We start from the raw sequence: 87,761 nt of genomic DNA, 5'->3' as shown, positions 1-87,761 counted from the left end.
CGACGCCGTCAAGCGCGGCCTCCTCGTCGGCACCGCCACCATCACCGCACAGATCAAGTAACACCTGCCGCAACACCGCACCACGAGCACCACCGCACGACGCGAAGAGTCGCTCCGCCGATCAGGGCGGAGCGGCTCTTCGTCGTTCGCGGTACCGCCGGCGGTACCGCTTCTCCCAGTGGCCGAGCCTACGATCGAGCGAATGCCCGCTCCTCGCTCGACCCAGACCGACGACCGACCCGGGCCGGACGACTTCATCCGCGTCCGTGGCGCCCGCGAGAACAACCTGCGCGACGTCGACGTGGACATCCCCCGCGACCGGATCGTCGCGTTCACCGGCGTCTCCGGCTCCGGCAAGTCCTCGCTCGCCTTCGGCACCGTCTTCGCCGAGGCCCAGCGCCGGTTCCTCGAGTCCGTCGCCCCGTACGCGCGGCGGCTGATCGCGCAGGGTTCCACCCCGCACGTCGACTCGATCACCGGACTGCCGCCCGCCGTCGCCCTGCAGCAGCGTCGCGGCGCGCCGAGCTCCCGCTCCACCGTCGGCACCATGACCACGCTGTCGAACTCGATGCGCATGCTCTACTCGCGCGCCGGCACCTACCCGTCGGGCGCCGACCGACTCGAATCGGACTCCTTCTCGCCGAACACCGTCGCCGGCGCCTGCCCCCGGTGCCACGGCATCGGGACCGCGCACGAGGTCACTGAGGCCTCGGCCGTGCACGATCCGTCGCTGAGCATCCGGGACGGCGCGATCACCGCCTGGCCCGGAGCGTGGCAGGGCAAGAACCTGCGCGACGTCACCGCCGTGCTCGGCTACGACATCGACCGCCCGTGGCGCGAGCTGTCGCGCAAGGACCGCGACTGGTTGCTCTTCACCGAGGAACAGCCCGTCGTGCAGGTGCAGCCGAAGCGCGACCGCGTGGCCAAGCCCTACAAGGGCCGGTTCTGGAGCGCCCGCCAGTTCGTGCTGCACACCCTCGCCGACTCGCAGAGCGAGACCCAGCGCAAGAAGGTGCTGCAGTTCGTCGAGTCCGGCCCGTGCGGGCTCTGCGGCGGCACCGGGCTGACCCGAGCCGCCCTCGCCGTGACGATCGGCGGCCACTCGATCGCCGAGCTGAACGCCCTGCCGCTGACCGGCCTGGCCGACGTCCTGCGCCCGATCGCGGCGATCACGGACGCGGCAGCGGCGACGTCCCGGGCATCGTCCGGCGAGCACACCGAGGTCGCCGTGGCGATCTCCCGCGACCTGCTCACCCGCGTCGAGGTCCTGGTCGGCCTGGGTCTCGGGTACCTGGCGCTCGACCGCGCCACCCCGACGCTCTCCCCCGGCGAGAGTCAGCGGCTGCGGATCGCGACGCAGCTCCGCTCCGGCCTGTTCGGCGTCGTCTACGTGCTCGACGAACCGAGCGCCGGCCTGCACCCCGCCGATGCCGAGTCCCTCGTCGACGTCCTCGACGACCTGCGTGCCGGCGGCAACAGCGTCTTCGTCGTCGAGCACGACATGAGCATCGTGCGCCGAGCCGACTGGATCGTCGACGTCGGCCCCCGCGCGGGCATCGGTGGCGGCACGGTCCTGTACAGCGGACCGGTCGCCGGACTGGCCGAGGTCGAGGCGTCTGTCACCCGGCGCTTCCTGGAGCCCCGGCAGCCGACCGCCGACCGTGCCGTCCGGACCCCGATCGGCACCCTCCAACTCCGCGACCTCACCCTGCACAACCTGCGTGGGCTCGACGTCGACCTGCCGCTCGGTGTCCTCACCGCGGTCACCGGGGTCAGCGGGTCCGGCAAGTCGTCACTCGTCGGTGGCGTGCTGCCCGGCGTCGCGACGTCGCACCCGCTCATCGACCGCGTCGTGCAGGTCGACCAGAAGCCGATCGGCCGGACGCCCCGCTCGAACCTCGCCACCTACACCGGCCTCTTCGACGCGGTCCGGGCAGCCTTCGCCCAGACCGACGAGGCCAAGGCCCGCGGTTGGGGCGCCGGGCGGTTCTCGTTCAACGTCGCCGGCGGCCGGTGCGAGGTCTGCCAGGGCGAGGGGTCGGTGTCCGTCGAACTCCTCTTCCTGCCGGGCAGCTGGGCCCCGTGCCCCGAGTGCCACGGCTCCCGTTACACCGCCGAGACGCTCGAGGTCCGGTGGAACGGGGCGTCCATCGCCGACGTCCTCGGCATGACCGTCGACGAAGCGGCGCCGCTCCTGGCGTCCCTGCCGGCAGCCGGACGCGGACTCGAGACCCTCCGCGAGGTCGGTCTCGGCTACCTGCGACTCGGCCAGCCCGCTCCGGAGCTGTCCGGCGGCGAGGCGCAGCGCATCAAGCTCGCCACGGAACTGCAGCGCGCGCGGACCGGCCACACCCTGTACCTGCTCGACGAGCCCACCACCGGCCTGCACCCGGCCGACGTCGAGCTGCTCACCGCCCAGCTCGCCCGACTGACCGACGCGGGCAACACCGTCGTCGTGGTCGAGCACGCGATGGACGTCGTCGCGAGTGCCGACCACGTCATCGACATGGGTCCGTCGGGGGGTGTCGAGGGTGGCCATGTGGTGGCCTCCGGCACGCCCGCCGAGGTCGCCGCCTCGACCACCAGCCGGACCGCGCCCTACCTGCGGGACCAGCTCGGTCGCTGACGCAGAAGTGCCCGCCGGGATCGCTCCTGACGGGCACTTCGTGGCTGCCGCTGGTTACCGCTGGACCGCTTCCGGCGCGTCGTCGCGGAAGAAGTCGCTGCCACTGTGCGTGTAGCCGACCTCACCCGTCCGACGCCACTGCTTGCGGACGCGCTTGAAGGTGGTGATGCGTGCAGGTTCGACGTTCTCGTCGCTCGTGTAGGCGCTCATGGCTGATCTCCCTGTGTGATTGGCCGTGGTTCCTTGGCCCCCCGAAATGGAGGCTAGCGAGCGGTTTTCATACCGGTTCGTGATCCGTCCCGGAACGTCCGTGGAACGCAATTCCGCTCGTTGAATGGCCGCGGAGCGCAGCGCCCGCGACCAGGCGGGGTCGGACGGGAGGCCCGGATCACCGCCGCCGGACCGGCGGCGGCGAGTCGCGCCTCCAGGCCGGAGCCGGGCGGACTCAGGAACGCAGGCCGAGCACCAGGTCGTGGACCACGCGCGCTGCGCGTGCCGCGGCGTCGTCCAGGTGCTCACGGAACTCGGCGCCGTCCGGCGCGCAGAGGTCGCTGATGCACCGGACCGACACGAACGGCATGTCGTGCACGTGGGCGAACTGCGCGATCGCGGCCGACTCCATGTCGACCGCGGCCACCTCGGGGAACGCGACCCGGAGTGCGCGGGCACGGCCCTCGGTCACGAAGACCTCGCTCGAGCCGATCGTCGCCGACCGCAGCGGCCACGCGATGTCGGCGCCCATCGCGAGCTCGACGAGCCGGGCGTCCGGCGCGTAGCCGGTCGGCATGCCGGGGACCTGGCCCAGGGCGTAGCCGAACGCGGTGGCGTCGGCGTTGAGGTTGACGTACCGGTCGCCGACCACGACGTCACCGATGGCGACACCGTGCATGAGCCCACCGGCGGTCCCCACGCTGATGACCGGGATGCCCGGGCCGAAGTCGTGGAAGCCGTGGGCGACCGCGGCCGTGGCGTTCGTGAAGCCGATGCCGCTGCGGCGCACGACGACCGTGGCGCCGCCGATGTCGAGCAGCTGGTGCGGGTCGTGGCCACCGACTGGGCCGTCGAGGACGGGGACACCGCCGAACAGGTCGGCGAAGGCCGAGACCTCTTCGCTCATGGCCGCGATGATGATCGCGACGGGTTGCTGCTGCACTGATCGATCCTCCCACGCCGGGCGCGCGCGGACGTGCAGGTCGGATCGTCGAAGGTGCTACCGGCGGGGGTCCTGGCGGGCCAGCTCGTCGGCGACGAAGGCGGCGAGCGCGTCGGCGCCGAAGTGGTCGTCGGCGGTGATGGTGACGACGGTGCCGGTGTCGTTGCTCGCCTCGGTCTGGTCGAACAGGAGCATCTGCCCGTACGCACCGTGCAGCCGCCAGAGTCGGCCGGGGCCACCCCACCCGGCCATCGCGTAGCGCTCGTAGCCGGGGCCGGTGCCCTCGCGCTCCACCCAGTCGGTGTGCATCGCGTCGCACCACCGCGCGCTGACGATCCGCTGTCCGTCGACGACCCCGCGGTCGCGGATCAGGTGCCCGATGCGGGCGAGTTCCTCGGTGCGGAGCGACAGCCCCTCGCCGCCGGCGACGAACCCGTTCGGGCAACGCTGCCACTCGACGTCCCGGATGCCGAGCGGCGCGAACAGCCGTTCGTTGACGAACGCGCCGACGTCACCGACCCGGGTCTCGAGCACGCGCATCGCGGTGTAGGTGCTGGCGTTCGCGTACTGGAACACCCCGCCGCGGGACGGTCGCCGCAGGAACTCGGCCGCCAGGTCCGGCCAGTCCGTCAGCTCGGTCGCCGACCACGGCATGTCGATGCCGCTCGTCATGGTGAGCAGGTGCCGGAGGGTGACCCGGTCGACGCCGTCGCCGAGCGCGAGGCCGGGCACGTACCGAGCGATCGGCTCGTCGACGTCGACCAGACCGTCGTCGGCCGCGATGCCGGTGGCCAGGACGCAGATGCCCTTCGCGGCGGAGTGGACCTCGCGCCGGACGTCGGGGGTCCAGTGGTGCTCGGCGACGTCGTCGGTACCGACCGCACCGGTCCGTGTCCGCACGTGGATGCCGTGCGCGGCGAATCCCGTCGCGTCCACGTGGGCGACGACGGCGTCGAGGATGCTCGCGGCGGTGTGCACACCCCATCTTCTCGCGGTGGGGGCCTGCGGGGACGGGCAGGGGCCACCGCGTACCGTCCGGCTCGTGTCCGACGAACAGCCCCGCCGCCCCGATCCCACCCGCGTCGGCGACCAGCCCGCACTCCGGACGGCGTCCGGCTCGAACTGGCTCGTGTGGGGAGCCGTCACGGCCGTGATCGTCGCCGCGGTGATGGTCCTCATGGCGATCCGTGCGCCGGCGATCGGCTGGCCGGCGCTGGTGCTCGTGGTCGTGCTGTTCGCGGTGATGGTCGTGGTCCGCGCCGCCGTGCGGCCGCAACGCACGCGGCTCGTCACGCTTGCCGTGCTCGACCTCGGCATCGTGGTCGTCGGGCTGGTGGCGACCCTCGCGGTGCTGTACTCGACGCCAGCAGCCTGAGCCGACCCGGAGACGCGACCAGTGGACGCGGGCGGCGCGACCCGTGACGGTCGTTCGGCCCGGTACCAGCTGGCACCGGGCCTCCCGTCCGACCTTCGGTCACGACGTCCGCCGTTCCTCGTCTCGTGGTGACGGGTGCGTCGTCACCCGCCACCGCGTGCGTCGCCGGGCTGGTCCCGGTCCGGCTGCAGTGCTCGGACCACGGCGACGACGGCGAGCGCTGCGACGACGGCCCAGGCGGCGACGGCGACCCAGCGGCTCGCGCTCCCGACCGTCACGAGGACGCCGAGACCGGTCGTCCGCCCGAAGACCGTGCTGGCGGTCGAGTACATCCCGAGCGGGAAGACGATGCTCCAGAGGGCAGTGACGTACCGCACCGGCAGGCGGAGCACCATGACCTGCCGGATGCCGATGCCGACCAGGAACGGCAGGCACCACGTTCCCCAGGCCCACAGGACGACGGACGCCCCGCCGACGAAGTGCGCCGCGGCCGGCAGACCGTTCTCGAGCAGGCGAGCGCCGGCGAGCGTCGTGATCGCCGTCGCGCCGGAGACGACCCACGCGGTGGGGGTGACCACGAGGGGTCCTCCCCGCGAGCCGACCATGCGGACGAGGACCACGGCGGCGAGCAGCAGGTACAGCACGAGGCCGACGCCCCAGAGCGCGAGCGCGACGACGTCGAAGTGCAACGTCGACGTGGTGATCGCGAGCGATTCGGTCCCGACCACCCAGAGGAACCACGCACCGTCGGCGTGCGCGCTCAGCGGCCGCGCGCGGGTCCGGAGGAACAGCCACGGGAGGAGTCCGTAGGTGAGGAGCAGCCAGAGCGGCCCGCCGACCACGAGCGCCACGACCGGAGCAGCGCCGACGCCGATCGTGGCACCCAGGGTCCCGCAGACGCCGACGGCCGCGAGCAGGGTCCACCACCCGAAGGCGGCATCCGGGTCGACGAGCGTGCCGGTGAACCAGGACGGCTGGTGGACGCCCTGGCGGACCAGGAGGACGACGACCCCGACCAGCAGGGCCGTGGCGACGGTGAACGCGACGACTCCGTGCCGACGACGAGCGCTGCGGCAGCGAGCGGTACCAGCCACAGCAGGTTGAACCACCGGTCACGCCCGAGTCGGAGTCGCGGCGCCACGCCTCACTGCGCCGGCAGGCCGCCGGCCCAGTCCGCGCCGACCCGGTCGTGTCGTCGGTCGTCGAGCTGTGCGCGGAAGCGCGGCGACACCTCCGCCAACTGCTCTGCACGCTGCTGCCGCGAAGATCGTCCCTGAGCCCCACTCATGGGCGGACCATACGCTCAGGAGCGGCCGGCGTCCAGGACGAAGGTCCCGTCACGGTGGGCCGGCGGTGCTCGGTGCTCGTCAGGGTCGTTCGCCTCTGTCGTCCGCCTCTGTCGCTCGCCACCATGAGGGACCAACCTGGTCCTGCGCGACCGACACCGCGCCGCGCGGTCCACACGAGAAAGGACTCGACATGTGCACTGCCATCAGGTTCTCGGACGAGAGCGGTCACCTCTTCCTGGCGCGCAACCTCGACTGGTCGACCGGGTACGGCGAGCAGGTGGTCGTCACCCCGACCGGCTTCGTTCCGCGCTCACCGTTCGGCGCCGTCGTCGGCATCCCGCACGCGGTCATCGGCATGGGGATCGTGGAGGACGACACGCCCCTCTACTTCGACTGCGGCAACGACGCCGGGGTCGCTGTCGCCGGACTCAACTTCCCCGGGTACGCCCACTACCCCACAGGACCCGTCGAGGGTGCGACGAACGTCGCAGCGTTCGAGTTCCCGTTGTGGGTCGCTTCCCGGTTCGCCGACGTCGACGCGGTGGAGGCAGCGCTCGCAGACGTCGTCATCGTCGACCGGCCGATCAACGACGAGTACCCGAGTGCCTTCCTGCACTGGATCATCGGCGACCGCGACCGTGCGATCGTCGTGGAGCAGACCGAGGACGGCCTGCACGTGTTCGACGACGACGTGGACGTCCTCACGAACCAGCCCGGGTTCGCGTGGCACCACGAGAACCTGCGCAACTACCTCAACACCTCGCCCGAGGTCCCGGACGAGCGCGTGCTCGGCCGAGCCCACCTGGTGCCGTTCGGTGCGGGTGCGTCGATGCGTGGGATCCCCGGGGACTACTCGTCCCCGTCGCGGTTCGTGCGCGCGGCGTACGTCCACGGGCACCACCCGGTCAAGGCTGACGAAGCAGAGAACATCAGTCGCGCGTTCCACACCCTCCAGCAGGTGGCGATGGTGGACGGCAGCGCGGAGATGCAGTCGGGTGACTACGAGAAGACCATCTACACCGGACTGTTCTCGTCCCGTTCCACCAGCTACTCGTGGAACTCCTACGACGACATGACGATCCGGACAGCGAGGCTCGCTGACCATGCACCGAGCGGAACCGAACTGGTGGTCGTCGGCTCCGGGCGGGCGTCGTCGGTCTGACACCTGCCGGGGAGGAGCCGCAGCGTGAACCCTGCACGTCCGCGGGCCGTCAGCGGCGGACGAGCACCCCGGCGACGAGTCGGAGCAGCAGGGCGACCACGCCGACCACGGCGATGCCGACCGACACGACCGTCGCCATCAGCAGTCGAAGGCTGTCCGGCACAGCCGTCTCGTCGGACGTGGGGAGGAACGCCGTCGTGACGAACACGCAGCCCGCGGCGATCAGGAACAACACCCCGATGATCGTCACGGCCCGCAGCGCGGCCGGCACCGGTTCGTGGTCACCCGGTCGAGCCGGACGAGCCCTGGCCCCCTCGGTCTCCCAGTCCGCCAGTTCCGTCATGGTGGTCCCCCTTCGTCGGGACGATCGTAGGGCCCGGACCGGCCCCGACGGCGCTGGTGCGGCCCGAGACGGTCACGATGCCGGACGGGAGGCGCGTGACGGGCCCGCACCGCGCCTCCAGTCCGGTGCCGGTCGCGACCAGTGCACGTGGCCGGCTACGCGCTGTCGGTCACCGTCGGCTGCGCCTGCCGCAGCCCGGTGACCAGGAGGGTCACGATCGTCCGGACGTCGTAGTCGGGGTCCTGGGGGCTCCACGCCACCAGGTCGCCGACGGCCCGGAGCAGCTGGTACGGCGGGGTCGGCGCGGCCACCTCGCCGGACGCCCGCGCGGCGTCGAGCAGCCGGCCGAGCACGGGCACGAGCTCGTCGACGAACAGGGTGTGCAGCGCCGTGAAGCCGTCGGCGTCGCCCTCCCAGACGCGCGCCAGACCGTGCTTGGTGCCGAGGAAGTCGACGAACTGGTGCACCCAGCGCAGCAGGGCGGCGAACGGCGTCGGCTCCGAGCCGAGCAGCGCCGGCCCCGCGTCGACCAGGGCCTCGATCTGGTGCCGGTAGACGGCGACGACCAGGTCCGAACGGGTCGGAAAGTGCCGGTAGAGCGTGCCGACCCCGACCCCCGCGGCGGTGGCGACCTCGCGCACCGGTGCGCCGACGCCCGAGGCCGTGAAGACCGCGGCCGCGGCGTCGAGGATCGTGCGCTCGTTGCGCTCGACGTCGCGACGGCGACGCGGCGCGGGGTCGGGCGACGGGGTGCTCATGCCTCGATCATCGCACGACACCGACGCGATGCGGAACGGTGCTCCGCTTCCTCTTGCAATCCGGATCGTTGTTCCGTATCGTTCCGGAACGTCGCTCCGTTTCGGACGACGATCGCTCCGACACGGGCGACACCGCATCCCGAAAGGGCCCACATGGCACCCACAGCACCTCGACCGCAGGTCATCAGCGTGCGCCCCGTCACGCTTCCCGTACCCTCGCGCGGCCAGGACCTCGAGGTCCGGATCACCGCACCGACGACCGGCACCGACCTGCCCGTCATCGTCTTCGCCCACGGCTTCGGCCAGTCCATGACCGGCGGCGACCCCCTGGTCGACCACTGGACCGCGAACGGCTTCGTCGTCGTCCAGCCGACCTTCCTCGACGCGAAGACCTACGGGCTGACGCTCGACGACCCGCGCTACCCGACCATCTGGCGGACGCGCGTCGACGACCTCGAGCGGGTGCTCGACGACCTCGATCAGATCATCGACGCGGTCCCCGGCCTGAGCGGGCGCGTCGACACCGCGCGCATCGCCGCGGTCGGACACTCGTGGGGCGGACAGTCCGTGGGCATGCTGCTCGGGGCCCGCGTCCTGGACGCCGACGGGCGGCCGGGCGAGGACCGCACCGACCACCGCGTGCGCGCCGGGGTCCTGCTGTCCACCACCGGGATCGCGCGCGGCGACCTCGTACCGTTCGCGCAGGAGCACTTCGCGTTCATGAGCCCCGACTTCAGCCAGCTGCACACCCCGTCACTCGTGGTCGCCGGCGACCACGACCAGTCCCAGCTCTCGACGCGAGGCCCGGACTGGTTCACCGACGTCTACCAACTGAGCCCCGGCGCGCGGCACCTGGTGACCGTCCACGGCGGGGAGCACCTGCTCGGCGGGATCCAGGACTACGAGTCGACCGCCACCACGGACGAGAGCCCCGAGCGTGTGGACCTCGTCCGCCACACCACGACGGCGTTCCTCCGGACCGAGCTCGGCCTCGACCCCGACGCGTGGTCGGCGGTCGCCGACACCGTCGGCCCTGCTGCCGCCGTCGGCCACATCGAATCGAAGGAGTACCACTCGTGATCACCGACCAGCACCCCCTGCCCAGCGGCTTCACCGCCGCGTCCGCAGCCGCCGACGTCCTGGACGGCGTCGACCTGACCGGCCGGAACGTCGTCGTGACCGGCGGACACAGCCGCCTCGGCCGCGAGACCAGCCGCGCCCTCGCGGCGGCCGGCGCCGACGTCACCGTCGCCTCCCGTGACGTCGACCGGGCATCCGCAGCCGTCGCCGACATCCCGGGCATCCGCGTCGAGGCCCTCGACCTCACCGACCCGTCGTCGGTCGATGCCTTCGCCGCGCGCTGGTCGGCCTCCGGCCGCCCACTGCACATGCTCGTGAACAGTGCCGCGATGCTCTTCACCCCCGACCGTCGGCTCGACGGCCGCGGCAACGAACTGGCGTTCTCGACGACGCACCTCGGGCACTTCCAGCTCACGCGGGCGCTCCTCCCCGCCCTCCTGGAGGCCCGTGGTGCGCGGGTCCTGACCGTCACCTCCGGCGCGGCGCGGTTCGGGCAGATCTGGTGGGACGACCTGACGTTCGCGCACGGGTACGACCCGGTCACCGCGTACGGGCAGTCGAAGCGGGCGAACGTCCTGTTCACGGTGGAGCTCGACCGCCGGTACGCCGACCAGGGCATCCGCGCCTTCGCCGCGCACCCCGGCGTCATCATCGGACCCGGCCCGCACGACGCTTCTCGGATCGCGTCGTACCGCGAGCAGGGACTGATCGACGACCACGGGGTGACCGTCATCGATCCCGAGGTCGGCAAGAAGACCGTCGAGCAGGGCGCCGCGACGCTCGTGTTCGGTGCCGCGAGCCCGCTGCTCGACGGCGTCGGCGGGGTCTACCTCAAGGACAGCGACGTCGCCGTGATCGACGACCGGGTCCTGCCCCTGACCGCGGACCGCATCCCGTCGGACGCGAACTCGGCGATGCTCGACGCCGACGATGCCCGGCGGCTGTGGGAGGTCAGCGAGGGGCTCCTGGCCTGATCGTGGTCAGCCGGGGGCCTCGTCTGCCCACTGTTCTCGTCGTCCTCGTTACTGTGGGACGGTGCTGACCGTGCGGATCGAGAGCCCCCGGCAGGACGACGTCCTGCACCTGCTGCAGCAGGGCGACGACTACGGACTGAGCCTCTACCCGGCCGAGAACTACCACGCCCTCGACGTCGACGACCTGGACCAGCCCGACGTCACGTTCCTGGTGGCGCGCGAGGACGGCACCGCCCTCGGCACGGTGGCGCTCGTCGACGCCGGCGACGGCACCGGCGAGGTCAAGCGCATGTTCGTGAGCGACGCCGCGCGTGGGCTCGGCGTGGGGACGCGGTTGCTCGACGCCCTGCACGACCGGGCCCGCGCGGTCGGTATCGGGACCGTCCGGCTCGAGACCGGTCTGCCGCAGGCCGCGGCGATCGCGCTGTACCGGAAGGCCGGGTACGCGGACATCCCCCGGTTCGGCCCGTACGTCGACGACCCGACGAGCGTGTGCATGGAGCAGCAGTTCGTCTGACCGGCGCTCGGTCCCGACGTAGGATCGCGTGTGAGCTCCGAGCACCCCGAACCCAGCGGCATCGACCCCGACGACCTGACCGTCGCGCTCCGGGTGCTCGAGCAGCTGCCGTCGATCGACGAGACGCACCCGGACTTCATCCGGGTCCGCCAGGCCACGGCGAAGATGTTCAAGGCCGTCAAGCGTGCGCACCGTCTCGAGAAGCGCGGCGTCATCGCCGAGGCCGACCGCCGGGTGATCGCCGCCACCGCCACCGGGGCCGCCGACCGGATCGACGACGAGACCCGAGGCGTCCTGATCAGCGCTTCGACCGCCTCGACGACCGCGGGCACGCTGCTGAAGTCACGGCCCTGCTACATGTGCAAGCAGCACTACACGGTCGTCGATGCGTTCTACCACCAGCTCTGCCCGTCGTGCGCTCGTCTGAGCCACGCGAAGCGCGACGCCCGGACGGACCTGACCGGCAAGCGGGCGCTGCTCACCGGCGGCCGCGCGAAGATCGGCATGTACATCGCCCTCCGGCTGCTGCGCGACGGGGCCCACACCACCATCACCACGCGGTTCCCCCGCGATGCGGTGCGCCGGTTCGCGAGCCTGCCCGACTCCGCCGACTGGATGGACCGCCTGAAGGTCGTCGGCATCGACCTGCGTGACCCCGCCCAGGTGATCGGGCTCGCCGAGGACGTCGCCGCGTCCGGCCCCCTCGACATCCTGATCAACAACGCCACGCAGACCGTGCGCCGGTCGACCGGGGCCTACCAGCCGCTGGTCGACGCGGAACTCGCGCCGCTGCCCGACGGACCGCTGCCCGAACTCGTGACCTTCGGGCACACGAACGACCAGCACCCGCTGGCGCTCGCCCGTTCAGTGGCCGCGCACCCGATCCTCGCGGCCGCCGCAGCCCGAGCCGACGAGCTGACCGAACAGGCGATGGCGCCGGGATCGAGCTCGCTCGAACGGCTCGCCCTGGGCACCGCCATCGACGCCGGCGGCCTGGTCCCCGACCTGCACGACGAGAACTCGTGGACCCAGCAGGTCGACGAGGTCGACCCGCTCGAGATGCTCGAGGTCCAGCTGGCCAACACCACGGCGCCGTTCATCCTGATCTCGAAGCTCCGCCCCGCGATGGCCGCGAGCACGAGACGCCGCACCTACGTGGTGAACGTCAGTGCCATGGAAGGGGTGTTCGGCCGCGCGTACAAGGGGCCGGGGCACCCGCACACGAACATGGCGAAGGCCGCCGTGAACATGCTCACCCGCACGAGCGCGCAGGAGATGTTCGAGACCGACCACATCCTGATGACGAGCGTCGACACCGGCTGGATCACCGACGAACGGCCGCACCCCACGAAGGTCCGGCTCGCCGAAGAGGGCTTCCACGCGCCGCTCGACCTGGTCGACGGGGCAGCCCGTGTCTACGACCCGATCGTCCGTGGCGAAGCCGGCGAGGACGTGTTCGGTGTCTTCCTGAAGGACTACGCGCCGAGTTCGTGGTGAGGAGCCGCTGACCGGCTCGGTTCCGTCAGCGCTTCGACGGAGCGGTGTCGTCCTGCGGCAGGACCGCGGCGAAGCGGAGCAGGAAGTCGCGCACGACCATCAACGTGTCGTCGTCGTACGAACCGATCGCCTCGTCGAGCTCCACGGCACGTGACCCGAGGAACCCACTGCTGCGTTCCCGGGTGAGATCGGTCACGCGGAGGGTGACGACCCGACGGTCGGTGCTCTCGCGGCTGCGCACGATCAACCCGCGCTCCTCGAGCCGGTTGACCAACGCGTTCGCCGCACCCGAGGTCATCCCGATCCGCCGGGCGAGCCGCGTGCCCGTCATCGGCTCGCCCTCGGTCTCCGCCCAGAGGATCTCCCCCAGCGCGACGCCGTCCGAGGTCGGCAGCTCCATCCCTGCTGCGAAGTGGAGCGCCGACTCCTGGTACCGGACGGCGTAGTGGCGGAGCGCCTCGAGGGTCTGGGAGCGCAAGTCGGTCATGCGATCGATTCTGCCGCCTCCCGGGCCCCCTGCAGTGTCGGGTAGTGCGGCAGGACGGGGACGTGCTTCTCGCTCGTCAGCAGGTACTTCTGGGCGAAGCCGCGGACCGGACGGAGCGACGCCACCCGGAGCGCCGCCCGCACCGCGCGGACCCCCGCCTTCGACGACGGGTGCAGCAGGCGCGCACCACCCGGGGGAAGCCCCTGGGCACTGTCGGCGTACCCGCGGAGCATCTCCTCGTAGCGCGCGAAGGCATCCGGGATCGAGTACCCGTGACCAGCGCCGGCGGCCGGCTCGATGGTCCGTGCGAGCTCCCCGGCCAGGATGTGCGCGCCGACCAGGGACAGCGTCGTGCCCATGCCGGTCGGCCCGGAGCCCCAGGCTGCGTCACCGAGCAGCGCGATCCGACCCTTGCTCCATCGCGACACCACGACCTGTTCCATCCGCTGCGTGTAGAACTCGTCGGACCGCTCGATGAACCCGTCGAGGATCCGCTCCGTCTGCCACTCTGCGCCCCGGAAGCGCTCGCGCAGGATCCGCAGCTGCACGTCGACGGGGAGCTGCTCGAAGCCCATCGGCTCCGACTCGAACGACATGCTCGCCCGGATCGTCCCCTCGTTGTCGGGGCGGATCGACGCGACACGTCCACGTGGTGCCGTGTACCAGTCCCAGTGGTCGGTGTCGCTGCCGATCCGGTCGAGCGTGCCGTAGGCGATGCTGACGCCGTGGTCGCGGTACTCCGTCTCGTCGGCGAACAGGATCCGACGGGTGCGCGAGCTGCGGCCCTCGGCGACGACGACCAGGTCGAACCGCTCCGGAGCGCCGCTGTCGTAGCGGACGTTCACCCCGGTGCCGTCCTGTTCGGCGCCCACGACGAAGTCCCCGTAGCGGCGGTCGATCGTGTCCGGCAGCGCATCGACGAGGATCCCGGCGAACGTGCCCCGCAGGATCTCGATCTCGGCAGTCGGACCGTCCTGGCCCTCGGTCTTCGGAAACGTGGCGTACGGGGTGCCGTGCTCGTCCACGTACCGTGTGCCCGCTTCGCCGGTGAGGTGCTGCATCACCGTGTCGCGGAGGCCCATGCGCTCGAGGACCTCGCGCCCGAGCCCCCGGACGTCGATGTTCTGGCCGGTGGTCCGCTGCTCCGGTGACCGCTCGAGCAGCGTGACGTCGAAGCCCGATCGGTCGAGTCCCCACGCCAGTGCGGGTCCGGCGATGCTCGCGCCGGTGATCAGGACGCGTGGGCGGTGGTGCGGCGTGGTCGCCATGGGGGGTCCTCTGCTCGTGGGGCGGAGAGTGCCGCCCCACGAGCACTATACCTTCACAGCGATATCACTCTACAGAGAAGATGCTTTCGGGTCCGCATCGAACGGTGAGCTGTCAGACCAGATCCTCCGCGACGGCAACGAGTGCGCGGGCGGCCGCACCGGCATTGTGGATGTCCGATGCGTCTACTGACCTGGCACTGTAGGCCGCCTTGTTCTTGACCCGAACGAGCGTCTCGAGGTGCTTCGCGGTTGGCCGGTCTGTCGCATCCTGCAGGATCGAGACGCCGTCGTTGTGGCTCGCCCCACTGCTGTACCTTCCGGTCTTGCCGATGCAGATGGCGTCTGCCGCGGCGATCCCTGCGTCGACGCACAGGTCGACGAAGGAGTCGGCATGAGGGGACGTCGGAACCAGGATCCCGTCCTCGGCACCGAACTCGAACAGCGTCTCGGCTGACTCGAGGAAGCCCTTGGCCTTCTCGAGCCGACCGCGCATGAAAGCGTTGTCGCCGTCAGTGGTCGACGGCAGTTTCGGTGGAGTCAACGTGCGGCCTTCCTGAGGTGGGCTTGGAGCCATCGGCGGTCTTCCACGAGGGGAATACCCTCACTCGCGATGGAACCGATGAGCGGGTCATCGGAGCCGACCCCCGAGACGTCGTACACGATGGGGTTCACCTGGTTGCCGGTCCACCGGTGAACGGCAATGGTGAGGTCGTAGATGCGGTCCTCAGCATCCGTCCGCGAAACGGCGTCCACGGCGAAGAACAGATCGATGTCGCTGTCCGGTCGCATCGCACCTCGCGCGGCCGAGCCGAACAACGCTGCATAGCGGACCGGCATCGATGCGATCTCCCCGCGGACCCTGTCGAGGAAGCGGGTACGAGCTCCGGCGACCTCGAGGACCGCCGACGCGAGGAGATGGTCTCGGTTGAGCGCGTACGTGCTCACGCCGCCAATGTCGTCGAACACAACGATGCCCTGCTCCGTCAGACGGTCAAGCACCTTCTTCACGCCGTTTCGCGAACGGCCTCCGGGCACGAGCCGCTGGACCGCGGACACCGTGAAGGGTCGGTCCGACAGGCCGCTCAGCACCATCAGAACGTCACCATCGAGGCCGCTCGACAACGCCGCGAACGGGCTCTGCAGCTGCACGACACCCTCCTCACCTCGGTCATCCAACATCACTATAGTGACGCGTACATCACTATAGTGATGGGAAGTAAACAGAAGGAACCACTTCCGGGCAATCCCTGGACAGATGCAGTGCACTCGCCCCTGCGGTCGGGTCGCTAGAATTGAGCAGCGAAGATGCGACCGGTCAGCGCGGAGTTGCTCCGCCTCCAGGATTCGAACCCGGACCTAACGGCACCAAAGGCCGTCGTGCTGCCATTACACCAAGGCGGAACACACCCAGAGGTGCTCCTCCATCCTCCCACGACCGACGAGGCTGGCTGTCCGCTCCGGGTTCGGCCAAGATGGAGGGATGCCGCATGAGGACGAGGTCGATCGCATCGTCGCGGCGTGGGGTCGAGAGCGTGCCGACCTCGACTTCGGCCCGCTCGAGGTGCTGTCCCGCGTGGACCGGCTCGCCCGGCACCTGGACCGCGCCAGGCGGACGGCCTTCGACGCGAGCGACATGGAACCGTGGGAGTTCGACGTCCTGTCGGCCCTGCGGCGCGCAGGTGAGCCGTACGAGCTGAGCCCGAAGACCCTGCTGCAGCAGACCCTGGTGTCGAGCGGCACGATGACGAACCGGGTGGACCGTCTTGCGGCCCGCGGCTTCGTGGGGCGACGGACCGACCCGAAGGACGGCCGCGGCATCCTCGTCTCGCTGACGGGCAAGGGCCGGGTGGCGGTGGACGCGGCGATCGCGGACCTGCTGGCCGCCGAGCGCGACATCCTGTCCGGGGTCTCCGCCGACGAGCAGGGCCAGTTGGCCGGGCTGCTCCGCCGACTCATCCTGGGTCTCGGGGACTGACCGAAAGCGTGGCACGGGCCGAGCGGCCCCGGCGTAGCGTGCGGCGCATGCACGCCATCACCCTCGCCGTCGCCGACGTCGCTCGATCGGCCGAGTTCTACCGCGCCCTGCTCGGCATCGAGGGCAGCGGCGTCATCGGCACCGAGTACCCCGCCACCGAGACGCAGGCCGGCGGCACCACGGCGATGTTCACCCTCGACGACGGCCTGATCGTCAGCGTCTACGGCCGTGACGACATGGCGAAGGACTCCGGCGTGCAGTTGGCCGCGGCACCGAGCAGCACGATCGGGCACTTCACGAGCAGTCAGGCCGAGGCCGAGGCGTTCCTCGAGCGAGCGCAGGCAGCGGGCGCCACGATGCCCGAGCCCCCGTACACGCGCCCGTGGGGCATGTGGTCCGGCTTCTTCCAGGACCCGGACGGCCACCTGTGGGAGGTCGTGGCGAACCCCGGCGGTGGGGCCCCCGAGGACGCCACGCCGACGGACAGCGGCCAGGACGCGGTCGACCCCGCGTCCGTCGAGTAGTCCGCTCAGTCCGGCTCAGACCCCGAGCAGCTCCGCGACCTCGAGCCAGCGCTCCTCGAGCTGCTCGACCTCGGCCTCGAGCGCACCGAGCTTCGCCTGCAGTTCGCCGAGCCCGGCGTAGTCGGACTGGTCGTGCGTCGCGAACTGGTCGAGCAGCTTCTTGCGGTCCGCGCCGACCTTCGCGATCTTGCGGTCGAGCGCCGACATCTCCTTCTCGGCCGTGCGTCGGTCCGCACCCGACAAGGCGGACGCACCAGCGGCCGTGGACCCGGCCACGGCACCGGCCGAGCCGGTCCCGCCGACGGTGTCGGGCCTCCCGGCAGACGCGGCGGCAGCCGCAGAGGCGGTCCCGCCACCCGTGCCGGCCTCGCGCAGACGCATGTACTCGTCGACGCCGCCGGGCAGGTGCCGCAGGTGCCCGCCGAGCACGGCGTACTGCTGGTCGGTGACGCGCTCGAGCAGGTACCGGTCGTGGCTGACGACCAGCAGGGTGCCGGGCCAGGTGTCGAGCAGGTCCTCCATGGCGGCGAGCATGTCGGTGTCGAGGTCGTTGGTGGGCTCGTCGAGGATGAGCACGTTCGGCTCGTCGAGCAGGATGAGCATGAGCTGCAGGCGCCGCTTCTGCCCACCGGACAGGTCCTTGACCGGCGTGGAGAGCTGCTCCGAGGTGAAACCGAGCCGCTCGAGCAGCTGCGACGGCGTCATCTCCTTGCCGTCGGCGACGTAGCTCGTCTTCTTGCGGGCCACGACCTCGCGCACGCGGTCGACTGCGAACTGCTGCAGGTCGGCGAGCTGCTGGTCGAGCACCGCGACCTGCACCGTCTTGCCGGTCTTCACCCGCCCGCTCGTCGGCTGCAGCCGGCCGGAGACCAGGTTGAGCAGCGTGGACTTGCCGGCGCCGTTCGGGCCGAGGATGCCGGTCCGCTCCCCCGGTGCGATGCGCCACTCGATGCGGTCGAGGATCTGCGTGCCGTCGAACGAGACGCTCACGTCGAGCAGGTCGACGACGTCCTTGCCGAGGCGCGCGGTCGCCGTCCGGGACAGCGCGACCGTGTCGCGGATCGGCGGGACGTCGTCGATCAGGGCGTTCGCCGCGTCGATGCGGAACTTCGGCTTGCTCGTACGGGCCGGGGCGCCGCGGCGGAGCCACGCGAGCTCCTTGCGGGCCAGGTTCTGGCGGCGCTGCTCGATCGTGGCGGCCTGCCGGTCACGCTCGACACGCTGCAGGATGTACGCGGCGTAGCCACCTTCGAAGGGGTCGACGACGCCGTCGTGGACCTCCCACGTGTCGGTCGACACCGCGTCGAGGAACCACCGGTCGTGCGTCACGACGACCATGCCGCCCTGGTTCGACGACCAGCGGCGGTTGATGTGCCCGGCGAGCCACTCGATGCCCTCGACGTCCAGGTGGTTGGTCGGCTCGTCCAGGAACAGGACGTCCCAGTCGCCGACCAGCAGCCGCGCGAGTGCCACACGACGACGCTGCCCACCGGACAGCTCGTCGACGCTGACGTCCCACGGGATGTCCGAGACCAGACCGCCGATGATGTCGCGGATCTTCGGGTCACCGGCCCACTCGTGCTCCTCGAGGTCGCCGACGACGGTGCTGCCGACGGTCGCGCCCTCGGGCAGGATGTCGCGCTGGTCCAGGTAGCCGATGGTCAGCCCGCGGCGGTGCGTGACGCGGCCGCCGTCCGGCTCGAGGCGCTGGGACAGCAGTGCGAGGAGGGTCGACTTGCCGTCGCCGTTCCGGCCGACGACGCCGATCCGGTCGCCCTCGTCGATGCCGAGGGTGACGTTGTCGAAGACGACCTTGGTGGGGAACTCGAGATGCAGGTTCTCGGCGCCGAGGAGATGTGCCACGCGTCAAGGGTAGGTGGCGCGGCGGGGTGTTGGGTGCGGGGCGGGTGGTTCGGGTGTTCGGCCGGCTGGCTCTGGTCGCACCGTGCGCGCTTGTTCGAGTGGTGCGAGGTTGCCCGCTCGGTGCGAGCCTGTAGCGGCACACGGAGCGCCCAACCTCGCACCAGCCGACGGACCGCGCACGGTGCGTCGGTTCGTCGGCGCGCTGGCGCGCTGGCGCTTCGGCCTGGAGGCCCGGATCAGCTCGCGGGGGCGGTGTCACCCTCGCCCGCGGCCTCCTTGGCACGCTTCAGGCGGGCCTGCGCCTCCCAGTACTCGATCTCGCGCTCGAGCTCGGCGAGCTCCTGCTCGGTACCGGTGACGCGCTTGGCGCCGTGGGCACTGCGGGCGTCGCCGAGGGTCGCGTACCGGTCCTCGTGGCGGGTCGGCTCGATGTAGCGACCGTGGTTCCGTTCGCCCGGAGCCCAGTCGTGGCCGATGGCGAACCAGACGATGCTGCCGACGACGGGGACCAGGATCACGAGGATCACCCACGCGATCTTCGGCAGGCCGCGGATCTGGTCATCCGTCTTCGTCAGGATGTCGATCAGGGCGAAGACCAGCAGGATGACGGTGATCCCGGGCAGCAAGACGCTCATGTTCGCGATTCTATGGATCCGCTTGGAGTCTCACCATGCCCCGAACGAGCGTCCCGGTTGCGAAGGTGCACAGGGTGGGCGTCGAGGTACCGGCGGGCGAGCACCGCGGACCGTGCCGTCCATGCGAACTGCCCCGCGGCGGCGATGCCACCCGCCAGGTAGACGGGCCAGAGCGTGACGCCGGAGAACGCGACGGCCGCCCACACGACCACGAGGCCCGCGGTCAGCTGGATCCCGGTGCCGTCGGTGAGTTCGACGGCCCGAGCCCGCACGATCGCCAGCCGGTCGGTGGGGGCAGCGCGCCGCCCGGTCGCGGCCGCGGTCACCGCCCGCTGCTCGCGTTGCTGCAACGGCGCGAGCACCGCCACCGGCCGAGCAGCCACGCCGTTCCGTCTCCGGCGGATGCTGACCTGGACGGCTTCACTGAGACCGGCCACGAAGCCCAGTCCAGCGACCACGGCCGAGAGCGTGAAACGAGCGTCGGAGCCGGCGGGCAGGACGATCGCCCCGACGCCGAGCACCACCAACACCAGCACGATCGCCAGGACGAACCAACGCACCTGCAGGACAGCACCCGGGGGCTGCGCCGAGACGGCGCGAGCACGTTCCTCGGACTCGGCCCACCGGCGTTCCACCACCGTCGGTTCGACATTCGACCGTTCGGCAGACGTCACAGCGCCGCGACCCACTCGTCCGTCCCGTCGGTGAACCGCTGGTGCTTCCAGATCGGCACGCGCTCCTTCACGAGGTCGACCAGGGCACCGCACGCGACGAACGCCTGCGCCCGGTGCGACGACGACACCGCTGCGGCGAGCGCGACGTCCCCGATGCCGAGCGCCCCGACGCGGTGCAGCACGGCGATCCGGACGTCGGGGTGGTCCTCGGCGATGGTCCGGGCGACCTCGGTGATGACGTCGCCAGCACTGGGGTGCTGCTCGTAGTCGAGCGCGGTGACGCCCTTGCCACCGTCGTGGTCCCGGACGACGCCGGCGAAGGTCACCACGGCGCCGTCCTGCTCGGTGGCCACCACGGCTGCGACCTCGTCGACGCTGATGACGCGGTCGACGACGTCGGCCAGCACGACCCGTGCGGCGGCCTCGGTGGTGCTCACGAGGCGCTCCGCGGGGCGTGGCCCTCGCCGTGCACCTGTGCCACGACGTGGTCGAGCACCCCGTCGAGCACGGCGAGCCCGTCGGACACCCCACCGCGCGATCCGGGCAGGGTGACGAGCAGACAGCCGGCGTTCGTGACCCCGGCGACGCCGCGGGTGAGCAGCGCGGTCGGGCCGGCACCCGCGAGTCCGCGTCGACGGATCTCCTCGGTGATGCCGGGCAGTTCGAGGTCGATCAGGCCCGCCACGGCCTCGGGGGTCCGGTCGGTCGGGGTGACCCCGGTGCCGCCGGTGGTGATGACGACCCGGGCGTCGGCCAGGAGTTCCGCGGTGACGGTCTCGGTGATCGCGCCGCCGTCGGGGACGATGATCGGGTCGCTCGTGGTGAACCCGTGGTCGCGCAGCCAGTCGGCGATGACGGATCCGGTGCGGTCGAGTGCAGGGTCGGCGGCGGCCTGCGTGGACACCACGACGACGGCGGCCCGGCCCCTGGTCGGCTCGGCGGTCATCGGTTGCTCCAGTCCCCGGAGCGCCCGCCGTGCTTCTCGAGCACGCGCACGTCCGTGATCACGGCCGCCCGGTCGACGGCCTTCACCATGTCGTACACCGTCAGGGCGGCGACGCTCGCCCCGGTCAGGGCTTCCATCTCGACGCCGGTGCGCGAGGTCGTGCGGACCGACACCTCGATCAGCACGCGGTCGTCGGTGCCGGTGATGTCGACCTGCACGCCGGCGATCGGCAGCGGGTGGCACAGCGGGATCAGGTCGGAGGTCTTCTTCACCGCCATGATCGCGGCGATCCGGGCGGTGCCGACGACCTCACCCTTGGGCAGCGAGCCGTCGAGGATGCGTGCGACGACGTCGGGCCGGGTGACGACGGTGGCGGTGGCGGTGGCCGACCGGTCGGTGACGTCCTTCGCGGAGACGTCGACCATGTGCGCGGTGCCGTCAGCGCGGACGTGCGACAACTCGTCGGTCGGCGTCGGTTCGGACCGCATCTGGTCAGCGGACGGGTCGGTCATCGGAGGCTCCAGACGGTCAGGGGGTCGCCGACCTCGACGGCGTCGACCCCCACGGGGACGTGCACCAGGTGGGTGGCGGCGGCGTAGTGGACGAGCAGGTGCGAACTCGGGCCACCGACGAAGTGCACGGCACCGTCCTGCACCCGGCCGCGACGGACCTGGTGCTTGCCGACGGGTGAGTCGGCAGCGGAGGCCGCCGGCAGGACCTGCGTGGGCCGGTCCGGCACGAGTCCGACGGCGGCGGCGAGCAGGGGTCGCAGGAACACCTCGAACGAGACGAGCGCCGACACCGGGTTGCCGGGGAAGGACACGACCGGCACGGCGCGACCGGCACCGAACACGACGCTGCCGAACGCCTGCGGCCCACCCGGTTGCATCGCGACCGGCGTCACCGCGAGCCCCCGGGGTTCGAGCGCCTGTCGCACGACCTCGTACGCCCCGGCGCTGATGCCCCCGGTGGTCAGCACGAGGTCGGCCCAGTCCCCCACGGCTGCATCGAGCGCCCGGTCGAAGGCATCGACGTCGTCGGGCACCCGGACGGCCCGTGAGTCCGCACCGACCTGGGCGAGGGCTGCCCGCAGCGCGATGCCGTTCGCGTCGCCGATGGTCGCCGCATCCGTGTCGGCACCCTGCAGCTCGGACCCGGTCGACACGACGAGGACCCGCAGTGGTCGGCGCACCGACACGGTCGTCACCCCCGCAGCAGCCAGCGCGCCGAGCAGCGCCGGCGTGACGGCGGAACCGGCCGGAGCGAGCTCGGCACCGGCGGGCAGGTCGCTGCCGGTCACCCGCACGAAGGTGCCGGCGGTCAGCTCGGCGGGCACCGTCACCCGTGGCAGCTCGAGCGCCGCCGGGAACGCACCGGGCTCGGTCGCCTCGACCGGGAACACCGCGTCGGCGCCGGTCGGGATCCGTGCACCGGTCATGATCGGCGCGGCCGTGCCGGGCTCGAGCGGTTCGGGCACCACGCCGGCCGGGATGGGTGCGACGACCCGGACGGCCTGCCCCGCGTCCGCGGCCTGCACGGCGAACCCGTCCATCTGACTGTTGTCGAACGGCGGCAGCGGAACGGGCGACAGGACGGCCGCCGCGAGCACGCGGTGAGCGAACCCGGCACCGGCATCGGCGAGTTCGTCGAGCGGCAGTTCTTCTGCTCCGAGGCCCGCCACCACCGGCGCGAGCAACGCCGCCAGGTCGTCGCGGTGCTGACCGATCGTTCGCACAGGTGCCTCCGAACAGGGGGTTGGTGGCGCCGCTCCCGGTTCGCCCGGTGGCGCCGTCAGTAGCGTATCCAGCGCGCAGCCCGCGCCGACGACCAACCGGAGGACCTGTGGAGAACGACGAAGCCGTGACGATCGGTGTCATCGGAGGCTCCGGCCTCTACCAGCTGTTCGAGGAGGGCACCGCCGACGAGCTCGACGTCCCGACCCCGTTCGGCCCGACGTCGAGCCCGATCAGCATCGGCACGATGGCCGGACGACGGGTCGCGTTCCTGACCCGCCACGGCCGTGAGCACTCCGTCGCCCCACACCGCATCAACCACCGTGCGAACGTCTGGGCGCTCCGTTCGCTCGGCGTCCGCGCGATCGTGTCCTCGAGCGCCGTCGGCGGCCTGCACCCCGACTACGCCCCGGGCACCTTCGTCGTGACCGACCAGCTCATCGACCGCACCTGGGGCCGCGCCGACACGTTCTTCGAGGACGACGTGCAGCACCTGTCCTTCGCCGACCCGTTCGACCCGACGCTCCGGCGCGCGGCGATCGACGCCGTCGCCGGACTCGACGTGCCGTTCCGTCCGACCGGCACCTGCGTCGTCATCCAGGGCCCCCGGTTCTCCACCCGCGCGGAGTCCGTCTGGCTCCGCCAGGCCGGCGGCCACACCGTCAACATGACGATGACGCCCGAGGTCCCGCTCGCCGCCGAACTCGGCATCGCCACCGTGAACCTGTCGTTCGTGACCGACGCCGACGCCGGCCTGGCCCCGACCGAGGACGAGGCCGCAGCCGCAGCCAGCGGCCCCGACGTCGACGACGCCGGAGCCGTCGTCACCCACGCGCTCGTCATGGAACGCCTCGCCCGCGCCAACGAGGTCATCGTCCGCGCCATCGGCCAGATCGTCGCCGCGATCCCCGCCGACTTCACCCCGCGCGAACTCGTCCCGACCAGCGCGAGCGCAAGCATCATGCAGGCCCAGCCGACCACGGGTGTCACCGCCACGAAGGCCCAGTCCGCCGCCACCGCCACCACGGGCGCCACCGCATGAGCCGCCTCCTCGTCACCGGCGGCGCCGGCTTCATCGGCTCCGCGATCGTCCGCCGCGCCCTGGCCGACGGCCACGAGGTCCGCGTCCTCGACTCCCTGCGCGACGACGTGCACGGCGACCCCGCCGAGGTCATCCGCGCCCACCAGCAGCAGGGCATCGCGTTCGTGCACGGCGACGTCCGCGACCGGGTCGCCCTCGACGCCGCCCTCGACGGCATCGACGTCGTGTGCCACCAGGCGGCCAAGGTCGGCCTCGGCGTGGACTTCCAAGACGCCCCCGACTACGTCTCGTCGAACGACGCCGGCACCGCCCACGTCCTCGCCGGCATGGACCGGCACGACATCGGCCGGCTCGTCGTCGCCAGTTCGATGGTCGTCTACGGCGAGGGCGCGTACACCACCGCCTCCGGCGAACCCACCCGTCCGCCGGCCCGCCGCCGCGAGGACCTCGACGCCGGCCGCTTCGACCCGATCGGCCCCGACGGTCAGCCCCTGCTGCCCGGCCTGATCGACGAGTCCGCAGCGCTCGACCCCCGCAACGTGTACGCGCAGACGAAGGTCGCGCAGGAGCACCTCGCCTCCAGTTGGGCCCGCGCCACGGGCGGCAGCGCGATCGCGCTCCGCTACCACAACGTCTACGGACCGGGCATGCCGGCGAACACCCCCTACGCCGGTGTCGCGTCCCTGTTCCGCTCGGCACTGGCCCGCGGCGAGGCACCCCGGGTCTTCGAGGACGGCGCCCAGCGACGCGACTTCGTGCACGTCGACGACGTCGCCGGCGCGAACGCCGCCTCCATCGCAGGGACCGCAGACCTGCCGTCGGACACGTTCCGCGCGTACAACGTCGGCTCCGGCACCGTGCACACCATCGGCGACATGGCCGCCGCGATCGCCGGACCCGACGGCCCGCAGCCGGTCGTCACGGGCGAGTACCGCCTGGGCGACGTCCGCCACGTCACCGCGAGTTCGGCACGCATCGCCGCCGAGCTCGGCTGGCACGCCGAGGTCGACTTCGAGGCCGGCATGCGCGACTTCGCGACGGCTCCGCTCCGCAGCGCCGTCCGCTAGCCGGAACGCGTGCGCGAGCGGCGCACCGCTGGCCGTGCCTGAGAGCGCGACCAGCCACCGGACGGGAGGCCCGTGACGGCGCCGCCCCGCGCCTCCCGTCCGCAGTCCCCGCCCCCAGGGCCACCCGAGACGCCGTCGTGACTGCACCACGCCTCCTGGTGCGTGAGACGCAGCCGCATCCGGCGGCGTCTCGACGACACGACGGCGTCTTGCGAGACCCGGAACGCCCGACATGCACGCACCCTGTCCCCCGTTCTGGGGACCGTCCGAGAACCGGACGCGCTGAACGACCAGGACCCGGCAGTTTCCTGTACCCCGCAGCGCGTCGTCGTGTTGTGTCGAGTGCATGCCAGGACAGACCCGTCGATCCGACCGACCGCACCGAATGACGGACATGACTGTCGACGTGATCCTGCCGTGCCTCGACGAGGCGGACGCCCTGCCGAAGGTCATCGCACGGCTCCCCACGGGCTACCGGGCCATCGTCGTCGACAACGGATCGACCGACGGATCGGCCGACGTCGCCCGTGCCCACGGTGCCCTGGTGGTGACGGAACCCGTCAAGGGCTTCGGTTCGGCCTGTGCCGCCGGGGTCGCCGCGGCGACCGCCGACTTCGTCGCCTTCTGCGACGCCGACGCCTCGATGGACCCCGCCGAGCTCCCGCCCCTGGTCGACCGCGTGGCCAGTGGCCGCGTCGACCTGGCCCTCGGCCGCCGCGTCCCGACGGGCCGCGGTGCGTGGGCTCCGCACGCGCGCTTCGCGAACCGCGTCCTCGCCGTCCTCATGCACCGCGCGACCGGCTACCGTCTGCGCGACCTCGGCCCGATGCGCGTGATGCGCCGCGAGGACCTCGTCTCCCTCGACCTGCGCGACCGCCGCAGCGGCTACCCGCTCGAGATGGTGCTGGCCGCGCACGCCGCCGGCTGGCGCGTCGACGAGTCCGACATCGGGTACGCGCAGCGCATCGGCGACAGCAAGGTCACCGGCACGCTCCGCGGCACGATCAACGCGGTGCGGGACATGTCCCGTCTGCTCCGTGCGTACCGCCGGGAGGCCCGTGTCCGGGTCGTCGCGCCGGGACCGCTCCGCCAGGCGGCCGAGTCCACCCCCGTGGTCGAGGAGGCCCGCTCGTGACCGCCGACCCCACCCACGTGCACGCCAGCGACGCTGCGCGCGCCGACGTGACCGTCGCCGTCGTGGCGAAGGAGTGCCTGCCCGGCAAGGTGAAGACCCGGCTGACGCCGGCGCTCTCCCCCGAGGGTGCAGCACGCGTCGCGTCCGCGAGCCTCGCCGACACCCTGGCGACCGTCCGCGCACTGCCCGCGGCCCGCCGGGTCCTGTTCTTCGACGGCGACGTCGTGCCTGCGGCAGCCGAGGGGTTCGAGGTGCTGCACCAGCCCGGTGGCGGCCTGGACGAACGCCTCGGGTTCCTGTTCGACGCCGTCGACGGTCCGCTGCTGCTCGTCGGCATGGACACCCCGCAGGTGTCCACCGCGGACCTCGCACCGGTGTTCGACGACGCCGCCCGCGATGCCTGGTTCGGCCCGGCCGAGGACGGCGGCTTCTGGTCGCTGTACCTCCGACAGCCCACCGGCGATCTGCTGCGCGGCGTCCCCATGTCGCGCGACGACACCGGAGCCGTGCAGCTCGCACGCCTGACCGACGCCGGACTCGACGTGGGCGTGCTCGGCGAATTGCTCGACGTCGACACCATGCCGGACGCCGAGCGGGTCGCCGACCTCGCACCCGACTCCGACTTCACCCGGGCACTCCGTGCCGAGACCGTGGGGAGCACCCGATGACCATGCACGCACCCGTCTCGTTCGGTGCCGGCGGCGGCGAGCCGTACGCCCGTGCGCTCCGCACCGACGGCCACCTGCGCCTGACCGACGCCGACCGTCCCGACGCCGTCACCACGATGGACGTCGGCCGCTGGAGCGCCGCCGCCGACCGTGTCGACCGCTCGCTGCTCGACGACGTCGACGGCGGCGTCATCGACATCGGCTGCGGCCCGGGTCGGATGCTCGTCGCCGCACGCTCCCGGGGCATCCCGGCGCTCGGCGTGGACGTCTCCGCCGAGGCCGTCGCCATCGCGCAGCGCTCCGGCGGCACCGCCCTGCAGGGTTCCGTGTTCGACGCCGTGCCCGACGAGGGCCACTGGGACACCGCGCTCGTGATCGACGGCAACATCGGCATCGGCGGCGACCCGACAGCCCTGCTCGCCCGCTGCCGCGAGATCGTCCGCGCCGGCGGCCGGGTCATCGTGGAGACGAACCCCGAGGTCACGGCCGACCGCGTGTACACCGCCCGGGTGGTCGATGCCGACGGCAACGAGAGCGCCGGGTTCCCCTGGGCCGAGGTCGGCCTCGATGCCCTGCACCGGCACGCGGCGGAAGCCGGACTGGTCGCGCGGCAGAGCTGGACGGCCGAGGGCCGGAACTTCTGCGAGCTGCTCGCCTGAGGCTCCGACACGCGCTTGTTTTGTATGATGCAAGACAAGCGCGTAGAGTGGTGGTCATCCAGCCGACGGCGTCGCGGTCGCCGGCTCGGTGACCTGCGGACCTCGGCACGACGACGAGGAGCACCCATGCAGAACCGTCAGAACCCCCTGGGCGGCGCCTACGTGACCGGCCTCGAGACCCGCGCCGAGCTCGGCGCCTTCACCGGCGACGCGACCCGCAGCCCGATCGGCAGCTACACCGGCACCGGCACCGGCCGCGCACTCGGCCGCTTCGTCGACACGCAGTTCCGCCGTCCTGGCACCGCGACGTCCTCGACGCGCACCGTGACCGGCTCGTTCCGCACGGCGACGGGTTCGTTCCGCACCGCCTGAGGCACCTGCCTCCACAGACCGCGAGCGGTCGTCCACCCCGGGGGTCCCCCTCAACCCGGGTGGGGCGGCCGCTCGCTCGCGTTCCCCCGACCTCCGGTGCACTTCCCCCGAACGCGCCAGGGCGGCCGATGCCAGGATGGACGCATGAACGACCGCGCCGGCACCCCAGCGACCGCAGACGACCTCGTCGACCTCGACGAGCTCCTCGCCGCCTACCACGACCGAGTGCCCGACGTCTCGGTCCCCGAGCAGAAGGTCGTGTTCGGCACGTCCGGACACCGCGGGTCGTCGCTCGACACCGCCTTCAACGACACCCACATCGCCGCCATCACGCAGGCGATCGTGGAGTACCGCCGCGACCAGGGCACCGACGGGCCGCTCTTCATCGGCCGCGACACCCACGCGCTCTCCGCCCCCGCGGAGCAGACCGCCCTGCAGGTCCTCGCCGCCAACGGCGTGCGCGTGCTCGCCGACAGCGAGGACGGCTTCGTACCGACGCCCGCACTGAGCCACGCGATCATCCGCTACAACCGCGCCGGCAACCCGGACACGGCCGACGGCATCGTCATCACGCCGAGCCACAACCCGCCCCGCGACGGCGGCTTCAAGTACAACCCGCCCCACGGTGGTCCCGCCGACAGCGACGCCACGAGCTGGATCGCGAACCGGGCGAACGCGATCATCGAGGGCGGCAACGCCGAGGTGCAGCGCACCGAGGACGCCGAGCCCGAGCGCTACGACTTCCTGAACACGTACGTCGCCGACCTCGAGAACATCATCGACATCGCCGCGATCAAGCGTGCCGGCGTGAAGATCGGTGCCGACCCGCTCGGTGGCGCCTCGCTGCCGTACTGGAACGCCATCCGCGACCACTACGGCCTCGACCTGACCGTCGTGAACCCCGAGGTCGACCCCACGTGGGCCTTCATGACGCTCGACTGGGACGGCAAGATCCGGATGGACCCGTCGAGCCCCTCGGCGATGGCCTCGGTACTCGCCCGCAAGGACGACTTCGACGTGCTCACCGGCAACGACGCCGACTCCGACCGGCACGGCATCGTCACGCCCGACGGCGGGCTGATGAACCCGAACCACTACCTCGCGGTCGCGATCGAGTACCTCTACGCGCACCGGCCCGAGTGGCGCGACGACGCCGCGATCGGCAAGACCCTGGTGTCGTCGAGCATCATCGACCGCGTCGCCGAGTCCCTGGGCCGTCGCCTGTGGGAGGTCCCGGTCGGCTTCAAGTGGTTCGTCCCCGGCCTGATCGACGGTTCGGTGGCCTTCGGCGGCGAAGAGTCCGCGGGTGCGTCGTTCCTGCGCACCGACGGCACCGCGTGGACCACAGACAAGGACGGCATCATCCTGGCGCTCCTGGCGTCCGAGATCGTCGCCGTCACCGGCAAGACCCCCTCGCAGCTCTACGCCGAGCTGACCGAGCGCTTCGGCGCGCCGGTCTACCAGCGCGTCGACGCCGCGGCCTCGAAGGAGCAGAAGGCCCGCCTCGGCAAGCTCGACGGCGACGCCATCACCGCGGACACCTTGGCCGGTGACCCGATCACCGCGAAGCTGTCGAAGGCCCCGGGCAACGACGCAGCCGTCGGCGGCGTCAAGGTCGTCACCGACAAGGCGTGGTTCGCCGCGCGCCCGTCGGGCACCGAGGACGTCTACAAGATCTACGCGGAGAGCTTCGTCGGGCAGGAGCACCTCGAGCAGGTGCAGCGCGAGGCCAAGGAGATCGTCGACGCAGCACTGGGCGCGTAGCGCCCTCGTCGGACGGGCTGCGGGTCTCGGACACCGCAGCCCGTCCGCCGGAACCAAGCCGGGCCTCCAGGCCGTGTGCCACCGGGGTCCACTGGGCGTACCGTGACTGCCGATCCACTCAGGAAGCCGTCTCGGTGCGACCGAGCACTTGCGGCAGTTGTAACTTTGCAGGCAGCGCAAAAATCGTTCTGCCAGCGCATCGGTACCCCGGGAGACCCTGCTCATGACCCAGACGGCGACCGCCCCCGCGGCCCCCACCACGGCGTCCAACGTCGTGATGAACCACCGACAGATCCTGTTGGTGATCTACGGCCTGATGGCCGGCATGTTCCTCGGCGCCCTCGACCAGACGATCGTCGGCACCGCGATCCGCACCATCGGTGACGACCTGCACGGGCTCGACCAGCAGGCCTGGGTCACCACCGGGTACCTCATCGCGTCGACGGTGACGACCCCGATCTACGGCAAGCTCTCCGACATCTTCGGTCGCCGGCCGCTCTTCATCACCGCGATCGGCATCTTCATCGTCGGTTCGTTCGCGGCGTCGTTCTCCGACTCGATGCTCATGCTCGCCGGGTTCCGTGCGCTGCAGGGCCTGGGTGCCGGTGGCCTGATGTCCCTGCCGCTGGCGATCATGGGCGACATGCTCGCCCCACGCGAGCGAGCGAAGTACCAGGGCTACTTCCTGGCGGTGTTCGGCATCTCGTCCGTCATCGGGCCGCTCGTCGGTGGCGTCTTCGCCGGCGCGGACCAGCTGCTGTTCATCGCGGGCTGGCGCTGGGTGTTCCTGATCAACGTGCCGATCGGCATCATCGCCCTGTTCATGGTGCTGACGTTCCTGCACCTGCCGAAGTTCGGCGACCGGGGCAAGCCCCGCATCGACTGGTGGGGCGCGACGCTCGTCATCGTCACGCTCGTGCCGCTGCTGCTCATCGCCGAGCAGGGCCGTGAGTGGGGCTGGGACTCCCCCACCGCCTTCGCCTGCTACGCCATCGGTGCCCTCGGCCTGATCGCGTTCATCATCGTCGAGCGGGCCATGGGCGACGACGCGATCCTGCCGATGAAGCTGTTCGGGTCACGGGTGTTCTCGATGTCCGCGATCCTGTCCGTGCTCGTCGGCTTCGGCATGTTCGGCGCGATGCTGACGATCCCGCTCTACCTGCAGATCGTCAAGGGCGTGACCCCGACCGAGTCCGGATTCGCCATGCTGCCGATGGTGCTCGGCCTGATGATCTCGTCGATCGCCTCCGGCCAGATCATCTCGAAGACCGGCAACTACCAGGTCTTCCCGATCACCGGAACGGCGTTCACGGCGATCGGCTTCACGGTCCTGACGTTCCTGACCGCCGACCGGCCCCTGTGGTTCCTGATGCTCGGCATGTTCGGCATCGGGCTCGGACTCGGGCAGCTCATGCAGACGCTGACCCTGGCCGCGCAGAACTCGGTCTCGCCGCGGGACATCGGTGTCGCGACGAGCGCGGCGACGTTCTTCCGTCAGATCGGCGGCACCATGGGTACCGCCGTCCTGCTCTCCGTGCTGTTCACCCTGATGCCGACGAACATCAGCGCCGCGATGCAGAACGAGTCCGACCTGAAGAGCGCGCTCAACGCCGCGATGACGCCCTCGGTCGCGAACGCGTCGAAGAACCAGGGCGTGATGGACGAGATCTGGACGAAGATCGTCGACCCGGTGCAGAAGAACGTGCAGGACGGTCTCGACCAGGGCACCGCGCAGGCGAAGCAGGCCGCCGACGCTGCCGTGACCAAGCAGGTGACCGCAGCCGTGCAGCGGCAGGTCGCCGCGGGCACGGTCCCCGCCGCCGCCGCGGACACGATCATCGCCCAGCAGGTCGACGACGCGAAGCCCGCAGCCGAGCAGCAGGCGCTCGAGACGGCAGCCACGAAGGCGAACGCCTCGGTCGTCGACGGCACGCTGCAGATCGACTACTCGGACAAGGCGCAGCGGGAGAACGTCGTCGACCAGGTCGCCCCGACGCTCATCAAGCAGCTGAAGAGCGGTGACTCGGCCGCGAGCTCGTCCACCGACTCGGCGACGAGCGACACGTCGTTCCTGAACGGGGCGGACCCCCGGCTGAGCCGTCCGTTCCTGGTCGGGTTCAGCGACTCGGCCGTCCGTGTCTACTACGTCGGCCTCGCGGTGATCCTGCTCGCGTTCGTGCTCACGTGGTTCTTCCGGGTGCCGCCGCTCCGCAAGACCTCGGCGCTGCAGGAGCAGGCCGATGCCGCACGCACCGCTGCCGGTGCGGGGTCGGACGGCAGCGCCGCCGCAGCCGCTGCCGCCGCCGCACCGGGTGCAGGTCCGGTGCCGACGGGGTCGTCCTCCGCCGAGGTCCCGACCTCGCCCGACGTGCCGACGTCGCCGGACGTGCAGCCGCGGTCCGCCCGGGCCGCCGGAGCGTCGGACGTCTCGGTGCTGCCGCACGGGGTCGACGACACCCGTGCGCCGCTGCCGAACGCCACGACGCACGGTGCACACTCGGCGGCTGCGCCGGTCGACGAGCCCCCGACGACGACCGGTGCCATCCGGACCCGGGCTGCGCACGCTGCCCCGGTCGTGGAGCCGGACGCCCCCGGGGCCGGAGCCGACGCGGCGGAGGCGAGCGGGGCCTCCCGGCCGGACGCTGACGACGCTGGCGATGCGCACGCGCACGGGCGGCACTCGGCGGAGTAGTTGGTGCGGGCGCTCGCTGGCTGATGCCGAACGACGAGGTCGCTGTCGTACGACAGCGACCTCGTCGCATCTGCGCGTGTGCAACTGTTGCGGCCGAGCGGGAGCGACACCGCCGATGTCGTACGACGTCGACATCGTCGCTCGGGCGTGTGCATGTTCCGACGATCCACGCGTCGAACGACTCGTGGATCGTCGCAGACCCCGCCCGCCTCAGACGGCCGGTGCCGCCGGGGCTCCGGCCACCTCGAACGACGCTCCCGGCAACCGCTTCCGCATCACGTCGATCGCTGCCGGGTTGTCGTCCACCAGCACGTACCGCCGCCCCAACGCCTGCGCCACCGCGCCCGTGGTCCCGCTGCCTGCGAAGAAGTCGAGCACCCAGTCCCCCTCGCGTGAGGACGCCTGCACGATCCGTCGCAGCACCCCCTCGGGCTTCTGCGTCGGGTAGCCGGTCTTCTCGCGGCCGGTCGGCGACACGATCGTGTGCCACCAGACGTCGGTGGGCAGCTTGCCGCGCTCGCGCTTCTCGGGCGTGACGAGCCCCGGCGCCATGTACGGCTCGCGGTCGACGGCCTCGGAGTCGAACCAGTACCGCGACGGGTCCTTCACGTAGACCAGGATCGTGTCGTGCTTCGTGGGCCAGCGCGTCTTGGACTTGGCGCCGAAGTCGTAGGCCCACACGATCTCGTTCAGGAACGACTCGCGGCCGAAGAGCGCGTCGAGCAGCACCTTGGCGTAGTGCGACTCGCGGTAGTCGAGGTGCAGGTACAGCGTGCCGTCGGCGGCGAGCAGCCGCCAGGCCTCGATGAGTCGGGGCTCGAGGAACGACCAGTAGTCCTCGAACCGGTCGTCGAAGCGCATCAGGTCGCCGCGCACCCGCTCGTAGGTCCGGCCGTGGAACCCCATCACGGGACCGTCGGCCTTCGGGACGGCGGAGGTCGCGTGCCGCCGTTGGTACCGGCCGGTGTTGAACGGCGGGTCGAGGTACACCAGCGTGAAGGAGCCGTCCGGGTACGCGGGGACCACGTCGAGGGCGTCGCCGAGGACGACGCGGTCCGGGCCTCGGTCGTCTCCCCTGCGCACGGACCCATTGTCGCGCACCGCAGCACACGGAGCCAGCGCGCAGCCCAGAGCGCACGCCCAGGCCCCGGCGTACGGTCGAGTGCATGGCAGCAGCACCCGAGGTCCGCAACGACACCGACAAGCAGCAGTACTCCCTGATCGAGGACGGCGAGGTCATCGGCCTCGCCGCGTACGAGATCGACGGCGACGAGATCCGCTTCGTGCACACCGAGGTCGATCCCGAGCACCGCGGCGGTGGGCACGCGTCGATCCTGGTGCAGCACGCCCTCGACGACGTGCGTGCGAGTTCGTCACGCCGGGTCGTCGCGCAGTGCAGCTACGTGCACGCGTGGATCGAGCGGCACCCGGACTACCAGGAGCTCACGACGCGCTGAAGCGAGCAGCACGACGCGCAGAAGCTCAGTACGAGCGGTCGTGCGTCCCCGCGCGGGCCTCGTGCCGCCCGGCGCTCCGCACCGCCGGCACCCGGATGAGCACGCTGCCGCTGAGCAGATCGTGGTCGTGGTCCGCCGGAGACGGGGCCTGTTTCGGCAGGCGCGCCTGCCGTTCGTACTCGGCTTGCGTCTCGTGCCGGGTCGGTGCGAACACCTCGTCCAGCATCCCGCCCATGCCTCCGGATCCGCCGCTGCGCTGGGACTTGTTCGACAGGTCGATCCACCCCATGCGATCGGCGATCCACACCACGACGGCCACGGCGGCCACCGCCCCCAGGAAGATCAACCAGTTCACGGCAGCGACGCTACGTGGGCTGCGCGGCGAGCGGATCAGCCGCGCGGGGGATTCTCATCATCCACACGTCTGGTTCATGAGGTCGAGGCGCACACTCGAAGCAGCGGCGGCCGGGACGTCCCCCCTCAGCTCCGGCCGTCGCGTCCACCGTCGACCGAGCAGGGCTCACGGCACCCGCTCGAGCCACTCCTTCGTCGCGAACTTCGTCCGCACCAGCTCCTGCGCCCGCTCGCGCTCGGCCTCGGTCACGTGCCCCTCGGTCGCCCCGTACAGGCGGGTGAAGGTGCCGATCAGCCGCTCGATGATCTCGGCGCGGGACAACCCCGTCTGCGAGCGGAGCGGGTCGACGCGCTTCGCGGCGCTCGTGGTGCCCTTGTCGCTCATCTTCTCGCGCCCGATGCGCAGCACCTGGACCATCTTCTCGCCGTCCATGTCGTAGCTCATGGTGGCGTGGTGCAGCAGGGACCCGGTGCCGAGGCGCTTCTGTGCGGCCCCGCCGATCTTGCCCTTGGTCGAGGTGATGTCGTTGAGGGGCTGGTAGTACGCCTCGATGCCGAGCGACTTGAGCGCCTCGATCACCCACTCGTCGAGGAACGCGTACGAGTCGGCGAACGTCATGCCCTGCACCAGGTCGGACGGCACGTAGAGCGAGTAGGAGATGACGGCGCCGGCGTCCATGAACATCGCGCCACCGCCGGAGATGCGTCGGACCACCTGCACGCCGTACTTCTCGGCGCCGGCGGGGTCGACCTCGTTCTTGAGCGACTGGAACGACCCGATCACGACGGCCGGCTGGTCCCACTCCCAGATGCGCAGCGTGGGACCGCGACGGCCGGCACCGACCTCTTCGGTCAGCACCTGGTCGAGCGCGAGGTGCTCGTTCGGGCTGATCGGCCCCTCGTGCACGATCTGCCAGTCGTGGTCGCGCCAGGTCGAGGCCCGCGACAGCGCGCGGCGCACCGCGACGCCGACGGACTCGGGCGTGAAGCCGAGCAGCACCGCATCGGTCGGCAGGGCCGCCCGCACGGCTGCGGCGACGCCAGCAGCGTCGGTGGTGACGGGAAGCCCGTTCACGGCCGCGTCGATGAGCGGCAGCGCGTCGTCGGGTTCCAGGAAGAAGTCACCCGCCAGGCGGAACTGCTGGATCGTGCCGTCGACCACCTCGAGGTCGACGACGACCAGCTTGCCTCCGGGGACCTTGTACTCACCGTGCATGCCGCAACCCTATTCCGGACGGCCGACGGCCCGGCAGTGGGCCTGCCCGGTGACGGCCTGGAGGCGCGTGGCGGCGCCGCCACGGGCCTCCAGTCCGCCGCCGGTCGCGTCGCAGGACGCGGCGAGCGCCGTCAGCGCGCGGTCACCCGGTCGAGCCACGCGACCAGGTCGCCGATGACCTCGGCGCGGTTGGTCTCGTTGTAGACCTCGTGGCGTGCGCCCTCGTACACCTGCACGGTCACGTCGGACAGCCGGCCGCGTCGGCGGTACGCCTGCGCCAGACGCTCGATCGAGCGCGGACCACCGAGGGTGTCGTCGGAGCCGACCTGCAGCAGCATCGGCAGGTCGTGCGGGATCCCCCGCCGCGGCACACCGAGCAGCCGGAGGGTGTCGGCGAGCCCGAAGAGCCCGATGACGTCGGCCTCGACCGCCAGGGGGTCGAGCGCCATCGCGTCGATGATCTTCCGGTCGCGGGTGAGCCACTCGTACTTGGTGGGCCCGGACCCCGCGTGCCGGGCGTTGAGGTCGCCGCTGTTCATCCAGCCGGGCAGCCGGTAGGCGCTCGCGGACAGGACGACGCCGTCGTAGCAGTCCGACGAGGTGTTCACGATCCGCTGCGCCATCAGCGACCCCCACGAGTGCCCGAGCAGCACGAGCGGCAGCCCCGGTTCGTCGGCCCGCGCGACCGCGCTCATCTGCTCCACCGCGGCGATCGCCGCGCGCAGGCCGCCGGGGCCGAGCCTGCCGAGCTTGGCGTGGTCGCCGTCCCACTGGGTCAGGCCGGTGCGTCCGTGCCCCCGGTGGTCGTTGGCGTGCACGGTGTAGCCGGCGCGCACCAGGTCCTGCGCGAGCGGTTCGTACCGGAGCCCGTGCTCCCCGACCCCGTGCGCGATCTGCACGACACCCTTCGGCCGTGCCGCACGCCAGGTCGAGTAGACGATCTCGACGCCGTGGGCGTCGGTGAACGAGGCGTCGCCGCGAGCGGCGGAGAAGGTGGGCACGTGAGCATCCTCGCAGACGCGCCCCATCCCGGACCTGTTCACCCGGCGTTCACGCAGGGGGTTCCGGGCGGGCCTAGCGTCCTGCGCATGGACGTCATCGTCATCGTCACGCTGGTGATCGTCGTGGCCCTCGTGTTCGACTTCACGAACGGCTTCCACGACACCGCGAACGCCATGGCCACGTCGGTCGCCACGGGAGCGCTCAAGCCCCGGACCGCCGTGCTCATCTCCGCCGTGCTCAACGTGGTCGGCGCGTTCCTGTCCACCGAGGTCGCAAAGACCGTCTCGCAGGGCATCATCCGCGAGGGGCAGGACGGCATCCACATCTCGCCCACGATGATCTTCGCGGGGCTCGTCGGCGCGGTGCTCTGGAACCTGGCGACCTGGTACCTCGGGCTGCCGTCCTCGTCCACCCATGCGCTGTTCGGCGGGCTCATCGGCGCCTCGATCATCGGGGCGGGTCTGAACTCGATCAGCTGGGCGACGGTGGTGTCGAAGGTCGTGCTGCCGGCGCTGCTCTCCCCGGTCATCGCCGGGGTGATCGCCCTGGTCGCGACGTACCTGGCGTACGTGCTCACGAAGAACGCGACGACGCACGGTGCGGCGACCGGGTTCCGGCACGGGCAGACGATCTCGGCGTCGCTGGTGTCGCTCGCACACGGCACGAACGACGCGCAGAAGACGATGGGCGTCATCACGCTGACCCTCATCGCCGCGAACTACCAGGCCGCCGGTACCGGTCCGGCGCTCTGGGTGATCCTGGCCTGCGGGCTCGCGATCGGCCTCGGCACGTACATGGGCGGCTGGCGGATCATGCAGACCGTCGGCAAGAAGATCTCCGACGTGCAGTCGCCGCAGGGCTTCGCCGCCGAGACGAGCTCCGCCGCGACGATCCTCATCTCGTCGCACCTGGGCTTCGCGCTCTCGACGACCCACGTGACGAGCGGCGCGGTCGTCGGCTCGGGCCTCGGCAAGAAGCTCGCCGACGTGCACTGGTCGGTCGTCGGCCGCATCGTCATCGCATGGGTGATCACGCTGCCCGCCGCTGCGGTGGTCGGGGCGCTCGCGACCTGGCTCGCATCGACCTCGGCCTTCGGGCTGGTGCTCGTCGCGGTCCTCGCACTGGCCGGCGGGCTCACCTTCTCCGTCCTCGCGAAGCGCAAGCCGATCTCGCACGAGGACATCACCACCGAGTCCGGGCCGGCCGAGCAGGCCGAGCCGCAGCCGACCGGCGCAGCGAACTGAGGGGAACGACGATGGACATCGACTTCACCGCGATCGGCACGGTCGCCGGCGTCGGCTTCGTGGCCGCCGTGGGCCTGGTGCTCGTGTACACGCTCGGCCTCCGGCTGCTCGGGACGGGGCAGCCGGACGACGCGGGCGGCGAGCGTACGCAGTACTCCGAGGAGACCCCACGCTCCGGGCACACCCCGCCGGCGGCACTGGCGGGAGCCGTGCTGTGCTTCGCGCTGTGCATCGCCGCGGTGCTGGCGGGCATCTGGTTGACGATCCCCCAGTTCCACTGAGGACGTTCCTTCCCAGAACACCCGCGATGGCTTGTGGAATCGGGCGTACCTGGTCAGAACTTCCGACCAGGTACGCCCGTTCCGACCAGGCATGCCCGATTCGACCAGGTACGCCCGATCCGACCAGGTACGCCCGGAACCGCCCCGCACCCGCCCCGCCTGGGATGATCGAACGGTGACCACCCACCACCTCGACGCCACGGTCGACTCCGCCGTCGACGTCTTCACCGCCGAACGCCAGCCGGTCCTGACCGTCGAACCGGGCGACACGGTGACCGTCCGTACCCTGAGCGCCGCGGGCTACACGGAACGCCAGCCGGGCCCGGGCGTCGACGCCCCGACCCTGATCGACCCGCGCCGGGGCCACTGCCTGGTCGGGCCGATCGCCGTCGCGGGAGCAGGTCCGGGGATGGTCCTGGCGGTGCACTTCGACGACCTCGTGCCCGACGACTGGGGCTACACGGCCTCGGGCGGGGTCGACTCCCCGGTGAACCGCGCACTCGGCCTGACCGATCCGGCGTCGCGCGGCCCGCTGCTCTGGGACATCGACGTGACTGCCCGGGTGGCTGTCAACCAGCTCGGCCTCGGGGTGCGGACGGCACCGTTCCTCGGCGTCGTCGGCGTCCCACCCGAGCCCACCGGGGAGCACTCCACGATCCCACCCCGAACGGTCGGCGGCGGCAACGTCGACTGCCGTGAGCTCGTCGCCGGCTCCACCCTGTACCTGCCGGTGACGGTGCCGGACGCCCTGCTCCACGTCGGCGACGGGCACGCGGCCCAGGGCGACGGCGAGGTCTCCGGCACGGCGGTCGAGTGCGGCATGACGACGACGATGACCCTGACGCTCCTCGATGCGGCCCCGGTCGAGGGCGTGCACGCCGACACCCCCGCCGGACGCATCACCTTCGGCTTCGACGCCGACCTCAACGTCGCGACGGCCACGGCGCTCGACCGGATGGTCGACTGGATCGCCGGGCTGCACGGGATCGGCCGCGCCGAGGCCCTCGCGATGGCGAGCGTGGCGGTGAGCATGCGCATCACGCAGGTCGCGAACCGCACGTGGGGCGTGCACGCCCTACTCCCGCACGACGCGATCCTGACGGACGCGCGGCTCTGAAGACCGGGAGGCCCGCCCAGCGCGAGCCGACCGGCGCACGCTGGGCGGGCCTCCCGTCCGACGTTCCTTCCCATCGCACCCGCGCTGGAAAGCGGAAACGGGCGTACCCGGTCGGAAGAACTGACCAGGTACGCCCGTTTCGACCAGGTACGCCCGGAACGACCAGGTGCACCGGCCCCGTCAGTGGGCGGAGTAGCCGCCGTCCACCAGGTGGTAGCTGCCCGTGATGAACGACGCCTTGTCGCTCAGCAGGAACAGCACGAGCGCGGCAACCTCGGCGACGGTGCCGAGCCGCTTCGTGGCGTGCTCGTCCTCGAGCGCCGCGACGGCCTCGGGCGAGAGCGACTTCCGGAGCAGCGGGGTCTCGATGAAGCCGGGGCCGACGGCGTTCGTGCGGACGCCCTGCGACGAGTACTCGAGCGCCGCGACCTTGGTCAGCCCGGCGAGCGCGTGCTTCGAGGTGACGTACGCGGCGTTCTGGGCCATCCCGACCACGCCGAGCACCGACGCCATGTTCACGATCGCGCCACCGCCGGCAGCCACCATCGCGGGGATCTCGTAGCGCAGCCCGTAGAAGACGCCGTCCAGGTCGACGGCACGGACGCGGTCCCAGGCGGCGATGTCGTACTCGCCGATCGGCTGCGGTGCTGCGCCGATGCCCGCGTTGTTCACGGCGAGGTGCAGCGCGCCGAACGTGTCGACCGCGAACTGCACCATTCGCTCGTTGTCCGCGGCGACCGCGGAGTTCGCCTCGAACGCGCGAGCGGTGCCACCGGCCTCCACGATCGACGCGGCGACGCGCTCGGCGCCCGCCAGGTTGATGTCGGCGACGACCACCGTGGCGCCCGCCGCGGCGAGCTCCTTCGCGACCGACTCACCGATGCCGCTGCCACCACCGGTGACGACGGCGACCTTGCCCTCGAACTCGGACATGTTCTCCTTCTCTCTCGGCAACACATGTTGTCTAAGAGCACGGTACACCCGAAATCAAGTTCGTTCGCTGAACTAATGAGATAGGCTAACGACCGATGACCGACGCCACCGACCTCCGCATCGCGGTGAACCGGCTGTCCCGCACCCTCCGTGCCCAGAAGGCCGATTCGAGCGTCACGGACGCACAGTTCTCCGCCCTCGCCCGACTGCACCGCGACGGCGCCATGACCCTGGCCGACCTGAGCCGACAGGACGGCGTCACCCCGCCCTCGATGACGAAGACCATCGCGGTGCTGGTCGAGCGGGGCCTGGTGTCGAAGTGCGGGCACGGCGACGACCGCCGCAAGGTGCTGCTCGGCGCGACGCCCGCCGGAGCCGCCTTCGTCGAGGAGACCCGACGCCGCCGCGACGGCTGGCTCTCCCCGCGGCTCGCAGCACTCACCGCCGACGAGCGGGGCACCCTCGCCGACGCCACCGAGATCATGAGGAGGCTGGCCCAGCAGTGACCGCCATGTTCCGCTCCCTCGCCGGACGCAACTACCGCATCTGGTTCGCCGGGGCCCTGGTGTCGAACGTCGGCACCTGGATGCAGCGCACCGCCCAGGACTGGATCGTGCTGACCCAGCTCTCCGACAACAACGCCGTCGCGGTGGGCATCACGATGGCCCTGCAGTTCGGCCCCCAGCTGCTGCTCCTGCCGCTCACCGGGCTCGCCGCCGACCGGTTCGACCGCCGGAAGATGCTCATGCTCACCCAGGGCCTGATGGGACTGCTCGGGCTGGGGCTCGGCGTCATGGTCCTCACGCACACCGCCACCCTGCTCGCGCTGTACGGCTTCGCCCTGGCACTCGGCATCGTCGCCGCGTTCGACGCCCCGATCCGGCAGGCCTTCGTCTCCGACGTCGTGCAGGGCGAGGACGTCTCGAACGCCGTCGCCCTGAACTCCGCGTCGTTCAACGCCGCACGCCTGATCGGCCCCGCGGTCGCCGGTGTGCTCATCGCGGCGATCGGCTCCGGATGGGTGTTCGTCATCAACGCCGGGTCGTTCCTGGCCGTCCTGCTCGCACTCCGGTTCGTCGACCCCGCGCAGCTCGCCGAACGGGTCCGGGCGGGCCGCGGCAAGGGGCAGATCGTCGCCGGCTTCCGGTACGTCCGCACCCGGCCGGACATCGTCGTCGTGCTCTGCATGATCTTCGTCGTCGGGACGTTCGGCGTGAACTTCCCGATCTTCACCTCGACGATGGCGCGGGTCGAGTTCCACCAGGGCGCCGGCGAGTTCGGGCTGCTCAACTCGGTGATGGCGGTCGGCTCGGTGCTCGGTGCGCTGCTGTCCGCACGCCGGGACAAACCGCGGATGCGCACCCTCGTGCTCGCCGCCGGCGGGTTCGGGCTCGCGTGCACCGCCGCTGCCCTCGCCCCGACGTACTGGACCTTCGCGATCGTGCTGGTGTTCGTCGGGCTCGCGTCCCTGACCTTCATGACCACGGCGAACGCCCTGGTGCAGACCACGACGAAGCCCGCGATGCGCGGCCGCGTGATGGCGCTCTACATGGCGATCTTCGCGGGCGGCACCCCCATCGGCGCCCCGCTCGTCGGTGCCGTCGCCGACGCCTTCGGCCCACGCTGGGCGATCGTCGTCGGCGCGGCCTCGGGCTTCGTCGCACTCGGGATCGCGCTCGTCTGGCTCGTCCGGTACCAGCGGGTCCGGCTGCGCTACGACGCCGACTCGCGGCTGCACCTGGCGATCACGCACGCCGTGCCGGTGGTCGGCTCGCGTGCGGCGCTCCGCCGCGAGCTGGAACGCGACGAGACGCTCGCCGATCGCTCCAGCGCCGTCTGACGGACCGGCGGGTCGCCCTGCCCGTCGGCCGACGGCCCGTGACGCACCGACCGTCGGACGGGAGGCCCGCACCGGCGCCACCACGGGCCTCCCGTCCGACGCCACCCGGGCCCACGGCGGCGGTCACGACGCGCGGACCAGCGGCGTTCCGCCACACGCGCCCGGTCGGCTCAGAGGACGGGTGCGGACGACGCGAAGACGCGCTCGTCGAGGGCCGCGGCGACGCGGTCGGCAGCCACGGCCAGCCGTTGCCCGACGTCACCCGCCACCGCGAGCGCCGACTCCTCGGGGATGCCGTCGAGCAGGGCGCGGACCTCGTCGAACCCGGCGACCTCGTCCGCGACGCAGGACGGGGCGACGTCGGCCAGGCACTCGGCCGCTCGGTGCACGGTGAACCGCAACGACCGCGGGCTGTGCGCGTCGAGGAGCAGGAAGGCGGCGGCATCGGACGACACCGGGGCGTGGTCACGGCCGCGCAGGAAGGCCTCGCCCGCGCCGCACGCCCGGAGCGCCGCCGTCCACGAGGTGACCGCGTCCGGCTCGAGCAGCCGCGACGCGAGCAGCCGGGCGGTGGAGGCGCAGCGGGTGAGTGACCGCCCGAGGGTGAAGAACTCCCACACCTCGTCACGGCTGGCGTCACCCTCGACCACCCCGATGGCGAGGGCACTGCGCTCCCGCACCCAGCCGAGGAACTCGTGCGCCCGGTCGGGGGCGATCTTCCGGGGCATCCGCGACCGCGTGACGTCGAGGCAGTCCCAGAGCTCGCTCGAGACGACCTCGCGGGCACGGCGTGCGTGGTCGCGGGCGACGGCGACCGCGGCGGCGATGGACGCGGGTTCGTGCCGGTCGAGCGCGAGGGCGTCGACGGTGGCGGCACGGTCCGGGTCGTTCGCGGGGCCGGTGGTCCCGATGACGCTGCGGAGCTCGGTGGACACGAGCCGGTCGTCATCGAGGGTGCCTGGTTCTCGGCGGGCGACGTAGACGTCGAGCAAGCGTGCGACGACGTCGGTGCGCTCCACCGCGCTCCCCACGTGGAAGACGTTCCCCGCGAGGCGGCTCAGCACGGCTGCTCCTGCATGTCCAGAACCTAACGAGCCGGCGTTGCCGGGGTGTTACAGAACCGCGTCACGGGTGTTGCAGGTGTCCCGTCTCCGCGCTCGCTAGACAATCTAACTAGAGCGTCTAGCATTGGGGCATGACGTCCGAGGTGATGACCAGCACCGCCGGGTACTGGTACGAGGACTCCGCGGTCTCCGCCGTGGACGTCCTCAACGCCCTGCGGCGGTACCGGACGGCCGAGAGCGCCGCCCAGCGCCGAGCGCGCGAGGCACTGGGGATCGGCGAGAACGCCCTGCTGGCGCTCCGGTTCCTGATCGACGCCGAGCACGACGGCCGCACCGTCAACGCGAAGGACCTCGCCGAGCGGCTCGAGATCACCGCGGCGTCGACGTCGGCGCTCGTCGACCGGCTCGTCCGCAGCGGCCACGTCGAACGTCACGCCGACCCGAACGACCGCCGTGGCGTGATCCTCACCGCCACCGGCACCTCGATGCGCCACGCGCTCCGGGTCATCGAGGAACTCGACGCCCGCGCGCTCGAGGTCACCGAGCACCTGCCGAGCAACGAGATGGCCGTCGTCGTGGACTTCCTGGACGAGATGGTCCGTGTCGTGGACGAGCTCGACGCCGGGTCGGACCACCTCCGTCGCGCGTAGCCTGGACCGCATGGACCCTCGCGGCGAACACCACCCCGAGGACGACATGCCGTTCGCCGAGCTCGACTCGCGGGCCCGTGCCGACGCCGCGCTCCGACGGATCCAGGCCGGGTCAGATCCAGCTCGTGAGGCGTTCGACCTCGCCAACACCATGAACGACGAGGCCGTGGGGCGGCTCACGAAGCGCCTGCGGCGGCTGTTCCGTCGGGGCTGATCGGTCGGCCGGTCCGTGCCTGTGCGCGTGCGTCTGCCCGTGCGTCAGAACGTGGTGCCGACCGCGGCGATGTCGTCGCCCCCGTGGCCGGCTGCGCTGGCATCGGCGTAGACGCGACCGAGGGCCTCGAGCAGCGTGGTGGACACCCCGGCGGTCCGGGCGGCATCGGTGATGAGTCCGATGTCCTTCCGCAGCCCGTCGAGTGCGAACTGGGCGGGGAACTCGCGGGCGATCATCGCGGCGCCCTTGGTGTGGGCGTAGGCGGAGTCGCTCGCGCTGCCCTCGATCGCCTGCAGGAACAGCGCGGGGTCGAGCCCGAGTGCCGCCGCGAGGGCCAGGGACTGCCCGGTCGCCGCGGTGATCGAGGCGATCCAGGCGTTCGCGGCGAGCTTGAGAGCGGTGCCGTCGCCGACGTGGTCGCCGGCACGGACGGTCTTCGCGCCGATCGCGTCGAGCACGGGGTCGACACGGTCGAGCAGGTCCGCCGGGCCGGCCGCGAGCATCGTGAGCGTGCCCTGTTCGGCGGGGGCCTTCGTGCCGAGCATCATCGCCTCGACCAGGGTGATGCCGTACTTCTCGGCCAGCTGCACGATCGTCGCGGTGCCGTCGACCCCGATCGTCGAGGCCTGCACCCACACGGCGTCGGTCGGGGCGTCGCCGGCAGCCTGCTCGAGGACGTCGACGACCGCATCGGTGTCGAACAGGGTGAGCAGGACGACCTCGGCGTGCTCGACGGCAGTGCCCGGGTCGCTCGCCACCGTCGCGCCGCGGTCGCCCAGGGGCGAGGCCTTGTCGGCACTGCGGTTCCAGACCGTCACCTCGTGGCCGTCGCGGAGCAGTGATCCCGCCACGCCGGCACCCATCGCACCCGTCCCCAACACCGTCACTCGCACGTGCGTCTCCGTCCTGGCGCGACAGCGTGCCGCGACCGCTCCGACGCTACGCCCGACGCCGTCAGAGGAGCCCGCGAGCCCTGAGCCAAGCGGCCGGGTCGATCGGGGTGCCGGCCACGATGACCTCGAAGTGCAGGTGGGCGCCGGTCGAGACGCCCGTGTTGCCGACGGCCCCGAGCCGCTCCCCCGTGCCGAGGACCTGACCGGGGCGGACGCCGATCGCCGACAGGTGCCCGTACCGGGTCGCCGTGCCGTCGGCGTGCTGCAGGAGGACCTGGTTGCCGTAGCCACCGAGCACACCCGCCGAGACGACCCGACCGGGCAGCGCGGCGACGACCGGGGTCCCGATGGCCGCGGCGAAGTCGACCCCCTGGTGGTTCGACGAGCAGGCCGCACAGCCGACGACCCAGCGGGAGCCGAAGCCACCGGCGTCCGGGATCGCACCGGCCGTGGGGCGGGCGGCGCCACCGGTCGGGCCCGAGCCACCGGGCACCCGGAGCGCTGCGGCAGCACGGCCGACCGAGAAGTCGTCGCGGCCGGCGGTCGGACCGGTCGAACCCTCGGCGACGAAGTGCTGCATGCCGGCCGACGCCGACGTGGAGTCCGGAGCGGCCGGAGCGGCGACGGCGGTCTGCGGGGAGCCGACCGCGACGAACAGGCACGTGACGGCGGTGACCGCCGCGGCGGGAAGGGTCCGCCGGGCGGGGATCCGGAAGGACGCGGGGCGGCGGCGTGTGGGAGCGGCCGGCTGCGTGGGAGCGGCCGGCTGCGTCGGCAGGGTGGGCTCTGGCGGCCGGAGGCGTCGTGAGGGTTGAGTGGAAGCCGGGGTGGCGGGAGGGGGCACCGCCACCCCGGCGGCTCGGAGCGGCCCCGGCTGTGCAGCGTGCCGTGCACGGCGCGGCCGGGGCGCGGTCGGTCGGTCGGCGGCGCGACGCTCGGCACCGCGTGGGCGCCGGGGCAGGCCGTCGTCGGGGGTTGTCATCGTGCGGCGTCCGGCGCGGTCAGACGCGGACGACGCCGTCACGGGCGATCCGGTCCAGCTCGCACACGACGGCGTCGACGACCGCGCGGGTGATCGCGTCGGCGACGGTCTCGACCAGGACGAGGTGCTCGGGACGGATCGTGACCTCGGTCACCAGGGCCGATGCCACCCGGACCGGGATCTCGTCGATCGCGGCGACGAGGGCGGCCGGCACCAGCGTGGAGTCACCCGGGCGGACGGGCGCGGACATCGGCGAGGTCGGCACCGGGGTCACGACGGCGAGCGCCGGTGCGGGAGTGGAGTGCGGAGCGTCGGCCTGATCGCGACGCTGGGCGATGGAGTCGAAGAGCGGGGTGGAGGACATGCTGCGGACGGTCCGATCTGGATGTCGTGGCTGGTCGTTCTCGGGCGACCGGCGATGGCGGCGTGCCGAGCGGCACGTCGCCATTCAACCATCGATATTTCAGATGTGCAATAGTGACCGGACAGTCGCGGTGATCAGTCCGGGTCGACGGCAGCCGCGGTCGGGTCGTCCGGCTGCAGTGCACGACGGACCCGTTCCACGATCGTCGCAGGCGGGTTGTTGTAGGTGTTCGCCGGCTCCTGGCCGCTGAGCTCCTGGATCGCCGCCATCACGGCATCGGTCGCGTGGCGCCGAGCACGGCCGGACGACGCCTCGCCGAAGGACGACAGGTCGATCGGCTGCCCGAACTCGATCGTCACGCGGGCGAGCTTCGGCAGCCGGGACCCGACCGGCTGGACGTCCTCGGTGCCGGTGAGCGCGACGGGCACCACGGGGGCGCCGCTCGTCAGCGCCAGCCACGCCACGCCCGTGCGGCCCTTGTAGATCCGGCCGTCGAGCGAGCGTGTGCCCTCCGGGTAGATCGCGAACGCCTCGCCCTCCTGCAGGCGTGTCAGCCCGAGGTCGAGGGCCTGTTGCGCCGCCGCACCCGCGCCACGCTCGACCCCGATGGCGCCGATGCCCCCGAAGAACGCGCGCGAGACGGCTCCCTTGAGACCCGAACCCGTGAAGTACTCCTGCTTCGCCAGGAACGACACCTTGCGCGGTGCCATGAGCGTGATCGCGGGCGAGTCGATGAACGAGCGGTGGTTGCTCGCGAGGATCACCGCACCACGCTTCGGGACGTTCCGACGACCGATGATCTTCGGGCGCCACAGCAACCGGGCGAGCGGGGTCACCACCGCGCGACTGAGCACGGTGGCGAACTTCGTCGAACCGGACACCGGACCTCCTCGTGGTGACGAGCTACCGAGTGTAATGAGGCGCGCGGAGGGCACATGCCCGGAACGGCATGCAGTGCTGGTCGGGGATCAGTCGGCCGCGGCGACGACGTCGAGGACCGCGCGTCCGTACCGCTCGAGCTTCGCCGCGCCGACGCCGGAGATCTCGCCGAGCTGGTCGACGTCGGCAGGTCGGACGGCGGAGATCCCCCGGAGCGTCGCGTCGTTGAACACCACGTACGCGGGGACGCCCTGCTCGCGGGCTTCGGCGGCACGCCAGGCACGCAGGGCCTCGAACAGGCCGACGGCTTCCTGCGGCATGTCGGTGACGACCGTCCGTCGACTGCTGCGTCCGGCTCGCGGAGCCTTGACCGGGTCGCGACGCATCCGCACCTGCACCTTGCCGGTCAGGACCTCGGCGCTCGTGGGACTGAGGACGACCGTGCCGAAGCCGTCGCCCGACACCGCCGCGTAGCCCTGGGCCAGCACCTGTCGTGCGACCGCGCGCCACTCGCCCTCGGACAGGTCCGCGCCGATGCCGAAGGTCGCCAGGGTGTCGTGTTGGAGTTCCTGCACGCGGGGAGACCGTTTGCCGATCAGGATGTCGACGAGGTGCGAGACGCCGTACCGCTGGCGGCGCTCACGCTCGAGCCGCACGACGGTGGACAGCAGCTTCTGCGCGGGGACCGTGCCGTCCCACGACTCCGGCGGCGCGATGCACGTGTCGCAGTTGCCGCACGCCGTGCTCTCCTGCCCGAAGTACGCGAGCAGCCGCACCCGGCGGCACTCGATCGTCTCGCACAGGCTGAGCATGGCGTCGAGGTGGGCGCTGAGCTGCCGACGGTGTGCGGCGTCGCCCTCGGACTGGTCGATCATCCGCCGCTGCTGCACGACGTCGTTCAGGCCGTACGCGAGCCAGGCGGTGGCCGGCAGCCCGTCACGACCCGCACGGCCGGTCTCCTGGTAGTAGCCCTCGACCGACTTCGGCAGGTCGAGGTGCGCCACGAACCGGACGTCGGGCTTGTCGATGCCCATGCCGAACGCGATCGTCGCCACCATGACGACGCCGTCCTCGCGCAGGAACGTCGACTGGTTGCGGGCACGCACCCGGGCGTCGAGGCCCGCGTGGTACGGCAGGGCGTTGATCCCCTGCTCGGCCAGGGCTGTCGCGGTGCGCTCGACGGAGTTGCGGGACAAGCAGTACACGATGCCCGCGTCGCCGCTGTGCTCCGTGCGGATGAAGGTGAGCAGCTGCTGCAGCGCACCGGTCTTCGGCTCGATGCGGTACTGGATGTTCGGCCGGTCGAAGTCGGCGACGAAGTGCGCGGCGTCGTCGAGGCCGAGCCGGGCGGAGATCTCGCGGTGGGTCTGCGGCGTCGCGGTGGCGGTCAGGGCGATGCGCGGCACCGTCGGCCACCGCTCGTGCAGGACGCTCAGCTCGAGGTAGTCCGGCCGGAAGTCGTGCCCCCACTGGGCGACGCAGTGCGCTTCGTCGATGGCGAACAGCGAGACGCGCGCCCGGTCGAGGAGCGCACGGGTGGACTCGAGCCGGAGCCGCTCGGGAGCGAGGTAGAGCATGTCGACCTCGCCCTGCACCACGGCACGCTCGACCCGGGACCGTTCGTCGGGGCCCTGCGTGGAGTTGAGGAACGCGGCGCGCACGCCGTTCGCGGCCAGGGCGTCGACCTGGTCCTGCATGAGGGCGATGAGCGGCGACACCACGACCCCGACGCCGTCGCGGACGAGCGATGGCACCTGGTAGCAGAGGGACTTGCCGCCACCGGTCGGCATGAGCACCAGGGCGTCACCACCGGCCACCACCTGGTCGATGATGGCCGCCTGCTCGCCGCGGAAGTCGTCGTAGCCCCACACGCGGTGCAGCACGTCGAGCGCAGCGGCACGGGGTGCGGACACGGCAGCGGGAGCAGGCACGGCAGCGGACGCGGGCGTGGTGCTCATGCCACGAGCCTACGGGCGACCGGCGACACCCACCGCACTGTCCACAGCACCGTCCGTGCCGGAGTCGGCACGGTGGTCGGAGCCGGCCACGTCGTCGGCGCGGGCCGGCGTGGTCGCCCAGCCCGTGCCTCCAGGCCGGGTCCAGCGCACGCCGCCCGCCCAGGCCGGGGTCACACCGCGGAACCGGGGCGCCTCGTGCCCGGCGAACCGGCGGTCCAGCCCCCGCCACCACGCCAGGAACTCGACCATGCCCCAGAAGGCGAGCGACGTGACGAGGGTGACGAGCGTCCCCTGCCAGGTGCCGTTCGCGTCCGACGAGGTCAGGTCGATCCCGGACCAGCCGGGCGCCTGCAGCACGAAGATCATGATGTTGTTGAACGCGTGCTGCAGGACCGTGGCCTCGAGCCCGCCGGTCCGGAGGACGATGATCGCCGCGATCAGACCGAACGAGCCGACGTCGAGGATGCCCCAGACGTTGTAGCCGTTCGAGATGTGCAGCACCGCGAAGACGACCGTCGAGACCGCCACGGCGATGATCGTGCCGACGCGACGCGGGATCCACGACGCGACGGTCTGCATGAGGAAGCCGCGGAAGATGTACTCCTCGGCAGCGCCCTGGAACGGGACGAGCAGGACGACGAGGACGATCGTCAGGGTGAGGGTGCCGAGCGAGACCGTCGACTGGCCGATCGCGTCGTGGTTCCAGGCGAATCCGCCGTCGGTCGTGATCATCCCGCCGTCCCAGAACAGGCCGGTCTGGACGACGAACATGACCGCGGCGATGACGAGCGTCGGCAGCAGGCACCAGGCAGTCCAGGCCCACCGGACCCGGAACCGCGTCGAGGACAGGATGCCGGCCGGTCCGATCCGCGCGATCTTGACGGCGAGCAGGATGCCCGGCAGCAGGACCACGAGCGACACCAGCGACAGCGACAGGATCAGCGGGTCGGTGGGGTCGAGCGCGCCACCGGCCAGGTCGTTCTGCAGGTCGATCAGGGCTTGCGGCCCCTGCGTTGCGCCGATCGGCACGAAGTACGCGACCGCGATGACGATCTGCGACACGAGGTACCACCCCGCCAGGAACGCGAGGGCGACGAGCGGCCGCCACCACCTCCACCGTCCGTCGATCCGGGGCAGGCGCTGGTAGGGAACACTCACGCACCGCAGGGTACCGGGCCGGGCAGGATGGGAGCCGTGCTCACCGTCCTGTTCGGCCTGTCCGGCGCGATCGTCTACGGGTTCGCCGACTTCCTGGGCGGACTCGCCTCGCGCCGGGTCCGACCGGTCGTCGTCACGGCGGTGGCCGCCGCGATCGGGATCGTGCCGTTGCTCGTCGGACTGGTGGTCCTCGGCGGCGTGTTCTCGTGGCCGGCCGCGGTCTGGGGTGCGGTCGCCGGGCTCTCCGGCGGTGTCGGGGTCCTGCTGCTCTACGCCGCGCTCGCGATCGGACCGATGAGCGTGCTCTCCCCCGTCACCGCCGTCTTCGCGGCCGTCGTGCCGGTGCTCGTCGCGGTGTTCCGCGGCACCGTGCTGTCGCCCGTGGCCACCGGCGCGCTCGTGGTCGCGGTTGTCGCGGTGGTCCTGGTCGCGGTGGTCCGGGACGCCTCGGGCGCGCGGCTCACTGCCCGGGGCGTGGTCGCCGCCGCCGTCGCCGGGTGCGGCTTCGGCGGGATCGTGCTGGCCTACGACATGACGCCGTCCGACTCGGGCATCGCGCCCCTCGTGGTCGCGCGGGTGCTGCAGGCGGTGCTGCTGGGTGCGGCGGCGATCGTCGTCGTGCTCCGGACGGGAGGCCCGGTGTCCGCCCCGACGTCGGCCCGCCCGGACGGGGCTGCCGCCGTCCGCGGGCCTCGGTCGAGTCGCGCATGGGGTCCGCGGCTGCTGGTCATCGTCGCCGTGTGCGGCGTCTTCGACGCGATGGCGAACGTCTTCATCCAGGCGGGGCTGCACAGCAGCGACGACCCGGCGACCCTGCCCGTCGTGAGCGTGCTCAACGCGCTCTACCCGATCGGCACGGTGGTGCTGGCCGGGGTGGTGCTGCGGGAACGGTTGACCGCGCAGCAGTGGGTCGGCATCGTGCTGGCGTTCGTCGCGTCGGTGGCGCTGGCGTTGGCGTAGCGGGGCCGGGCGGGGCCGGGCGGGGTCGGGCACGGTGCCGAGTCGTTCGAACCGTGCGAGGTTGACCGCCCGGTGCGGACTTGCAGCACCGCACCGAGCCGCCAACGCCGCACCGGATGAGCGAACCCGCACGGTGCGACGGGCGGGCGCGGTCAGGCGTCGGGGATGAGGCGCTTGCCGAGCGAGACCGTGCGGTCGTCGGTGTAGCCGAGGGACGAGTAGAACCCGAGCACCTGCTCGTTGCCGGCACGCACCTGCAGGTTGAGCTTCGGGCAGCCGAGGTCGGTCAGGAGCCGCTCGAACTCGGCCATCAGGGTGCGACCGAGGCCGGAGCCCTGCAAGTCGGGGCGCACGGCGAGGTAGTTCACCCAGCCGCGGTGCCCGTCGAAGCCGGCCATGCCCGCGGCGACGACGCCGGTGTCGGTGTCGTCGGTACCGGTACCGGTGCCGGCGGCCTGGGGCTCGGCGACCAGGAAGAGCTCGGGCTGGACGGTCAGCTTGCGGGCGATGTCACGTCGGGGGTCGTTCCAGGGTCGGACGAGGCCGCACGTTTCCCACAGGGCGACGACCGCGTCGGTGTCCTCGGTGCGGAAGGGGCGGATCCGGTACTCCATGCCCCCACGTTAACGGGGGTGGGGAGAACGTCGTCACCGGCCTGTCGCCGTGATCTGATAGACCTGTCCGACCACCCAGCCGATCAGGAGCCCCGTGACCGCACACGACACCCTCCCGTCGCGCCGCAGCGCACGGGACGACGAAGCCGGTTCGCGGTCCCGGCGTTCCCCGCGCAGACGGCAGACGGTCGGCGGTGCGATCGTGTCGCTCATCGCCGAGTTGCTCATCATCGCGGGCGCCGGCACCGGCCTGTACGTCGTGTGGACGGCGTGGTGGACCGACGTGGTCGCCGTGAACGAGCAGACGAAGCTCGTGCAGGGCCTCGACCAGGTCAAGACCCCGAAGGTCGAGGGCACCGAGCACCGCGGCACCGCACCCGTGCTGGACGAACCGCCGGGGTTGTCGGACGTCTTCGGCACGATGCAGATCCCCCGGTTCGGCAAGGACTACAACCGGCCGATCGGCGAGGGCACGGATCGTGAGAAGGTCCTCAACACCATCGGGCTCGGCCACTACCAGGACACCGCGATGCCCGGCGCACCCGGCAACTTCGCCGTCGCCGGACACCGGGTCACCTACGGCAAGCCCCTCAACCAGATCGCGGAGCTCAAGAAGGGCGACTCGGTCGTGGTCCGGGTCACCGACGCGAAGACGAAGTTCGACGTCTGGTACGTCTACAAGGTCACCGACAGCCAGATCGTGACGCCCGACAAGATCGAGACGATCGCGCCGGTGCCGAACAAGCCCGGTGTGGAACCGACCCCCCAGGACCGATGGCTCACGCTGACTGCCTGCCACCCGATGTGGTCGGCGGCGGAGCGGTTCGTGACGCACGCGAAGCTCGACTACTGGATGCCCGCGTCCGAGGGCACCCCGAAGGAACTCTCGGAGACCGCCAAGTGATCTTCCCCCTGGTCTGGCGGCTGCTGCCCGGCCCCACCGCCCTGAAGGTGCTCGAGCTGCTGGTCCTGCTCGCGGCGATCGTGTTCGTGCTGTTCCAGTGGGTGTTCCCGTGGATCGCGGCGGACATCCTGCCTCCGCCGGACGGCACGGTGGGGGCCACGCCGACCCCGTAGCGTCTGGTCTGGTCAGACCGTGGTCGTCACCCTCGACCCACCGGCCGGGGTGCGTCGCACCGCGATCCGCTCCGGGATCCGCTGCTTGAGTTCCTCGACGTGGCTGACGATCCCGACCTGTCGCCCGCCCGCGGTCAGTCGCGACAGCTGCCCGATGACGTCGTCGAGGGTCTCGGGGTCGAGCGTGCCGAACCCCTCGTCGACGAACAGCGTGCCGAGCGAGACCCCGCCGGCCTCGGCCTGCACGACGTCGGCCAGGCCGAGCGCCAGGCACAGCGACACGGTGAACGTCTCGCCGCCGGACAGGCTGCGGGGATCACGGACAGTGTCGGTCGTGTGGTCGTGCACGGCGAGGGAGAGCCCCGTCCGTCGCGCCCGTGACCCGGATTCCCGTTCATCGGAGGTCTCGAGGGTGAACCGCCCGGCGAGCATGCCGCGCAACCGGTCGTTCGCCGCCGCCACGACGTCCTCGAAGCGCCGCATGAGCACGTAGGTGCCGAGCGTGATGCCGGTCGGGTTGACCGATGCCACCCCGTTCGCGACGTCGGCGAGCCGGACGACCGCGCGGCTGCGGGCCGAGGTCTCCTGTCGCGCACGGACGGTGCGGTCGACCTCGGTCGCACACTGCTCGACGGCTTCGGCACGGTGGGCAGCGGTGACCGCGAGTCGGGTGGCCTCGTCGAGCTCGGCCGTCGCGCGGATCCGTTCGGCCTGGGCCGCCGGCACGTCGAGGTGCTCCGGATCGTCGTCGGCGGCCTGCACCACCGCGGCGTCGTCGAGCCCTGCCAGCACGACGGCGCGTTCCGCCTCGGCTGCGCTGATGCTGCTGCGGAAGCGTGCGACGGTGTCGGGGTCGAGCAGGCCGGCTCGTGCGGCGTCGACGTCGGGGAACCCCTGCTCGTCGAGGACCCGGGCGACCTCGGCGCTGCGCTCGTCGCGGGCGCGGGCTGCGACTGCCGCGCGGTCGTCGGCCTCGGCGACAGCGCGGAGCACCGTCAGGCGTCCGTCGAGCTCGTCGACCGCGGCCCGGAGCGACACAGGCGAGCTGCCGTCAACGCTGTCGAGCAGTGCTGCGAGCCGGTCGATCGCCTCGTGCACGGATCGCAGGTCGGCCTCGAGCCGCTCGGCGTCGGAGGCCGCGGTCGACGCGAGCACCGTGCGCCGGGCGTCGAGGTCGTTCCGCTCACGCTCGAGCGCCCGCGTCGCGGTGTCGTGCGCCGTCCGCTCGCGCTCGTGCTCCAGCACCAGCGCCGCGGCGTCGTGCGCCGCTCGGACCCGCTCGTCGGCGGCCACCGCCATGGCGTCGAGGGCGACCGTGTCGACGGCGCCGACGACGTCGGTCAGTCGGAGGTGCTCGGCGCGCTCGACGGCCAGGTCGGCCGCGGCGTCAGCGAGCTGCTGGTCGGCCAGACGCGTGGCGTCGCCCGCGGACTCCACCGCCTGGATCGTCGGGTGGTCGTCCTGTGGCGCGGCCACCGACGGGTGCGCCGTCGATCCGCACACCGGGCAGGGGTCGCCGGGGGTCAGCGCGGCACCGAGCTCTCCGGCGAGTCCGGCGATCCGCCGCTCGCGCAGGGAGCGTTCGGCGTCGAGCGCCTCGGTGGCCCGACGGCGCGCATCGGCCACGATGCGTTCGGCACCGGCGACCCGCTGTTCGGCGCGGTCGCGCGCGGCCAGGTCGGCGCGGAGCGACTGCACCCGGGCGACCTCGTGCGCGGCGGCGTCGACGTCAGCAGCGGTCGTCGAGGCGGTGCGGGCGGCCTCGACGATCCGGGCTCGTTCCGTCGGCCGGGCCTCGAGCGCGGTGTCGAGGGCGGTGAGGTCGTCGGTGAGACGCGATGCGGTCGCGGTGGCCTCGGCGATGGCGGTGCGCCTGGCGTCTGCCTCGGACTCGACCGCGACGAGGTGCCGGACGTCGGACAGGGCGTCGGTCAGCGAGTCGCGGCGCCGGGCGACCTGCTGTGCGTCGACGGCGCCGAGTGCGTGCTGCTCGCGCAGCCGGGCGGCTGCCGCGGCGGTGTCGTCAGCCCGGACGGTTGCGGCATCGAGGCCGTCGGCCACCGCGGCGACCCGGGCGGCGCGCTCGGCCGTCGCGACCGCGGCCCGTGCCTGCTCGATCGCCGGGGCGTCGTCGTCGAGGAGCGCCTGTCGCCGCAGCAGCCCCGCTCGCCGCTCCAGGGCGGCCGCACGGGCCGTCACCGATCGTTCGTGTTCGGTCGCCGCCGTCGCAGCGGCAGCCGCAGCCGTCCGGGCCGCCCCGGCGGCGTCGGCCGTCGCGCGGAGGGACGCCACCGTGCCGGGGACGACGGACTCGTCGGCGTCAGCGAGGTCGGCCGCCTGCGCGAACCGGGCCAGGGCCTCGCGGACGCGGTCGTCGGCCCCCTCGACCTCGGCCTGCACGGCTCGGCGGCGAGCGGCGAGCTCGTCGGCGGTGCGGTCGTAGACCTGGGTACCGAACAGCGACTGCAGGAGCTTCCGGCGGTCTTCCCCCGGGGAGCGGAGGAACCGTGCGAACTCGCCCTGCGGCAGCACCACGGTCTGCAGGAACTGCGCGCGGTCGAGCCCGACGATCCGGGCGATCTCGACCCCGACCTCGGGGATGCGGGACGACATGGGTTCGCCGGCGACGTCGGTCGGCGCGGCGAGCCGGAACAGCTGCACCGACGCCTGCTGCTTCACCGTGCCGGTCCCCCGCTGCTTCGGGCGGTCGTACTGCGGGGTGCGCCGGACCCGGTACGTGCCAGCACCGGTCTCGAACACGAGCTCGACGAACGGTTCGACCGCGGGGTCGGCGTGCTGGCTGTGCAGCCGGTCGGAGCTGGCGTCGGATCCGGCGAGTCCGCCGTACAGGGCGAACACGACGGCGTCGATGATCGTCGACTTGCCGGAACCGGTCGGCCCTTCGAGCAGGAAGACCCCGGACGCGGCCAGCGCCGCGAAGTCGATGGTCACGAGGTCGGGGTAGGGCCCGATGGCGCGCAGATCGAGTCGGTGCAGGTACATCAGCGGTCCCCCTCACGCTGCAGGGCGAGCACCGCGGCCTCGTACGCCTCGGTCAGCACCGCCCGTTCGTCGTCGTCGGGCAGCCCGCCGGTGGCGAAGGCCACGAAGTCGCCGGCGACCTCGACCGGGTCGGACGTCGCGGTGACGGCCCGCGCGGCGGTGGCGGCCGGCCGGTCCGCCGGTTCGTGCGTGATCGCCAGGGCGTGCGGGAAGTGGTCCTTCACGCGGGCGTACATGCGTTCCGGGTGCACGGTGTCGGTCACCGCGACGCGGACCCAGGCGTCGGCATCGGCCCGGAACTCCCCGGACTCGATGGCGTCGATGCTGCCCCGCACGTCGACGAGCCGCCGCGGCACCGGGGTCGGTACGAGCTCGACGGTGACGGCACCCGCCGCGTCGAGGTCGGCGATGGTCACGGACTTCCGCTGGTGCCGCTCGCCGAACGAGAACGCCAGCGGCGACCCGGCGTACCGGATCCGACCGTCGTCGCCGACGCGCTGCGGGCCGTGCAGGTGCCCGAGGGCGACGTAGTCGAACCCGTCGAACACCGACTCGGCCACGCGGTCGACCCCGCCGACGCGGATGTCCTGCTCGCTGTCGCTCGGGTCGGCGCCCCCGACGAAGGCGTGCGCGACGACGACGCTCCGGGTGTCGGCCCGTGTCGCCAGGTCGGCGCGGATCCGTTCGGTGGCGGCGTGCACGACGGCGTGGTGCGAGCGGGCGAGGGGTTCGTCGGGGACCGCGGCCAGGGCATACCGCGTGAGGTCGGGGTGCAGGTACGGGATGCCGTACACGGCCACCGGGCCGTCGTCGTCGGGCACGAGCACCGGATCGGCCACGTGGGCGGGCTCGGCGAGGATGCGGACGCGCTGCCCCATCACGCCGGCACCGAAGCCGAGCCGCGCGGCGGAGTCGTGGTTGCCCGGCGTGAGCACCACCGTCGTGGTCTCGGCGAGGCGCTCCAGCACGCGGGAGAGCATGCGGACGGCGTCCACCGGCGGGATCGCACGGTCGTAGACGTCGCCGGCGATGACGACGAGGTCGACCGCGCGCTCGCGGGCGATGTCGACGAGCCAGTCGGTGAACGCGGCCTGGTGCTCGAGCAGGTCGGCACCCAGCAGTGTGCGGCCGAGGTGCCAGTCGCCGGTGTGCAGGATGCGCATGCGGCCACGGTAACGCCGGCCGGGGACATCCCCGGGCACCTCGCGGTGCCCTGTGGAGGACTCAGGCGGTCACGCAGTTGGCGGACGCCAGGCCGAGGACCGACACGACTCGGACCTTGACGGTCGGTGTGCTCGTCGCGGTCCAGTTGTTGCCGAGGTTCGTGCGGAGGCGCAGCTCGTACGTCGTGCCGAGGTTCAGGAGTCCGGCGCCCCCGTAGACCATTGAGCGGGCCCCGGCAGTCGTCGTGCTGGCCACCTGTGTCGTCCCGTTCATCAGGTCGAACGACACCGGCACGGTCGCGCCGTTGTCGTAGGTCCAGGCGATCGTCACCGTGTTCGACCCGGCCGGGGCGCACGTCAGGGTCGGGACACCGGTCGCCGTGCCCGCCGTGAAGGCCGCGGCCGGTGCGACGGTGGTCCGCGACCACGGGGCCGCGTCCGCCGCTCCGGGCAGCAGGACGCCGGCGGCCGCAGCGAGCACGAGCACCGCGGCGCCGCCGCCGACGCGCCGCAGCCGCCGCATGCGACGGACTCGTCGACGCAGCGCGCGACGGGTGAGGACGGTGGGCGCGGCGGTCGGGAGGCCCGTGGCGGCGCCGTCCCGCGCCTCCAGGCCGCCGTCCGTACCGTCCACCGGACCGGTGGCGTCGTCCGGGCCGGCCGCGTCGTCCGGACCACCGGCGGCGGCGGCGTCGTCGGCCTCGACGAGTCGCCGGAGCGACCCGTCGATCGTGCAGAGCGCGAGCACCGCGGTCAGACCGAGCGCGAGCATCGCGATCAGGCCCCACTCCCCCGCGCTGATCCACCGGATCGGGGTCCCGATGAACGGGATGCGCAGGAAGGCGATGCCGTGCACGGCGGAGCGCTCGATCGGGGTGGAGTCCTGCTGCGGGTTGGCGTCGCCCTTCGTGACCATGGTGCCGCCGGGGCCGTCCTCGACGTAGCGGTGCATGCGCAGGTGGTCCGCCTGGTCCGGGTCGTCGGCCAGCAGGACCTTGCCCGTGGCGATCTCGCCCGAGCCGACCGGACGCGAGACGACCACGTCGCCGGGGACGATCCGCGGCTCCATCGAACCGGTCATCACGGTGGTCGGCTGCCAGCCGATGAGCGCCGGCGCGGCCGCCCAGAGCGCGAGGCCGAGCAGCGTCGCGACCACGCCCCGGGCGAGGGTGGCGACGACGACGCGCCCCCAGTCGACGGCGTCACGGACCGCTGCGTGCGGTGCGGGACCACCGTGCACTGCGATGCTGCTCATGACTGCCTTCGACCGGGGGCGCGTTGCGGGGAGGGAACGGACGGGGCTGGTTCGGCCCCGGTCCCGGCTCAGCTGTTCTGGGCCTCCCAGGTGAAGCCGAGGGCTGCGGTGCCGCCCTGCACGGTGTTCGGCGCGGTGCTCGAGACCGTGTAGGTGACGCGGTAGACGCGCGTCTCGGACGCGGTGCCGGTCGGGGCCCAGGTGCCGACGCCGGTCGCGTAGTTGGTCGAGGCGGCGCCGAAGCCCGCGACGGTGCCGCTGTAGAGCGAGCCGCCGGTGGCGGCCGGGGTGAAGCCGGAGCAGGAGCCGAAGCCGCCGCCGGTGCCCTGCTCGACGGTCAGGTTGACGTTCGCCGCCAGGTCCTTCGTGGTCGAGACGTTCGTGCCGTAGAGCTTCACGGCCGAGGGCAGTGAACCGGTCGAGGTCACCGCGATGCAGTTCGCACCGGTCGAGCCGGGCTTCAGGTTGTTCGCCGTGAACAGCGCGGTGTTGTTGTCGTCGTCGGACAGGGCGACACTGCCGGCCGTCCAGTTGTTCGTCGGGTTGACGGTGGTCGAGGAGAAGGCCGCGTACGAGGCCGTCGAGACGACGACCCCCGAGGCGACGAGGGCAGCGGGGATGGCGATCCAGGCGGCGAGGCGGGCAGCACGAGGCGTGACACGAGACATGGTTGGACTCCGTGAGGAAGAGGTCTGATCGGTGGTTCGGACGGGCCCGCGGTGGTTGGTCGCGCTACGTGCCGAGGTGGTACGACGATCAAGCTACTTGGCGTTCGAGCAGCTCACAAGACCTGAGATGTCCCCACTGATGGGGGTATCTTGACGAGTGAGTTACTTGTTGACTGAAGTTCCCACCCTGTACCCGAGAAGAGCTCCCATGACGGACACCGACCCGGTCGTCCTCCCCCCGCACGCACCCGCCGTCCCCGCGGCACGCGTCGCCCCCACCACACCGCCGGCACCGATGTCGCCCGACGTCACTGCGCTCGACCCCGTCACCGCCGACAAGAACCCCGACGCCGACCTGCCGCGACTGCTCACCGCCTTCCGCGTGCTCCAGATGCAGCACGCCCGCGTCCTGCACCACGAGAGCACGGTCCGCGCACTGAACGCCACGGACACCCGGTTCGTGTTCTTCCTCAGCGCCGCCGGCGGCCACGGCGTCACCCCGAAGCAGGCCGGCGAGTACCTCGAGCTCACCACCGGCGCGATGACGTCGCTGATCGACCGGCTCGAGAAGCACGGACACCTGGAGCGTCGCCCGAACCCCGCGGACCGCCGGAGCGTGCTCCTGCACCTCACGCCGTCGGGCACGGCGGTCGCCCGCGAGGTCGGCGCCGTCTACTCCGACGCGTTCCGGCAGGTCGTCGCACCGTCCGACCGCGCCGTGGTCGCCGCCGCGTTCGAGGGGCTCGGTGCCGCCCTGGAGCGCCACCACCGCAGCGCCGCCGTGTGACAGCCGGTGTCACGGCCCGCGCGTAGCGTGAGCGCCATGACCCCCTCTGAACTCCTCACCGAAGCGTTCTCCCGCGTCCCCGAGACGGTCGAGCGGGCCGTCGACGGGCTCTCCGAAGACCAGCTCGCGGCACGACCGGCCGCCGGGGCGAACACCCTCGCGTGGCTCGCGTGGCACATCGCCCGCGGCCAGGACGTGCAGATCGCCGACCTCGCCGGCTCCGAGCAGGTCTGGACGGCGGACGGCTGGTACGACCGGTTCGGGCTGCCGTTCCCGGCCGAGGCGCTCGGCTACGGCATGTCCCGCGACGACGTCGGGCGGGTTCGGGCCTCTGCCGAGCTGCTCACCGGGTACCTGCGTGCGGTGCACGAGCGCACCGTCGCGTACCTCGGCACGCTCGGCCCGGATGACCTCGACCCCGTCGTCGACGACGCGTGGGACCCGCCCGTCACGGCCGGCGCGCGACTCGTCAGCATCCTGGACGACTGCACGCAGCACGCCGGACAGGCGGGTTTCGTGCGCGGGCTGCTGTTCTTCAACCGCTGAGCGCGCGCGGTCGCGCGGTCGCTTCGTGAGCAGGAATGGTCGGGTCCGACGTCGCGACCCGACCATTGGTGCTCACCATGTGACGGACGGGAGGCCCGGTACCAGCTGGTACCGGGCCTCCCGTCCGTCGTGTGGTCGCGACTAGCGCGCGGCGAGCTCCGACACGATGCCGTCACCGGGTGCGGCCTGCACCAGGTCCGCCTCGATCTCGGCGCGCTCGAGGATGCCCTCGATCTTGCGGATGCGGCCGCGCGGGACGATCGTGACGACCGTGCCCTCCTTGCCGGCACGACCCGTGCGGCCGGAGCGGTGCATGTACGCCTTGTAGTCGTCCGGGGCGTCCGCCTGCACGACGAGCGAGACGTCGTCGACGTGGATGCCGCGGGCGGCGACGTCGGTGGCGACGAGCACGTTCACCCGGCCGCTGGTGAGCAGCTGCAGGTTGCGCGTGCGGCGCGACTGGTTCAGGTCACCGTGGAGCGAGGTCGCGCGGATGCCGGCGTCCTCGAACTGGTCGGCCAGGCGCTCGGCGTAGGCGCGGGTCCGGGCGAAGACGATCGTCTTGCCGTCGCCGGCGACCAGTTCCTCGAGGAGACGGTCCTTCTCGCGCTGCTCGACCACGAGGACACGGTGGTCGATGGTCGAGGACGCCTGGTCCTCACCCGCGACCTCGTGCACGCTCGGCTCGTGCAGGAACTGCTCGACGAGCGCCGCGACCTGGGTGTCGAGCGTCGCGCTGAACAGCAGCTTCTGTGCGCGGTTGCCCTGCGGGGTGACCTCGGCCGTGGCGGAGAGGATCTCCTGCACCGGCTCGAGGAACCCGAGGTCGCACATGTGGTCGGCCTCGTCGAGCACGGAGATGATGACCTCGCTGAGGTCGAGCTTCCCCTTGTTCATGAGGTCCTGCACACGGCCGGGGGTGCCGACGATGATGTCGACGCCGCGCTCGAGTGCGCCCTCCTGGCGGCCGTAGGGGACGCCGCCGTAGATCTGCGTCGTGAACAGGCCGACCGAACGGGCGATGGGCTGAACCGTGCGGTCGATCTGCAGGGCGAGCTCACGGGTCGGCGCGAGGATGAGCGCACGCGGGGCGCGGCCCATCTTGCGCTTGGTGCCGCCGCCGTGCTCCATGAGCTTCTCGACCAGCGGCGCACCGAAGGCGATGGTCTTGCCGGAGCCGGTGCGGCCACGACCGAGGACGTCCTTGCCGGCGAGCACGTCGGGGATCGTCGCCGCCTGGATCGGGAACGGGCTCGAGGCACCGAGCTCCTGCAGGGCGCGGGAGATGTTGCCGCCGATGCCCAGGTCGCCGAAGGTCACGCCCTCGACGTCGGCCGCGATGGTGGCCTCGGCCTGGAGCTTCTCGAGCTTGACGTCGTCGGCGGGCACGAACTTGCCGCGCTCGGGCTCGTCGAACGAGCGGCGCGGGGTGCGGTCGTCGCGGTCGAACTTGCGCGGGGCGCGGTCGTCACGGTCGAACTTGCGCGGGGCGCGGTCGTCACGGTCGAAGCGACGGGGACGGTCGTCGTTGTCACGACGGGGCGCACGGTCGTCACGGTTGAAGCTGCGCGGGGCACGGTCGTCACGGTCGAAGCGACGGGGACTGGGCCCCTGCGCGCCGGTACCGGCGCGACGCGGAGTCTGCGAAGCGTCGGGACGGCCGTGCGAGTAGGGAGCGTCGTTGTCCCGACGGGGCGCACGGTCGTCACGGTCGAACGAACGACGCGGGCGGTCGTCGTTGTCACGACGCGGCGCACGGTCGTCACGGTCGAACGAACGACGCGGGCGGTCGTCGTTGTCCCGACGCGGGGCACGGTCATCGCGGTTGAAGCTGCGCGGGGCGCGGTCGTCACGGTCGAAGCGACGCGGACTGGGCCCCTGCGCGCCGGTACCGGCGCGACGCGGAGCCTGCGAAGCGTCGGGACGGCCGTGCGAGTAGGGAGCATCGTTGTCACGACGGGGCGCACGGTCATCGCGGTTGAAGCTGCGGGGCGCGCGGTCGTCGCCGTCGAAGCGACGCGGGGCGCGGTCGTCACGGTCGAAGCGACGGGGCCGGTCGTCGTTGTCACGACGGGGCGCACGGTCATCACGATCGAAGCGACGCGGGGCGCGGTCGTCACGGTTGAAGCCACGGCCGCCACGGTCATCGCGGTCGGGGCGACGCTGGCCACCGCTGTCACGCGGCTCCCAGTTCGGACGAGCCGGACGCTCGCCCTGCGACGCGCGACCGCGACGCTCCTCGGCGTCCCAGCGCTGCTTCTGGCGCGGCTGCGAGGAGTCGGCGGCGCGGAACCCACGGTGCTTGCTGCTGCGGGCGGCGGGGGTGCCGTTCGGGTGGCGGACGCGGTCGGAGGCGCGGTTGTCCGCGCCGCCCTTGTTGTACGGGGCCATGGCTGCTTTCTCGGGTGCGCAACGTACCGCAGCGCCCGACAGCGACATCGGCGGGGGCTGCTTGCGGAGAGGGGGTTCATCCCGTCGCGAGTCGACGTGATTCCAGCCCTCGAGCAACACACACCCAGCAGAATTTCCGTGATCACAATGTCACGACGTCGAAGGCCGACCGAGCGAGTCTACGCGAGCCGGTGCCCTGACGCCAGCCCCACCCGGTCCGGCGGCGGCGTGCCGGGCGCAGGACGGGCCTCCAGGCCGGTGGACGCGCGCTCAGGACTCCGCGAGCCGACGACGCTGCTCGGCGACGTCGAAGTCCGCCTTCGGCCACGACAGGTGCATGTCCTCCAGCGCCCGGAGCAGGAGCTGCTGCACGGCGAGGCGGGCGTACCACTTGCGGTTCGCGGGGACGACGTACCAGGGCGCCTGCGGGGTCGACGTGCGGTCGAGGGCGATCTGGTACGCCTGCTGGTAGCGGTCCCAGAGCAGGCGGTCGTCGATGTCGGCCGGGTTGAACTTCCAGTGCTTGTCGGGGCGGTCGAGCCGGTCGCCGAGACGCTCGCGCTGCTCGTCCTTCGAGATGTGCAGCATCACCTTGACGATGGTCGTGCCGGCGGCGGCGAGGCCGTCCTCGAACGCGGTGATCGCGCCGTACCGGCGTTCGATCTCGTCCGGTGCGGCGAGCCCGCGGACGCGCTGGGCGAGCACGTCCTCGTAGTGCGAGCGATCGAACACGCCGAGCTGCCCGGCTGCCGGCAGCTGCTTCTCGATGCGCCAGAGGAAGTCGTGCTCGCGCTCCTCGGCCGTCGGGGCCTTGAAGCCGGCGTAGTGCACGCCGTTCGGGTCGACCGCACCGACGACGTGCGAGACGATGCCGCCCTTGCCCGCGGTGTCCATCGCCTGCAGCACGAGCAGCACCCGGCGCTCGTCGCCGGCCGTCGATGCCGCGTACAGGCGCTCCTGCAGGGCGGCGAGACGGGAGGCACCGGCGGCGAGGGCCTCGAGGCCGTCGATCTTTCGGCCGGGGAAGCCCGGGGTGCCGTCCGGGTCCACCTGGTCGAGGCGGAACCCGGGTTCGACGCGGAGCAGTGGTTCGGGATCGGCGTTCCAGGCCTTGCGATTGCTCACGGGTCCTCCTGCGGTGCTCCGGTCGGCGGCTGCCGTGCTCATCCTCGCACTGCCGTCCTCCGCTCGGGTGACGTGGGCGGTCGCCGGGGCGGCTAGCGTGGACGTGATGAAGTCCGGCCGCCGCTCAGTGCTCGCGCTCGTCGCCGCGGTCGTGGCGCTCGGCGCGATGGCGTCCTGCAGCACGGACCCGGTCGGCGACGAGAACGCCACCGTGACCGCGGACAGCGTCATCTACCCGCTGTCGCTGCGGTACCACGGCATCGACGTGGTGGCCGACGTGCCCTACGGCACCGACCCGCTGCAGCGCCTCGACGTGTGCCTGCCCGCCGACAGCGACCCCGCGACGACGGCGACGCCCACTGCGACGCCGTCCGCCTCGGCCACCGCCGACCCCGATGCCGAAGCGGTCGAGGCCACCACCGGACGCCCGGCGGTCCTGATGATCCACGGCGGCAGCTGGTCGCACGGCGACAAGGCGACGGCCGCGTACCGGTCCGTGTGCAAGTACCTGGCGTCCGAGGGCTTCGTGACGTTCAACGTCGACTACCGCCTGGCCCCGACCGATCCGTTCCCGGCCGGGCTCGACGACGTCCGCCGTGCGCTCGACTACGTGTTCCGTCCCGCGACGCTCGAGACCTACGACGTCGACTCCCAGCGTGTGGGCGTGTTCGGCGGGAGCGCCGGCGGCAACCTCGCCGCGATGCTCGCCGTCACCGACCACGACTCCGCCGCGTACGCCGACGGCGACCGGATCCGTGCCGTGGTCGACCTGAGCGGGCCGACGAACCTCACCACCCGGTCCACCGAGCCCGACGGGGTGTCCGCGGCCTTCCAGCGCAAGCAGCTGCTCTACCTCGGGTGCCGGTCGTACGCCAGGTGTCCGGCGGCCACGCGGGCGTCGCCGGAGTTCCACGTCACCTCGGACACCGCACCGTTCTTCATCGGGCACTCCACCGACGAGTTCATCCCGATGTGGGAGTCGCAGGAGTTCGCCGCGACGCTCCGGTCCCACGACGTCCCGGTGACGTTCGTGGCGGTCGAGGGCACGGCGCACTCGATCGCCCAGCTCGACGAGGCGATGAGCCGCCGGGTGGTCACGTTCCTGCGGACGCAGCTGGGCTGACCGCGGGCGGCCGACCAGCTGCCGGCTGCCGGCTGCCGGCTGCCGGTTGCCGGTTGTCGGTTGTCGGTTGTCGGTTGTCGGCGCAGGAGACCGACCGCGTGCCCCGGGTGGGTGCCACCCGGAGTCGGGACTGCCGCTGCCGACCCCCTGGCCGCAGACTTCGGGGGTGACCGACACCTCGACCCGCCCTGCCCGCGCCGCTGCGACCCGCTGGGACCGCCCTGCGCTGCAGACGTTCGGGGAGCTGCTGCTCGGGCTGTCGTTCGTCGCCGCGGTGTCGTTCGGCGGGTACGCCTCGGTCACCGGACAGCTGGCCGTCGTGTCGCAGGTCTCCGCCGTGGTGTTCCTCGTGACGCTGACCCTCGTGCTCGTGTCGTGGTACCGGGCCGTCGAGCGCGAGGAGCGGACCGAGCGCGTCGTCGTCTCGGCCCTCGCCGCGATCGACGCCGAGTACCGCCGCTAGGCAGCGCTGCCGGAACGCGCCGCTCGTCGCCGCTGTCGTTGCTGCCGGAGTTCCACGCGTTCCTGGCGTCGCTTTGCGCGCGCCTGCTTCCGGGTCTTGCCCGCGGCGATCCGATCGTCGTTCCGCTCGCGAGCCCGCTCGACCACGAAGTACAGCGCCGGCAGCACCACGAGCGTCAGCAGCGTCGAGGACACCAGGCCACCGATCACGACCAGCGCCAGCGGCTGCGAGATGAAGCCGGACTTGCCGGTCAGCCCGATCGCCATCGGCAGCAGCGCGAAGATGGTCGCCATCGCCGTCATCAGGATCGGACGGAGGCGTCGTGTGGCGCCCTCGATCAACGCCTCGCGCACCCGCAACCCGCGCCGTCGGTACTGGTTGACGAGGTCGATGAGCACGATCGCGTTCGTCACGACGATGCCGACGAGCATGAGCAGACCGATCAGCGACGCGACACCGATCGGGACGCCCGACGCGATCTGCAGCAGGATCGCGCCCGTCGCCGCGAACGGCACCGACACGAGCAGCAGCAGCGGCTGGAGCAGGCTCCGGAACGTCGCGACCATGATCACGTAGACGATCAGCACGGCGACCAGCACCGCGAGCCCGAGCTGCGAGAACGCCGACGACTGGCTGGCGGCGACGCCACCGATCGAGGCGGTCGCACCCTTCGGCAGGTCGAGCTCGTCGACGGCGGTCGTGACGGACTGCACGGCCGCACCGAGGTTCGTGGCGTCCGGCGTCACGGTGATCGTGGCGGTGCGGGCCGCGTTCGTCGTGGTGACGGTGGTGGGGCCCTCGGACTCCTCGACCGTGGCGACGTCGGACAGCGGGACCGTTCCGGTACTCGTCGGCACGTCGAGTGCACGGAGCGCGGCGATGGTGGTCGGCGGCTCCGGGTCGGCGATGTAGACGTCGAGCGTCGCGTCGTCGATCTCGATGCTGCCGGTGTCCCGCGGCGAGACCGCGGCGGCGACGAGGCCACCCACCTGGGTCTCGGTGAGGCCGAGTGACGCTGCCTCCTGGCGGTCGACCCGGACGGCGAGGAACGGTTCTGCCGCGGACAGGTTGCTCGTGGCGCCCGTGGTGTCCGGGACCGACTGCATGGTCTGCAGCACCTGGCGCGACGCCGTCTCGAGCTGCGACTGGGTCGGCGCGGTCACGTCGACCTCGATGTCGCTGCTGCCACCGAACCCGCCGCCCGAGGACGCGATGGTGACCTCGCCGACGTCCTTGATCGTCCCGATCGACTTCCGGGCGTCGGCCTGGATCGTGGGCTGGTCGGCCTCGGCGTCGGTCGTGACGGCGTACTGCACCGAGGCGCTGCCGCCCCCGCCGAACGCCGCCTGGATCGACTGGCCGCTCGTGCCGATGGTGGTCTGCACGGTCTCGACGCCGTCGACGTCCTGCAGTGCCCGCTCGACCTTGCGTGCGGACTCGGACTGGACGGCGAGGCTCGAACCGGCCTTCAGGTCCTGCGTGACCGTGAACGTGTTCTGCCCCGAGTCGCCCAGGTAGTTCGTGGTGACGAACGGCAGCGTGGCGACCGTTCCGCCGAGCACGATCACGGCGAGCAGGATGACGACGACCGGCTTGCGGACGACCCACCGGAGCACCGGCAGGTAGACGCGTCGCAGGCGGTCGACCCGGCCGGCGTCGTGCAGGTCCGCGGCGGAGGCGAGCGCACCCTCCGAGCGGTCACCTTCGTACCCGCGCTCGGCATCGATCGCCGACGGTGCCGCTTCCGCGTCCGTGGGCGCTTCCGCTGCCGCCGTCGCGTCACCCGGCTTCGCCTTCGGCGGGCGCAGCCACCAGTACGCCAGCACCGGCACGATGGTGAGCGAGACGAACAGCGACGCGACGAGCGCCAGGGTGACCGTCACGGCGAACGGTCGGAACAGCTCCCCCACGAGTTCTGCGACGAAGGCGACCGGCAGGAACACCGCGACGGTGGTCAGGGTCGAGGCGGTGACCGCGCCGGCGACCTCTCGCACGGCGTCCCGTACGGCCTGGCCCCGGTCGACGCCCGGGAGCATGTGCCGCTTGATGTTCTCGATGACGACGATCGAGTCGTCGACCACGCGGCCGATCGCGATCGTCAGGGCCGCCAACGTGATGATGTTGAGCGTGTACCCGGCGGCGCGCATGCCGATCGCGGCGAGGAGCACCGACGTCGGGATCGAGATCGCGGTGACGAGCGTGGAGCGCCACGACAGCAGGAACACCAGGATGACGAGCACCGCGAAGGCGAGCCCGAGCAGGCCCTCTTCGGCCAGGGAATCGATGGACTGCTGGATGTAGGGCGCCTGGTCGAAGACGACGGTGAAGCGGGGGTCGCCCTCGATCTTGTCCTCGATGCCGGGCAGGGCGTCGCGGACGGTGTTCGAGACGTCGACGGTGTTGGCTTCCTGCGTCTTCGTGATCGAGATCGTCAGCGCCTGCTGCCCGTCCACGCGGCTGATGGAGGTGCGCGGCGACTCGGTGATGGCGACCTTCGCGACGTCGCCCAGAGTGGTGTCCGTCGGCGTGGCCGCGGGTGTCGCCCCGCCCGTCGCGGCGTCACCCGTGGGAGCGGTGCCGGTCGCACCCGTGCCGGTCGCGCCCGTGCCGGTCCCGGTCGCACCGGCGCCGGTCGCCCCCGTGCCGGTCGCACCCGCGGCCGTGCCGTCACCGGACGAGGCTGTCCCGTCGGCACCGGCGGCACCGGCGGCACCCGACCCGGTCCCGTCCGAACTCGACGAGCCCGACGAACTCGACGAGCTCGTCAGCGGCAGCGCGCGGATGTCCTTAAGCGAAGCGATCCGCTCGCCCGTCTGCACCGACAGCGTCGAGCCGTCCTCGGTGATGGTGCCGCCGGGGATCAGGGTGCCGTTGTCGTCGAGCGCATCCGAGATCGCCGTCTCGCTGAGGCCGCGAGCGGCGAGCTCGTCCTGGTCCGGCGTGATGACGACGCGACGACCCGGGTTGCCGAAGACGTCCGCCTGCCGCACGCCGTCGAGCTTCTCGAGGTCGGGGATCGCCGAGGCCTGCAGCCGGTCGACGAGCTGTTCCTGGTTGCCGGACGCCGAGACGGCGACCTGCAGCACCGGCAGGTCGTCGAAGGACCCGGTGACGATCTGCGTCTGCACCGAGTCGGGCAGCGACAGCGCGTTCACCGCGGTCTGGATCTTGTCCTCGGCGCTGGCCAGGTTCGATCCGTACTGGAACGACGCCGACACGACGCTCTGCCCGGTCGACGAGGTCGCACTGGTCGACTCGAGGTCCGGGACGACCTGGATCGCCTGTTCGATCTTGGTCGAGACGTCGTTCGACACGACCTCTGGCGTGGCTCCGGGGTAGGCGCTGACGATCGCGACCTGCGGGAACTCGACGCTGGGGATCAGCTCCTGCTTGAGGCTCGAGAGCGCGATGCCGCCGAAGACCGCGACCACGATCGTGACGAGCGCGATGAGGGCCCGGTTGCGCAGGCTGAAGACCGAGAGGAGGTGCACGTCATCGATCCTCGCAGGACCGACCGACGAACGCTCGGCTGGCAGCCAGAACCCGCCGTCGGATCAGGACGGAGCGGCGAGGACCCGCCGTCGGATCAGGACTGCAGGATCAGAACCCGCCGAGCAACAGGTACGCCCCGAGCACCGCCACCGTGCCGACCACCCCGGTGCCGAGCGCCACCACGCGCGCGACGGGTGAGCGGGTGCCGAGGACCCCGATGCCGAGGAGGAGCACGCCGACGACGATCTCGACGGCCCAGGTGACGTGCCCCGTCGTCGCGGCGACCTGCAGCAGCCCGCGGATCCCCTCGCCGACGAGCACCGCGGCCGTCACACCGAACGCCCCCGCACGCCACCGGGCGTCGCGGGACCGCACCGCCACGGCGACCGCTCCGGCCAGCAGCCCGGCCGGCACCCCGAGCAGCACCCAGGGGTTCGTGATCGACAGCACGTCGGGGAACCCGCGCAGGACGGTCGTGGCCCAGTACCCGACGTGCATGAGCTCGAGGAGCACGACGCCGAGCACCATCGCCAGCGGCAGGGCGACCCGGCCCCCTCGTGCTCCGGCCACCAGGCACAGCAGCGCGGCGACGAGGAACCACGGCCCGGCCGAGTTCGACACGGAGGCGAGCGCGGGCACGGCCTGCCCGAACGAGGTCAGGACGCCCGCCAGGAACGCCCCGCTGAGCGCGATGGTGACCCGCACCACGGCGGGGACCGCCGCGGGCGGCTCGACGGGCGTCGGCACAGCGGAGCGGGTTCCGGCGGACAGGGTCGCGTTCATGGCACCAGCCTCGCCGGACCCCGCCGACGCCGCATCACCCCGAGGAGCGAGAACCCCCGACCCGACCTCACCCCAGAGGATGACGCCGAGCCCCGGACGACGCACCGCTCAGACCACCGCCGCCAACGACCCCCGCACGCCGCTCGTCTCGCCGCCCACCCGTTCCCACGACCGCGACAGCACGTCCACCAACCGCCCCCGATCGGCCGGGGCCATCGTGAACGGCACCCGCAGGAACCGTTCGAACCCGCCGTCCGGCCCGAACACCCCGCCCGAGGCGAGCACCACACCCTCGGCCCGCGCGGCGAGCACGAGCGCGCTCGACACCGGCCGGCCGAGCCCCACCCACGTCGTCAACCCGCCCGCCGGCGCCGGGACGTCCCACTCCGGGAGCCGCGCCCGGAGCGCCCCCACGACCGCGTCGCGACCTTCGCGCAGGGACGCACGCCGCGCCTCCAGGAAGGCCGCCGTGCGCGGGACCAGCTCGCGCACGACCAGCTGGTCGAGCACGGGGGTGCCGAGGTCGCCCGTGGGGCGGGCGAGCAGCAGCCGCTGCAGCAGCGCCGGGTCGGCACGGATCCAGCCGATCCGCAGGCCGCCCCAGAAGACCTTGGCGGCGGAACCGATCATCACGACCGACGGGTCCGACGCCGCCAACGGCGGCGACGGTTCCCCGTCGATCCGGAGCTCCCCCATCGTCTCGTCGGCGATCACGACCGTGCCGACCGAGGACGCGACCGACAGCAGGAGCCGGCGGGTCGATGCGGACATGGTCGCACCGGTCGGGTTGTGGAGCTCGGGCATGACGTACGCGACGGAGGGCGCGGTGCGACGCAGCGTCGTCTCGAGCGCGGCGGCGTCCCACCCCGTCCGCGCGTCGACGGGGACGCCGACCAGGCGGCCTCCGGCCTCGCGGAAGGCCTCGTGCGCGTGCGGGTAGGTCGGGGACTCGACGAGCACGGCGTCGCCACGGCGGACGAGCACGCGAGCGAGCAGGGCGATCGCGTGCTGCGCGCCGAGGGTGACGATGACCTGGGCGGGCTCCGTCGGCAGTCCGCGCTCGGTGTAGCGCGCGGCGATCGCGGCGCGCAGGCCGGGGTCGCCGACGGTGTCGTAGCCGATCCCGGCGAGCGCCGCGGGCACGTGCCGGACCGCCCGCTCGACCGCCTCGTCGATGCCGGGGGCCGCGTGCAGGGCCGCCTTGCGCAGGTCGAGCAGGTCCCCCTCGACGACTCCGCCCAGGCGTTCGGGGTCGGGCCGGCCGACCAGGTCGCGGGGCAGGTGGACCACGCTGCCGGAGCCACGGACGGACACCAGGAACCCGTCGGAGCGCAGGCGGGCGTAGGCGTTCGCGACGGTGGTGCGCGAGACGCCGAGGGCTGCCGCCAGTCCGCGCTCGGCCGGCAGCCGGACGCCCTGGGCGACCCGTCCGTCGATGACGAGGACCCGGAGGGCATCGGCGAGCGCCTCGTAGGCCGGGGCGTCGGTCCCGGCGCGCCAGTCGGTCAGCAGGTGAGAGGCGGCGCGGGCACTGATCAGGACAGGGGGCACAGGTCCACGGTAGCGCGATTGGCTCTCGACCAGCAGGCCAATCTGTCGGGACGATGGCCACATGCCCCGTCGCACCGCCCTCACCCTGCGCTTCGTCCAGCTCTTCGTCGGACTGTTCCTCTACGGCGCCTCGACCGCGCTGCAGGTCCGAGCGGTCGTCGGCGTGAGCTCGTGGACCGTGCTGACCCAGGGGCTCGAGAACGTCGTGCCGTGGTCGTTCGGCGTCATCACGGTGGTGTCGAGCGGCGTCATCCTGCTGCTGTGGATCCCGCTCCGCCAGAAGCCGGGCATCGGGACACTGCTGAACGCCCTGGCGATCGGGCCGAGTGCCGACCTGGTGCTCTGGCTGGTGCCGGAGCCGTCGGGGCTCGTCGCCCGGATCGGGCTGTTCGCCGCGGGACTCGTGCTGCTCGCGGTCGCGACGGCGTTCTACATCGGTGCGGGGTTCGGCACCGGGGCGCGGGATGGTCTGATGGTGGGGTTGCACCAGCGGCTCGGCTGGCCGATCTGGCTCGCGCGGACCCTGGTCGAGGTCACCGTCGTGATCGTCGGGTGGATCCTCGGCGGGGACGTCGGCGCGGGCACCGTCATCGCGGCGTTCGCGATCGGCCCGATGGTCCAGCCGCTCATGCCGCACTTCCGCCGGTTCCCGTGGAGCCCCGAGCGCACGGCAGCAGCGCGCGACGGCGCAGCGCCCACCGCCACGCCCGCCCTGGAGGCCCACCCCACCCCCGCCACGCCCGCTTCGTGAGCGGAAATGGTCGGGTCCACAGCCCCGGCCCGACCATTCCTGCTCACGATCCCCCACAGCCCCTTGCGGCTCGGAGCAACGCGATATAGCGTGACCTCCACAGACGCGATACATCGCGAGTTCCAGGAGGCAACATGGCGCAGGAGAAGTGGCTCGTCGACGAGCCCAAGGTCATCGACACCGGCATCGTGCGCACCGTGCGTGTCGGCCTCGTCGGCGGGCAGGTGGACGTCGTCGCGCACGACGAACCCACGGCCCGGGTCGAGATCCACAGCGTGTCCGGCAAGCAGATGCTCATCGAGGTCGACGGCGACACCCTCACCGTCGACCACCCCCAGGTCCGGTGGGACGACCCCATCGGGTTCCTGAAGTCCTTCCGCGGCAAGGCCCACGCCGACGTCAGCATCCTGGTCCCCCGCGACGCCGGCATCACGCTCGGTGTCGTCTCGGCCGGTGCGCTGCTGTCCGGCACGAACCGCGGTGCCACCCTCAACACGGTGTCCGGCGACCTGGTCGTGGACGGCGTCGCGGGTGACGTCACGGTCAACGCCGTCTCGGGCGCCACCACGATCCGCGACCTCGACGGCGCGCTCGCGGTGCACACCGTCTCCGGCGATGTCGTGGCCACCGGCGAGATCCCGCGGTTCCAGGCCGACGGTGTCTCGGCCGACGTCGTGCTCGACCTGCACGGGGTCCCCGAGTCCGCCCGCGTCAACACGGTGTCCGGGTCGGTGAGCGTCCGCCTGGCGGACGGCGTCGCCTACAAGTGCACGGTGAACACCGCGACCGGCAAGCTGCAGTTCGACGACGCCGAGATCCGCGGTGTGCGCGGTTCCTACGTCAAGCAGGGCGGCGAGCTGTCCGGCCAGTGGCTCGACCTGCGGGTGAACTCCGTCTCCGGCGACATCGCGGTGCTGCACGCCCCGCCGGTCGCCGAGCCGACACCCCCGACGACGCCGACCACGCCGCCGCCGACCACACCGACCACACCGACGAACGAGAGCGAGGTGCCCGAATGAGCCCCGTCTTCGCCCACGGCCACCTGCGCCTCTACCTGCTCGTCCTGCTGGCCGACCACCCGATGCACGGCTACGAGCTCATCCAGGCACTCGGCGACCGCTTCGGCGGCACGTACGTGCCGAGCGCCGGCACCGTCTACCCCCGGCTCGCGAAGCTCGAGGACGACGGCCTGGTCACGAAGACCGCCGACGGCCGCAAGACCGTCTACGCGATCACGGACGCCGGCCGTGCCGAGCTCGCGGCACGTGCCGACGAGATCGCCACGGTCGAGTCCGGCGTGAGCGACTCGGTGAAGTCGTTGGCCGACGGCGTGCGCGCCTCGGTCGGCGAGGCCATGCGCTCGCTCCGTGCTGACCTGGCCGCAGCCGCCGAGAGCCCGGCGACCGGTTCCGCCGAGGAGCCCGTGTCCGTCCCGTCGGACAGTGCCCGCGCCCTGCGCGAGCTCGAGATGGCCCTGTCGTCGTTCCGGCAGCAGGTGCGTGCGGACCTGCGCCGTCGAGCGACCCGCGGCACGCTCGGTGCGGACACCGTGACGCGTCTGCGTGACGGCCTGGAGGCCCTGCGCAAGTCGCTCTGACGGCCGGCGGCCGACAGGCGGTCGCGACCACGGGCCTCCCGGCCGTCGTCCGCACCGTGTCGCGCCCGACGTCACCCCCGGAACCAGGTTCCGGACACAGCACCGTGCAGATGCGCGGTGCCGTGTCCGAACCTGGTTCCTCAGCGCCCCGCACCCGGCGGATCGGCGGCCGGGACCCGCGTCGGCGGGAAGCCGGCGAACGCCTCGCCTGCCGTCAGGTCCTCCCCGTGCTCGACGCGCGCCACGGTGGTGCGGACCGCGGCCAGCTGCCGGGCCAGCCGGTCCCGTTCGTGCTCGAGCCACGTCAGGTGCGCCGTGAGCGCCGCGACGTCGTCGCCCTCGTCGTCGAGCCGTCGCGCGATCTCCGGCAGCCCGAGTCCGAGCCCGCGCAACAGCAGGATGCGCTGCAGCCGGACGAGCGCGCGGTCGTCGTAGCGCCGCAGCCCACCGGCGCCGACGGCGGTGGCCGGCAGCAGCCCGACGGCCTCGTAGTGCCGAAGGGTCCGGCTCGAGACACCGGCGGAACGCGCCACCTCGGTGATGACGTGGGGAGCTTTCGCAGCTGGTTCGTCCGGGCCTGTCGATGCGCTCATGCTGGCGACTGTAATGGTTGACGCTGCGTCAACCACAAGGGGTGCGCGATCCCTTGGGTGGAGCACCGGTGGGCAGCCGGGAATATGCGGCAGGCGAACCGTGTTGACTCGCGCCCGGAACTGAGTAGGTTTGCCGCTCGTGACGAACGAGATCCGGTCGTTGAAAGCACGACTGATCGGGGATCCCCTCCCCTCTGAGAAGCTCGAAGGACAGCTCCTCCCGAAGCACCTGGCACTGCCGATCTTCGCGAGTGACCCGCTGTCCTCTGTCGCGTACGCGCCGCAGGAACTCCTGATGATCCTGCTGCTCGGCGGCATGGCCTTCCTCACGTTCGCGCCGTGGGTCGCCGCACTCGTCGTGCTGCTGCTCGTGGTCGTCGTCGCCTCGTACCGACAACTCATCAAGGCGTACCCGTCGGGTGGTGGCGACTACGAGGTGGCGCACCGGAACCTGGGCGAGAAGGCCGGGCTCGTCGTCGCGAGCGCGCTGCTCGTCGACTACGTGATGACGGTGGCCGTGTCGGTCGCCTCCGGTGTCGACAACATCATCTCGGCGCTCCCGATGCTCGACCACTTCCGCGTCGAGCTCGCCCTGCTGTTCGTCGTGCTGCTCGCCGCCGCGAACCTTCGAGGTGTGCGGGAGTCGAGCAAGGCCTTCGCGATCCCCACCTACCTGTTCGTGGCGAGCGTCTTCGTGATGGTCGTCACCGGGCTCGTCCGGGTCGCCGCCGGCAACGCCCCGGTCGCCGAATCCGCGGCGTACACCGTGCAGAACGTGGAACACACCACGCAGGCGGCGTTCATCCTGCTGCTCCTCCGCGCCTTCGCCTCGGGCTGCTCCGCCCTGACCGGCGTCGAGGCCATCGCGAACGGCGTGCAGGCGTTCCGCCGGCCGAAGATCAAGAACGCGCAGGCCACCCTGGTCGCCATGGGCGGCATCGCGATCGTCCTGTTCATCGGGCTCATCACCCTGGCGCTCGTGTCGCACGTGCACTACGCCGAGCGGGCCTGCGACCTGCAGGGGTTCGCGAACTGTGCGACCACGCCGCAGCGCTCGCTCATCGCGCAGATCGCGGCCGCGACGTTCGGCAACAACTCCGTGCTGTTCTTCGTGATCCAGGCGACCACGGCGGCGGTCCTGCTCCTCGCGGCGAACACGGCCTTCAACGGGTTCCCGCTGCTCGGCTCGATCCTGGCGCGCGACTCGTACGCCCCGAAGGCGCTCTCGACCCGCGGCGACCGGCTCATCTACTCGAACGGCGTCATCGTCCTGGCCCTCGTCGCCGCGGCGCTGCTCGTGGTCTACCGGGCGAACGTCACGAGCCTCATCCAGCTCTACATCATCGGTGTCTTCGTGTCGTTCACGCTCGGACAGACGGGCATGGTCGTGCACTGGACACGACTGCTGCGGGCCGATCGGGACCGGAACGGGGCGCCCACCGCAGACGGCGAGCCACCCGTGAACCGCGGGCAGGTCGTCCGCTCCCGCACGATCAACGCGATCGGCGCCACCTTCACCCTCGTGGTGCTCGTCATCGTCACGATCACGAAGTTCACCCACGGTGCCTGGCTCGTGTTCCTGATCATGCCGGTGCTGTACGTGCTCATGCTCGGCGTGAACCGCTACTACCGCGACGTCTCGCACGAGATCGAGGCGGACGTCGAGACGAAGTTCGGCGCCACCGGCGACCACGCGATCGTCCTGGTGAACAAACTGCAGAAGCCCGTGCTCAAGGCGCTCGACTACGCGGTCGCCGCCGAGCACGCGAGCATCGAGGCGGTGCACGTGGCGATCGACGACGCCGAGTCCCAGCGCCTGCGCGACCAGTGGGCGGAGTACGGCATCCAGGTGCCGCTGACGATCGTGCCGAGCCCGTACCGCGACATCTCGATGCCCCTGATCAAGTACATCAAGGCGCACCGGAACGAGCACGGCTCCGAGGTCGTCACCGTCTACACCCCGATCTTCATCGTCGGGCACTGGTGGGAGGGTCTGCTCCACAACCACCGCGGCCGCCGCATCCGCAAGAAGCTGCTGCTCGTGCACGGCGTCACCGTGGCCCTGGTGCCGTGGCTGCTCGACTCGTCCGAGCTGCTCTACGGCCGCCGTTCCCGCCCGCTGCCCGGCCAGGAGCGCCGTGGCGAGCCCGTCCGGCCCCCGCTCCGCCGCCCCGCGCAGCCCGGTTCGTCGGCCGAGGCCGCGGCCTCGGCTTCGGCCGAGGACCGCCTGCTCCGGTCCGCCGAGCGCAACAGCATCCAGCCGCGCCGCGCAACCCGTCCGGCCGGCCCCGCCGAGGGCGTCGACCCCGCGCTCTGCACGGGCGAGATCCACGCCCTCGTGCCCTCCCCGCCGCGACGGGGAGCCGACGAGTCGTAGCATGTGGCCCCATGACCATCAGTGACCTGCGGACGTTCGCCACGTTCGACGGACACGGCGGCAAGGTCTCGAAGCGCGTCGAGGTGCTCGACCACGAACCGCCGGCCGGCAGCCCGCTCGAAGGACTCGTCGCCGTGCGCGGCGAGCACCCGCTCGGCGCGCGCGACGAGCGCGCCGCCGACGAGTCCGCCGCGCTCTCCCGCGGCGTCCCGAGCGTCGGCTGGGTGGACCCGGCCGCGCTCCGCGACTGGTACCGCCCGGACCGCGTCGTCCTCACCCGGCTCGAGGCGCGGCAGTCCGGCATCGAGCCCGGCGTCTACGCCGACTCCCGTGGGCGCGGTCGCGTCCGGATCGACGGCCTGGAGGCCCACCTCGCCCCCGACGGGCGCCCCGCCTTCCGCGCACTGGCCGGCCCCACCGCCGAGCCCGTCGTCGACGTGCCGCTGCCGACCGACCAGGCCGTCCGCCTGGTGGCGGTGACCGCGGTCGACGAGGGACTCGAGGTCGTCACCGCCCCGGTGTCACCGTTCCTGCAGCCCGGCGAGCACCCGGCGTACGGTGACGACGTGGTCGGGTTGCCGCCACGTCCGGCGAGCGGGCACGTCCGGGTCACGGCGTCGGTGCTGCTCGACGGCGAGCTGCACGAGGTCGACCGGATCGACGAGCGTGCGGCGACCATCTGGATCCGGCGGGACGACCGCGTCGTGCCGATCGCCACGAGTGCCGTCGGGGCGGACCTGGTGCGGTACGCGGCGACCGCGGTCTGAGCCGCTTCGGTGCGGATGCGTACCGTCGTGCGCGCTGGGCCGCTGAGCGGCTTCGGTTCGATGCGTGCCGTTGTGCCGTTGTGCCGCTGGGCCGCTGAGCCGCTGAGCCGCTTCGGGGGACGCCGCTGCTGCGTGTCGTGACGGGGGTGCGGCGTACCGTCGCGGACATGAGTGACGCAGACCGCGACCAGCAGCAGACCCCGGACGCACCGATCCAGGGCGAGACCCTGGGCGGCCCCCGACCCGACCCCTCCACCGACGCGAGCAAGGACCCCGAGCAGTGGGTCACCGGCGACGAGCCGATGACCGGACCGCAGCGCAGCTACCTCGACACCCTGGCCCGTGAAGCCGGCGAGGAGCTCCCCGCCGACCTCACCAAGGCGCAGGCGTCGGAGCACATCGACCGCCTCCAGCAGCAGACCGGCCGCGGCGCCGATTCCTGAGAAGCAGTCCGCCCTTCGGCGGACCGCTGTCTGGGCATGCTCTGGGCATGTTCTGGCGAAGCGCGGTCAGTCCCCTGTTCGAGGACGATCGATGACGCGTCACCGGTTACCTTCGTGGCCATGCGAACGACATCGACCTCCATCGGCCTGACCGCGCTCCGCATCGTCCTCGGGGTGGTGTTCATCGCCCACGGCGCCCAGAAGTTCGCCCAGGGCATCCCCAACGTGGTGCAGGGCTTCTCGGGCATGGGCGTCCCCCTCGCCGAGGTCGCAGCACCCCTCGTCGCTGGCCTCGAGCTCGTCGGCGGCGTCCTGCTCGTGCTCGGCGTCGCGACCCGCGTCGTCGGCGTCCTGCTGGCAGTCGACATGGTCGTCGCCGGGTTCCTGGCCCACGGCACCGCGGGCTTCTACTCGCAGGACGGCGGCTTCGAGTACGTGCTCGTCCTCGCGGTGGCGTCCCTCGCCGTGGCGCTGACCGGGCCCGGGCGGTTCTCGCTCGACGCCCTGGTGCTCAAGTCGTCGCGCCGTCGTCGTGGCGTCGAGGAGCCCCTCCCCGCCTGAGCCGCGCGTCCCGGTTTCGTCTGGTGCGAGGTTCCGTTCCCGGTGAGAGCTCACGAGGCCCGCACCGGGAACGGAACCTCGCACCGTTCACGCTGCCCCTCGCACCGTGCGAGGCGTCGCAGTGCCGTTCAGCCCGCCAGCGCGTCCATGACCTGGCGGGCGATGCGTCGGCCGGCCCGGTTCGCACCGATGGTCGATGCCTGGGGACCGTAGCCGGCCAGGAACAAGCGCGGCTCCTCGGCCGACCGGCCGTCCTCGACCACCACCCCGCCCGCCGTGGTCCGCAGGTGCAGCGGCGCGAGGTGCCGCAGGTCGGCCCGGAACCCCGTCGCCCAGATCACCGCGTCGGCGTGTACGTGGGTGCCGTCTGCCCGCACCACCCCGGTCTCGTCCATCCGGGTGAACATCGGCTCGTCGCGCAGCACACCGCGGTCGATGCCGGCGCGGATCCGTCGCGACACCGGGACCCCGGTGCCACTGACGATGCTCGGCAGGACCTCGCCGGCGCGGGCAGCACGGTCCTGTTCGTCGACGGCGGCCACGGCGGACTCGACGTCGAGCGACGCCGTCCCGGCCCAGACCATCGGGCGCCGGGTGAACCACTGCGTCGAACGGGCGACGCCGTCGAGTTCGAGCAGGAACCCGATCGCGCTCGTCCCACCGCCCACCACCACGACGTCCTGGCGGGCGAACTCAGAGGCGCTGCGGTACTCGGTCGTGTCGACCTGGCGTCCGCGGAACACGTCGCGCCCCGGGTACCACGGCACGAACGGGGTGCCCCACGTACCGGATGCGTTCACCACGACCTCCGCACGGATGCGCGTGACGGTACCGTCGGCGCTCCGGGTCGTGACGCACAGGTCACCGTCCGCCGGGGCGTCGCCCGCCGGGGCGTCGCCGCCGCCGATGCGTGCGACGGACGTCACCGTGACCGGGCGCCGCACCCGCAGGTCGTAGTGCTGCTCGAACCGCCGGTAGTACTCCCCGACGACGTCCCGTGCAGGCCGCGACCGGTCGGCGTCCTCAAACTCCAGGCCCATCGCACGCATGCCGGGCAGGTCGTGCACCCGGTGCGCCGCTCCGAGCCGCAGGGCCGCCCACCGGAACTGCCACGCCCCACCGGTGCTCGGCGCGCGGTCGAGGATCACCAGGTCGCTGCCGGGGACGAGCCCGAGACGACGCAGGTGGTATCCCACGGAGAGCCCCGCCTGCCCCGCACCGATCACCACCACGCGGGCGTGCTGGTCGACCGGGGTCTCGAGGGGTTCCGTCATCACTTCGATTCTGCTGTGCGGGCCAGCCGTCGCGCGACGTCCAGATCGAGGTACATGGTAGAGTGATCGGCAGATTTCAAACCACGAACCGTCTGGTTCCCCGAGTGATCTTCCGTCATTCGCCAGGACCGGACCAGAGCCGAACGAGGGGGTCACGCATGGGGCGCGGCCGTCAGAAGGCGAAGCACACCAAGGTCGCCCGTGAGCTGAAGTACTTCAGCCCGCAGACGAACTACGGTGCGCTCGAGCAGGAGCTCTCCGCCGGACAACACTCCGACGAGAACTACGTCGACCGTTGGGCGGACCAGTACGGTCCGGAACCGGCGGAAGACGAAGACGAGTTCGAGACCCAGGCAGACCAGAACAAGTCCGCCTGACCTCTCTCGCAGTCACGCCGCGCAGCCCTCGGGCAGCGCGGCGTTTCCGCGTGCCCGGACACCCGTCGGCGCGCTCGGTTCCCGGCCCCGAGTGGTCACGACTCACCGTGCGCACGACGCCGAGTGGTCACAACCCGTCGGATGCAGGCCCGCCAGGCGACGGTTCGTGACCACCCGCCGCAGGCACCATGGCGAGTCCCCGGCACACGAAGCACCGGCGGTACGGGAAAGGCTGCCCGAGTCCCGCGCCCGGCACCGCGCCCGAGTGGTCACGACTCCCCGCGGGAGTGATGCCGAGCGGTCACGAAGCGTCGGCTGCAGGCCAGCCGAACGACGGTTCGTGACCACTCACCGCACGCACCACGGCGCGGCGCACCACGGCGCGGCGGAGCCGGAGCCGCCTGCCCGCAGCCGCCCAACGGGTCAGCCCGCGTAGCTCCCGACGAGCCGGACCGCGCCGCCGTCGACACCCTTGGCGCCCTGCTCGAACCCGGTCAGGTCCCGTGCGGACGTGGCGATCGTGCCGACGGGCCACGTGGGCATGCCGGCGGCACCGAGCGAGGCGATGACCTCGGCAGCAGCCCCGGCCGAGACGACGGCGAACATGCCGATGCCCAGGTTCCAGGTGCCCTCGGTGTCCTCGATCGGGGTGCCGGCCATGTCGGCCAGGACCCGGAACACCGGGAGCGGCTGCCAGGTGGAACGGTCGACCTCGACCCAGGAGCCGACGGGCAGCACGCGCGCCAGGTTCGCGGCGATGCCACCACCGGTCACGTGCGAGAGCGAGTGCACCGCGCCCGGGTGCTGCTCGAGCAGTGCCAGGAGCGGGGCGGTGTACAGCCGGGTCGGCTCGAGCAGGGCTTCGCCGACGGAGACCGCGCCGCCGAACCCGACGCCGCTCAGTTCGGGCAGCTGGTCCGTGAAGCCGACGCCCCGCGACGCCAGGATGTGCCGCACGAGCGAGTACCCGTTGGAGTGCAGGCCCGACGACTCGATCGCCAGGACCACGTCGCCGTCCTGCACCAGGTGTGCGCCGAGCTGCGCGTCGGCCTCGACGACACCCGTCGCCGCACCGGCCACGTCGTAGTCGTCCGGGCCGAGCAGCCCCGGGTGCTCGGCGGTCTCGCCGCCGACCAGGGCGGTGCCGGTCTCCGAGCAGCCGCGGGCGATGCCGGCGACGATGTCGGCGATCCGGCCCGGCACTACTCGGCCGCAGGCGATGTAGTCGGTCATGAACAGCGGCTTCGCGCCGACCACGACGATGTCGTCGACGACCATGCCGACCAGGTCCTGCCCGATGGTGTCGTGCTTGTCGATCGCCTGCGCGATGGCGACCTTGGTGCCGACGCCGTCGGTCGAGGTCGCGAGCAACGGGTGTGAGAAGTCCTTCAGGAACGAGACGTCGTAGAGCCCGGCGAACCCACCGACGCCACCGAGGACCGAGGCGTTGTGGGTGGCCGCGACCGCGGACTTCATCAGTTCGACGGCCAGGTCACCGGCAGCGGTGTCCACTCCGGCTTCGGCGTACGGGTTGGGCATGCGGAGTCCTTCGCGGTGACATGGCAGACTTGTTCGGTACCCCCCGATTCTACGGTCTGGAGCACACCCGCGAATGTGCGGCATCGTCGGCCTTGTTGCGCAGGGCCCCGCCAACCAATCCATCTACGACGCACTGCTCCTCCTGCAGCACCGCGGGCAGGACTCGACGGGCATCGCCACGGTCGAGGGTCACGTGCACCACATGCACAAGACCCGCGGGCACGTGCGCGAGGCGTTCCGAACCCGCGACATGCGTGCCCTCCTCGGCACCATGGGGCTCGGACACGTCCGCTACGCCACCAAGGGCGCCGCGACGAACGAAGAAGAAGCCCAGCCGTTCTACGTGAACGCGCCGTACGGCATCGTCCTCGTCCACAACGGCAACCTCACCAACACGCGGGAACTCACGCGTGAACTGTTCGACATCGACCGTCGTCACCTGAACACGACGAGTGACACCGAGCTCCTGGTGAACGTGCTGGCGCACGAGCTGCAGGGCCAGGTCCGCGGCGCGAACCTCGACCCGGGTCAGGTCTTCGACGCCGTCGAGCGCGTGCACGAGCGGGTCGAGGGCTCCTACGCCACGATCGCGACCATCGCCGGGCACGGGCTGCTGGCCTTCCGTGACCCGTTCGGCATCCGCCCGCTGATCCTCGGCCACAAGTTCGACGAGGCCGGGCAGCCGGAGTGGGTCGTCGCGAGCGAGTCGCTCGTGCTCGAGTCCGGCGGCTACGAGATCGTCCGCGACATCGCTCCGGGCGAGGCCGTCTTCATCGAGATGAACGGCCAGATGCACGCCCGCCAGTGCGCGAAGAACCCGCGCCTGGTGCCGTGCTCGTTCGAGTACGTCTACCTGGCGCGTCCCGACTCGGTGATGAACGGCATCTCGGTCTACGACGCGCGTCTGCGCCTCGGCAACCGCCTCGCCGACACCATCGAGCAGTACGCGCCGACCGGTGACATCGACGTGGTCATGCCGATCCCGGACTCGAGCCGTCCGGCGGCCATGCAGGTCGCCCGGAAGCTCGGCATCGAGTACCGCGAGGGCTTCTACAAGAACCGCTACGTCGGCCGCACCTTCATCATGCCGGGGCAGGCGGAGCGCAAGCGTTCGGTGCGCCAGAAGCTCAACGCGATGTCGTCCGAGTTCAAGGGCAAGAACATCCTGATCGTCGACGACTCGATCGTCCGCGGCACCACGAGCCGCGAGATCGTCGAGATGGCCCGGGCCGCCGGCGCGAACGAGGTCACGTTCACGAGCGCCGCTCCCCCTGTCCGGTTCCCGCACGTCTACGGCATCAACATGCCGACGCGTGCGGAGCTCATCGCGCACGACCGGAAGATCCCGGAGATCAACCGCGTGCTCGGCAGCGACCACCTGATCTACCAGGAGGTCGGGGACATGCGCGACGCCATCATCGAGGGCTCGGACGTGACCGACCTCGAGATGAGCTGCTTCACCGGCGAGTACGTCACGGGCACCGTGAGCCCGGAGTACCTGTCCTGGGTCGAGGCGAACCAGCTCAGCTGAGTGGGGGGTCGCCATCGCGACCACCAGACGGACTGGAGGCCCGATGCCAGCTGGCACCGGGCCTCCAGTCCGTTGGTCGGGGGCGGCTACGGCCGCTGGTCACCGTGGTCGTCGAGCTCACCGTCGACCGTCTCGGGCGGCAGTTCGACCTCGACGCGCTCCGCCGTCAGGCGGGCCGACCGCCGGGCGTAGACCCGGTCGAACACGACGGCGACGACCGCACCGACGAAGGCGCCGATCGTGACGCCCCACAGGCTGAAGTAGCCGACCAGGCTGCCGAAGCTGGTCTGGTCCCGCTGGCCGCCGAGGTTCATGGTGAGGGCGACCACGACGAGGGTCGCGAGGAACCCGAGCACGGCACCGCCGACGATGAACACGCCGAACTTCGGTGCACGGCGGATGGTGACCTCGTCGGGGCTGGCGACCGCGCTGGGAGCCGGTGCCGGCGTGGGGAGCGGCTGCTCGTCGGGTTGATCGGTGTTGCTCACCCGTCCATTGTCCCCCACTGTGGGACGTCCCGCGGCCTGTGCGCGGCGACCGATCCGGGAGAGGATGGTCGCTACTGGTCGGTATCCCAAGCGGAGGAGGTGTGTCGGATGCGTGAACGAACCGCACCCGCCCGCCGACGCCGACCGGCCGCCCCCGCCCGCGTGGCCTGGCCCGTCGCACAGCGCGCGGAAGAGGACCGCGCCGTCGCCGTCGTCGCCGAGCACCGATGGAGCGTCGCGCTCGTCGGTGCCCCCGGCATCGGCAAGAGCACCGCTGCGGCGCGGGTCACCGACCGCGTCGCCGGTCGCGACGGCACCGGCCGCACCGTCGTCGTGCCGATCACGGCGGTCGCCGCGAGCCGGTCGATGCCCTTCGGCGCCGTCGCCGAGCGCTTCGGCGAGTTGCCGGCGTCCATCTCGGAGCTGTCCGACGATACCGGCGCCGAGCAGCGCTTCCGTGCGATCGAGGACCTCGTCGACCGCGACGTCCTGCTCCGCGTGGACGACGCCGACCACCTCGACGCGATCTCCGCGCGGTACGTCGCCTGGCTGGTCCGCCGGCAGGGTGCTCGGCTCGTCCTGACCTGCCGCGACTTCACGGCGCTCCCCGAGCCGCTCCGCGCGCTGTGGCAGGACGACCTGCTCGAGCGCATCGACCTGCAGCCCCTGGCGCTGCACGAGACCGCGGCGCTCGTGGCCGAGGCGCTGGGCTCGCCGCTCGAGAACGCCTCGGCCGAGCGCGTCCACCGCGCCACCGCCGGCAACCCGCTGTACCTGCGCGAGGTGGTCCGTGCGGCGCGGGTCTCCGGCGCCCTCGACCACACCGCGACCGGGTGGTACTGGCGCGGGCGCGTGACCGCGTCGGACAGCCTCGCGGACATGTACCGCACCGAACTCGGGTCGCTGCCGGAGGACCTGCGCGACGTCGTCGACATCGTCGCCCTCGCCGACCCGATCCCGCTCGCCCGCCTGCTCGGCCTGGTGACCGGCGGGGACGTCGACCGGGTCGTCGCGCTCGGCCTGGTCCGCATCGACTCGCTCGACGACGGTGCCGCGGTCGTCCGGCCGTCGCACCCGCTCGTCGGCGAGGTCATCCGCACCCTGGTGCCGGTGGCCCGGCGAACGGCACTCTTCGCGCGCGCCAACGCCTTCCGCACCGATCGGCCCGAGGGCGCACCGCCCGCCGCACGCCTGCGTGCCGCACTGTGGTCGCTCGAGTGCGGGGTCCTGCCGTCGGTCGACCAGCTGCTCGACGCGGCGCAGGTCGCCGTGCGGCTGCAGGAGCACGAGAGCGCGATCGCCCTGGCCTCGGCAGCGCTCCGCACGACGCTCACCCCCACCGAACAGGTCGCGGCGCACTGCCTCCGCTCGCTGGCGTACTCGTACTCGGACGGCCGTGAAGCCGGCCGCGCCGACGCCGAAGCCGCCTGGGCCGTGGCGAAGCGGCACGTCGGCGACGTCACCGACGAGGCCGTCATCGAAGCGTGCGAGACCCTGGCGAACATCCGCCAGTTCCACGACGACGACATCGCGGCGGCGGTCGCCCTGACCGATGCCGCCACGCGCCTGGTCGTGTCCGACGAGGCCGTCGAACGGCTCCGGCTGCTGCGGATGGCGCACCAGGGCTGGGGCGGCGACTTCGCCGAGGTCCGGGCCGAGATCGAGCGCAGCGGCATCGTGGACGCCCCGACGATGCCGATGTCGTTCCTCGCCGTCGCACCCTGCGCCGTGATGGCCTTGGCGACCGCCGGCCGGCTGGACGACGCGTCCGCGCTCGGCCACCGCGCCCTGGCCACCGCCGTGGCCCACGTCGAGGCAGCGCCCTGGAGCGTCGGCGAGAACTCCTCCGTCCTGCACCAGGTGCAGATGTGGCGCGGCGACCTGGACGACCTGATCATCGAGGTGCCGGCGGGCCGGTCCAGCCCCTACCTGAAGTACGACTTCACGCTCGAGCTCATCGGCCAGGGCAACCTGGCGATCGCACAGCGCCGCTGGGACGACGCCGTCGCCGCGTTCTCGGCGGCGTGCGAGCGGTACGACATCGCCGACCACGGCGGGTTCGCTGCCTACCCCTGGGCGCGGCTGGCCCTGGCGCTCGCGTACGGCGGACGCCCGGAAGCAGCCGCCAGCGCGCTCGAACGAGCCCGGACCACCCCGCAACGGGCGATGCGCATCACCGGCGAGCAGGTCGCCGTGTCGATCGCCTGGACCGAGGCCGTGCTCGGCAACCCGGCCGGACTGCAGCACGCCGACGAGATCATCGAACGCAGCACGGCGAACGGCTCGTGGACGCACGTGATGTACGGGTACGCCCTGCACCACGCGGTCGGCATGGCGCAGGGGCGCGACTCGACCGGCTCGCTCGAGCGGATGCGCGAGGCCGCCACCCGCGTCGACGGGCCCCTCGCCGCCGCGGTGATCGAGTACGCCGACGCCGTGCGCGCCAGCGACCGGACGCGGGTGATCGCGGCGCAGGGACTGCTCGCGGCACACGGCATCTCCGTGACCGCGGGACACTCGAAACCGCCGCTGACGAAGCGCGAGTACGAGGTCGCCGAACTCGCCGCGCAGGGGCTGAGCAACCGGCGGATCGCGGAGTCCCTCGGGCTCTCGACGCGGACGATCGACGCGCACCTGTCGCGTGTCTTCGCGAAGTGGGACCTGCACGCGCGGTCGGAGCTCAGCGAGCTGCTCTGAACTGCTCGGTACTCGGCGCGGCCGACTCCGCGTTCCGCGTCGGCTGTCGCGCACGCAAGAACGTTGCGGATTGCAGCACGACGCGCCGCTGCGATTGACACGTTGTGTGGAACATCGCGTACCTTGGTGCCTGTCGCCGGGTTCGGACCCGTTCGGGTCGGGTCCGAATCCCGGCGACTTCAAGCTTAGGAACCCGGTCGATGCGAGCGCATCGGTAGGCACTACCTAATTCCCGCGGGAGTTCTCCGCAGGCGCTTTCGCCGCGGCGGCTCGGTGCCGGCGGATCGGTGCCGGCGGCTCGCAGGGTCAGGCGCCAGGGGCGGGCAGCCGGACCGGCAGGAACGCCGTCAGGTCGGCGCGCGAGCCCGAGGCACTGACGCGCGACTGCGCGACCGCCTCGGCCCAGGTCAGCTCACCGGACGCGAGTGCCAGCCACGTGGTGGCGTCGGTCTCGACCACGTTCGGCGGCGTGCCACGGGTGTGCCGGGGTCCGGGCACGGCCTGGACGGCGGCGAAGGGCGGCACCCGAACCTCGACGCTGTTGCCCGGGACCTCGTCCGCCAGGCACTGCAACGTCCACCGCACCGCGGTCGCGACGGCCGGTCGGGCCGTCTCCCCACGGCGCACGGCGGCCAGTGCCGCGCGCCCGTCAGCGTCCTCGATCCTCCTGGGTGGCATCTCCACAGGCTAGCCCTCGCATCGCGGGCGGCGAGTCGGGCTGGGTAGGGTGATCGGGTGCGAATCCTCGTCCTCGGTTCCGGTGCCCGCGAGCACGCGATCATCACGGCCCTCCTCGCTGAGCATGCGGGTCACGTCATCACGGCAGCGCCCGGCAACGCCGGCATCGCCGCCGACGTCGAGACCGTCTCCCTCGACCCCACCAACGGTGCGCTCGTCGCCGAGTACGCCATCGAGAACGACGTCGAGCTCGTCGTCGTGGGCCCAGAGGCCCCGCTCATCGCCGGCGTGGCCGACCCGGTGCGCACCCGCGGCATCCCGGTGTTCGGGCCGGGCAAGGCCGCCGCGCAGCTCGAGGGCTCGAAGGCGTTCGCTAAGCGGATCATGGGCGAAGCCGGTGTGCCCACGGGGCGTCCGGTCTACGCGGGCACGGCGGACGAAGCCGTCGCCGCGATCGACGAGCTCGGCGCCCCGTACGTGGTCAAGGCCGACGGGCTCGCCGCCGGCAAGGGCGTGCTCGTGACCGACGACCGCCAGGCCGCGATCGACCACGCCACCTACTGGCTCCAGCACGGACACGTCGTGGTCGAGGAGTTCCTCGACGGCGAAGAGGTCTCCTTGTTCTTCCTGAGCGACGGGCACGACGTCCGCGCGCTCAGCCCCGCGCAGGACTACAAGCGCCTGGCCGACGGCGACCTCGGACCGAACACGGGCGGCATGGGCGCATACTCGCCGCTGCCGTGGCTCGCCGACCGCTGGCCGTCCGAGCAGGCCTTCGTCGACGAGGTCACCGAGCTCGTCGCGCTGCCGACCGTCCGTCGTCTCGAGCACGAGGGCACGCCGTTCGTCGGACTCCTGTACTGCGGCCTCATCGTCACCGAGCAGGGCGTCCGCGTGATCGAGTTCAACGCGCGCTTCGGTGACCCGGAGACGCAGGTCGTGCTCCCCCGCCTGGCCACGCCGCTCAGCGAACTCCTGCTGGCCGCCGCCACCGGGCAGCTCGGTGCCGTGCCCGCGCCCGTGTTCCGCGACGAGGTCGCCGTGACCGTCGTCCTGGCGAGCGAGGGCTACCCGGAGAACCCGCAGACCGGTCGACCGATCACCGGCATCGACGACGCGAACGCCCGCGACGGCGTCTCGGTCGCGCACGCCGCCACCGGCGTCCTCGACGACACGCTCGTCGCCACGGGTGGCCGGGTGCTC

The 87,761-nt window shown here is 72.0% G+C and carries 88 protein-coding genes and 1 tRNA gene (1 of these 89 running past the window's edge); 43 read left to right on the top strand and 46 right to left on the bottom strand.

The genetic code is table 11. The features are described from left to right. Window positions 1-202 precede the first annotated feature (202 nt). Window positions 203-2,626, top strand: a complete 2,424-nt coding sequence (locus tag DEJ03_RS09170) for an excinuclease ABC subunit UvrA (RefSeq protein ID WP_110864381.1) — start codon at window positions 203-205, stop codon at window positions 2,624-2,626. 54 nt (window positions 2,627-2,680) lie between these two features. On the opposite strand, the gene DEJ03_RS17930 is transcribed toward DEJ03_RS09170, so the two are convergent. The 3 genes from DEJ03_RS17930 to DEJ03_RS09160 all read right to left on the bottom strand — a co-directional run bounded on the left by DEJ03_RS17930 (window position 2,681) and on the right by DEJ03_RS09160 (window position 4,757). After that, complete coding sequence (locus tag DEJ03_RS17930; RefSeq protein ID WP_155896774.1) at window positions 2,681-2,836, bottom strand: hypothetical protein; 156 nt, start codon at window positions 2,834-2,836, stop codon at window positions 2,681-2,683. 235 nt (window positions 2,837-3,071) lie between these two features. Further along, window positions 3,072-3,779 carry a 5'-methylthioadenosine/S-adenosylhomocysteine nucleosidase gene (gene mtnN, locus DEJ03_RS09165; RefSeq protein ID WP_110864380.1) on the bottom strand — a complete coding sequence of 236 codons (708 nt, stop codon included), beginning with the start codon at window positions 3,777-3,779 and terminating at the stop codon, window positions 3,072-3,074. A 57-nt stretch (window positions 3,780-3,836) separates the two neighbouring features. Continuing rightward, a complete protein-coding gene (locus DEJ03_RS09160) occupies window positions 3,837-4,757 on the bottom strand; it encodes a serine hydrolase (protein ID WP_110864379.1) in 921 nt (306 codons plus the stop codon). 64 nt (window positions 4,758-4,821) lie between these two features. Between DEJ03_RS09160 and DEJ03_RS09155 the strand changes: the two genes are divergently transcribed. Next, a complete protein-coding gene (locus DEJ03_RS09155) occupies window positions 4,822-5,154 on the top strand; it encodes a hypothetical protein (RefSeq protein WP_110864378.1) in 333 nt (110 codons plus the stop codon). 143 nt (window positions 5,155-5,297) lie between these two features. Here the strand turns inward: DEJ03_RS09155 and DEJ03_RS09150 are convergent, their stop codons facing one another. Both DEJ03_RS09150 and DEJ03_RS17925 read right to left on the bottom strand, forming a co-directional pair. After that, the gene (locus DEJ03_RS09150; protein WP_181422663.1) at window positions 5,298-6,248 is read right to left on the bottom strand and encodes a hypothetical protein; all 951 of its coding nucleotides are present in this window, start codon (window positions 6,246-6,248) and stop codon (window positions 5,298-5,300) included. A 50-nt stretch (window positions 6,249-6,298) separates the two neighbouring features. Continuing rightward, window positions 6,299-6,442 carry a hypothetical protein gene (locus tag DEJ03_RS17925; protein ID WP_181422662.1) on the bottom strand — a complete coding sequence of 48 codons (144 nt, stop codon included), beginning with the start codon at window positions 6,440-6,442 and terminating at the stop codon, window positions 6,299-6,301. A gap of 191 nt (window positions 6,443-6,633) precedes the next feature. On the opposite strand from DEJ03_RS17925, the gene bsh reads away from it, so the two are divergent. After that, complete coding sequence (gene bsh / locus DEJ03_RS09145; protein ID WP_110864376.1) at window positions 6,634-7,605, top strand: choloylglycine hydrolase; 972 nt, start codon at window positions 6,634-6,636, stop codon at window positions 7,603-7,605. 49 nt (window positions 7,606-7,654) lie between these two features. Here bsh and DEJ03_RS09140 read toward each other — a convergent pair whose 3' ends face one another. Then, window positions 7,655-7,948 (bottom strand): hypothetical protein, encoded by a 294-nt coding sequence (locus tag DEJ03_RS09140; protein WP_146237696.1) that lies wholly within the window; start codon window positions 7,946-7,948, stop codon window positions 7,655-7,657. Window positions 7,949-8,103: 155 nt separating this feature from the next. Continuing rightward, window positions 8,104-8,706 carry a TetR/AcrR family transcriptional regulator gene (locus DEJ03_RS09135; RefSeq protein WP_110864374.1) on the bottom strand — a complete coding sequence of 201 codons (603 nt, stop codon included), beginning with the start codon at window positions 8,704-8,706 and terminating at the stop codon, window positions 8,104-8,106. Between the two features lie 153 nt (window positions 8,707-8,859). Here DEJ03_RS09135 and DEJ03_RS09130 point away from each other — a divergent pair, with 153 nt between their 5' ends. The 4 genes from DEJ03_RS09130 (at window position 8,860) to DEJ03_RS09115 (ending at window position 12,774) form a co-directional block, all read left to right on the top strand. Next, window positions 8,860-9,786 (top strand): chlorophyllase, encoded by a 927-nt coding sequence (locus DEJ03_RS09130; RefSeq protein WP_181422661.1) that lies wholly within the window; start codon window positions 8,860-8,862, stop codon window positions 9,784-9,786. Next, window positions 9,783-10,760, top strand: coding sequence for an SDR family NAD(P)-dependent oxidoreductase (locus DEJ03_RS09125; RefSeq protein ID WP_110864372.1), 978 nt, complete (start codon window positions 9,783-9,785; stop codon window positions 10,758-10,760). The genes DEJ03_RS09130 and DEJ03_RS09125 overlap by 4 nt, the downstream gene beginning before the upstream one ends. Window positions 10,761-10,821: 61 nt before the next feature. Then, window positions 10,822-11,277 (top strand): GNAT family N-acetyltransferase, encoded by a 456-nt coding sequence (locus DEJ03_RS09120; protein ID WP_110864371.1) that lies wholly within the window; start codon window positions 10,822-10,824, stop codon window positions 11,275-11,277. 30 nt (window positions 11,278-11,307) lie between these two features. Next, a complete protein-coding gene (locus tag DEJ03_RS09115; RefSeq protein ID WP_110864370.1) occupies window positions 11,308-12,774 on the top strand; it encodes an SDR family oxidoreductase in 1,467 nt (488 codons plus the stop codon). 25 nt (window positions 12,775-12,799) lie between these two features. Here DEJ03_RS09115 and DEJ03_RS09110 read toward each other — a convergent pair whose 3' ends face one another. The 5 genes from DEJ03_RS09110 to DEJ03_RS09090 form a co-directional block, all read right to left on the bottom strand. Further along, complete coding sequence (locus DEJ03_RS09110; RefSeq protein WP_220034126.1) at window positions 12,800-13,261, bottom strand: MarR family winged helix-turn-helix transcriptional regulator; 462 nt, start codon at window positions 13,259-13,261, stop codon at window positions 12,800-12,802. Beyond that, window positions 13,258-14,529 (bottom strand): FAD-dependent monooxygenase, encoded by a 1,272-nt coding sequence (locus DEJ03_RS09105; RefSeq protein ID WP_110864369.1) that lies wholly within the window; start codon window positions 14,527-14,529, stop codon window positions 13,258-13,260. The genes DEJ03_RS09110 and DEJ03_RS09105 overlap by 4 nt, the downstream gene beginning before the upstream one ends. A gap of 112 nt (window positions 14,530-14,641) precedes the next feature. Then, the gene (locus DEJ03_RS09100; protein ID WP_110864368.1) at window positions 14,642-15,022 is read right to left on the bottom strand and encodes a hypothetical protein; all 381 of its coding nucleotides are present in this window, start codon (window positions 15,020-15,022) and stop codon (window positions 14,642-14,644) included. A gap of 44 nt (window positions 15,023-15,066) precedes the next feature. Continuing rightward, window positions 15,067-15,678, bottom strand: coding sequence for a nucleotidyltransferase family protein (locus tag DEJ03_RS09095; protein WP_181422660.1), 612 nt, complete (start codon window positions 15,676-15,678; stop codon window positions 15,067-15,069). A 180-nt stretch (window positions 15,679-15,858) separates the two neighbouring features. Then, window positions 15,859-15,930 (bottom strand) — tRNA-Gln (locus DEJ03_RS09090). Window positions 15,931-16,009: 79 nt separating this feature from the next. Between DEJ03_RS09090 and DEJ03_RS09085 the strand changes: the two genes are divergently transcribed. Together DEJ03_RS09085 and DEJ03_RS09080 are read left to right on the top strand one after the other, a co-directional pair. Continuing rightward, window positions 16,010-16,504 (top strand): MarR family winged helix-turn-helix transcriptional regulator, encoded by a 495-nt coding sequence (locus DEJ03_RS09085; protein ID WP_027465090.1) that lies wholly within the window; start codon window positions 16,010-16,012, stop codon window positions 16,502-16,504. A gap of 47 nt (window positions 16,505-16,551) precedes the next feature. Continuing rightward, window positions 16,552-17,028, top strand: coding sequence for a VOC family protein (locus DEJ03_RS09080; RefSeq protein WP_146237695.1), 477 nt, complete (start codon window positions 16,552-16,554; stop codon window positions 17,026-17,028). 15 nt (window positions 17,029-17,043) lie between these two features. Here the strand turns inward: DEJ03_RS09080 and DEJ03_RS09075 are convergent, their stop codons facing one another. The 7 genes from DEJ03_RS09075 to glp form a co-directional block, all read right to left on the bottom strand. Further along, entirely contained in the window at window positions 17,044-18,891 is a 1,848-nt protein-coding gene (locus tag DEJ03_RS09075; protein ID WP_110864365.1) for an ABC-F family ATP-binding cassette domain-containing protein, read from the bottom strand. 236 nt (window positions 18,892-19,127) lie between these two features. Further along, complete coding sequence (locus DEJ03_RS09070; RefSeq protein ID WP_042537802.1) at window positions 19,128-19,526, bottom strand: PLDc N-terminal domain-containing protein; 399 nt, start codon at window positions 19,524-19,526, stop codon at window positions 19,128-19,130. Beyond that, entirely contained in the window at window positions 19,523-20,086 is a 564-nt protein-coding gene (locus DEJ03_RS09065; protein WP_146237694.1) for a hypothetical protein, read from the bottom strand. Before DEJ03_RS09065 ends, DEJ03_RS09070 begins: the two co-directional genes overlap by 4 nt. A 110-nt stretch (window positions 20,087-20,196) precedes the next feature. Then, window positions 20,197-20,637: a molybdenum cofactor biosynthesis protein MoaE gene (locus DEJ03_RS09060; RefSeq protein ID WP_110864363.1), complete on the bottom strand. Its 441-nt coding sequence runs from the start codon at window positions 20,635-20,637 to the stop codon at window positions 20,197-20,199. Further along, a complete protein-coding gene (locus DEJ03_RS09055; RefSeq protein ID WP_110864362.1) occupies window positions 20,634-21,146 on the bottom strand; it encodes a molybdenum cofactor biosynthesis protein B in 513 nt (170 codons plus the stop codon). The genes DEJ03_RS09060 and DEJ03_RS09055 overlap by 4 nt, the downstream gene beginning before the upstream one ends. Beyond that, window positions 21,143-21,658, bottom strand: a complete 516-nt coding sequence (gene moaC / locus DEJ03_RS09050; RefSeq protein ID WP_111099971.1) for a cyclic pyranopterin monophosphate synthase MoaC — start codon at window positions 21,656-21,658, stop codon at window positions 21,143-21,145. Before moaC ends, DEJ03_RS09055 begins: the two co-directional genes overlap by 4 nt. After that, window positions 21,655-22,881, bottom strand: a complete 1,227-nt coding sequence (gene glp / locus DEJ03_RS09045; RefSeq protein ID WP_110864361.1) for a gephyrin-like molybdotransferase Glp — start codon at window positions 22,879-22,881, stop codon at window positions 21,655-21,657. Before glp ends, moaC begins: the two co-directional genes overlap by 4 nt. A 107-nt stretch (window positions 22,882-22,988) precedes the next feature. On the opposite strand from glp, the gene DEJ03_RS09040 reads away from it, so the two are divergent. The 8 genes from DEJ03_RS09040 (at window position 22,989) to DEJ03_RS09005 (ending at window position 32,278) form a co-directional block, all read left to right on the top strand. After that, complete coding sequence (locus DEJ03_RS09040) at window positions 22,989-23,921, top strand: MTAP family purine nucleoside phosphorylase (RefSeq protein ID WP_110864360.1); 933 nt, start codon at window positions 22,989-22,991, stop codon at window positions 23,919-23,921. Next, the gene (locus tag DEJ03_RS09035) at window positions 23,918-24,988 is read left to right on the top strand and encodes an NAD(P)-dependent oxidoreductase (protein WP_110864359.1); all 1,071 of its coding nucleotides are present in this window, start codon (window positions 23,918-23,920) and stop codon (window positions 24,986-24,988) included. Before DEJ03_RS09040 ends, DEJ03_RS09035 begins: the two co-directional genes overlap by 4 nt. Before the next feature lie 385 nt (window positions 24,989-25,373). After that, the gene (locus DEJ03_RS09030; RefSeq protein WP_027465082.1) at window positions 25,374-26,123 is read left to right on the top strand and encodes a glycosyltransferase family 2 protein; all 750 of its coding nucleotides are present in this window, start codon (window positions 25,374-25,376) and stop codon (window positions 26,121-26,123) included. After that, window positions 26,120-26,791 carry a DUF2064 domain-containing protein gene (locus tag DEJ03_RS09025; RefSeq protein ID WP_258370679.1) on the top strand — a complete coding sequence of 224 codons (672 nt, stop codon included), beginning with the start codon at window positions 26,120-26,122 and terminating at the stop codon, window positions 26,789-26,791. The genes DEJ03_RS09030 and DEJ03_RS09025 overlap by 4 nt, the downstream gene beginning before the upstream one ends. Next, on the top strand, window positions 26,788-27,450 hold the full coding sequence (locus tag DEJ03_RS09020; protein ID WP_071406012.1) for a bifunctional 2-polyprenyl-6-hydroxyphenol methylase/3-demethylubiquinol 3-O-methyltransferase UbiG: 663 nt from the start codon (window positions 26,788-26,790) through the stop codon (window positions 27,448-27,450). Before DEJ03_RS09025 ends, DEJ03_RS09020 begins: the two co-directional genes overlap by 4 nt. A gap of 126 nt (window positions 27,451-27,576) precedes the next feature. After that, window positions 27,577-27,822, top strand: a complete 246-nt coding sequence (locus tag DEJ03_RS09015) for a hypothetical protein (RefSeq protein WP_110864358.1) — start codon at window positions 27,577-27,579, stop codon at window positions 27,820-27,822. Window positions 27,823-27,966: 144 nt separating this feature from the next. Continuing rightward, window positions 27,967-29,586, top strand: a complete 1,620-nt coding sequence (gene pgm / locus DEJ03_RS09010; RefSeq protein ID WP_071406014.1) for a phosphoglucomutase (alpha-D-glucose-1,6-bisphosphate-dependent) — start codon at window positions 27,967-27,969, stop codon at window positions 29,584-29,586. A gap of 223 nt (window positions 29,587-29,809) precedes the next feature. Beyond that, entirely contained in the window at window positions 29,810-32,278 is a 2,469-nt protein-coding gene (locus DEJ03_RS09005) for an MDR family MFS transporter (protein WP_110864357.1), read from the top strand. Between the two features lie 210 nt (window positions 32,279-32,488). On the opposite strand, the gene DEJ03_RS09000 is transcribed toward DEJ03_RS09005, so the two are convergent. Further along, on the bottom strand, window positions 32,489-33,361 hold the full coding sequence (locus tag DEJ03_RS09000) for a site-specific DNA-methyltransferase (protein ID WP_110864356.1): 873 nt from the start codon (window positions 33,359-33,361) through the stop codon (window positions 32,489-32,491). Window positions 33,362-33,444: 83 nt separating this feature from the next. Between DEJ03_RS09000 and DEJ03_RS08995 the strand changes: the two genes are divergently transcribed. Further along, complete coding sequence (locus DEJ03_RS08995) at window positions 33,445-33,735, top strand: GNAT family N-acetyltransferase (protein ID WP_027465074.1); 291 nt, start codon at window positions 33,445-33,447, stop codon at window positions 33,733-33,735. A 25-nt stretch (window positions 33,736-33,760) separates the two neighbouring features. On the opposite strand, the gene DEJ03_RS08990 is transcribed toward DEJ03_RS08995, so the two are convergent. The 3 genes from DEJ03_RS08990 to DEJ03_RS08980 all read right to left on the bottom strand — a co-directional run bounded on the left by DEJ03_RS08990 (window position 33,761) and on the right by DEJ03_RS08980 (window position 36,306). Beyond that, window positions 33,761-34,090: a hypothetical protein gene (locus DEJ03_RS08990; RefSeq protein WP_110864355.1), complete on the bottom strand. Its 330-nt coding sequence runs from the start codon at window positions 34,088-34,090 to the stop codon at window positions 33,761-33,763. A 165-nt stretch (window positions 34,091-34,255) separates the two neighbouring features. After that, window positions 34,256-35,305 (bottom strand): biotin/lipoate A/B protein ligase family protein, encoded by a 1,050-nt coding sequence (locus DEJ03_RS08985; protein WP_110864354.1) that lies wholly within the window; start codon window positions 35,303-35,305, stop codon window positions 34,256-34,258. A 131-nt stretch (window positions 35,306-35,436) separates the two neighbouring features. Continuing rightward, window positions 35,437-36,306, bottom strand: coding sequence for an alpha/beta hydrolase (locus DEJ03_RS08980; RefSeq protein WP_181422659.1), 870 nt, complete (start codon window positions 36,304-36,306; stop codon window positions 35,437-35,439). An 87-nt stretch (window positions 36,307-36,393) separates the two neighbouring features. Here DEJ03_RS08980 and DEJ03_RS08975 point away from each other — a divergent pair, with 87 nt between their 5' ends. The 3 genes from DEJ03_RS08975 (at window position 36,394) to DEJ03_RS08965 (ending at window position 38,949) form a co-directional block, all read left to right on the top strand. Next, window positions 36,394-37,551, top strand: coding sequence for an inorganic phosphate transporter (locus tag DEJ03_RS08975; RefSeq protein WP_110864352.1), 1,158 nt, complete (start codon window positions 36,394-36,396; stop codon window positions 37,549-37,551). Window positions 37,552-37,562: 11 nt separating this feature from the next. Continuing rightward, a complete protein-coding gene (locus DEJ03_RS08970) occupies window positions 37,563-37,832 on the top strand; it encodes a hypothetical protein (protein WP_110864351.1) in 270 nt (89 codons plus the stop codon). 175 nt (window positions 37,833-38,007) lie between these two features. Further along, window positions 38,008-38,949, top strand: coding sequence for an acetamidase/formamidase family protein (locus DEJ03_RS08965; RefSeq protein WP_110864350.1), 942 nt, complete (start codon window positions 38,008-38,010; stop codon window positions 38,947-38,949). A gap of 180 nt (window positions 38,950-39,129) precedes the next feature. On the opposite strand, the gene DEJ03_RS08960 is transcribed toward DEJ03_RS08965, so the two are convergent. Then, on the bottom strand, window positions 39,130-39,882 hold the full coding sequence (locus DEJ03_RS08960; RefSeq protein WP_110864349.1) for an SDR family NAD(P)-dependent oxidoreductase: 753 nt from the start codon (window positions 39,880-39,882) through the stop codon (window positions 39,130-39,132). A gap of 95 nt (window positions 39,883-39,977) precedes the next feature. Between DEJ03_RS08960 and DEJ03_RS08955 the strand changes: the two genes are divergently transcribed. Then, the gene (locus tag DEJ03_RS08955) at window positions 39,978-40,388 is read left to right on the top strand and encodes a MarR family winged helix-turn-helix transcriptional regulator (RefSeq protein ID WP_110864348.1); all 411 of its coding nucleotides are present in this window, start codon (window positions 39,978-39,980) and stop codon (window positions 40,386-40,388) included. Then, window positions 40,385-41,722 carry an MFS transporter gene (locus DEJ03_RS08950; RefSeq protein WP_372439462.1) on the top strand — a complete coding sequence of 446 codons (1,338 nt, stop codon included), beginning with the start codon at window positions 40,385-40,387 and terminating at the stop codon, window positions 41,720-41,722. The genes DEJ03_RS08955 and DEJ03_RS08950 overlap by 4 nt, the downstream gene beginning before the upstream one ends. 170 nt (window positions 41,723-41,892) lie before the next feature. Here the strand turns inward: DEJ03_RS08950 and DEJ03_RS08945 are convergent, their stop codons facing one another. After that, on the bottom strand, window positions 41,893-42,786 hold the full coding sequence (locus DEJ03_RS08945) for an alpha-E domain-containing protein (RefSeq protein WP_110864347.1): 894 nt from the start codon (window positions 42,784-42,786) through the stop codon (window positions 41,893-41,895). Window positions 42,787-42,917: 131 nt separating this feature from the next. Between DEJ03_RS08945 and DEJ03_RS08940 the strand changes: the two genes are divergently transcribed. Continuing rightward, window positions 42,918-43,436: a MarR family winged helix-turn-helix transcriptional regulator gene (locus DEJ03_RS08940; RefSeq protein WP_110864346.1), complete on the top strand. Its 519-nt coding sequence runs from the start codon at window positions 42,918-42,920 to the stop codon at window positions 43,434-43,436. Between the two features lie 10 nt (window positions 43,437-43,446). Then, on the top strand, window positions 43,447-43,650 hold the full coding sequence (locus DEJ03_RS08935; RefSeq protein ID WP_027465064.1) for a hypothetical protein: 204 nt from the start codon (window positions 43,447-43,449) through the stop codon (window positions 43,648-43,650). A gap of 44 nt (window positions 43,651-43,694) precedes the next feature. Here DEJ03_RS08935 and DEJ03_RS08930 read toward each other — a convergent pair whose 3' ends face one another. The 6 genes from DEJ03_RS08930 to DEJ03_RS08905 form a co-directional block, all read right to left on the bottom strand. Next, window positions 43,695-44,531 (bottom strand): NAD(P)-dependent oxidoreductase, encoded by an 837-nt coding sequence (locus tag DEJ03_RS08930; protein ID WP_258370681.1) that lies wholly within the window; start codon window positions 44,529-44,531, stop codon window positions 43,695-43,697. A gap of 73 nt (window positions 44,532-44,604) precedes the next feature. After that, entirely contained in the window at window positions 44,605-45,525 is a 921-nt protein-coding gene (locus tag DEJ03_RS08925; protein ID WP_146237693.1) for a M23 family metallopeptidase, read from the bottom strand. 19 nt (window positions 45,526-45,544) lie between these two features. After that, complete coding sequence (locus DEJ03_RS08920) at window positions 45,545-45,889, bottom strand: hypothetical protein (RefSeq protein WP_110864343.1); 345 nt, start codon at window positions 45,887-45,889, stop codon at window positions 45,545-45,547. A gap of 134 nt (window positions 45,890-46,023) precedes the next feature. After that, a complete protein-coding gene (locus DEJ03_RS08915) occupies window positions 46,024-46,770 on the bottom strand; it encodes a 1-acyl-sn-glycerol-3-phosphate acyltransferase (RefSeq protein WP_110864342.1) in 747 nt (248 codons plus the stop codon). Window positions 46,771-46,857: 87 nt separating this feature from the next. Continuing rightward, window positions 46,858-48,726 carry a DNA helicase RecQ gene (gene recQ, locus DEJ03_RS08910; protein ID WP_110864341.1) on the bottom strand — a complete coding sequence of 623 codons (1,869 nt, stop codon included), beginning with the start codon at window positions 48,724-48,726 and terminating at the stop codon, window positions 46,858-46,860. Window positions 48,727-48,735: 9 nt separating this feature from the next. Next, complete coding sequence (locus tag DEJ03_RS08905; protein ID WP_110864340.1) at window positions 48,736-49,884, bottom strand: CPBP family intramembrane glutamic endopeptidase; 1,149 nt, start codon at window positions 49,882-49,884, stop codon at window positions 48,736-48,738. A gap of 36 nt (window positions 49,885-49,920) precedes the next feature. Here DEJ03_RS08905 and DEJ03_RS08900 point away from each other — a divergent pair, with 36 nt between their 5' ends. Next, window positions 49,921-50,844 carry an EamA family transporter gene (locus tag DEJ03_RS08900; RefSeq protein WP_110864339.1) on the top strand — a complete coding sequence of 308 codons (924 nt, stop codon included), beginning with the start codon at window positions 49,921-49,923 and terminating at the stop codon, window positions 50,842-50,844. 152 nt (window positions 50,845-50,996) lie between these two features. On the opposite strand, the gene DEJ03_RS08895 is transcribed toward DEJ03_RS08900, so the two are convergent. Then, window positions 50,997-51,458 carry a GNAT family acetyltransferase gene (locus tag DEJ03_RS08895; RefSeq protein WP_110864338.1) on the bottom strand — a complete coding sequence of 154 codons (462 nt, stop codon included), beginning with the start codon at window positions 51,456-51,458 and terminating at the stop codon, window positions 50,997-50,999. A gap of 94 nt (window positions 51,459-51,552) precedes the next feature. Here DEJ03_RS08895 and DEJ03_RS08890 point away from each other — a divergent pair, with 94 nt between their 5' ends. Both DEJ03_RS08890 and DEJ03_RS17920 read left to right on the top strand, forming a co-directional pair. Continuing rightward, window positions 51,553-52,362: a class E sortase gene (locus tag DEJ03_RS08890; protein WP_244993373.1), complete on the top strand. Its 810-nt coding sequence runs from the start codon at window positions 51,553-51,555 to the stop codon at window positions 52,360-52,362. Continuing rightward, entirely contained in the window at window positions 52,359-52,535 is a 177-nt protein-coding gene (locus DEJ03_RS17920) for a hypothetical protein (RefSeq protein ID WP_181419972.1), read from the top strand. The genes DEJ03_RS08890 and DEJ03_RS17920 overlap by 4 nt, the downstream gene beginning before the upstream one ends. Window positions 52,536-52,547: 12 nt before the next feature. Here DEJ03_RS17920 and DEJ03_RS08885 read toward each other — a convergent pair whose 3' ends face one another. The 4 genes from DEJ03_RS08885 to DEJ03_RS08870 all read right to left on the bottom strand — a co-directional run bounded on the left by DEJ03_RS08885 (window position 52,548) and on the right by DEJ03_RS08870 (window position 58,624). Continuing rightward, window positions 52,548-55,538: an AAA family ATPase gene (locus DEJ03_RS08885; RefSeq protein WP_110864337.1), complete on the bottom strand. Its 2,991-nt coding sequence runs from the start codon at window positions 55,536-55,538 to the stop codon at window positions 52,548-52,550. Beyond that, window positions 55,538-56,701 carry an exonuclease SbcCD subunit D gene (locus DEJ03_RS08880; RefSeq protein ID WP_110864336.1) on the bottom strand — a complete coding sequence of 388 codons (1,164 nt, stop codon included), beginning with the start codon at window positions 56,699-56,701 and terminating at the stop codon, window positions 55,538-55,540. Before DEJ03_RS08880 ends, DEJ03_RS08885 begins: the two co-directional genes overlap by 1 nt. A gap of 61 nt (window positions 56,702-56,762) precedes the next feature. Beyond that, a complete protein-coding gene (locus DEJ03_RS08875) occupies window positions 56,763-57,956 on the bottom strand; it encodes a S24/S26 family peptidase (RefSeq protein ID WP_110864335.1) in 1,194 nt (397 codons plus the stop codon). Window positions 57,957-58,024: 68 nt separating this feature from the next. Next, a complete protein-coding gene (locus DEJ03_RS08870; protein WP_110864334.1) occupies window positions 58,025-58,624 on the bottom strand; it encodes a hypothetical protein in 600 nt (199 codons plus the stop codon). 208 nt (window positions 58,625-58,832) lie between these two features. Between DEJ03_RS08870 and DEJ03_RS08865 the strand changes: the two genes are divergently transcribed. After that, the gene (locus tag DEJ03_RS08865; RefSeq protein WP_110864333.1) at window positions 58,833-59,411 is read left to right on the top strand and encodes a MarR family winged helix-turn-helix transcriptional regulator; all 579 of its coding nucleotides are present in this window, start codon (window positions 58,833-58,835) and stop codon (window positions 59,409-59,411) included. A gap of 36 nt (window positions 59,412-59,447) precedes the next feature. After that, window positions 59,448-59,957 carry a DinB family protein gene (locus DEJ03_RS08860; protein ID WP_071406037.1) on the top strand — a complete coding sequence of 170 codons (510 nt, stop codon included), beginning with the start codon at window positions 59,448-59,450 and terminating at the stop codon, window positions 59,955-59,957. A 141-nt stretch (window positions 59,958-60,098) separates the two neighbouring features. Here DEJ03_RS08860 and DEJ03_RS08855 read toward each other — a convergent pair whose 3' ends face one another. Then, complete coding sequence (locus tag DEJ03_RS08855) at window positions 60,099-62,348, bottom strand: DEAD/DEAH box helicase (RefSeq protein ID WP_110864332.1); 2,250 nt, start codon at window positions 62,346-62,348, stop codon at window positions 60,099-60,101. A gap of 270 nt (window positions 62,349-62,618) precedes the next feature. Next, complete coding sequence (locus tag DEJ03_RS08850; RefSeq protein ID WP_181422657.1) at window positions 62,619-63,473, bottom strand: polyphosphate kinase 2 family protein; 855 nt, start codon at window positions 63,471-63,473, stop codon at window positions 62,619-62,621. Between the two features lie 106 nt (window positions 63,474-63,579). Here DEJ03_RS08850 and DEJ03_RS08845 point away from each other — a divergent pair, with 106 nt between their 5' ends. Then, window positions 63,580-64,596: an alpha/beta hydrolase gene (locus DEJ03_RS08845; RefSeq protein WP_111091869.1), complete on the top strand. Its 1,017-nt coding sequence runs from the start codon at window positions 63,580-63,582 to the stop codon at window positions 64,594-64,596. A gap of 166 nt (window positions 64,597-64,762) precedes the next feature. Continuing rightward, window positions 64,763-65,059: a hypothetical protein gene (locus DEJ03_RS08835; protein ID WP_110864331.1), complete on the top strand. Its 297-nt coding sequence runs from the start codon at window positions 64,763-64,765 to the stop codon at window positions 65,057-65,059. On the opposite strand, the gene DEJ03_RS08830 is transcribed toward DEJ03_RS08835, so the two are convergent. The 3 genes from DEJ03_RS08830 to DEJ03_RS08820 form a co-directional block, all read right to left on the bottom strand. After that, window positions 65,056-68,550, bottom strand: a complete 3,495-nt coding sequence (locus DEJ03_RS08830) for an efflux RND transporter permease subunit (protein WP_110864330.1) — start codon at window positions 68,548-68,550, stop codon at window positions 65,056-65,058. The genes DEJ03_RS08835 and DEJ03_RS08830 overlap by 4 nt on opposite strands. Before the next feature lie 109 nt (window positions 68,551-68,659). After that, window positions 68,660-69,334, bottom strand: coding sequence for a DUF6518 family protein (locus tag DEJ03_RS08825; protein ID WP_110864329.1), 675 nt, complete (start codon window positions 69,332-69,334; stop codon window positions 68,660-68,662). A 108-nt stretch (window positions 69,335-69,442) separates the two neighbouring features. Beyond that, window positions 69,443-70,885, bottom strand: coding sequence for a PLP-dependent aminotransferase family protein (locus DEJ03_RS08820; RefSeq protein ID WP_258370677.1), 1,443 nt, complete (start codon window positions 70,883-70,885; stop codon window positions 69,443-69,445). A 61-nt stretch (window positions 70,886-70,946) separates the two neighbouring features. Between DEJ03_RS08820 and DEJ03_RS08815 the strand changes: the two genes are divergently transcribed. The 3 genes from DEJ03_RS08815 (at window position 70,947) to DEJ03_RS08805 (ending at window position 73,233) form a co-directional block, all read left to right on the top strand. Further along, window positions 70,947-71,636 (top strand): YitT family protein, encoded by a 690-nt coding sequence (locus DEJ03_RS08815; protein ID WP_110864328.1) that lies wholly within the window; start codon window positions 70,947-70,949, stop codon window positions 71,634-71,636. 134 nt (window positions 71,637-71,770) lie between these two features. After that, a complete protein-coding gene (locus tag DEJ03_RS08810; protein WP_110864327.1) occupies window positions 71,771-72,655 on the top strand; it encodes a DUF4097 family beta strand repeat-containing protein in 885 nt (294 codons plus the stop codon). Then, entirely contained in the window at window positions 72,652-73,233 is a 582-nt protein-coding gene (locus DEJ03_RS08805) for a PadR family transcriptional regulator (RefSeq protein ID WP_071405831.1), read from the top strand. The genes DEJ03_RS08810 and DEJ03_RS08805 overlap by 4 nt, the downstream gene beginning before the upstream one ends. 140 nt (window positions 73,234-73,373) lie before the next feature. Here the strand turns inward: DEJ03_RS08805 and DEJ03_RS08800 are convergent, their stop codons facing one another. Continuing rightward, window positions 73,374-73,826 (bottom strand): MerR family transcriptional regulator, encoded by a 453-nt coding sequence (locus DEJ03_RS08800; protein WP_110864326.1) that lies wholly within the window; start codon window positions 73,824-73,826, stop codon window positions 73,374-73,376. Between the two features lie 130 nt (window positions 73,827-73,956). Between DEJ03_RS08800 and DEJ03_RS08795 the strand changes: the two genes are divergently transcribed. The 4 genes from DEJ03_RS08795 (at window position 73,957) to DEJ03_RS08780 (ending at window position 77,974) form a co-directional block, all read left to right on the top strand. Beyond that, a complete protein-coding gene (locus DEJ03_RS08795; protein ID WP_110864325.1) occupies window positions 73,957-76,203 on the top strand; it encodes an APC family permease in 2,247 nt (748 codons plus the stop codon). 11 nt (window positions 76,204-76,214) lie between these two features. Further along, complete coding sequence (locus tag DEJ03_RS08790; RefSeq protein WP_110864324.1) at window positions 76,215-76,970, top strand: hypothetical protein; 756 nt, start codon at window positions 76,215-76,217, stop codon at window positions 76,968-76,970. 167 nt (window positions 76,971-77,137) lie between these two features. After that, window positions 77,138-77,413 (top strand): DUF3072 domain-containing protein, encoded by a 276-nt coding sequence (locus DEJ03_RS08785; RefSeq protein WP_017886246.1) that lies wholly within the window; start codon window positions 77,138-77,140, stop codon window positions 77,411-77,413. 120 nt (window positions 77,414-77,533) lie between these two features. After that, on the top strand, window positions 77,534-77,974 hold the full coding sequence (locus DEJ03_RS08780; protein WP_071405836.1) for a DoxX family protein: 441 nt from the start codon (window positions 77,534-77,536) through the stop codon (window positions 77,972-77,974). A 128-nt stretch (window positions 77,975-78,102) separates the two neighbouring features. Here the strand turns inward: DEJ03_RS08780 and DEJ03_RS08775 are convergent, their stop codons facing one another. After that, window positions 78,103-79,248 carry an NAD(P)-binding domain-containing protein gene (locus tag DEJ03_RS08775; RefSeq protein ID WP_110864323.1) on the bottom strand — a complete coding sequence of 382 codons (1,146 nt, stop codon included), beginning with the start codon at window positions 79,246-79,248 and terminating at the stop codon, window positions 78,103-78,105. A 158-nt stretch (window positions 79,249-79,406) separates the two neighbouring features. Here DEJ03_RS08775 and DEJ03_RS08770 point away from each other — a divergent pair, with 158 nt between their 5' ends. Then, on the top strand, window positions 79,407-79,625 hold the full coding sequence (locus DEJ03_RS08770; RefSeq protein ID WP_017886249.1) for a DUF3073 domain-containing protein: 219 nt from the start codon (window positions 79,407-79,409) through the stop codon (window positions 79,623-79,625). A 423-nt stretch (window positions 79,626-80,048) separates the two neighbouring features. Here the strand turns inward: DEJ03_RS08770 and purM are convergent, their stop codons facing one another. Further along, window positions 80,049-81,164 carry a phosphoribosylformylglycinamidine cyclo-ligase gene (gene purM / locus DEJ03_RS08765; protein WP_110858852.1) on the bottom strand — a complete coding sequence of 372 codons (1,116 nt, stop codon included), beginning with the start codon at window positions 81,162-81,164 and terminating at the stop codon, window positions 80,049-80,051. Between the two features lie 73 nt (window positions 81,165-81,237). Between purM and purF the strand changes: the two genes are divergently transcribed. After that, window positions 81,238-82,695: an amidophosphoribosyltransferase gene (gene purF / locus DEJ03_RS08760; RefSeq protein WP_027465037.1), complete on the top strand. Its 1,458-nt coding sequence runs from the start codon at window positions 81,238-81,240 to the stop codon at window positions 82,693-82,695. Window positions 82,696-82,781: 86 nt separating this feature from the next. Here purF and DEJ03_RS08755 read toward each other — a convergent pair whose 3' ends face one another. After that, complete coding sequence (locus DEJ03_RS08755; protein WP_110858851.1) at window positions 82,782-83,183, bottom strand: hypothetical protein; 402 nt, start codon at window positions 83,181-83,183, stop codon at window positions 82,782-82,784. A 108-nt stretch (window positions 83,184-83,291) separates the two neighbouring features. Here DEJ03_RS08755 and DEJ03_RS08750 point away from each other — a divergent pair, with 108 nt between their 5' ends. Continuing rightward, window positions 83,292-85,880 (top strand): LuxR C-terminal-related transcriptional regulator, encoded by a 2,589-nt coding sequence (locus DEJ03_RS08750; protein WP_146237692.1) that lies wholly within the window; start codon window positions 83,292-83,294, stop codon window positions 85,878-85,880. Window positions 85,881-86,186: 306 nt separating this feature from the next. Here DEJ03_RS08750 and DEJ03_RS08745 read toward each other — a convergent pair whose 3' ends face one another. Beyond that, window positions 86,187-86,558, bottom strand: a complete 372-nt coding sequence (locus DEJ03_RS08745; protein WP_071248502.1) for a sterol carrier family protein — start codon at window positions 86,556-86,558, stop codon at window positions 86,187-86,189. A gap of 57 nt (window positions 86,559-86,615) precedes the next feature. Between DEJ03_RS08745 and purD the strand changes: the two genes are divergently transcribed. Next, window positions 86,616-87,761: the 5' portion of a phosphoribosylamine--glycine ligase gene (purD, locus tag DEJ03_RS08740; protein ID WP_110864321.1), read on the top strand. It continues 123 nt past the right edge of the window; 1,146 of the gene's 1,269 nt are visible here — the first part of the coding sequence; its start codon is at window positions 86,616-86,618; its stop codon lies beyond the right edge, outside the window.

It is taken from the genome of Curtobacterium sp. MCLR17_043 (assembly GCF_003224215.1).
Lineage (GTDB): Bacteria > Actinomycetota > Actinomycetes > Actinomycetales > Microbacteriaceae > Curtobacterium > Curtobacterium flaccumfaciens.
Note: the sequence above shows the minus strand (reverse complement) of the source record. Positions and strands in the feature narration are given on the sequence as shown.

Excerpts from the sequence above, each read along its gene's own strand:
- recQ (WP_110864341.1), bottom strand. The coding sequence starts at position 48,726 with ATGAGCACCACGCCCGCGTCCGCTGCCGTGCCTGCTCCCGCTGCCGTG.
- DEJ03_RS08855 (WP_110864332.1), bottom strand. The coding sequence starts at position 62,348 with ATGGCCCCGTACAACAAGGGCGGCGCGGACAACCGCGCCTCCGACCGC.
- DEJ03_RS08770 (WP_017886249.1), top strand. The coding sequence starts at position 79,407 with ATGGGGCGCGGCCGTCAGAAGGCGAAGCACACCAAGGTCGCCCGTGAG.
- DEJ03_RS08745 (WP_071248502.1), bottom strand. The coding sequence starts at position 86,558 with ATGCCACCCAGGAGGATCGAGGACGCTGACGGGCGCGCGGCACTGGCC.
- DEJ03_RS08790 (WP_110864324.1), top strand. The coding sequence starts at position 76,215 with ATGACCATCAGTGACCTGCGGACGTTCGCCACGTTCGACGGACACGGC.
- purF (WP_027465037.1), top strand. The coding sequence starts at position 81,238 with ATGTGCGGCATCGTCGGCCTTGTTGCGCAGGGCCCCGCCAACCAATCC.
- DEJ03_RS09080 (WP_146237695.1), top strand. The coding sequence starts at position 16,552 with ATGCACGCCATCACCCTCGCCGTCGCCGACGTCGCTCGATCGGCCGAG.
- DEJ03_RS08920 (WP_110864343.1), bottom strand. The coding sequence starts at position 45,889 with ATGTCCTCCACCCCGCTCTTCGACTCCATCGCCCAGCGTCGCGATCAG.
- DEJ03_RS09055 (WP_110864362.1), bottom strand. The coding sequence starts at position 21,146 with ATGACCGCCGAGCCGACCAGGGGCCGGGCCGCCGTCGTCGTGGTGTCC.
- DEJ03_RS09005 (WP_110864357.1), top strand. The coding sequence starts at position 29,810 with ATGACCCAGACGGCGACCGCCCCCGCGGCCCCCACCACGGCGTCCAAC.
- DEJ03_RS09135 (WP_110864374.1), bottom strand. The coding sequence starts at position 8,706 with ATGAGCACCCCGTCGCCCGACCCCGCGCCGCGTCGCCGTCGCGACGTC.
- DEJ03_RS09100 (WP_110864368.1), bottom strand. The coding sequence starts at position 15,022 with ATGCGCGGTCGGCTCGAGAAGGCCAAGGGCTTCCTCGAGTCAGCCGAG.
- DEJ03_RS08870 (WP_110864334.1), bottom strand. The coding sequence starts at position 58,624 with ATGTCTCGTGTCACGCCTCGTGCTGCCCGCCTCGCCGCCTGGATCGCC.
- DEJ03_RS08935 (WP_027465064.1), top strand. The coding sequence starts at position 43,447 with ATGGACCCTCGCGGCGAACACCACCCCGAGGACGACATGCCGTTCGCC.
- DEJ03_RS08860 (WP_071406037.1), top strand. The coding sequence starts at position 59,448 with ATGACCCCCTCTGAACTCCTCACCGAAGCGTTCTCCCGCGTCCCCGAG.
- DEJ03_RS08975 (WP_110864352.1), top strand. The coding sequence starts at position 36,394 with ATGGACGTCATCGTCATCGTCACGCTGGTGATCGTCGTGGCCCTCGTG.
- DEJ03_RS08970 (WP_110864351.1), top strand. The coding sequence starts at position 37,563 with ATGGACATCGACTTCACCGCGATCGGCACGGTCGCCGGCGTCGGCTTC.
- DEJ03_RS08750 (WP_146237692.1), top strand. The coding sequence starts at position 83,292 with ATGCGTGAACGAACCGCACCCGCCCGCCGACGCCGACCGGCCGCCCCC.
- DEJ03_RS09085 (WP_027465090.1), top strand. The coding sequence starts at position 16,010 with ATGCCGCATGAGGACGAGGTCGATCGCATCGTCGCGGCGTGGGGTCGA.
- DEJ03_RS08995 (WP_027465074.1), top strand. The coding sequence starts at position 33,445 with ATGGCAGCAGCACCCGAGGTCCGCAACGACACCGACAAGCAGCAGTAC.
- DEJ03_RS17925 (WP_181422662.1), bottom strand. The coding sequence starts at position 6,442 with ATGAGTGGGGCTCAGGGACGATCTTCGCGGCAGCAGCGTGCAGAGCAG.
- purM (WP_110858852.1), bottom strand. The coding sequence starts at position 81,164 with ATGCCCAACCCGTACGCCGAAGCCGGAGTGGACACCGCTGCCGGTGAC.
- DEJ03_RS09130 (WP_181422661.1), top strand. The coding sequence starts at position 8,860 with ATGGCACCCACAGCACCTCGACCGCAGGTCATCAGCGTGCGCCCCGTC.
- DEJ03_RS08780 (WP_071405836.1), top strand. The coding sequence starts at position 77,534 with ATGCGAACGACATCGACCTCCATCGGCCTGACCGCGCTCCGCATCGTC.
- DEJ03_RS08785 (WP_017886246.1), top strand. The coding sequence starts at position 77,138 with ATGAGTGACGCAGACCGCGACCAGCAGCAGACCCCGGACGCACCGATC.
- DEJ03_RS17930 (WP_155896774.1), bottom strand. The coding sequence starts at position 2,836 with ATGAGCGCCTACACGAGCGACGAGAACGTCGAACCTGCACGCATCACC.
- DEJ03_RS08845 (WP_111091869.1), top strand. The coding sequence starts at position 63,580 with ATGAAGTCCGGCCGCCGCTCAGTGCTCGCGCTCGTCGCCGCGGTCGTG.
- DEJ03_RS08775 (WP_110864323.1), bottom strand. The coding sequence starts at position 79,248 with ATGACGGAACCCCTCGAGACCCCGGTCGACCAGCACGCCCGCGTGGTG.
- DEJ03_RS08815 (WP_110864328.1), top strand. The coding sequence starts at position 70,947 with ATGCCCCGTCGCACCGCCCTCACCCTGCGCTTCGTCCAGCTCTTCGTC.
- DEJ03_RS08925 (WP_146237693.1), bottom strand. The coding sequence starts at position 45,525 with ATGACAACCCCCGACGACGGCCTGCCCCGGCGCCCACGCGGTGCCGAG.
- DEJ03_RS08955 (WP_110864348.1), top strand. The coding sequence starts at position 39,978 with ATGACCGACGCCACCGACCTCCGCATCGCGGTGAACCGGCTGTCCCGC.
- DEJ03_RS09110 (WP_220034126.1), bottom strand. The coding sequence starts at position 13,261 with ATGACCGACTTGCGCTCCCAGACCCTCGAGGCGCTCCGCCACTACGCC.
- pgm (WP_071406014.1), top strand. The coding sequence starts at position 27,967 with ATGAACGACCGCGCCGGCACCCCAGCGACCGCAGACGACCTCGTCGAC.
- DEJ03_RS08895 (WP_110864338.1), bottom strand. The coding sequence starts at position 51,458 with ATGGAGTACCGGATCCGCCCCTTCCGCACCGAGGACACCGACGCGGTC.
- DEJ03_RS08940 (WP_110864346.1), top strand. The coding sequence starts at position 42,918 with ATGACGTCCGAGGTGATGACCAGCACCGCCGGGTACTGGTACGAGGAC.
- DEJ03_RS09015 (WP_110864358.1), top strand. The coding sequence starts at position 27,577 with ATGCAGAACCGTCAGAACCCCCTGGGCGGCGCCTACGTGACCGGCCTC.
- DEJ03_RS08805 (WP_071405831.1), top strand. The coding sequence starts at position 72,652 with ATGAGCCCCGTCTTCGCCCACGGCCACCTGCGCCTCTACCTGCTCGTC.
- DEJ03_RS09035 (WP_110864359.1), top strand. The coding sequence starts at position 23,918 with ATGAGCCGCCTCCTCGTCACCGGCGGCGCCGGCTTCATCGGCTCCGCG.
- bsh (WP_110864376.1), top strand. The coding sequence starts at position 6,634 with ATGTGCACTGCCATCAGGTTCTCGGACGAGAGCGGTCACCTCTTCCTG.
- DEJ03_RS08800 (WP_110864326.1), bottom strand. The coding sequence starts at position 73,826 with ATGAGCGCATCGACAGGCCCGGACGAACCAGCTGCGAAAGCTCCCCAC.
- DEJ03_RS08825 (WP_110864329.1), bottom strand. The coding sequence starts at position 69,334 with ATGAACGCGACCCTGTCCGCCGGAACCCGCTCCGCTGTGCCGACGCCC.
- DEJ03_RS09170 (WP_110864381.1), top strand. The coding sequence starts at position 203 with ATGCCCGCTCCTCGCTCGACCCAGACCGACGACCGACCCGGGCCGGAC.
- DEJ03_RS09020 (WP_071406012.1), top strand. The coding sequence starts at position 26,788 with ATGACCATGCACGCACCCGTCTCGTTCGGTGCCGGCGGCGGCGAGCCG.
- DEJ03_RS09140 (WP_146237696.1), bottom strand. The coding sequence starts at position 7,948 with ATGACGGAACTGGCGGACTGGGAGACCGAGGGGGCCAGGGCTCGTCCG.
- DEJ03_RS08885 (WP_110864337.1), bottom strand. The coding sequence starts at position 55,538 with ATGTACCTGCACCGACTCGATCTGCGCGCCATCGGGCCCTACCCCGAC.
- DEJ03_RS08875 (WP_110864335.1), bottom strand. The coding sequence starts at position 57,956 with ATGAGCAGCATCGCAGTGCACGGTGGTCCCGCACCGCACGCAGCGGTC.
- DEJ03_RS08960 (WP_110864349.1), bottom strand. The coding sequence starts at position 39,882 with ATGTCCGAGTTCGAGGGCAAGGTCGCCGTCGTCACCGGTGGTGGCAGC.
- DEJ03_RS08810 (WP_110864327.1), top strand. The coding sequence starts at position 71,771 with ATGGCGCAGGAGAAGTGGCTCGTCGACGAGCCCAAGGTCATCGACACC.
- DEJ03_RS08985 (WP_110864354.1), bottom strand. The coding sequence starts at position 35,305 with ATGCACGGTGAGTACAAGGTCCCCGGAGGCAAGCTGGTCGTCGTCGAC.
- DEJ03_RS08865 (WP_110864333.1), top strand. The coding sequence starts at position 58,833 with ATGACGGACACCGACCCGGTCGTCCTCCCCCCGCACGCACCCGCCGTC.
- DEJ03_RS08880 (WP_110864336.1), bottom strand. The coding sequence starts at position 56,701 with ATGCGCATCCTGCACACCGGCGACTGGCACCTCGGCCGCACACTGCTG.
- DEJ03_RS09030 (WP_027465082.1), top strand. The coding sequence starts at position 25,374 with ATGACGGACATGACTGTCGACGTGATCCTGCCGTGCCTCGACGAGGCG.
- moaC (WP_111099971.1), bottom strand. The coding sequence starts at position 21,658 with ATGACCGACCCGTCCGCTGACCAGATGCGGTCCGAACCGACGCCGACC.
- DEJ03_RS09070 (WP_042537802.1), bottom strand. The coding sequence starts at position 19,526 with ATGAGCGTCTTGCTGCCCGGGATCACCGTCATCCTGCTGGTCTTCGCC.
- DEJ03_RS09105 (WP_110864369.1), bottom strand. The coding sequence starts at position 14,529 with ATGGCGACCACGCCGCACCACCGCCCACGCGTCCTGATCACCGGCGCG.